83 protein-coding genes (1 of these 83 cut by a window edge) are annotated in these 103622 nt (G+C 52.5%); 57 read left to right on the top strand and 26 right to left on the bottom strand.

Annotated elements, in window-relative coordinates:
* Positions 1-241 precede the first annotated feature (241 nt).
* Positions 242-2440 carry a glycosyltransferase gene (locus QA596_11085; GenBank protein ID MDG5768010.1) on the top strand — a complete coding sequence of 733 codons (2199 nt, stop codon included), beginning with the start codon at positions 242-244 and terminating at the stop codon, positions 2438-2440.
* Between the two features lie 150 nt (positions 2441-2590).
* Here the strand turns inward: QA596_11085 and tgt are convergent, their stop codons facing one another.
* On the bottom strand, positions 2591-3889 hold the full coding sequence (gene tgt, locus QA596_11080) for a tRNA guanosine(34) transglycosylase Tgt (GenBank protein MDG5768009.1): 1299 nt from the start codon (positions 3887-3889) through the stop codon (positions 2591-2593).
* On the opposite strand from tgt, the gene QA596_11075 reads away from it, so the two are divergent.
* The 11 genes from QA596_11075 to QA596_11025 all read left to right on the top strand — a co-directional run bounded on the left by QA596_11075 (position 3867) and on the right by QA596_11025 (position 12605).
* Positions 3867-5288: a sugar transferase gene (locus QA596_11075; protein ID MDG5768008.1), complete on the top strand. Its 1422-nt coding sequence runs from the start codon at positions 3867-3869 to the stop codon at positions 5286-5288. The genes tgt and QA596_11075 overlap by 23 nt on opposite strands.
* A gap of 2 nt (positions 5289-5290) precedes the next feature.
* A complete protein-coding gene (locus tag QA596_11070) occupies positions 5291-6025 on the top strand; it encodes a polyprenol monophosphomannose synthase (GenBank protein MDG5768007.1) in 735 nt (244 codons plus the stop codon).
* Positions 6026-6096: 71 nt separating this feature from the next.
* On the top strand, positions 6097-7074 hold the full coding sequence (locus tag QA596_11065) for an acetyl-CoA carboxylase carboxyltransferase subunit alpha (GenBank protein ID MDG5768006.1): 978 nt from the start codon (positions 6097-6099) through the stop codon (positions 7072-7074).
* Entirely contained in the window at positions 7064-7501 is a 438-nt protein-coding gene (locus QA596_11060) for a thioesterase family protein (GenBank protein MDG5768005.1), read from the top strand. The genes QA596_11065 and QA596_11060 overlap by 11 nt, the downstream gene beginning before the upstream one ends.
* Complete coding sequence (nadC, locus tag QA596_11055; GenBank protein MDG5768004.1) at positions 7485-8348, top strand: carboxylating nicotinate-nucleotide diphosphorylase; 864 nt, start codon at positions 7485-7487, stop codon at positions 8346-8348. The genes QA596_11060 and nadC overlap by 17 nt, the downstream gene beginning before the upstream one ends.
* Positions 8349-8354: 6 nt before the next feature.
* A complete protein-coding gene (locus QA596_11050; GenBank protein MDG5768003.1) occupies positions 8355-8858 on the top strand; it encodes a DUF2085 domain-containing protein in 504 nt (167 codons plus the stop codon).
* A 6-nt stretch (positions 8859-8864) separates the two neighbouring features.
* Positions 8865-9434, top strand: a complete 570-nt coding sequence (locus QA596_11045) for a DUF4199 family protein (GenBank protein MDG5768002.1) — start codon at positions 8865-8867, stop codon at positions 9432-9434.
* A 15-nt stretch (positions 9435-9449) separates the two neighbouring features.
* Positions 9450-10448 carry a type II CAAX endopeptidase family protein gene (locus QA596_11040; GenBank protein ID MDG5768001.1) on the top strand — a complete coding sequence of 333 codons (999 nt, stop codon included), beginning with the start codon at positions 9450-9452 and terminating at the stop codon, positions 10446-10448.
* Between the two features lie 2 nt (positions 10449-10450).
* Positions 10451-10765 (top strand): DUF2007 domain-containing protein, encoded by a 315-nt coding sequence (locus QA596_11035; GenBank protein MDG5768000.1) that lies wholly within the window; start codon positions 10451-10453, stop codon positions 10763-10765.
* 43 nt (positions 10766-10808) lie between these two features.
* Positions 10809-11624: a phosphatidate cytidylyltransferase gene (locus QA596_11030; GenBank protein MDG5767999.1), complete on the top strand. Its 816-nt coding sequence runs from the start codon at positions 10809-10811 to the stop codon at positions 11622-11624.
* A gap of 9 nt (positions 11625-11633) precedes the next feature.
* Entirely contained in the window at positions 11634-12605 is a 972-nt protein-coding gene (locus tag QA596_11025; protein ID MDG5767998.1) for a TIGR01777 family oxidoreductase, read from the top strand.
* A gap of 197 nt (positions 12606-12802) precedes the next feature.
* Here the strand turns inward: QA596_11025 and QA596_11020 are convergent, their stop codons facing one another.
* Entirely contained in the window at positions 12803-15469 is a 2667-nt protein-coding gene (locus QA596_11020; GenBank protein MDG5767997.1) for a hypothetical protein, read from the bottom strand.
* A 78-nt stretch (positions 15470-15547) separates the two neighbouring features.
* Between QA596_11020 and QA596_11015 the strand changes: the two genes are divergently transcribed.
* The 9 genes from QA596_11015 to QA596_10975 all read left to right on the top strand — a co-directional run bounded on the left by QA596_11015 (position 15548) and on the right by QA596_10975 (position 29280).
* Positions 15548-17680, top strand: a complete 2133-nt coding sequence (locus tag QA596_11015) for a BatA domain-containing protein (GenBank protein ID MDG5767996.1) — start codon at positions 15548-15550, stop codon at positions 17678-17680.
* A 9-nt stretch (positions 17681-17689) separates the two neighbouring features.
* Positions 17690-18265: a hypothetical protein gene (locus QA596_11010; protein ID MDG5767995.1), complete on the top strand. Its 576-nt coding sequence runs from the start codon at positions 17690-17692 to the stop codon at positions 18263-18265.
* Positions 18266-18377: 112 nt separating this feature from the next.
* Positions 18378-19688 (top strand): GTPase HflX, encoded by a 1311-nt coding sequence (gene hflX / locus QA596_11005; GenBank protein MDG5767994.1) that lies wholly within the window; start codon positions 18378-18380, stop codon positions 19686-19688.
* Positions 19689-19690: 2 nt separating this feature from the next.
* Positions 19691-20359, top strand: coding sequence for a CBS domain-containing protein (locus QA596_11000; GenBank protein MDG5767993.1), 669 nt, complete (start codon positions 19691-19693; stop codon positions 20357-20359).
* A gap of 249 nt (positions 20360-20608) precedes the next feature.
* The gene (locus QA596_10995) at positions 20609-23596 is read left to right on the top strand and encodes a tetratricopeptide repeat protein (protein MDG5767992.1); all 2988 of its coding nucleotides are present in this window, start codon (positions 20609-20611) and stop codon (positions 23594-23596) included.
* 19 nt (positions 23597-23615) lie between these two features.
* Positions 23616-24905 carry a 3-phosphoshikimate 1-carboxyvinyltransferase gene (gene aroA / locus QA596_10990; GenBank protein ID MDG5767991.1) on the top strand — a complete coding sequence of 430 codons (1290 nt, stop codon included), beginning with the start codon at positions 23616-23618 and terminating at the stop codon, positions 24903-24905.
* Positions 24906-25040: 135 nt separating this feature from the next.
* On the top strand, positions 25041-26981 hold the full coding sequence (gene dnaK, locus QA596_10985; GenBank protein ID MDG5767990.1) for a molecular chaperone DnaK: 1941 nt from the start codon (positions 25041-25043) through the stop codon (positions 26979-26981).
* A gap of 288 nt (positions 26982-27269) precedes the next feature.
* Complete coding sequence (locus QA596_10980) at positions 27270-28643, top strand: 3-deoxy-7-phosphoheptulonate synthase class II (protein MDG5767989.1); 1374 nt, start codon at positions 27270-27272, stop codon at positions 28641-28643.
* 196 nt (positions 28644-28839) lie between these two features.
* A complete protein-coding gene (locus tag QA596_10975; protein MDG5767988.1) occupies positions 28840-29280 on the top strand; it encodes an Hsp20/alpha crystallin family protein in 441 nt (146 codons plus the stop codon).
* 120 nt (positions 29281-29400) lie between these two features.
* Here the strand turns inward: QA596_10975 and QA596_10970 are convergent, their stop codons facing one another.
* Positions 29401-30030: a protein-tyrosine-phosphatase gene (locus QA596_10970; protein MDG5767987.1), complete on the bottom strand. Its 630-nt coding sequence runs from the start codon at positions 30028-30030 to the stop codon at positions 29401-29403.
* 382 nt (positions 30031-30412) lie between these two features.
* On the opposite strand from QA596_10970, the gene QA596_10965 reads away from it, so the two are divergent.
* The 4 genes from QA596_10965 to purU all read left to right on the top strand — a co-directional run bounded on the left by QA596_10965 (position 30413) and on the right by purU (position 37337).
* Positions 30413-31945 (top strand): DegQ family serine endoprotease, encoded by a 1533-nt coding sequence (locus tag QA596_10965; GenBank protein ID MDG5767986.1) that lies wholly within the window; start codon positions 30413-30415, stop codon positions 31943-31945.
* A 282-nt stretch (positions 31946-32227) separates the two neighbouring features.
* Positions 32228-33241, top strand: coding sequence for a J domain-containing protein (locus QA596_10960; GenBank protein MDG5767985.1), 1014 nt, complete (start codon positions 32228-32230; stop codon positions 33239-33241).
* Between the two features lie 319 nt (positions 33242-33560).
* Positions 33561-36194 (top strand): ATP-dependent chaperone ClpB, encoded by a 2634-nt coding sequence (clpB, locus tag QA596_10955; GenBank protein MDG5767984.1) that lies wholly within the window; start codon positions 33561-33563, stop codon positions 36192-36194.
* A gap of 249 nt (positions 36195-36443) precedes the next feature.
* Entirely contained in the window at positions 36444-37337 is an 894-nt protein-coding gene (purU, locus tag QA596_10950) for a formyltetrahydrofolate deformylase (GenBank protein ID MDG5767983.1), read from the top strand.
* A gap of 8 nt (positions 37338-37345) precedes the next feature.
* Here purU and QA596_10945 read toward each other — a convergent pair whose 3' ends face one another.
* Both QA596_10945 and QA596_10940 read right to left on the bottom strand, forming a co-directional pair.
* A complete protein-coding gene (locus QA596_10945; protein ID MDG5767982.1) occupies positions 37346-38461 on the bottom strand; it encodes an aminopeptidase in 1116 nt (371 codons plus the stop codon).
* A gap of 44 nt (positions 38462-38505) precedes the next feature.
* Entirely contained in the window at positions 38506-39177 is a 672-nt protein-coding gene (locus QA596_10940) for an ABC transporter ATP-binding protein (GenBank protein MDG5767981.1), read from the bottom strand.
* A 91-nt stretch (positions 39178-39268) separates the two neighbouring features.
* On the opposite strand from QA596_10940, the gene QA596_10935 reads away from it, so the two are divergent.
* The gene (locus QA596_10935; protein ID MDG5767980.1) at positions 39269-40759 is read left to right on the top strand and encodes a hypothetical protein; all 1491 of its coding nucleotides are present in this window, start codon (positions 39269-39271) and stop codon (positions 40757-40759) included.
* Positions 40760-40771: 12 nt separating this feature from the next.
* On the opposite strand, the gene QA596_10930 is transcribed toward QA596_10935, so the two are convergent.
* Positions 40772-41890 (bottom strand): DUF2183 domain-containing protein, encoded by a 1119-nt coding sequence (locus QA596_10930; protein MDG5767979.1) that lies wholly within the window; start codon positions 41888-41890, stop codon positions 40772-40774.
* 131 nt (positions 41891-42021) lie between these two features.
* The gene (gene murB, locus QA596_10925) at positions 42022-43065 is read right to left on the bottom strand and encodes a UDP-N-acetylmuramate dehydrogenase (protein MDG5767978.1); all 1044 of its coding nucleotides are present in this window, start codon (positions 43063-43065) and stop codon (positions 42022-42024) included.
* A 267-nt stretch (positions 43066-43332) separates the two neighbouring features.
* Between murB and QA596_10920 the strand changes: the two genes are divergently transcribed.
* A complete protein-coding gene (locus tag QA596_10920) occupies positions 43333-44010 on the top strand; it encodes an energy transducer TonB (GenBank protein MDG5767977.1) in 678 nt (225 codons plus the stop codon).
* Positions 44011-44129: 119 nt separating this feature from the next.
* Here the strand turns inward: QA596_10920 and QA596_10915 are convergent, their stop codons facing one another.
* From QA596_10915 to QA596_10895, 5 genes are all read right to left on the bottom strand, one after another.
* The gene (locus QA596_10915) at positions 44130-45968 is read right to left on the bottom strand and encodes a phosphoenolpyruvate carboxykinase (GTP) (protein MDG5767976.1); all 1839 of its coding nucleotides are present in this window, start codon (positions 45966-45968) and stop codon (positions 44130-44132) included.
* Positions 45969-46323: 355 nt separating this feature from the next.
* Positions 46324-47781, bottom strand: a complete 1458-nt coding sequence (locus QA596_10910; protein ID MDG5767975.1) for an ATP-binding protein — start codon at positions 47779-47781, stop codon at positions 46324-46326.
* A 60-nt stretch (positions 47782-47841) separates the two neighbouring features.
* Entirely contained in the window at positions 47842-48345 is a 504-nt protein-coding gene (locus QA596_10905; protein ID MDG5767974.1) for a response regulator, read from the bottom strand.
* Positions 48346-48362: 17 nt separating this feature from the next.
* The gene (locus tag QA596_10900) at positions 48363-49994 is read right to left on the bottom strand and encodes an SLC13 family permease (GenBank protein ID MDG5767973.1); all 1632 of its coding nucleotides are present in this window, start codon (positions 49992-49994) and stop codon (positions 48363-48365) included.
* Between the two features lie 125 nt (positions 49995-50119).
* A complete protein-coding gene (locus QA596_10895; GenBank protein ID MDG5767972.1) occupies positions 50120-50365 on the bottom strand; it encodes a hypothetical protein in 246 nt (81 codons plus the stop codon).
* Positions 50366-50485: 120 nt separating this feature from the next.
* Between QA596_10895 and ppdK the strand changes: the two genes are divergently transcribed.
* From ppdK to pdxH, 9 genes are all read left to right on the top strand, one after another.
* Positions 50486-53134 carry a pyruvate, phosphate dikinase gene (ppdK, locus tag QA596_10890; protein MDG5767971.1) on the top strand — a complete coding sequence of 883 codons (2649 nt, stop codon included), beginning with the start codon at positions 50486-50488 and terminating at the stop codon, positions 53132-53134.
* Positions 53135-53305: 171 nt separating this feature from the next.
* Positions 53306-53698: a metalloregulator ArsR/SmtB family transcription factor gene (locus QA596_10885; GenBank protein MDG5767970.1), complete on the top strand. Its 393-nt coding sequence runs from the start codon at positions 53306-53308 to the stop codon at positions 53696-53698.
* A 464-nt stretch (positions 53699-54162) separates the two neighbouring features.
* Positions 54163-55512 (top strand): hypothetical protein, encoded by a 1350-nt coding sequence (locus QA596_10880; GenBank protein ID MDG5767969.1) that lies wholly within the window; start codon positions 54163-54165, stop codon positions 55510-55512.
* A 117-nt stretch (positions 55513-55629) separates the two neighbouring features.
* The gene (locus QA596_10875; GenBank protein ID MDG5767968.1) at positions 55630-56499 is read left to right on the top strand and encodes a glycine betaine ABC transporter substrate-binding protein; all 870 of its coding nucleotides are present in this window, start codon (positions 55630-55632) and stop codon (positions 56497-56499) included.
* A 112-nt stretch (positions 56500-56611) separates the two neighbouring features.
* A complete protein-coding gene (locus QA596_10870) occupies positions 56612-57886 on the top strand; it encodes a glycine betaine/L-proline ABC transporter ATP-binding protein (protein ID MDG5767967.1) in 1275 nt (424 codons plus the stop codon).
* Positions 57887-57940: 54 nt separating this feature from the next.
* On the top strand, positions 57941-58777 hold the full coding sequence (locus QA596_10865) for a proline/glycine betaine ABC transporter permease (protein ID MDG5767966.1): 837 nt from the start codon (positions 57941-57943) through the stop codon (positions 58775-58777).
* 299 nt (positions 58778-59076) lie between these two features.
* Complete coding sequence (locus QA596_10860) at positions 59077-60657, top strand: BCCT family transporter (GenBank protein MDG5767965.1); 1581 nt, start codon at positions 59077-59079, stop codon at positions 60655-60657.
* Between the two features lie 36 nt (positions 60658-60693).
* Positions 60694-61137 carry a hypothetical protein gene (locus tag QA596_10855; GenBank protein ID MDG5767964.1) on the top strand — a complete coding sequence of 148 codons (444 nt, stop codon included), beginning with the start codon at positions 60694-60696 and terminating at the stop codon, positions 61135-61137.
* Positions 61138-61454: 317 nt separating this feature from the next.
* A complete protein-coding gene (gene pdxH / locus QA596_10850; protein MDG5767963.1) occupies positions 61455-62162 on the top strand; it encodes a pyridoxamine 5'-phosphate oxidase in 708 nt (235 codons plus the stop codon).
* A gap of 215 nt (positions 62163-62377) precedes the next feature.
* Here pdxH and queD read toward each other — a convergent pair whose 3' ends face one another.
* The 5 genes from queD to QA596_10825 form a co-directional block, all read right to left on the bottom strand.
* Positions 62378-62740, bottom strand: a complete 363-nt coding sequence (gene queD, locus QA596_10845; GenBank protein ID MDG5767962.1) for a 6-carboxytetrahydropterin synthase QueD — start codon at positions 62738-62740, stop codon at positions 62378-62380.
* Positions 62741-62851: 111 nt separating this feature from the next.
* Positions 62852-64765 carry a glutamate-cysteine ligase family protein gene (locus QA596_10840; protein MDG5767961.1) on the bottom strand — a complete coding sequence of 638 codons (1914 nt, stop codon included), beginning with the start codon at positions 64763-64765 and terminating at the stop codon, positions 62852-62854.
* Positions 64766-64818: 53 nt separating this feature from the next.
* Positions 64819-65700: a universal stress protein gene (locus QA596_10835; protein ID MDG5767960.1), complete on the bottom strand. Its 882-nt coding sequence runs from the start codon at positions 65698-65700 to the stop codon at positions 64819-64821.
* Between the two features lie 109 nt (positions 65701-65809).
* Positions 65810-67177, bottom strand: a complete 1368-nt coding sequence (hemN, locus tag QA596_10830) for an oxygen-independent coproporphyrinogen III oxidase (protein ID MDG5767959.1) — start codon at positions 67175-67177, stop codon at positions 65810-65812.
* 18 nt (positions 67178-67195) lie between these two features.
* On the bottom strand, positions 67196-67696 hold the full coding sequence (locus QA596_10825) for a hypothetical protein (protein MDG5767958.1): 501 nt from the start codon (positions 67694-67696) through the stop codon (positions 67196-67198).
* A gap of 123 nt (positions 67697-67819) precedes the next feature.
* On the opposite strand from QA596_10825, the gene QA596_10820 reads away from it, so the two are divergent.
* From QA596_10820 to QA596_10785, 8 genes are all read left to right on the top strand, one after another.
* Positions 67820-68437 (top strand): energy transducer TonB, encoded by a 618-nt coding sequence (locus tag QA596_10820; protein ID MDG5767957.1) that lies wholly within the window; start codon positions 67820-67822, stop codon positions 68435-68437.
* Positions 68438-69208: 771 nt separating this feature from the next.
* Positions 69209-69646, top strand: a complete 438-nt coding sequence (locus QA596_10815) for a hypothetical protein (GenBank protein MDG5767956.1) — start codon at positions 69209-69211, stop codon at positions 69644-69646.
* 487 nt (positions 69647-70133) lie between these two features.
* A complete protein-coding gene (locus tag QA596_10810; protein ID MDG5767955.1) occupies positions 70134-70694 on the top strand; it encodes a YeeE/YedE thiosulfate transporter family protein in 561 nt (186 codons plus the stop codon).
* 26 nt (positions 70695-70720) lie between these two features.
* Positions 70721-71137, top strand: coding sequence for a YeeE/YedE thiosulfate transporter family protein (locus tag QA596_10805; protein MDG5767954.1), 417 nt, complete (start codon positions 70721-70723; stop codon positions 71135-71137).
* 44 nt (positions 71138-71181) lie between these two features.
* Positions 71182-72609 (top strand): rhodanese-like domain-containing protein, encoded by a 1428-nt coding sequence (locus QA596_10800; GenBank protein ID MDG5767953.1) that lies wholly within the window; start codon positions 71182-71184, stop codon positions 72607-72609.
* A 212-nt stretch (positions 72610-72821) separates the two neighbouring features.
* The gene (locus tag QA596_10795) at positions 72822-74579 is read left to right on the top strand and encodes a solute carrier family 26 protein (GenBank protein MDG5767952.1); all 1758 of its coding nucleotides are present in this window, start codon (positions 72822-72824) and stop codon (positions 74577-74579) included.
* A gap of 173 nt (positions 74580-74752) precedes the next feature.
* On the top strand, positions 74753-75052 hold the full coding sequence (locus QA596_10790; protein MDG5767951.1) for a metalloregulator ArsR/SmtB family transcription factor: 300 nt from the start codon (positions 74753-74755) through the stop codon (positions 75050-75052).
* A 25-nt stretch (positions 75053-75077) separates the two neighbouring features.
* The gene (locus QA596_10785) at positions 75078-76424 is read left to right on the top strand and encodes a replication-associated recombination protein A (GenBank protein ID MDG5767950.1); all 1347 of its coding nucleotides are present in this window, start codon (positions 75078-75080) and stop codon (positions 76422-76424) included.
* Between the two features lie 64 nt (positions 76425-76488).
* Here QA596_10785 and amt read toward each other — a convergent pair whose 3' ends face one another.
* The gene (gene amt, locus QA596_10780; protein ID MDG5767949.1) at positions 76489-77874 is read right to left on the bottom strand and encodes an ammonium transporter; all 1386 of its coding nucleotides are present in this window, start codon (positions 77872-77874) and stop codon (positions 76489-76491) included.
* Between the two features lie 338 nt (positions 77875-78212).
* Between amt and QA596_10775 the strand changes: the two genes are divergently transcribed.
* Positions 78213-78776 (top strand): NAD(P)H-dependent oxidoreductase, encoded by a 564-nt coding sequence (locus QA596_10775; GenBank protein ID MDG5767948.1) that lies wholly within the window; start codon positions 78213-78215, stop codon positions 78774-78776.
* On the opposite strand, the gene QA596_10770 is transcribed toward QA596_10775, so the two are convergent.
* Positions 78727-79434 (bottom strand): response regulator transcription factor, encoded by a 708-nt coding sequence (locus QA596_10770; GenBank protein ID MDG5767947.1) that lies wholly within the window; start codon positions 79432-79434, stop codon positions 78727-78729. The two genes, QA596_10775 and QA596_10770, sit on opposite strands and share 50 nt — an antisense overlap.
* Complete coding sequence (locus QA596_10765) at positions 79424-81106, bottom strand: HAMP domain-containing sensor histidine kinase (protein MDG5767946.1); 1683 nt, start codon at positions 81104-81106, stop codon at positions 79424-79426. Before QA596_10765 ends, QA596_10770 begins: the two co-directional genes overlap by 11 nt.
* A gap of 249 nt (positions 81107-81355) precedes the next feature.
* Between QA596_10765 and QA596_10760 the strand changes: the two genes are divergently transcribed.
* Complete coding sequence (locus QA596_10760; protein ID MDG5767945.1) at positions 81356-83503, top strand: tetratricopeptide repeat-containing sensor histidine kinase; 2148 nt, start codon at positions 81356-81358, stop codon at positions 83501-83503.
* Here QA596_10760 and QA596_10755 read toward each other — a convergent pair whose 3' ends face one another.
* Positions 83504-84733, bottom strand: coding sequence for an amidohydrolase family protein (locus QA596_10755; protein MDG5767944.1), 1230 nt, complete (start codon positions 84731-84733; stop codon positions 83504-83506).
* Positions 84734-84835: 102 nt separating this feature from the next.
* Positions 84836-86179 carry an amidohydrolase family protein gene (locus QA596_10750; GenBank protein MDG5767943.1) on the bottom strand — a complete coding sequence of 448 codons (1344 nt, stop codon included), beginning with the start codon at positions 86177-86179 and terminating at the stop codon, positions 84836-84838.
* A gap of 228 nt (positions 86180-86407) precedes the next feature.
* Here QA596_10750 and QA596_10745 point away from each other — a divergent pair, with 228 nt between their 5' ends.
* From QA596_10745 to QA596_10710, 8 genes are all read left to right on the top strand, one after another.
* Entirely contained in the window at positions 86408-88462 is a 2055-nt protein-coding gene (locus tag QA596_10745; protein ID MDG5767942.1) for a glycoside hydrolase family 97 protein, read from the top strand.
* Positions 88463-88577: 115 nt separating this feature from the next.
* Positions 88578-91511 carry a pullulanase-type alpha-1,6-glucosidase gene (gene pulA, locus QA596_10740; protein ID MDG5767941.1) on the top strand — a complete coding sequence of 978 codons (2934 nt, stop codon included), beginning with the start codon at positions 88578-88580 and terminating at the stop codon, positions 91509-91511.
* 339 nt (positions 91512-91850) lie between these two features.
* On the top strand, positions 91851-92060 hold the full coding sequence (ccoS, locus tag QA596_10735; GenBank protein MDG5767940.1) for a cbb3-type cytochrome oxidase assembly protein CcoS: 210 nt from the start codon (positions 91851-91853) through the stop codon (positions 92058-92060).
* Positions 92050-93477, top strand: a complete 1428-nt coding sequence (locus tag QA596_10730) for a cbb3-type cytochrome c oxidase subunit I (GenBank protein ID MDG5767939.1) — start codon at positions 92050-92052, stop codon at positions 93475-93477. The genes ccoS and QA596_10730 overlap by 11 nt, the downstream gene beginning before the upstream one ends.
* Positions 93474-94049 (top strand): cbb3-type cytochrome c oxidase subunit II, encoded by a 576-nt coding sequence (locus QA596_10725; protein ID MDG5767938.1) that lies wholly within the window; start codon positions 93474-93476, stop codon positions 94047-94049. The genes QA596_10730 and QA596_10725 overlap by 4 nt, the downstream gene beginning before the upstream one ends.
* Entirely contained in the window at positions 94049-94690 is a 642-nt protein-coding gene (locus QA596_10720; protein ID MDG5767937.1) for a cytochrome c, read from the top strand. The genes QA596_10725 and QA596_10720 overlap by 1 nt, the downstream gene beginning before the upstream one ends.
* Before the next feature lie 94 nt (positions 94691-94784).
* Positions 94785-97076, top strand: coding sequence for an HAD-IC family P-type ATPase (locus tag QA596_10715; GenBank protein MDG5767936.1), 2292 nt, complete (start codon positions 94785-94787; stop codon positions 97074-97076).
* Positions 97077-97201: 125 nt separating this feature from the next.
* Positions 97202-97894: a sulfite exporter TauE/SafE family protein gene (locus QA596_10710; protein MDG5767935.1), complete on the top strand. Its 693-nt coding sequence runs from the start codon at positions 97202-97204 to the stop codon at positions 97892-97894.
* Between the two features lie 57 nt (positions 97895-97951).
* On the opposite strand, the gene QA596_10705 is transcribed toward QA596_10710, so the two are convergent.
* The 3 genes from QA596_10705 to QA596_10695 all read right to left on the bottom strand — a co-directional run bounded on the left by QA596_10705 (position 97952) and on the right by QA596_10695 (position 101254).
* Positions 97952-98323, bottom strand: a complete 372-nt coding sequence (locus QA596_10705; GenBank protein ID MDG5767934.1) for a response regulator — start codon at positions 98321-98323, stop codon at positions 97952-97954.
* Between the two features lie 325 nt (positions 98324-98648).
* Positions 98649-99491 (bottom strand): hypothetical protein, encoded by an 843-nt coding sequence (locus tag QA596_10700; GenBank protein MDG5767933.1) that lies wholly within the window; start codon positions 99489-99491, stop codon positions 98649-98651.
* A gap of 329 nt (positions 99492-99820) precedes the next feature.
* Positions 99821-101254, bottom strand: a complete 1434-nt coding sequence (locus QA596_10695) for a YjiH family protein (protein MDG5767932.1) — start codon at positions 101252-101254, stop codon at positions 99821-99823.
* 158 nt (positions 101255-101412) lie between these two features.
* On the opposite strand from QA596_10695, the gene QA596_10690 reads away from it, so the two are divergent.
* Together QA596_10690 and QA596_10685 are read left to right on the top strand one after the other, a co-directional pair.
* Entirely contained in the window at positions 101413-102255 is an 843-nt protein-coding gene (locus QA596_10690) for a hypothetical protein (protein ID MDG5767931.1), read from the top strand.
* Between the two features lie 131 nt (positions 102256-102386).
* A complete protein-coding gene (locus tag QA596_10685) occupies positions 102387-102599 on the top strand; it encodes a cold-shock protein (GenBank protein MDG5767930.1) in 213 nt (70 codons plus the stop codon).
* Positions 102600-102717: 118 nt separating this feature from the next.
* Here QA596_10685 and QA596_10680 read toward each other — a convergent pair whose 3' ends face one another.
* Positions 102718-102987 carry a hypothetical protein gene (locus QA596_10680; protein ID MDG5767929.1) on the bottom strand — a complete coding sequence of 90 codons (270 nt, stop codon included), beginning with the start codon at positions 102985-102987 and terminating at the stop codon, positions 102718-102720.
* 43 nt (positions 102988-103030) lie between these two features.
* Between QA596_10680 and QA596_10675 the strand changes: the two genes are divergently transcribed.
* Positions 103031-103622, top strand: the start of a protein-coding gene (locus QA596_10675) for an AMP-binding protein (protein ID MDG5767928.1). 1196 nt of this gene lie beyond the right edge of the window; 592 of the gene's 1788 nt are visible here — the first part of the coding sequence; its start codon is at positions 103031-103033; the stop codon falls past the right edge of the window.

The following is a 103622-nucleotide window of genomic DNA, read 5'->3' as shown; positions in this document are numbered from 1 at the left end:
ACTCACACCCACGACCTGGCCCCTCACCCCCCGCAATCCAACTTCCTTATTTATCACTCGTTGCGTATTTTTCTCCGGCATGCGTCCGGCTACAGTACATTGCGGTAACCCGGCATCAACTTTATTATTTTGTCATGTCTATGTATCCTTCAAAGAACCACTTGCTGCAGTTCCCGGAATCATCCCTCCACGGATGCAATGACGGAATGTCTAAAACTGCATGTTATCAAAGTATCGCTTCATGACATCCCATAAGGAAACCGACAAACCGGGAAGAGGGACAGAGCAATCCAAAACGGATGGAAGCCGGCCGGATATGGATGCAGAAACAACGACGGCCGTTGATATCAGCATCGTGATTGTCAACTATAACGTCAAGGAGTTTGTGGCCAATCTTCTGGGCTCCCTTGAGAAAGCGGCACACGGACTTAAGCTTCAGATCTTTGTCGTTGACAACGCCTCTTCAGACGGCTCGGCCGGATACCTGAAAAAAAGGTACCCGGATGTGAACTATATCCTCAATAATGACAATATCGGATTCGGAAGGGCTAACAATCAGGCAATTCGGCAGGCACGTGGAAAATATACCCTGTTGATTAACCCCGATACCATTGTAAGGCAGGATACTCTCACAGTCATGTTCCGTCATCTGGAAGATCATCCCGATACAGCCGCAGCAGGATGTAAAATTCTTAATCCGGATGGTACCTTTGCCCCGGAGTCACGCAGGTCGGTGCCAACCCCCATGTCCGCTTTGTACAAAATGGTCGGGCTTCCCCGGCTTTTTCCAAACAGCAGTCGTTTTTCCGCCTATTACCTGGGGGGGACGGATGAGAATACCGCCGGACCAGTACCGGTGCTCTCCGGTGCGTTCATGTTTTTCCGCACAGACGTCCTTAAAGAGCTTGACGGTTTTGATGAACAATTCTTTATGTACGGCGAAGATATCGATCTTTGCTACCGTGTGCAGAAGAAAGGGTGGAAAATTGACTATCAACCGGCGACAAGTATCATCCACTACAAGGGGGAGAGTACCAAAAAGGAAAACCTGGACTATGTCATTACCTTCAACAAGGCGATGTACCAGTTCTTCAAAAAGCATTACAGTTTTGGGTATACCTTTTTCTTTCGGATTTTTATCCTGTCCGGAATCGTAGTGAAAGGTTTAATATCCTATTTGAATACTATTGCCAGAAAGGTTTTTCAGCCGGTTGTGGATTTGTTTGTGCTCAACATTCTCATCATCGTGTTATTTGTCTGGAGATACGAGATTCCGATTGTAAGTATCGCTGAGCGTTTTCACCTTCAGTTCCTGTCGGTTAATGTCCTGCTGAGCCTGCTGTTTCTCGCAGCAGCACTCTACCACGAATTATATGGGAAGAACCGATACTCCATTCCCGCCGTAATTAAAAGTACCGGTATCGCTTTTGCCGGAGTGGTGTTGATCACTTTCTTTCTCCGGGATTTTGCATTTTCCAGGCTTATTCTGCTTTTGAGCGCCATGGGAGGAGTGATCATTTTGAGTGCGATGCGAATGATCAAGATCAACCGGTCCAGAAAAGCGCCAGGTGTTCCAGGCAGCTTTCTTTCCAGAAAAGTGCTGCTTGCGGGAATTAATGACCGGACACCCGAGCTAATCCGAAAACTTCGATCCCGCCCAGACTGGAATTACCAGCTGGTCGGTCTGGTAACCCGGGAGCCAAACTATCATCGGGATGAAGTGGATAATGTACCGGTAATCGGTGACCTCTCATCCGTGCTGAAACTTGTAAAGTATCATAAGGTGGATGAGATCATTTTTACGCTGCCGGCAGTTGATCATGATCAGATTTTGAGAACGATTTCCGAACTCAGGGAAACGAACGTCTTTCCCCGAATCGTTGCAGACTCCCTCGATTACATCGTCGGCAAAACAAATGTCGAATACCTGGATGACCTTCCTGTAATCGATGCCGACCTCTCCTATTTCACCCGGTGGAATATCTTCCTGAAAAGGCTCCTTGACCTCACGGTGTCGACCCCCCTGATATTGGTGATGGCACCGGTATTCACTTTGCCGGCGATTCTGAGGCATCACAAAAAAAAATCGGTTGAGATCAATATTTCAGATACCAAAAAGCACACGATTTCACTTTTTCTACCATACCGTGAATCCCGCTGGATGAACCGCTTTCTGCTCTTGTGGTATGTCTGGATCGGGCGCATCAGCCTGGTGGGAAGTCCCATCATACCTGACAGGGTGCCGCATTTCGCCAATGTGAAACCGGGACTTTGCGGATTGCGGCAACTTTCGGAGAATCAGCTGTATCACGAAGAAGAAAAGGTCCGGTACGAACTGTATTATCTGCAAAACTATTCGGTTTGGCTGGATCTGGATCTGATCCTGAAAACCCTCATCTACCGCCGGCCAACTCTGGAACCGATCGACAGAAATCTTTAGCATAAACGGCGGTCGACAAATAACCAATCGCAAATGAATAGCGGCACTACCGGCCGGATTCGTTTCAAATTAATTCAAACACTGTATGAGTCGTCCTGATTTTTCAGCTATGGATCATCATCGAGGCTATATATCTGAAAGCCTGAAGAATCAAAGACGCCGGCGCACCTGCTCGACCATTCCGGGGTACCAGTCAGCGTACGTATCATCTTCGATATGCGATCGAATCTGCTCCATCAGCCACAGATAGAACGTAAGATTGTGGGCGGTTGCCAGCTGAATACCAAGCACCTCACCGGCCCGGAAGAGATGGTGGACGTAAGCCATTGTGTGAAGTTGGCATAAATCGGAGCCGAAACCCGGGTCGGCCGGTTCAAAATATGTTTTCCACCGTTTATTTTTGATGTTGATGATGCCATTGCGGGTAAACAGCATGCCGTTCCGGGCATTTCGGGTCGGCATGACGCAGTCGAACATGTCAATGCCGCGTGCGACAGACTCCAGCAGGTCGGCCGGGGTTCCAACACCCATTAGATAGCGGGGCTTGTCTTTCGGCATAAACTCGGTAGACCACCCGGTAATTTCATACATCATTTCCGGTGGTTCACCGACACTCAGTCCGCCGATGGCCAATCCGTCGAAGTCGGTCGCAGCCAATGTTTCGATGGACTGTTTTCGAAGTTCTGGATAGACGCCCCCCTGGGTAATTCCGAATAGAAACTGGCGGTGGCCGTATCGGGGAGAGGATTGCGTAAAGGCTTCAAAACACTCACGGGCCCAACGGTGTGTCAGATCAAGCGACTGGCGTACGTACGATTCTGTAGCCGGGTACGGCGGACACTCATCGAGTACCATCATGATATCGGAGCCCAGAATCCGCTGGGTTTCGATCACATTTGCAGGTGTGAATTTGTGCCGGGAACCGTCCAGATGGCTTTTGAATACAACTCCGTCCTCTTCAATATTTCGGATATCGGATAGTGAGAAAACCTGGTATCCGCCGGAATCGGTTAAAAGTGCACCCGGCCAGTTCATGAAGCGGTGCAGCCCGCCGGAACGGCCCATGATCTCATTGCCCGGCCTCAGGTACAGGTGGTAGGTGTTTCCAAGAATGACCGGAGCCTTGACTTTATTCGTAAGTGATTCACTGTCGATGGCTTTGACTGTACCCAAAGTTCCAACGGGCATAAAAATGGGAGTCGGGATGACACCATGGTCGGTAGTGATGGAACCAAGCCTGGCTTTCCCTTTCGAAGTTTCTTTTCTGAGATGGAACACGTTATATTGTACGGTTATTAACGAATTGAAATAGCCAATATAAAGATTGGAAGCAACAACCCGTAACGATTTCCTCCTGTAACCGGTAATACGGGCAAGCAAAACTGCCGTGGAGATCCCGCCGGCATCAAAAACAACCTGCGTTATTTTGGAAAAGGCAAAAGAGATCATCGGTACCATCGCAACAGATTTTGTTTTTCTGATGCTGGCGTGGTACATCTTCTATGTTATCCGGTTTGAATTGGGTTGGGGTATTGAGCCGGCTGCTTTGGCCCCTGCAATTCTCTTTTTGCCGGGAGCGGTTGTGGCCGTTTTCTGGATCGCCATATTCGGGTTGTTCGGTTTGTACAGGCACCTTTATTTGATCTCCCGGTTCGATGAAATTCTGAGAGTGGCAAAAATCTCGATTATCGGCACACTGATCCTTTTCTTTCTGCTGTTTATCGACTCCCTGGGCTGGTCATCCGAAAACCTGCATCAGGCCAAATGGGTGACGCTGACGTACTGGCTGATTGTACTCCTTTGTGTCTCGAGTGGACGTTTTATGTTGCGTACCATTCAAAAACACCGCGTACTCCGGGGCAAGGGGCTCCATCGTGCCGTGATCGTCGGAACAGGTCCGGCCGCAAGTTCGGTGTATGAAAACCTGAACAGACATCGCACTTCAGGGATGAACGTGCTTGGTTTTCTCCGTATAAATGGCAACGATGGTCAACAGAATGAGATCTCTGTCCCCGAGGATATGGTAATGGGCAGCGTGAGCGATCTCAAAGAGATCGTAATTGCCCACAAGGTCCAGGAAATTATCGTAGCGCTTGAAACCGATGACCGTGACGATCTGATTTACATTCTTGACCAAATCGACATCCCCAACGTTTCCGTAAAAATTCTCCCGGACTTCCACCAGGTTATTACCGGGCTTAATCAGACCAACCAGATTTTCGGCTTGCCGCTGATTGATGTGATGCCCGACCCCATGCCCACCTGGGAGAAGTTTATGAAGAGGGCAATGGACATCATCCTGTCGCTGATTATTCTGATTCCGGCACTGCCTCTGATGCTGGTAATCACTCTGATCATTCGCCTGACATCTTCAGGCCATGCCGTTTTCAAACAGAAACGGGTGGGCAAATACGAGCGGCCGTTTACCATGTACAAATTCCGGACCATGTTCGAAAATGCCGAGAAGGAGAGCGGACCGGTCTGGGCCAGCGACAACGATCCCCGGATTACTCCTGTCGGGTACTGGCTTCGAAAACTGCGCTTCGATGAGCTGCCTCAATTTTTTAATGTTCTGCGTGGTGACATGAGCCTGGTAGGGCCGCGACCCGAACGCCCATTCTTTGTAAATCAGTTTAAAAAACAGATACCGCTCTACTCCAGAAGACTCCGGGTTCGCCCCGGTATTACGGGCTGGGCGCAGGTGAAATGGAAATACGACGAGAGCCTGGAAGATGTTAAGGAAAAGACCAAGTACGACCTGTTTTATGTCGAGAACATCTCTTTGAAAATGGATTTTAAAATTTTAATTAATACCGTGATGACGGTGATCAAAGGAAAGGGCCAGTAGAAATGAGCGATGAAAATGCGGCATTGGTAATCATCCCCACCTATAATGAAGCCGAGAATGTGCGGCGGTTGCTTCCGTACGTCCTGCAAATGGAAGAACCCATCGATGTGCTGGTTGTGGATGACGGTTCTCCGGACGGGACCGCAGAGGAGGTCAGGAAGCTGCAGAAAAAATATCCCGGCCGAATTCACCTCATAGAACGCGAGGGCAAACTGGGGCTTGGTACGGCCTACGTCACCGGCTTCCGCTTTGCGCTTTCCCGCTCTTACAAGTATGTTTGTGAGATGGATGCGGATTTTTCCCACGACCCGGATGACCTGCCCAGATTGATAGCGCCGGTTAAAAAGGGACACTGCGACGTAGCGATCGGTTCCCGCTATTGCAAGGGAATAAGCATCATCAACTGGCCGCTTACGAGACTGATCCTCTCCTATTCAGCCAACATGTACGCCCGTTTTATCACCGGAATGCCGGTAAGGGACACCACTGCGGGATTCAAATGCATATCACGAGAGGTTCTTGAAAATATCGATCTGGATAAAATCCGCTCAAACGGTTATTCGTTTCAGATCGAAGTCCATTTTCGCGCATTTAAAGCGGGCTTCAGCTTAAAGGAGGTATCCATTATCTTTCGTGAACGGACCGAAGGCGTCTCCAAGATGTCAAAGAAGATTGTCTTTGAGGCGGTTTGGATGGTCTGGGTTCTGAAACTGCGCAGCCTGTTTGGTATCTTGTAGATTAACGACCGGTAACGAACGGGGTTTTTAATCCCCGACCTGTCTGAAACCGTTCAGCTAAACCCATTCAAATGAATCATCTGGATTTTGAAAAACCCATTATCGAGCTGGAGAAAAAGATTACCGAGCTCAGTGAACTGAATATCAGCGATGATAATGTTCTGTCCCCGGAGATTGACCGGTTGCGCAAACGGGTCGAGGAACTGCGGGTCTCCATATTCTCCAACCTGACACACTGGCAACGTGTTCAGCTGGCACGCCATCCCGACCGCCCCTACACGCTCGATTATATCTACGCCATCATGGAAAATTTCATCGAGCTGCACGGCGACCGGTGCTACAGTGACGACAAGGCCATTGTGGGCGGATTTGCCACGTTGGATGGACGCTCCGTGATGGTTATTGGTCACCAGAAGGGCCGTGACACCAAAAGCCGCAAGTACCGGAACTTCGGCATGCCGAACCCGGATGGCTACCGCAAGGCTCTGAGGCTTATGAAAACAGCGGAAAAATTCGGAATCCCCATTATTACCATGCTGGACACTCCTGGTGCTTTCCCGGGTCTTGAAGCCGAAGAACGGGGGCAGGCCGAAGCCATTGCGCGAAACCTGCGTGAAATGGCCATGTTGAGTGTTCCCGTAGTAACCATTGTTATTGGGGAAGGGGCCAGCGGTGGCGCGCTGGGTATCGGCATGGGCAACGAGGTCTACATGATGGAAAATACCTGGTATTCGGTCATTTCGCCGGAATCCTGCTCGTCCATTCTCTGGAAAACCTGGGACTATAAAGAACAGGCGGCCCAGGCACTCAAACTGAGCGCACCCGACCTGCTCAAACTCAAGGTTATCGACGGTGTCATAGAGGAACCCCTGGGAGGAGCCCACCGGGATTATGATGCCGCTTCACAAGCAGTGCGCATACAGCTTGTGAAAAGCCTAAAACGGCTTGGCAAAATGAAACCGGAGGAGCTCAAAACCCATCGCATAGAAAAATATTCGCAGATGGGAGAATGGTCAGGAAACACGGGAAAAAAACGGAATGCTTCCTGACCGCCCCCCTTTCCTCACCTACCGGATGCCGCTGCGAAGCCGCTACAGCGAAACCGACAAGATGGGCGTGGTCTACCACAGCCGCTATCTGGAGTACTTCGAAGTGGTACGCACCGAGTTTGTCCGGGAAGCCGGACTCCCCTACGCCGAGATGGAAAACAGAGGGGTGATGCTGCCGGTGGCCAATGTTCAGATCAGCTACAAAAAGCCGATCAGGTACGATGAACTGATGGATGCCCGTCTGCAGATTTTCGATGAACCGGTGGTGAGACTGACCACGTTTTATGATATACGACCGGCCGGCAGCAAGGAGATCCATGTAATCGGCAAGGTGGATCTGGTATTTGTCGATGTGGATAGCCGAAAGCCGGTTCGTGCTCCGAAAGATTTCCTCAATAAGATCAGAGATTATGCAGAAATGGCCTGATGAAGTAAAAAAACTGGTACGGCTCGCCCTTGACGAAGACCTCGGCGCCGGTGATATTACCACCAATGCCATCTACTCCGGCAGCGAAACGGGATCCGCCAGGATCGTTTCACGCGAAGACGGTGTGCTGGCAGGCGTCAATCTGGCCGGCTATATTCTGGCCCAGGTGAGCAGTGATGTGAAATTCACCCCGCTTCTTCGCGACGGAGAACCCCTCGGCAACGGTGTGGAAATTGCACGCATCGAAGGGCCGCTGGCACCGATTCTGAGCGCCGAGCGTACCATTCTCAATTTCATGCAGCGAATGTCGGGGATAGCCACCCGCACCTGTGCGTTCACAAGAAGCCTGGCATCCACCCGGACCCGCATACTCGATACCCGGAAAACAGCTCCCGGTCACCGATACCTCGACAAAATGGCGGTACGCATCGGAGGCGGGAATAATCACCGAATGCGCCTGGATGACCGGTTCCTGATCAAGGAGAACCACATTCGCATGGCCGGCGGAATTGAGCGGGCCATTGACCTTTGCCTGGATTATCGTAAACAGAACCGCCTGGACGCCGCCATTGAAATTGAGGTGTCCAGCCTGGAAGAGCTGGACCAGGTAATCGCCCATGGTGGTGTTGAATATGTGATGCTCGATAACATGAGCCTTGAGATGGTGAAGGCCGCTGTGATACGCGTGGATCGGCGCTTTCTTCTTGAAGCATCCGGCAATGTCACACTCGAAAACCTGGCAGCCATCGGGGAAACCGGCGTGGACTTCATATCGTCGGGTGCCCTGACCCATTCGGTGCCGGCTATGGATATCTCCCTGCTCGTGGACGGAGCGTCTGTCCGCTGATACCGCATGAGTCTGGCTTCCGGCAAACCGTCAACTCCCGTTATGAAGCTCGACCCGCTGCTATCGACCATAGCGATCGGAATTGCCGCATTCCTGGCACTGACGGCCTGGAGTCCGCCGCTCTTTTACGGTACCATCACAGAATGGGCCGGAAGCTGGCCGCAATCCCTGTTTTCATTTGTCTGCCATCAGCAGATCGACAGGGCGCTATTCATCAACGAGGTGCCGCTGGCGGCCTGCAGCCGTTGCACGGGCATCTATACCGGCCTGCTGGCGGGTATTGCCGGTTCCGCATTTTTTTTCACTTTTGGAAAGGTATGGAACCGTTATATTACAGGAATCTTTTTTTTGGTGTCTATCGTATTGGTATCTGACGGTTTTGCCAATCTGTTAGATCTTTGGCGAAGCTCCAATCACACAAGATTGTTACTCGGAACGGCCTGGGGGTTATCCGCCGGAATCATGCTGGCGACCGCCCTGACCGTTGCGAAACCTAAACAAGGAGGATAAAGGTAAATGGAACAAGCACAAAACAAATCATACTGGAATGCGGCGGGCAAGGCAGGTGCCATCTTCGGCTTCATCGTCTTCTTGATCACCATTATCGGAGGCTACATCACCATCCACTCCGAACCGTCCGGTTCTTTTTTGATGATGTACTATGCCAGTTCGGCCATCGGGTGCCTGATTGCGCTTTTTGGAGGAGTCCTGGCGGTCAAGTTCTATATCAATGAGCATGGAAAAGAGCTCAAGGTGGGCAGAGGTGCGGTCATCGGACTGTTTACAGGTGTGTTCATTGCATTGGTATCCGTTGTGCTCAGCATGATCTGGCCTGTCATCGACAGCTCCTATATCGACAACCTTCAGAACGCCATGATCGCCAATATTGAGGCGAGTACTATGTTTGACAGCGCCATGAAGGATGAGATGATCGACGCCACCTATACCCAGATGCAAAACTACCACTCTGCCGGTAATATTCTGCAGATGCTCGGTATGGGAGCGGTAATGTACGGCCTGCTGAATGTCCTGAGCGGAATGCTGGCAGCAAAAGTTATGGGGAAAGCCCCGGAAGAGGAACTGTAATTTTATTCTTTTTTCATGTCAGATCAGCACTCCAATAAAAATGACGGGGGCGGACAGGCGCCCGGTGACTCAGAACCCCATGCGGAGAGCCGGCCTTCCGGTGAGCCGCCGGTGAGTCCTCAGGGGTTTCTTCATGAGCAAAGCTGGACCAGTCGTAACGGCTTTCCCGACTGGCTGCCGGCCCTGGTGTGGGTAGTTCTCGCGTTCGTTCTGTTCCAGATCTTCGGCAATCTGTTTGCCGTTGTCTATCTGATGATTGCTCTGGACGATCCCTCCCAGGTATTGGACACCGCCGTTTTCGTTGAGCACCTTGACGGGATTTTTCTGGGGAATTCCATTTTCCAGATTCTGATAATCGGCATGCTGACCTGGCTGATTGCCGGCCTCTCCACCACCGGGAAACGATCGGCATTCCTGCGGTTCCGGCATGATGAAAAAACCCTGCCAGTGGTGCTGCAAACGGTGCTCCTTGTGATCTTCATGCAACCGACAGTCTGGCTGCTTGGATGGATCAACGCCCAAATCCCCATGCCGGATGCCTATATGGCCATGGAGGAGGTTCAGCTGGAGATGATCACGTCGTTTCTGACTTCCGACAACATGGTGCTTCTGGCTCTGATTCATGTCGGCCTGGTTCCCTCCGTCTGTGAGGAGATTCTGTTTCGGGGATATGCCCAGCGGCTGATGGAGCGTTCATGGGGCATCTGGGCAGCCATTATTGTCGGCGGCCTGCTCTTCGGACTGTTTCATATCCGCCTCACCCAGCTTATTCCTCTCGCCGCCATCGGAATGCTCCTCTCCTGGCTGGTGTGGAGATCCGACAGTATTTATCCCGCCATGGTCGGCCATTTTGTTAACAACGGGGGCAGTGTCATCATGGCAGGATTATTTTCCGATATAATGACCGAGCAGTTGGTTGCTACCGAACTTCCGCCCCTGTGGTTGGTGTTTGCCAGTATAGGTGGTATTTTTATGATACTGCGCTATATCCATCAAATAACCAAGCGGGAGTAACCATGTTTAACAATAAAATTTCACCAGACAAGATTGAGGACTGGACCTGCGTCTACGAAACCAGCATCGAAAGCGAGGCCGGTCTCGTTCACGGCTTTTTGGAGAACCGTGATATTCCCTGCGAAATCCTCTCCAAAAAGGACAGCGCCTATACCGTTAACTTCGGAGATCTCTCAGCCATCTTTTTGTATGTTCCACGCGAACATGCCGAAGATGCCCAAAAAGCGCTGAACGAGTGGAAAGAGGGCAAGATCGATGAATCGGAAATGGATACCTCCGATAATGATAATACAGAATCACCTGACCATGATTCGTGAACAATGCCCGTAAATTGTCCGGAACTAAGAAAGGGGGAGCAGGGTGCCTGAACTGGTTAAACGAGTACTTTCCGCTCTGGTAGCTGCACCGGTTTTTCTCATTTTGACCTGGCTGGGTGGATGGGTTTTTGCAGCTACGCTGGTTGTACTTGCCGTTATCGTTCAGCTGGAAATCATCAGCATGCTGGAAAAACAGAATGTGCGGGTGCTCAAGATAGCCGCCCTTTCGATGGGAGTTCCGGTACTGCTGCTCGGAATTGTTCCCGGTTTTGCCTGGTCCCTGTTTCTGGTCCTGCTCCTCGCGACGCTGACCGGGGAGGTTTTTCGTACCGATAAACACCCCTGGCATACACTGATCGCCACACTGGCCGTTGCAGTTATGGTGCCCGCCCTGTTCTCCGGCCTGTTGCTGCTACGTGAAATGGGCAATGACCATACCGGATTTCTGCTCACACTCACCCTGCTCCTGATGGTCTGGGCCAATGATGTTTTTGCCTATTTCGGAGGCAAACTGACCGGCCGCCGCAAGCTGGCCCCGAAAATAAGTCCATCGAAAACCGTTGAAGGATTTCTGTGGGGATTTCTCGGTACGTTGATCATGCTCTTCCTCTGCATGCATTTTTTACCGGACTTCCCCCTGAACCTGGCTGCTGCCCTTCCGTTTGCCGTAATTGTCGGATTCATGGGGCCAGCCGGAGATCTGGCGGAAAGCAAATTGAAACGGGCTTCGGAGGTCAAGGACTCTTCGGAGCTGATCCCCGGTCACGGTGGAATGTACGACCGGTTTGATGCCGTTCTTTTTTCGGCTCCTGCCGCCATGGCCTATTTCCAGGTCCTGGCGTATTTTTCGATTATTTAACCACCGCTTATGAACGTGTTCATGACCGGCGGGACCGGCTTCATCGGCCGGTATCTTGCCCGCAAACTGACAGATCACGGGTTCTCGGTTACCATCGCAACCCGTTCTCCCGAACACCATCAAAACAGCAATTCAGACAAACCGGCCACAAATCCGGGAGACCAGGTTTCCGGAGGCCCCCTGCACAATGCGCCCCGGATCCGTTATGTGCCGCTTGCCGATGATCTCACCGCCAGTGTGGATGGATGCGATGTGGTGGTCAATCTCGCCGGCGAAAGCCTGTTTGGCAAGCGATGGACTTCCTCCGTCAAAAAAAGGCTCTATGACAGCCGGATCGGTACTACTCGCGATTTGGTAACAGCCATAGGGAACGCTGACAGCAAGCCGGCACTGTTTCTGTCGGCTTCCGCCGTGGGCTACTACGGCGACCGGGGGGAGGAGCGCATCACCGAAGATATGGGCAGCGGAAGTGACTTTCTAGCAACCATTTGCCGCGACTGGGAAAACGAATCGCTGAAAGCTTCCGATTTGGGTGTGAGAGTGGCTAATCCCCGAATCGGAATTGCGCTGGGTCGGGGCGGGGGCGCCCTGGGGCCCATGCTGCCCGTGTTTCAGGCGTTTTTGGGAGGATCACTTGGGCCCGGATCCCAGTTTTTTCCGTGGATTCACATCGAGGATCTGTGCCGCTCATTCTTGCATGTGATTCGGAACGAATCCATGGAGGGGCCGTATAACGCCACCGGCCCGGAACCGGTTACCATGGATGCGTTTACCAGTGAACTTGGCCGGGTGTTGTCGCGGCCGTCGCTGTTCAAGGTCCCGCAGTTTGCGCTGAATGTGGCGCTGGGAGAAGCCGCAACCATGCTCACCACCAGCCTCAGGGCGGTGCCGGCGAAACTCGAACAGGACGGTTTTTCGTTTGAGTATGCTGATGCCGGCCGGGCTCTGGAAAGCCTGCTCACAGACAAAGAGACTGAATAGCGGTCGCCGGGCAACGGTCTCAATAGAAGCAGCCTTGCAAAATACCATTGCGGGGCGGTACCCGGGTTTGTGTCACAGTTCTACTGGCTTCCGGCTCGCCATGGCCGCGGGTTTCGGAACCATTTCCTCAACGGGCAGTCCGAAAAAGTATGCTACATGGCTGCCGATTGAAACCGGATCGGGTAAGCCTGGTTAGGTTATGGCCTGCGAAATGACCAGCAGCGCAATCCGTCGCGGGTCTGGCCGATCAGCTCCCTCTCACCATTACCCAGCAGGTCGGTGAATACTGGGAAGCGCATGGAAGCGGAAGGGATATGCTCCAGCCGTTCACCGGACGCCACCTGCCAGGCATACAACCTGCCCGTGGTGGAAACCGCGGCCATATCCGGATTACCGTCGCCGTTGACATCCGTAATCACCATGCTGTCGTACTCGGCGGCCTGCTGTCCCATGCTGCGGGTCATGCGAAGCTGTCCGCTTTCGCTTATCAGGAACAGGTTGCCGCTGAGGCTCTGAACCCCGATCATTTGCTCCCGAACGGTATTGCCATCGCTGTCCGAGACGGTCAGTTCCCGTATGACGGGCCGGTTCAGGATGGGCGAGTTATCGACATATAATCGCTGTACGGACAGGCCATGCTCATTGGTGTCTTCATCGTTGCCATTTTCGGGAACAACTGCCAGAGTGTCTGCAAACAGAGGCTCTTCGCCAATGGCATACAGGTGTCCGTCGGAGGCTCCCGCAAGAATATGCCGGTTATGAAATGCAAGCGGACCGAAGTCCGACTCGATAAAAACTGGGAAGGGTTCGCGACGGCTGCCCTCCGGCGTAAAGCCGAACAGAGCGTTTCCGGCAGTGACCCAAAGGGTTGCTTCACCGCCAAATGAGCGGAATTCCGGCTTTCGACTTACCTGAACGTTCACATCCTGGGGCCATCCGCTGATATTTCTGCCACGCTGATCCAGTACATGAACCTTGCGGTCGGATGTAGCGACGATCATTTCGGGCCGTCCGTTACGAGAGACATCTGCCAGTGCCAGCGGAGCCGTGATGTTTTCATCCATGGTAACAGGAAAGTTGGGCAGGGGGATGCCGCGCAAATTCCATGCATAAATCCTGTTACCGGCAGCAACAAGTATCACATGCTGATTGTTGCCGTACCAGTCATACACGATGGGGGACCCGACCGGGCGATCGTTGCCGGTGTTGGTCTCAACAAAACTGGTTCCGTCTGAAGCGATTCCGTGAATTCGGTTATTCTCGGTGGCGATGATCAGCTCGTTGCCCGATCCTCCCAGAAGATCGGTCTGGAGCGGTTTGCCGGTAAGCCGGGCGCCACCCAGTCCGAAAACCCACAGTTCCCTGACGGGATCGGCACGATCTTCACTGTAATAGGAGTCGAGGCGAAAAGAGAGCTCCTCCCCGTTGCGGACAAGGCTTGCGGCGCTGATGTCGCTAAGCGAGGCCAGATAGGGGGCGTGGTTTCTGGGGTTCAGTTTGGGCTCCAGATAGTTCATCAGCGGAGCTGTGCGCGAATAGCTCCAGGCGCTAAAACTATCCGGGTGCTGCCTTCGGGCCGAGATATATTCATCATCATAATAATACACCGCACGACGTCTCCGGTCCTGATCCACACGCCGGGCGAGTCCGGAGCGGTGGGTGATGACCGCAGCGTTTGCAGAACGTGAAATAAAGAAGTCGGTGAATCGGCTGAACGGACCGCCAAGCATTCCGGACAGGATCGTGCTGCTCACATGAAAAACATCATTACTGCTTTCTATCCATCCTTCCTGCTCCAGCCGGTTCAGAATCCGGGTGAATGCCGCCGGATTTTCCAGCCGTCGTAAAATCATGCTCTCACCGACCGACAAAAAGCCGCTCGCCTCAAAAGCCACGTAAGCCGTTGGTGGAGCCAGGGTCTGCTCAATTTCCCGCAACAGATCGGAATCACTGGACAACAGGGAATCGAGGGTGGAGACATGCTCGGCCTCAGAAGGGATGGTGTATCCGTTGTGCTGGTGAAAAATAGTAAAGAATGCGGCGTCGGCCGGAATGTAGCGGTCCAGGTCAGACGGACCCGGTTCTGAAGCGAGTGCCGACATGAAAGGGGACAGCCGGCTGTCGTCAAAAGGAATGGTACCTCGAAGAGCAGCATTGAACTGCGGGTCGTCCGACTCTCCGTTGGATACGGTTATTACAGCAGGGCCTGTTCCTTCGGTTATGCCGGAAAAACGGGGGAGGTACCGGGGTGCACCTAAAAGTTTAAGCCAGTTATACACTCTGGGGGTGTTCAGCAGGTAATCACCGTCGCCGGGCAGCGGCTCATCCATGGAGATTCCGGGATTCTTTCCGCTGTATGTGAGCAGGCCGTTTTCAACAGCGGCGCTGTTCTTGCTCAGGAGGATCCAGTTGTGGAGCTGAGTGCCGAAGAGGGTTTCGCCCTCGAGGTGAAGGATATGGATGGTCTGTCCATGAAAAGAATAACTGTTTTGAGCATACTCCTTTCTGAAGCGGGATGCGACTGTACGAAGGCCCATTCCGGGATCTTCCAGCACGAACAGGGGCTGAAGCTCATGCGATCCGGTCGGATAGAAAGCGGTGGCTTTAATCGGCACATGTGTGGAGATCCGTTCACGCATTTCTGCAAGCGCTGGAATACGTATGGAGGCCAGTTCATTGGCCCGTAATCCGCTTCCGGTGCCAAGGATATCAAAAAAATCGGCATCGTGGTGGAGGGCGATGATCGGGCTTTCTGCCGGTATGGCGGAAAGCCAGCTTTTTTGCTCAAGGGAATCCGAACAGGCTGTAAATAGCAAAAAAAGCAGTAAAAAGATAAATAAAGAATGGGGGGTTCTTGCTATCATATAGAAGTTTTGGGAAATACCTGTTAAAGCGCGACGTTCTTTTTTAGTTACCAGCGATCCTAAAATATCACTTTTTGAATGAGTTTTTTGAATCCGTTCCTGTTTGTTGCATTTGCGGCGGCAGCCATACCGGTGATCATTCACCTGATTAATCTGCGAAAACCGCAAAGGGTAGCCTATTCGACGCTGGCTTTCTTCCAGGAGTTGCAAAAATCAACGATTCGCCGGTTGAATATCAAAAGATACCTGCTTCTCGCCTTGCGGGTGTTGGCTGTCCTGGCACTTGCAGCTGCACTGGCGCGCCCTTTCATACCGTCCCATGTGGCCGGATGGCTGGGTACGGGTCAGCAAAGCAGCATTGTGGGGATCATGATCGATAACGGGCCAAGCATGATGCAGGTCGATGAAGGTGGTCCCTATATGGAACAGGCGAAACGGGCGGCGGATGAAATTATTGGTCAGGCGGGGGACGGGCCCCGCTTTCTGCTGGTTCCGACACATGGTGAGCTGGATTCGGGAAGATGGATGCGGGCCGCGGAGGCGAGAAATTATCTGGATCAAATTGAGCCGGTGAACAAGGGGGCGTATCCTTCAGAGAGGATGGACTTCATTCAGGAACGGATTGCCGATGAGCCCGGAGAGTCCGGACGGGCTTACTGGATTACAGACGCCAGAAAGACACAACTGGAGAAGCTGGAGGAGAACGGAGGGAATGACACTCCGCAGTACGACCATGTGCCGGTGACGCTTGTCAGGGTCGGGGGACAGGAGTTCCAAAATGTTGCGGTAACAAATGTACAGATTGACGATCGGGTCACTGGCGCCGGGGTTCCGGTCGGGGTATCGGTTCAGGTCCGGAATTTTGGCATACAGCCGGCCCATAACATGTTTCTGAGCCTGGAAGTTGACGGGGAGCGTATCGGGCAGTACGAGGTCGACCTTGAAGGCGGCCAGCAGCGGGAGCTTCTTTTTGAAGTCATACCGGAGACATCCGGCAGCGTCCGTGGCATGGCCGTTCTGGAAGGTGGCACCTACACATTTGACCATCGCCGATATTTTTCCATCGAAGTACCTGAAAGCAGAAGTATACTGCTGGTTACCGATGCGGGCGAAGACGGAACACGGAGATCCTATCTCTGGCCGGTCCTTGCCGCCGCATCTGAAACAGGTGCCGGCCTCAATGGCACGCGCACCGACATCCGCCAGTTGCGGCAATACAGCCTGGACCAGTTTGACGCCATTGTGCTGGATGGAGTGGAACGTGTACCGGAATACCTCCATGCAGAACTGGTGCAATATGTGCAGCAGGGCCGGGGGGTGTTTTTCCTGCCGTCGGAACAGGGCAGCATGGAGAGATACAACCGGTTTTTGAGTCAGTTTCAGGCCGGTACCTTTACCGGAATGCGCGGAACTTACGGACGGTTTGAGGAGGTGGCATCGCTGGAGCGGCTGTCGGCGGGACACCTGCTGGCCGATGATATCCTGCACACGGAAGATGACGGCGAGCTTCGCATTGACATGCCGACACTTTTTCATTACTGGCAATATGATGATTCGGGTTCGCCGGGCAGCAGCGTCATGCTGCGTTCCAATCTGGGTGAGCCACTTTTTGTACGTCACCGCGCGGGAGACGGTATGGTTCTTGCCGCTGCGATGGGCATCGGGCCGGGGTGGTCAAACCTCAGCATAAAACCCGTCTATGCCCCGCTGATATTCCGGATGATGCTCGAAGTTGTAGCATGGGAAGGCGGTGGCCTGAGGGAACATACGCTGGGCACTCCCCTTGACCGGAATCTCGGTGGAGGCGGCTCGCTGGTTCGGCTTGTACTCAACGGAGAAGAAGTTCGGCCAGAAACGGCAGCGGGCGCAGACGGACTCAGGGTGCGGTATCCCGGCCGGGAGTGGTCGCCGGGTTGGCTCGAACTCCATTTGGACAACAGAATTTTTACTCTGGCGGTGAATCAGCATATATCGGAATCGGATTTTACATCGTTATCATTGGCAGAGACAGAGTCTTTTCTGGAAAATCGACTGCCACTGGCTGGAGTTGTGGATATCACCGGATATGATCATGCTCAGATGCGATCGGCGATGGCGTCGGTCAGTTTCGGCAGAGAAATTTGGAGTTGGTTTATTTGGCTGGCACTTGCTTTTATGGTGGCAGAATGCATTATTTCAAGGCAATACAGGGTTGAAACCTCTGCAGAATAAAAAACGCGTATGACACATCTTGCTACAGTCCATTTAATTATACTCGCTTTCTTTGCTTTGGGTACGACCATGCTGATGATGGTTACCCTTTCTAACGCATTGCGGCTTCGCAATGTGGAGATCACCTGGAAGTCCGGAAAACTGTACGGATATCCTGTTTTCTCAAGCGTGTTTCTTCTTTTTTCGCTCGCATTGACCACGCTGGTTATCTCCCAGCAAATGAACACCTATCTGGTTCCGGTCATGTGTTACAACTGGATCGGGTTTAACTGGTTTATCACCAGCTATCTGATGTCGAAGCGTTTTGTGACGGACCACGGCATTGTTAAAAACGTCAATGATCCTTCACAAACCGTGGCCTGGAGCCGGATTATGGACTATGTGGAATTGAACGAGGGCAACAAACAGGTCTTCGCTTTTTTCTATCCGGATGCCCTGTCCGGTGAAAAATCACGTAATATCAGGCTGGAGCTGGAAGTCCCGTCGGACAAAAGGCCCATATTTTCCCAAATTCTCAGGAAAAAACTCGGCCGCAGGTTCAGTCTCGGTGAGTTTGAAACAACCTGGATCGGGCAATTGAAGTGATCTACCTGTAAAACGGCTGGTTCTGCTTAAAGTCTCGGATCACTTCCCGCAGGCGAAGAGCCACATTTCTCCTGAGTAACTACTTTTTACAAACAACAATCCCGGACTATTTTTGAATAACGATCTTAAAACGAATATAAACGACCAGGAAAAGGCGGTACTGGTCGGTATTTATGGCGGTGATATAGACAAGGTAAAAGCCGAGGAGTATCTATCGGAACTCGAACTGCTTACAGATACCGCAGGAGGATTCACCGTAAAAAAAATTCTGCAGCACAAGCCACGCCCGGATGTAAGCACCTATATCGGCAAGGGAAAACTCAATGAAGTTCGGCAGGTTATGAAAGATGAGAAGGCCGATGTCGTGATATTTGACGACGACCTCTCTCCGACCCAGGCCAGAAATATTGAAAAGTCGGTTGAAGCCAAAGTGCTGGATCGTAGCGGTCTGATCCTGGATATCTTTGCATCCCGTGCCAAGACGGCGGCAGCCAAAACGCAGGTCGAGCTGGCACAGCTCCAATATCTCCTGCCCAGGCTGACCCGCTACTGGACACACCTTTCAAGGCAGAAAGGCGGGATTGGCACTAAAGGTCCTGGTGAGACACAAATTGAAACCGACCGGAGGCTCATCGGCAGAAGGATATCCGTGCTCAAGAAAAAGCTGGAGAAGCTGGATCAGCAGCGGAAAGTACAGCGCCAGGGGCGTGAAGAGTCGCTTCGGGTCGCGCTTGCAGGTTATACCAACGCCGGAAAGTCTTCGCTTATGAATGCCATCACAGATACCAGCGTGCTGGCGGAAAACCGGCTTTTTGCCACACTGGACGCAACCGTTCGGAAATTTGAAGTGGATAGCGAGACGGTTCTTCTATCCGATACGGTCGGCTTTATCCGTAAGCTCCCGCACCATCTTGTCGAGAGTTTTAAATCGACCCTTGATGAAATACGTGAAGCCGATTTGCTGCTTCATGTCGTGGATGTCTCATCACCCCTTAAGCAAGAGTATATCGAAACCGTGCACAATACGCTCAAAGAGCTGGGAGCTGGAGACAGGCCCGCCATTTTGGTTTTCAACAAGGTAGACCGGGTTGACTCCCCCCAGGATCTGGCCGATGTACGGCATGACTATCCCGGCAGTGTGCTGGTGTCCGCTACCCGGGGAATCGGACTGGACGATATCCGGTCAGAGATAAAAAAAAGAGTTGCAAGAAATTATTTATATAGAAAAATTGTCTTACCGATAACGGGGTATCATGTGGTATCATATTTGCATGAGGTAGCGGAAATAGAAAAGGAAACATATGACGAGGACTCGATAAGGCTCACCTGCCGGATTCACAAAAAACATCTCGGCAAACTTAAAGATACCCTGGCAAAAATCGACGCAACGGAAGAAGTTCTGGAACCTGTGAACGGAGAATAATTATGCTGATTCGTGACACACTCAGCGAAAATGTACGGCCGCTTCGGGCTGCAGACACCATCCTGGATGCTCTCCAGGCCATGGCGGATAGCGGATATTCCTGGCTGCCGATAGTGGATGCCACAACCAACCGTTTCATAGGCATGGTAAGCCGGGTCTCCGCGAGCCAGCACCAGTCAGAGTTTGAAAGTGTGATGGCGATTCGCGAGCAGCGGCCGGTGGTCACTTCTCCGGATCAGAATATTTTTGAAACGGCAAGGGTCATGGAGAAACATGACCTCTCCATGATTGCCGTACTCGATGAACAGCGTAATTACATAGGTGTAGTTGACCGAGCGCACCTTTTCGACCGTATCGTGAGAAGCATGAATTTCACCGATTTCGGTTCTCTTGTAACGGTCCATTTCGAGGAGCGTGACTTTACCCTCTCCCAGCTGGTGCGGATCATCGAGGCCGAAGGGGGGTTGATTCTGGGGTTAAGCGTAGAAGCCCCCACCGGAAATTACCCCTTTTATGTCGTTTACATCAAACTCAACCTGCCCGATCCGGCACGTATTGTCGCAGCCCTCAGACGGCATGAATACATTGTGGATTCCCAAAGCACGGACAACAGGGAAGATCGCCGTTACGAAGAGCGGGCCGACGAGCTCATGCACTATCTGAATATTTGAGACGCCCCGGCTTGAGCCGTTACCTCCGGCTTGGCCGATACCGCCCCTTCCTGCCAATAAACAGGTCCGCGGTAACGTAATAAACAACCGGATTTCGTTGCACTGCCCCGCCGGAATTCGACAATGAAATAAATGAGGCGCAACACGATATTTCCCCGCATAATCGTTGCCGACATTGCGTTTATGTTCGGAAGAAGTCCCGTTCTATCACTATATTCCACCTTTCCCTAACGTAAAAAACCGTACTGGATGAAAGCGGCTCATCATGTCCTTATAATCCTCCTGCTGCTTGCCGGTGTTGCAGGATCCGCCACTGTTGCAAACGGCCAGTTCGCCTCTCCTTCGGAACACCATGAGTTTGAAGAGGGAATGAGACTCTACCATGAAGGCCTTTTTGAACAAGCCGCCAAATATTTCCGCAGTTATCTGGATCGCGAAGTAGAACAGTCGCTGCACGAAAAGGCCCTGTTCCACTACAAGCTGTCCCGTATGGCGCTCGACACCCTCAATCGGCATACCTATGTGTTCCGGTACTTGCAGCAGTATCCCGCAGGTACGTATGCCACGCAAATGCTGGAAGATCTGGCCGGACGTGATTTTCGTGCCGGGCGGTACGAGGAGGCCCTGAGACATTACAGCTGGGCCCATGAGATAGAACTCAAGGAGCCCCGGAAAATAGAATTTCTGTTTCTGAAGGCTGAGTCGGCACGGCAACTGGAATTGAGCGACAGTTCATCCACCTTGTTCCGGATTCTGGCGGAGTCGTATCCCGAATCGGAATGGGCGCCGAGGGCCATGTATGCAAGGGGAAGCATCTACCTTGAGCGCGAAGACTACGAGCAGTCGGCCAGGGTGTTCGAAGATCTCAGGAGCCGTTATCCGAACGACCCGGTTACCCGGCAGATTGGAACCGCCCTGGGGGAAATGTACTATCGCCAGGGGCATTACGAAGAGGCCATCCGTGTCCTCAGAAGCGAATTGCCCTATCTGGAAGAGGAAGCCTTGCTGAAGGCGGTTTTACTCATAGCGGAAAGCCACAACTATTTGCGGCAATTCGACAATGCCGCCACGCAATACCGAAGGTATATCAGCCTGACCGATGATGTGATGCAGGCCCGGCCCGCACACTACGGACTCGGATGGGTCTATCACAAGCAACAGGTATATCACTGGGCCGCTGATGCTTTCGAAAAAGCCTCTCCGGGTGATGACGAGCTGGCCCGAAAGGCGCTTTACTACGAGGCGGTCAACCGGAAATTGAGTGGACGCTATGACCTGGCGCTTGAGGTATTTCAGAAATTCGGCGACCGTTTTACCGATGGCTTCTGGATCGAGAGGGCCTACTATGAGTGGGCGCTGACCGCCTTTGAGCTGGGGCGCAATACCCTGGCGGTCGAAGTGCTGCAGACCCTGGTGAGAAAAGATTACGATCTTGAAGATCCCGGCAAAATCTACTCGCTGCTGGGGGAAGCGTATTTTGCCAATAACGAATTCACCCGTGCGGTACAGGCTTTTGAGATGGCCGGAGCAGCCGCAGATGTCGACCCCGAAATGAAGCGCCAGGCCCAGTTCCAGCGTGCCTGGGTGCTCTATGAAAACCATGCCTACCGGGAGGCGGCCCAGGCATTTGAATCCGTTTACCGGGAGCAGCCTTCCGGTGCACTGGCTGCCGAAGCACTGTTTTGGAGCGCCGACAGCTATTTCAATCTTCAGCAGTGGCAAAATGCCACACGCCAGTTCGAACGGTTTGTGGAAGGCTATCCGGACCACCGTTTTACCGGTGCGGCCGTTTATTCGCTTGGATGGAGCTACTTCCACAAACAGAATTTTGCCCGGGCGGCCGAGTATTTTGAGGCCTTTGAACGTGAACATGAGCCCCCTCCCATGGCTTTGTTTCCGTATGATGTTGACACGCGGCTGCGTTTGGGCGACTCCTATTTTGCACTGGGACGCTATGATGATGCCATCGCCAGTTATGGAAGAGCGGCCGGGGCCGATCCCGGTGGCGACTACGCCATATTCCAGATCGCCAACAGCTACTATCGGAGCGACCGGTCTTTTGAGGCGGTCAGTAATTTCCGGCGGCTGGCCAGGGTGTTCCCCTCCAGCAGACTCAGGGAGCAGGCCCAATACAACATCGGCCACATTTTCTTTCAGATCGGCAACTACGATCAGGCAATCGAGGAGTTTCACACTCTCATCAACCGCTACCCCGGTACCGAATGGGCTGCGCGCGCGCAGTACCAAATCGGAGATGCCTTTTTCAATGCGGGAGATTACGAACGGGCGGTGGATGCCTACCGGCTGGTCATGGACGAATACCCGCAAAGCGGATATGTCGTGGATGCCGTTCGTGGTATTCAGTTCGCGCAATTGGCAGCCGGAAAAGAAGATACAAGTCTGGAGATCCTGGAGTCGTTCCTGAACCAGCACCCGCAAACCGGCACGGCAGATCAGCTCCGCTTTCGTCAGGCAGAGAATCTGATGCAGGCCGGCGAGTACCGTGAGGCTATCGCGTCGTTCCGTCACTACATCAGGGTTACAACTACAGAATCGATGATTCCGGAAGCATGGTTCAGTGTCGGAGAGGCGTATGATTTGCTGGGTGATAGCGGCAGCGCCATATCCGCATACCGGCAAATTGTGGATGAGTTTCCGGACTCGGACCGCCTTGACCCCGCCCTTCTCCACATCGGGCGGCTTGAATACGGACGAGGCCGTTATGAAGAAGCTGTAACCGCGCTTGAACGCCTGGTGGAACGCGACGGGCGCCTGCAGGTAGAAGCACTCGCATATCTCGGCGATGCCTATCTTGCAACCGGCAGCACCGGACGCGCCGATGACGCCTACGACCTTGCACTCCAGCGCAGGTCCGGGTTCGAGCCGGCTTTGATCGGCAAAGGACGGGTCGCCATGGAACGAAGGCAGTTTATGGATGCCGAACGCTATCTTGGCCAGGTCGCCGAATCCAGTACCCTCGAAAATGGCGCCGAAGCACAATATCTGCTCGGACGTGTGCAGCAATACCGGGGCAATTACGAGCAGGCACTGGATGCCTATGCAAGGGTAAGCGCCCTGTATGAGGCGTACGACCGGTGGGTGGCCGAAGCCATGCTGGCTACTGCCGAGACCTATCGCGCAATGGGGCAGCAGGGCCGCTCGGGTCAGACGCTCCGGGACGTTATGGAGCGTTTCCCGGATACCGAGTATGCCGAAAGAGCCGCAGAACAATTATAAAGGAGGGTTTTCTCTACGAATGAATCAGCATGTCGCTCCCGCAAAAAAACTTACCGGAACGCTGCATCTGCCCCCCGACAAATCGATTGCACAGCGGGCGGCCCTCTTCTCCATGCTTTCGGAGGAAAGGTCGGTCATAGCAAACTATCCGGCGGCGGAAGACCCGCAAACCGCTCTCCGCTGCATCGCTCTGCTTGGGGCAACGGTTAGCAAAAAAGAATTTGAGGTTACGGTGGATGGGGTGGGCCGCGACGCCCTCAGGCCTGATCCGGGAACTGTCGATTGTGGTAACTCCGGGACGGTCATGCGCCTGTTGTCCGGCATTATTGCAGGGGCCGGGATAACAGCAACCCTCACCGGAGATGCTTCGCTTGCCGGGCGTCCGATGAAACGGATTGTGGATCCCCTCGTCCGGATGGGCGCCGCCATGGATACGGCTCACGGAGGATATCCGCCGCTGCGAATTTCCAGGAAGGATCCGCTGAGGCCGATCCTGTTTGAGCTTCCGGTGGCCAGTGCCCAGCTGAAATCATGCGTGCTGCTGGCAGGACTTTTCGGTGACACCCCCACCAGGGTGGTGGAATCCGTTCCAAGCCGGAATCACACAGAGACCATGCTGCGTTTGCCGGTGTCCCCGGAGAACGGCAAAAATGTGATTGAAAGCAGTCGTGATCTGGCTATACCCCCCCAGAATCTGCGAATTCCGGGTGATTTCTCCGCCGCCGCTTTCTGGATGGTGGCGGCTTCCATCCTGGAGGGATCAGACCTGCTATTGCCGGCAACAGGCATCAATCCGACCCGCTGCGCCGCTCTGCACATTCTTGAAAGGATGGGTGCCGATATCGAAACATCAAATGAAAGACTGGAAGGAGATGAGCCGGTAGCGGATATCCGGGTGAGGGCGGCCAATCTGAAAGGAGTCGACATCCATCCGGAAGAAATCCCCAACGCCATCGATGAATTGCCTGTGCTCTCGGTGGCCATGGCATTTGCCGAGGGCCGCTCACGGATTACCGGCGCTTCGGAGCTTCGCTACAAGGAAAGCGACCGGCTCCGGGAAATGCAAAACATGCTTGAACGGGCCGGTGTAAAAATAATCGGCTACGATGATGGCCTTGCCATAGACGGCAATCCCGGTCAATTCGCGAAAGCCGCCGTGCACGACAGCCGGCACGATCATCGGATGGCAATGTCGGCTGCCATATTGTCCCTTCGCGGTGACGGTGTGTCAGAAATCCGTAATGCCGAGGCGGCCGCCGTATCGTATCCCGATTTCTGGTCGGATCTGGACAGTGTGGCGCACGTTTGACCCATCACCCTGACAATTCGGCAGAATTTGTCGCGTTTCCAGGCAGTTGGCACTGTTGTTGTCGTTAGGTGCAGCAAAAGTAATGTAATGGTTACTTCACGAATGTTAATCTAAATCGACGAACAACGAGTTATTATGGGTAAGATTATTGGAATAGACCTTGGAACAACCAACTCCTGCGTTGCGGTAATGGAAGGCAACGAACCGGTTGTAATTCAGAATGCAGAAGGAGGACGCACAACGCCGTCTGTGGTGGCATTCAGCAAAGACGGGGAGCGGTTGGTGGGCGCTCCGGCCAAAAGACAGGCCATCACCAATCCGGAAAAAACCATCTCCTCCATCAAGCGCTTCATGGGCCGGTTTCATGATGAGGTGAAGTCGGAGCAAAAAACGGTATCCTACAAGATAGTCAAGGCGGATGACGGAACCGCCCGTGTGGATGTGGGCGACCGGACCTACGCCCCCCAAGAGATCTCGGCCATGATTCTTCAGAAAATGAAACAGACCGCCGAAGAGTATCTGGGCGAAAAGGTTACCGAAGCGGTTATCACTGTGCCCGCCTATTTTAATGATGCCCAGCGCAAGGCGACCCAGGAAGCCGGGAAAATTGCCGGACTGGAGGTAAAACGCATCATCAACGAACCAACGGCCGCTTCGCTGGCATATGGTCTGGATAAAAAGGACAAGAGTATGACCATCGCCGTGTATGACCTTGGCGGCGGAACGTTCGATATTTCCATCCTGGAGCTTGGCGACGGAGTGTTCGAGGTGAAATCCACCGATGGCGATACCCATCTCGGTGGCGACGACTTTGACGACCGCATTCTCAACTATCTTGCGGATGAATTCAAAAAAAGTGATGGTATCGACCTCAAGAAAGATGCCATGGCGCTGCAGCGTCTGAGGGATGCAGCGGAAAAAGCCAAGGTCGAACTTTCCAGCTCACAGAAAACGAATATCAACCTGCCGTTTATCACGGCGGACAGTTCGGGGCCGAAGCACCTGAGTATCGACCTCACCCGCTCCAAATTCGAGCAGCTGGTCGAGGATCTGGTTCAGCGGACCCTCAAGCCCTGTGAAAACGCTCTTAAAGGAGCCAAGCTCAAAAAGTCGGAGATCGACCAGGTCATTCTGGTGGGTGGATCCACCCGGATTCCCAAAATCCAGGAAGTGGTCAAGGAGTTCTTTGAAAAAGAGCCGAGCAAGGGCGTGAACCCGGATGAAGTGGTTGCCGTCGGAGCAGCTATTCAGGGCGGGGTGTTCTCCGGTGATGTCAAGGATGTGGTTCTGCTGGATGTGAACCCGCTTACTTTGGGAATCGAGACCCTTGGCGGAGTGATGACCCGGCTCATTGAAGCCAATTCAACCATACCGACCAGTAAAACCGAAACCTTCTCCACGGCGGCCGATAACCAGTCCAGTGTGGAGATTCATGTGATTCAGGGCGAGCGCGCCAGGGCACAGGACAACCGGTCGCTCGGACGCTTCCACCTTGACGGTATTCCACCGGCACCCCGCGGTGTGCCTCAGATCGAGGTTACCTTCGACATCGACGCGAACGGTGTTTTGAGTGTTAGTGCCAAGGACAAAGGCACTGGCAAGGAGCAGAGCATCCGGATTGAAGCCAGCTCCGGCCTCTCCGAAGAGGAGATCGATAAAATGAAGAAGGCCGCCGAAGAGCATGCCGAAGAGGACAAGAAGGCGCGTGAGCGGATTGAGACGCTCAACAAGGCCGACAGTCTCATCTTCTCCACGAAGAAGCAGCTGGATGAGTTTGGCGACAAGCTTTCGGAAGGCAACAAGTCCAATATTCAGCAGGCGCTTGAAAAAGTGGAAAGCCTCCACAAAGAGCAGAATGCCGAAGGTCTGGAAGAAGCTATCGAAGCGCTGAACAAGGCATGGTCCGATGCTTCCTCTGAACTTTATCAGGCCCAGCAGGAGGCCCAGAGCGGTGCTGCCGGACAGGAAGGCGGCCCCGAAGGAGAGGCTCAGTCAGGTGATGCGGGAGACACCGCAGACACCGAGGATGCTGAGTTCGAGGTGGTCGACGATGAAGATGAGGAGAAAAAGAAGTAACACCCCTATCCGGCCTGGCCGGATGTGATACGCAGCCCCGAATCGGTCCGTTTCAAATTATTTGAAATCGGATTCAGGTTCGGGGCTTTTTTATGTTTATATTAAAGGTTGTTGGTTTTACCGGCTTTGAATGAAATTTTTCGGGAAATACGCCGGCTATCCGGATTGCCTTTTTCCCGGGGTTCTGTCGCAGATAATTACATTGCCGGTTTACGGGTTGTGGATGGCATACCCCCTGTGCGGCTGCGACGTTATAACCGTATCTGAACTTGAAAAAAAAGCATATACGTGACTGTGGAGAAAACAAGCGAACAAAAATGGAGTCCCACCTCCTGGAAAAAATTCCCCGTCAAACAGCTTCCGGAGTATGAGGATCAGAAGCTTCTGAAGCAGGTGTACAAGGAGCTGAGCAGCTATCCGCCGCTTGTCAACTCCTGGGAGGTCGAGGACCTGCGCGACCAGATGGCCCAGGCGGCCAGGGGAAAGGCGTTCCTGCTGCAGGGAGGAGATTGCGCCGAGGTTTTTGAAAACTGCAACGCGCCTCAGACGGTAAACCTGCTCAAGGTGCTGCTCCAGATGAGCTTCATCCTGATCCATGAGATGGGCATACCGGTCATTCGCGTTGGCAGGATAGCCGGGCAGTACGCCAAACCGCGTTCCAAACCCGTCGAACATGTAAATGGGCAGGATCTGCCGACGTACCGCGGAGATCTCTTCAACAAAATTCAGAAAGACGAATACGCCCGACTCACCAACCCCAAGCGCCTGCTTGAGGGGTACAAGCTCTCGGCATTGACGCTTAATTTTATCCGCTCACTCACCGAAGGCAAGGGGTTTGCCAATCTGAATCATCCCGAGTACTGGGAGCTGGATTTCATGCGCCGTAACAAGTACTACAAGGAGTATGAGTCGATGGTCAAATCGATCAACAACGCGGTGCGGTTTGTTGAAACCATCTCCAACGACCAGATCGATGCCATGAGGCAGGTTCGGATCCACACCTCACACGAGGCGCTTAACCTGTACTACGATTCCGCCCAAACCATCCAGGTGCCGCACAACAAGGGGTGGTATAACCTCAGCACTCATATGCCCTGGCTGGGCAATCGCACACGCGAACTGGACGGCGCCCATGTAGAGTACTTTCGGGGAATCCGAAATCCCGTCGGTATCAAGGTGGGGCCGCCCTTTGAAAATGACGAGATCGTCAGGCTTATCGAAAAACTGAATCCCGACAACACCGAAGGGAAGATCACATTGATTACCCGGATGGGCAGGGACAACGTATTCCCGTTGCTGCCGGGACTCATCCGGGCGGTGAAAGAGGCCGGACTGAGTGTGGTTTGGAGCTGTGACCCCATGCACGGCAACACCTTCGCCACAGAAGAGGATATCAAAACCCGCAGCTTCAACGATATTCTTGACGAGATCAAGTACACGTTCGAAGTGCACCGCAATGAAGGGTCGTTCCTGGGAGGAGTTCATCTGGAGCTTACGGGCGATAACGTCACCGAATGCGTTGGCGGTGCCAATAATCTTAAGGCGGACGGACTCAAGCGCAATTACAAAACCTTCTGCGATCCCCGACTTAATTACCAGCAGAGCCTGGAAATGGCCTTCCTCATTACCAGAGAGTGGAAGGCGACCTGGGATCAGAAATAGGGGATAACCGCTCCATGAAATTCTGACAGATCAACTGCGGAGGACTGTCATACTTCAGACATTTTTTCGGTAGAGTTCTGCCGTGTGAAATGTCTTTGTGTTCCGATTTGGCAGATTGCGGCCATTGGTACGGACTTTGCTTTTTATAAAAGTGAAATCGTAACAAAAACTTGGAACACAAAAAATGGAGGTAGTTATGACTATCACACGCTATACCCCCCTGCGCGAACTCGATTATCCGAACATGCCACGGAGATTCTCCAGCATTCTCGATGACTTTTTCAATGATGTAGTATCCAGCGATACCGGACGCATGTTCGTTCCGAGCCTGGATGTTACGGAAGACGACAGTCACTATCATGTGCAGGTCTCGCTTCCGGGGTTGAAAAAGGAAGACATACATGTGGATCTGCAGGATCGTCGCCTGACCATCTCCGGCGAACGCAAGGAAGAGAAAGAGGAGAAGGAGACGAAATACCACTTGACCGAGACCCGTTACGGAAAATTCGAACGGTCCGTTATGCTTCCAGAAAACATCGACCAGAACAAAATCGACGCCCGTTTCGAGGACGGCATTTTGAAGCTCGATATCGAGAAAAAAGAGAAGCAGGTCAGCAAGCAGATTAAAATCCGTTAATCGCCTGCCAATCGGTATCAACGCGTCAGATCCGGCGGGGCAACAAGCCTCGCCGGTTTTTTTATTGGCGCGGACCTGGTTTCAGGCCGGATTCAACTGGTAACGACCGGCTTTCCAGTGCTATACTTTTTGAAAAACCCGAATCATCTCCCTGCCGATTTCGATGGCGGTGCGGAGATACTCCTGCTGCTCCCTGCCCGAGCCGTCAAACTGTTTGGGATCCTCGTAGGTAATCGGGATTCGCAGTGCGGCACCCGGCACAACGGGGCAATTCCGGTCGGCATCGGAGCAGGTCATCACTGCGGCAAAAGGGGTGTCAGCGGGAAGGACGTCATCGAAACGTTTTGAATAGCAGGTGAGCGCCGGTGTTCCCGTTCCGATATGAACATGGTAGCGGGGATTCCCCGAGCCATTGTCCGTTTCCGTCGAATCAATTCTGAATCCGAGCGTCTTCATGGCTTTTACCGCCCACGGGTTAAATTCGGTGACTTCCGTACCGCCCGAATGAACTTCGATATGCGGGACCTGGAAGGCTACTGCAGCGGTGTGAGCCCAAATTTGAGCCATCTGACTTCTGCGTGAATTGTGCGTACAGATGAAATTAAGCCTGACCGTTTGCCCGGATTTGCCGGCCGTTCGAATATATCCGGTCAGTTCATCCAGTACGGCAAGGCGCCCGCTTTCGATACGGGACTCTTCCTCGGAGAATTGATCGATAAGCTGGTCGAGTATGGGTTCCAATTGTGGCATAGCAGGCACTTTATTGTTTTATAGCTGAAAAGAGCGACAATGATACTCCGTTGTTGCAATGCAGACCGTATTGAAAATAGGAGTTAAACAGGAAACATCCCTATTAGGAAAATGTAAAAACCAGCCGTTGCGCCGACAATAAAATCAGGATGCTGTGAGTTTTACACTGGAAACCCGTGTCGGGTATCGAACCATGTGCAAGCTTCTCGAGTAACAAGCTTTAACTCGGCAAGCATGCAATTAACCCGGAACACAAGCCATTGTAGAAAGCAGATTACACCGGCCATGAAAGTGCGGTCTGGGCTCATTTGCACACCAAGTGGTATCGCTTGGGATCACAAGTCACCGGAAACAAATCACTTGATAAAAAAAATCAGAAAAGATGAAAAGTCACTATAGCAGGTTCGCTACGGCAGTAACCGTTGTCCTTGTCCTTTTGATCATTCGTTTTCCATTGGGGATGGGGATGGGATCGGATCCCGACACCCCTTATGATTTCCGAAGCAATGGTGATCCTGTGGTTACCGAGTTGCAGGAGGAGTCCAAAGATCTGTTGCTGCGCTTCAACAACGCGATGGTGAATCTGGCGGATGTCGCCAAGCCGACGGTGGTGATGGTTTCCACGGAGAGGACGGTCAGAGCACGTTCATCCGGCTCCATGTTCGATTTTTTCGGCCCGTTTCGCGATGATCCCTTTTTCAGAGACCACCCGTTTTTCCGCGACCGCGGCAGAGGGCAGGAGCGTGAATATCAACAGCGCGGACTCGGGTCCGGTGTGATTGTCTCCGATGACGGGTATATTCTGACCAACCACCACGTTATTGCGCAGGCCGACACCATCAAGGTAACTTTGATCAACCAGAGAGAAATACCTGCAACCGTGGTCGGCTCCGATCCCCGTACAGATGTGGCTGTTCTCAAGATCAATGCGGAGAATCTCCCGTACATGCGGTTTGGCGATAGTGAAGAGCTTCAGGTCGGAGAAATGGTGATGGCGATCGGGAGTCCGCTTGGCGCGGCTCTGGCCCATACGGTTACACAGGGCATTGTAAGCGCCAAGGGGCGCGATCTGGAACTGCTTGGAAGTGAAGGATATGAGAATTTCATACAGACCGATGCGGCTATCAACCGGGGGAACTCCGGTGGTCCGCTCATCAACATGCGCGGAGAGCTCATCGGCATCAATACGGCCATCGCGTCTCAATCCGGTGGGTTTCAGGGGATCGGTTTCGCGATTCCCAGTAATATGGCTCGAAATGTTATGGAGTCGATCATTCAGACCGGCCGGGTTGTCCGCGGTTATATCGGTATCCGTTTTCAGCCGATGAGCGAAAGTATCGCCCGGGCGCTGGAGCTTCCGGATGACCGGGGCGTGCTGGTTACCGAAGTGCAAAGTGAGTCACCGGCCGAAGCAGCCGGTATTCAGCCGGAGGATGTGATCACCCGTTTCAACGGCCGTCGCATTGACTCCGGATCGGACTTCCGCAGGAATGTCGCGGAGAAAATGCCGGGAACAGAGATTACACTTACCCTTGTACGCGATGGACAGGAGATCGAGCTGAGTGTCACCCTTGATGAAATGCCGACCGATGACCTTGCTTCCGTTGACCAGGAGTCGATCCGTGAGATCATCGGATTCTCCGTGACGGAACTGACGCCTGAAATTGCCGAGCACCTCCGGCTTCGCAGCAATGTCGAAGGGGTTGTGGTTGAAGAAGTGGATCGGAACAGCGCAGCGGCGCAAAACGGACTGCAGCAGGGTGATGTGATCGTTGCACTCAATAGATTGCCGGTTACCTCGGTTGTGGAGTTTAACGAAGCGATTTCGGCCATGGAAACCGGAGAATCACTGCTGCTCCAGGTTATTCGGGGCAACAGCCGGCTGTTTATTGCATTTGAACTTCAAAGCTCCTGATCTGATCGAACTGCGCAACAGCAGGGATGGCGTTGTTGCCGCCAGACGCAGTTTTGTGCTCCCTTAACTGATAAAGCCCCGGTTGACATGTTTAGCCGGGGCTTTTTTTTGACAAATTTGCGACAAATCGCAGTTAAAGAATTAATGGCAGGGATTTTGCACCGGATAGCTGTACAACGGAATACCGAATAGATACGGCTTTTATCGTCTGTCAAAGCTGCAGCAGGCCACAGGCTGACCATATTTTTGCCACTTTGTCAGTTTTTAATACGATATTGGATCATGAATTATAAAGATTACTACAAAACTCTGGGAGTCGGTAAACAGGCTTCCAAAGACGAGATCAAGAAGGCCTACAGAAAACTGGCCAGAAAGCACCACCCGGATGTCAATCCGGATGACAAGGGTGCGGCCAAGAAATTCAATGAAATCAGTGAGGCATACGAAGTGCTTGGCAACGATGAAAATCGCAAGCTCTATGACCAGCTCGGTGCCGATTGGAAACACTACAAACGGGCCGGTGAGCAGGGAGGCGGCCAAAGCGGCGGGTTCAACTGGCAGCAATGGGCACGCGACCAGGGTGCTGGTCGGGCCGGACGCCAGCATCGATCACAAACCGGAGGTGATTTTTTCTCGGGCGGTGATTTTTCCGAGTTTTTTGAGCAGGTTTTCGGCGGAGGATTTGGCAGATCGCAACAACAGCAACGCCGCACCCGCCCCGGCGCCGATTTCCGCGACACCGCATACCAGTGGGGGGCAGATACGGCGACCCGCAAGGGCAAGGATGTAAATGCCGAACTGGAAATAAGTCTGGAGGAAGCGTATAAAGGAGTTGAAAAGTCGGTGCGTGTCAACAAAAGACCGATGAAAATCAAAGTCCCGAAAGGCATCCCCGAAGGCCGGAAACTCAAGCTGCGGGGCAAGGGATTACCGGGCACGAATGGAGGGGAAGCCGGCGATCTCTACATACGGATCAAAATCAAACCCCATGACGTGTTCACTCGCGAAGGAGATGATCTGTATACCACCATCGATGTCGGGTTGTATCAGCTGCTGCTTGGCGGGGTCGTCACCGTTCCCACCATGACCGGCAACGTGAAAATCAAGGTCCCGCCGGAGTCACAGCCCGGTAAAGTGATGAGGATTGCAGGTTATGGTATGCCTGTATTGCAATCAGAAGAAAAAAAAGGGCACCTGTACGCGACACTTCAAGTTAAACTCCCCGAGAAACTTACCGGAAAAGAGAAAAAGCTCTTTAGGGAGCTGGCCGACATCCGGGGCGAAAAAACCGCCTGAAAAAGACCGGATGATGCGTAGTTCTCATTCAGGTGGCGGAAGGAGGCGGAATTGCCGTATATATCATTCCAGGCGTGATAGATCCGCCATACCGCATTTGCGCCGGTGAAAGCAGTCGGGCAGATACCGAAAGTCGCCTGATCTGCCATATCGTCATATTCGCTTTGGCGCAGCATATATGGTATGAATTTGGCAACGATTTCAGGAAAATGAATTTCGACAGAAGGAATCACATAAGCCGGCAGTGCAGATACCCGTAAAAGCGGCCAATCGTTCAGGCAAAAGGTGATGACCCTGTCACACAAAACAATTTAGAGTTATGAATCTGAACAAATTCACAGTAAAGGCACAGGAAGCTATTCAATCGGCGCTTGAGCTGGCCGCGGATCAAGGACACCAGTCACTGGAACCGGTGCACCTCATGAAAGCTCTTATTTCCGACCCCTCAAATATTTCGGTCACCATTCTGCAAAAGATAGGGGTTTCCATGAGCAGCCTCGAAAACAGTCTGGAGGATCTCCTCAAAAAGGTGCCAGTTGTTAAGGGTGCCTCGGTATCGGGTCAGTATATGTCGAACGATACCAGGGCGCTGTTTGACAAGGCATCCAAGTCGGCTTCGGAGTTCGGGGACGAGTATGTCAGTTCCGAGCATGTACTGCTGGCTCTGGTTGAGCAGGACAGTCCGGTTTCGCGTCTGCTCAAGGATCAGGGGGTGAAGCGCGAGGTTATCATGAATGTGTTGCAGGAGGTGAGGGGAAGTCAAAAGGTGGATGACCCAAACGCGGAAGGGCGCTATCAGGCACTTAAGAAATACGCCAATGATCTCAACGAGCTCGCGGAGAAAAACAAACTGGATCCGGTCATCGGGCGAGATCAGGAAATCCGTCGTATCATGCAGATACTGACCCGCCGCACCAAGAACAATCCGGTGCTTGTCGGGGAGCCGGGTGTCGGTAAAACGGCTATTGCCGAAGGCCTCGCCCTGCGGATCATCCAGGGGGATGTTCCGGAGGGACTCAAATCGAAGCGGGTTCTGGCACTTGACATGGGCGCACTGGTGGCTGGCGCCAAATACCGCGGTGAGTTCGAAGACCGGCTCAAGGCGGTGGTCAAGGAAGTAATCGATGCCGAAGGAGAGATCATCCTGTTTATCGACGAAATCCATACCCTCGTGGGAGCCGGTGCTTCGGAAGGGGCCATGGACGCCGCCAACATCCTCAAACCGAGCCTGGCACGCGGAGAACTGCGCGCCATTGGTGCCACTACACTGACCGAGTACCGCAAGTTTATCGAAAAGGACAAAGCGCTTGAACGGCGCCTGCAAACCGTTTATGTGGGGGAGCCGTCGGTGGAGGATACCATCTCCATAATGCGCGGACTCAAGGAGAAGTACGAGCTGCACCATGGTGTGAGAATCACCGACGGGGCCATCATCGCCGCGTCCGAACTGTCACACCGGTACATCTCCGCGCGGTTCCTGCCCGACAAGGCCATTGACCTCATGGATGAGGCCGCATCCCGGCTGCGAATCGAAATCGACTCCATGCCCGAAGAACTCGACAACATCGACCGGCAGATCCGCCAGCTCGAAATCGAGCGCGAAGCCATCAAACGCGAACAGGACGAAACAAAGCTGGAGGAACTGAACCGCGAGCTGGCCGACCTGAACGAGAAATACAAGGAGCTGAAATCGCGCTGGAACAGCGAGCGAGATCTGATTCAGTCTATCCGGGGTATGAAGCAGGCCATTGAAACCGCCAGGAACGAAGCCGATAAGGCCGAGCGCACCGGCGATTACGAAAAGGTGGCGGAACTTCGCTACGGCACCATCAACAATCTGGAAAAAGAGCTGGAGCAGACCAGGGAGAAGCTCGCGGCCATGCAGGCGGAATCGCCCATGCTCAAAGAGGAGGTGGAAGCGGATCACATCGCGGAAATCGTGTCGCGCTGGACCGGCATTCCCGTTCGGAAAATGCTTCAAAGCGAACGGATAAAACTGCTGTCGATGGAGGATGAGCTGCATCGGCGGGTGATCGGCCAGGACCAGGCCATCGATGCCGTATCCCATGCCGTGCGCCGTTCACGTGCCGGCCTGCAGGACATCTCCCGGCCTATCGGTTCGTTCATCTTCCTGGGTTCCACCGGTGTGGGCAAGACCGAGCTGGCCCGCACACTGGCCGACTACCTGTTTGATGATGAAAACGCGATGGTACGCATCGATATGAGTGAGTACATGGAGCGGCACAGCGTCAGCCGCCTGGTCGGGGCCCCTCCGGGGTACGTGGGATATGATGAAGGCGGCCAGCTTACCGAGGCGGTTCGCCGCAAACCCTATTCGGTGGTGCTGCTGGATGAAATCGAAAAGGCGCACCCGGACGTGTTCAACGTCCTGTTGCAGCTGCTGGATGACGGGCGCCTGACCGACAACAAGGGCGTAACCGTTGATTTCACCAACACCATTGTGATCATGACCAGCAACATCGGCTCACAGGAAATCCGCAAAAAAATCGAGGAGTCGAAAGGCGAACTCTCTGACAAGGAGTACGATGAGCTGCAGTCACGGTTGCTGGCTACCCTGAAGCAGACCATCCGGCCCGAATTCCTCAACCGAATCGACGATATCATCGTCTTCCATCCGCTTGGCAGGGATGAGATTCGCCGTATTGTGGACATCCAGTTGCAGCGGGTCGACAAGATGCTTCAGAAGAAGCATATCACCCTCCGTATCGGGGATGATGTGCGGCGCTGGCTCGCCGAGCGCGGCTACGATCCCCAGTTTGGCGCGCGGCCGCTCAAGAGGTTGATCCAGCGGGAGGTTACCAACAAGCTGGCATCGCTGCTGATCTCCCGGGCGGATGACACCGAAGTGACCTATGAGGTCAACGTCGACAAGAGCGGCGACAAGCTTGTCTTTGTCGAGGTGTTTGATGACGTTGAGGCGTGGTCGGAGTAAAGCTCACAGCCTGTTGCCCTGCGGCGTACCGGAAACGGCGCCGGCGCTCCTGTTTGAAAAGGTGATGGCGATAATGTTGTCACCTTTTTTTATTTTCACCCATTGCACGGGTGCCGAATTCGGCGCGACCGGTTTTTTTTCGAACTTCCGCTTGTTGAACGACGGCATCCCTTGCACCAATTGATTCATTAACAAAAGCGGGGGCTTTCCCGGAACCATTCGGAGACCCGTTTGCGGTACCACAGACTAATGGCAGCAGATATGGAAGCAGGCTCTACCAATGGCGGAAGAAACTCGGCGATCGTACTCATCCACTGTCCGGATAAAAAAGGGCTGGTCTCGGCGGTGACCCGGTTTCTGGCCCATAATAACGGGAATATCCTGGAGATAGACCAGCATGTGGACAAGCTGAAAAAAGTTTTTTTCATGCGGGTGGAGTGGGACCTGAACGGGTTTCTGATTCCGGATGATGATATCCGCAAGGAGTTTTCCGAGCAGATTGCCAAACCGTTCGATATGAGCTGGCAGCTTTTCTTTTCGAGGGAAAAGCCGCGCATGGCGATTTTTGTATCCCGCTACGGCCACTGCCTGCACGATATGCTGGCCCGTTACGACAGCGGCGAGTGGCATGTGGAGATTCCCCTGATCATCAGCAACCATGCGGATATGAAACGGGTAGCCGATCGATACGGAATCGACTATCACCAGATTAACGTTGCCAGGGAACATAAGCGCAAAGCCGAAGAGATGCAGAAGAAGCTCCTGGCGGAATACCGCATCGATGTGATGGTCCTGGCGCGGTATATGCAGATCCTTTCGGATGATTTCGTCTCCGATTACCCCGGCCGAATCATCAATATTCACCATTCGTTCCTGCCGGCTTTCCCCGGCGCCAAGCCGTACCACTCCGCTTTTGAGCGTGGAGTGAAAATCATTGGCGCAACCAGCCATTATGTGACGGCAGACCTGGACGAGGGCCCGATTATCGAGCAGGATGTCATCCACGTAAACCATCGCCATTCGGTGGAGGATCTGGCGCGCAAGGGAAGGGATCTGGAGAAGGTCGTCCTTGCCAGGGCGATATGGCATCATTTGCAGCGCCGGACGCTGGTGTTTGAGAACCGGACCATCGTGTTTCAATAAGCGGCCGGTTAGAACTGCTCCGGATTCAGCCCGTGAAGGTCCTGTGGCAGGAACCGCCGCCCTTTCCGGATGCATTCTCCGTCAAGGTAGACATCCGCCCCGATGCAAACGAGATCCCAGTGAATCTGGCTTTTGTTGCCGTTGGGGGCTTCATCGTAATCCTGCCCGAGTGTCAGATGGTTGGATCCGTAAATCTTCTCATCGAAGAGAATATCGTACATGGGGCTCTCAATGACGGGATTGGTCCCGAAACTGAACTCCCCGAACCGGCGTGCTCCTTCATCGGTATCCAGGATGCATTCGAGGGTCTTCCGGTCGGAAGCGTCGGAGTCGATCACCACACCGTCCTTTACGGTCAGTGATACGAAGTCGAACGGTTTCCCCTGATAGACGCTTGGGGCATAGCGGATGGTGCCGTTGACCGAGTCGATCAGCGGTGATGAAAACAGTTCGCCATCCGGTATGTTGCGGGTTCCATGGCAGCTAACCCACTCCTGCCCGTCCACATGCAGCCGGATGTCGGTACCGCTTCCCTTTAGATGCACCTCACTCGCCTTGCGAAGGCGTTCCTCCAGCGGCTTCATGGCATCCCTGAGCCTGGCATAATCGAGCAGACAGGCGCGGTAGAAGAAGTCGGTAAATGCGGCGGTGGACATACGGGCGTTCATGGCAAAGGCGGCAGAGGGATAGCGCAGCACGCACCACTTTGTCTTTTTGACACGCTCTTCAAAGTGGACGGGCTGGAGGTAGTGGCGCTGAAAGGCCTCGTTTGCCGACGAAGACACCCCCGAGGTTTCGTAAATATTTTCCGAAGCGCGAATGCCCACATAGGCATCCATCCGCTTCATCAAAGGGAGTCCGCCGACCTCGGCCTGATCTTTCCAGAACGATTCGTCCCCGGTCTCCAGCAGCAAGCGCTGGATATCGGAATCCGCAATATCCACATAGGGCAGGGCGTTGCGCTCCCTGGCTCCGACTACCAGAGCGCGTGCCAGCCCGATTCCGTTGAACCCGATGAGATTGATCAATATGCGCTCTCCTTCCCCGAGGTCAACGCTGTGAGTAAGGATGAGTTCGGCAAGTTTGCGGTCGTTGTAATCGATCATGTTATGTCTTTGTGTCATCGTTGAAATTGTGGTTCCGTGGAGCTTGAGCCTTGCGTCTCGCGTCAATCTGCAACCTGCCGTGTGTCGGTGGAGGAAAGGGATTGCAGGTCGACGATCCGCTCGCAAAGGTCGAGTTCCTCCTGGCGGTTGGATGCGAGAAACACCATCCCGCCGGCGTTTTTCTGGTGGATGATGATGTCATTCACCAGGGCGATTCCGTCACGGTCCAGGTTTGTGCCGGGTTCGTCGAGCATCAGCACGGGTGGGGCGGAGACCAATGCACCGGCCAGGCGCACACGCTGTTGCTGGCCGGAGGAGAGGGTTCCGTACGGTTGATCCGCCAGATGTCCGATGCCCGTGACGGCTGCCAGTCGGTCCGGACTATCTGCAAAGTGGGGTATCTCAGGTTCGGGAAGAGCCGGGCGAACGCGCTGCAGAAAGGAGAGATTTTCGCTTACGGTCAGATCGTGATACATCTGTATGTGCGGCGCGGTAAAGCCGATTTGGTAACGGATCTGCTGCAGCTTGACTTGCTTTCCCCGGATGTGCCATGTGACGCGCCCTTCACTCGGCCTCAGGAGTCCGGAGAGGCACTTGAGCAATGTCGATTTCCCGCTTCCGTTAGCACCCTGAATCCCGATGACGGCTGGCCCCTCAAACCGGAGGTTCACACCCCTGAAAACAATGGTTTTTCCGAAACGCTTCCCAAGTTCATGGCACTCTGCTGTTATCATGCCATTAAAGTAAGCAGAGTGACGAAAACGACCAACGAATTCGTTTGAAAACTGTATCTTGCCGAATAATTTCCCAAACGAGACCCAGCCCATGGAACGACTCATCCGTACCATCACCGATCACTATTTGAACAAGCTGAGCAGTGGCCGCGAGTTTTTTTCGCAGGCCGAACTGGTGGAAGCCGGTTTCCCCGATTTTCTCACCGCCCGCATACGCCTGGAGCTGATCCGGAATCTGCAGGACACCCTTCAGCCTCCCGAAAGCGATTGGGCCAATATGCATGCCGATTCGGTCAGGGAGTCATGGCGGACCTTTCTCGGCACCATCCGGGAGGAGACACGCCTGCCCGGAAGCTACGCCAGACCGGTGATTGAGTCGGCGGTCGGAGATCTCCTCGAACTCCTGATCACCCCGAGAGAAACCATCCCGGAGTATATTTTCGGATCCGATGACCGGCTGGATCTCGAGGCGGTGCGGGAGCGCTGCGAATGGATCGTCGTCTACAGCTATTTCGCTTCGGCCATACCCCGTTTCATGGAGAAGAAAGAGCGCGACACACTGACAAGAGAGCAGGCTGTACGTATCGTGCAGCGACTTGACGAACGGGTGACCAGCCACTATACCTCCCTCAACTGGGCGCAGTTGTTTGAGCCGTGGTTTGAGCTGATCGGGGAGCGTATTGAGCCGGACCTGTTTGCCCGTTTTTTTATGGACAAGGCGCAACCCGGTATTGCGCGTCATTTCAGGCTTGAGCAGGAGCCCGTTCCTCGGGGCCGGCTGATCGAAATCCTGTCAAGACCGCCCCTTGAGGATGAGAGCGAAGATTCCAGGACGGACTCAGGAGGCATCGGTAAAGCCGGGAGTGCCGGCGTCCGGGAAACCGCGCTAAAAAAGGAACAGTCGCCCGGGGGCGAAACCGGCCGGCAACCGACGGAATCAGGCAGGGATCAGGCTCATTCGGAGGATTACCGGAAAACGGAGAAAGAGGACGGCGAATCGGAGCAGCAGAAAGCATCCACCCTTCAAAAATCCGAAAGCCGGCAATCGGCGTCGCGATTCCAGCAAAGCGAAGCGGAAAGGGAAGAGAATCTGTTGGCCCGGTTCCGGAAAGACGAGACGGATGAGGAGGACCGGCCGCTTTATGAAAATCTCAAATCAGATAACGGGGAGGAAGACGAGGAGGAAGAGCCGCTGTTTGAAAAACTGAGCGGCCACCGAAAGAGCGAAGACGAAGAGGATGTCCCGATTTGGCAGCGTTTCTCCGGCATGGATACGGAGGAGGACGACGAAAGTGGCGCACCCGGCGATCCATCTCATGCCGACAGATTCAGGCTCGATGAAATCCGAAAGTATGCGAGCGATATGGAGGCGGAATTTGTAGAAGAGCTGTTCGGAGGGGATGAAAACGCCTATCTGGATGCACTGGACCGGATCGCGCAGTTTCCCGACTGGAAACAGGCCGGAATATATATCACCCGCGAAATCTTCAACCGGAATCTGATTGATATCTACTCCGATACGGCGATCGATTTCACCGATCGCATGCAGACCCGCTTCCTGGAAAAGGGAAGGAAAGGGTAAGTCCGAAGTATGTTACCGGTCCGTGCGCTCAAATGTGGGTGCCGGGATGATGGCCATTCCCTCAAGCCGCTCCGGATTTAGCTCCCGGTCGTTGATGACATCCCGTATATAGATTTCCCGGACCTGATCAGGGTATAGCCTGGCGATTTCCCTGTAAACTTCGGGATCCCGCTCGCCGGAGTCTCCGATCAGAACAAATTCCCTGCCGGGGAAATGGCGGAAAATGGTACTGATTTGTTCCAGTTTCTGCTCGTAGGTGACCAGCTCATTGGTCACAAGATTGGAGAGTGTGCTCCAGGTAATCCGGCTGCCGAAATTTTTCGGTGTGAATTTCATATGCATGGAGCCGGGTGGAAATCCGGCCTCCTCAGAAAACAGAAAGGCGGTAAGGGGTCTGTAAAACTGCCAGGGAGTTCCGGAGACATAATGGAACGGGGACTCACTCCATGTTTGATAGAGATCGGCCATGCCGGGTGCCGCAACGTATTCTTCCAGAAAGGTTTTTCGGATGATGTAATTCAGCCCCATAGGCATTCCGGTGATTTTTACCGTGTCGTCGATGTCGGAAATCACCGACAGGCCGGCCGGTTCGATCAGCCGGATTCTTCCCCCGCCGATGTGTTCATCGGAAACGACCCGGACTTCGAGCCATCCGGTGTCCGAATTCTGTGCATCCAGTAATTCCTCCGCACGGGCTTCCGGTATGCGTATGTGGCCTTCGATAATTCCGTTCAGGTTGGTCCGGGGATAATTGCCGTCATCATCCTGCACCTGAAAGGCTTCCTCCTGCGGATCGTTTTCAAAAACAAAGATCACCTCTTCACGCGATTCGCTGTCCTTAACAAAATCCGATATCCGGGATGCGAATATCTCCTTTTCTTCCTGAGTGAGGCTTTGAGACCATCCAATCAGGCCGGTAACCAGGCTTTCCAGATAATCCCGGTCTTCAACCACATAGATTCGCATCGGAACAATCCATTCGTCGCCGTCCAGATAACCGTAAGTGGTGTAGATGATCACTTCCTCTTCATACTCTTTCTTCTCTCCGTAACTGATGCTGGAATCATTGCCGATGGCAAACAGTACGAGAAACAGCAGGAAAGGCTTCATGTATGAAACAAAGTGGCCCATGCAGATGGGTTTTTTTAAATCGATAAATGTTGATTGTTGGGAAACGGAAGAAGCTCAAATTACGGGGGAATTTGTCCGGTAGTGTTCCGGTCAAATCCCGTGCCAATGGGGAAGAGGCAGGGAACTGGGAATTATTTCGGTCCAATAATATTGACTTCAGGCTCCAGTTGAATACCAAACGTTTGAAATACGGAATATTGTATCTGTTTTGCAAGATCAATCAGTTGCCTGCCGGTAGCGTTTCCGTAGTTGACGATGATCAGGGCGTGGTGCTCGTGGATACCGGCATCACCTGAGCGGAAACCTTTGTACCCGCAATGGTCAATGAGCCAGGCCGCCGGGATTTTCATTTGGCTGCTTCCGGACGGATAGCCGGGCAAGTCCGGGTACATTTTCTGCAATTCCGAATAACGGGAGTCCGGAACGATCGGGTTTTTGAAAAAGCTGCCCGCGTTGCCGGTAGTGGCCGGGTCGGGCAGTTTGGTTGACCGTATGTGACGTACCGCCCGGCTGATATCCCGGATATCCGGTTTGCGGATCCCCCAACCGGACAGTACCGCCACAAGGTTACCGAAGTCCGTATTGATCTTCGGTTTTTTGTTCAGTGTAAGCGTGACCGAAGTGATCAGCCATTGATCTTTTTGACCGGATTTGAAAATACTGTCCCGGTATCCGAAGCGGCACTCTTCGCGGTGGAATTGCCGTTGTCGCCCGGTTTCCAGAGAAAGGGCATCCAGCGAATAGAACACCTGGTCGAGTTCCACTCCGTAGGCACCGATATTCTGGATGGGTGCAGCACCGGTAAGGCCGGGAATCATGGAGAGATTCTCCAGTCCGCCCCATCCTTTTTCGATGGTATGGCGGACAAGGTCGTCCCAGACGACTCCTGCTCCCGTGCGAACACGGACGGTCTGTTCGTCTTCAGCAATCAAGCTGATTCCGGGAATGTTGTTTCTGATAATGAGCCCCTGATAGTCGTCCGAAAACAGAACATTACTGCCCCCGCCGAGGATGAAGCGGGGCCCGGTCTGATAAACCCCGGTATCCATAAGTTTAAGAAACTCGTCGGGGTGAGTGATTTCGGCATAATATGCGGCACTGACTTCCAGTCCGAAGCTGTTACAGGCCTTAAGCGAAACCCGTTCCCGGACGATATAATTATTACGGATGTGCAAAAAAACGCAGTCTAATGGTGATCGTGTTGTAGTTATAATCAGTAGAAAAGGTAAGGACAAGTATAACTAAATACCGTCTGAAACGTATTATAATGTAAGCAGGGTTTGCTTTTTTGGCCTTTTTCTGTTGCGGGTGTATTCGGATCAATGCCTTTCTGATCCGATAGCACGAAGGTTTGTATCTCCGGCCTTCGGCCGCGATGACGGGTGCTTAGTCGCGGTAACAGGATGCTGTGAAACGTTTATTCTGTGTACTTGGGAGGTATCATGACTTTAATCAGGAATAAGAAGCCCGGCGCGGAACTGCGTGACTACTATCTGATTAATCTTGAAACGGGTTTTATTGTCACACTCTTGCTGCTGATTATCGCGTTTCGAATCAATCTGGATTTTTCTACGGATTTGAATCTCAAAGAGATAGAACAGGAGGTAATCAGGATGGAAGAAGTGGTGAGAACGGAGCAGATTAATCGCCCGCCCCCTCCGCCACGCCCCCCTGCACCGCGTGCGGTGCCGGATGATGTGATTATTGACGATCCGTTTTTTGATTTGTCTGCCGATCTTGAGTGGGACGACGAACTGGGGTTCCTGCCACCGCCACCCCCTCCGCCAGTGGATTTGGAGGAAGAGTATGACGAGCCTGACGTTTTTACCATCGTTGAGGAGATGCCGATGCTGATTGGCGGAATGAGTGCGCTTTATCAGCATCTCAGGTATCCCGAGCTGGCACGAATGGCGGGTATCGAAGGAAGGGTGATCGTTCAGTTTGTCATTGATGAAAACGGCAATGTCCAGGATCCCGTGGTGGTTCGTGGTGTCGGTGGAGGCCTTGATGAAGCGGCTCTGGAGGCGGTAAAGAAAATCCGGTTCACACCGGGCAAGCAGCGCGGGCGGCCGGTCAAGGTTCGTTATTCGCTTCCAATCACATTCCGCCTCTCCGGCTGAATAGGTGAATTGCGAGCACACGGTGTTTTCCCGGGTATCAAAAAAAGGGGCAGCGAAATGAATCACTGCCCCTTTTTTACAGAGATCATACCCGGTAATATCCGGATACAAATAGGGATTTAGAACCGCTCAGGCTCCATTCCCCAGTTTTTCGGGGAGCGCCAGAGGCTGGAGCGAATGAGTTCGCGCATAAAGAGGAACTCTTTCGGGAGGCGGTCGTACAGTTTGGAGAACAGCTCCTCGTGTCCGAGAACCTCATCTTTCCAGACTTCACGGTCGACGGTCATCAGATCGTTGAATTCTTCTTCCGAGAAGTCTTCAAGTCCTCTCCAGTCGAGGTCTTCGTAGCGCGGCATCCAGCCAAGCGGGCTCTCAAGAGCGAATGCTTCGCCGCGAACACGCTGTACCACCCACTTCAGAACACGCATGTTATCACCGAATCCGGGCCAGATGAATTTACCGTTCTCATCGGTGCGGAACCAGTTGACGCCGAAAATACGCGGCGGGTTGGGCAGTTCGCGTCCGATCTGCAGCCAGTGGTTGAAGTAATCTGCGGCATGGTAGCCAAGGAAGGGCAGCATCGCGAACGGGTCGCGGCGGACTTTCCCGAGGGTACCGGCAGCAGCGGCAGTCATTTCAGAGCCCATGGTTGCGGCCATGTAGACACCGAAGTTCCAGTTAACCGACTGGTACACGAGGGGTACCGCGGTGCTGCGTCGTCCGCCGAAGATAAACGCTTTGATCGGTACACCGGCAGGATCTTCCCACTGCGGGTCGATTGACGGGCACTGAGCAGCAGGCGCTGTAAAGCGTGCGTTCGGGTGCGCGGCTGTTTTTCCTGAATTGGGATCATACTTTTCACCCTGCCATGTGGTCATGTTTGCCGGGGGCTCCTTGGTTTTTCCTTCCCACCAGACATCGCCGTCATCGGTAAGGGCACAGTTGGTGAAGATGGAGTTCTTCTCCAGAGAGAGCATGGCGTTGGGGTTGGACTTGTCGTTGGTGCCTGGTGCTACCCCGAACCATCCTGCTTCCGGGTTGATCGCCCGAAGCTGTCCGTTTTCGTCTTTTTTGATCCATGCAATGTCGTCACCAATGGTGGTAACTTTCCATCCTTCCATCTCTTTCGGGGGGATGAGCATGGCGAAGTTGGTCTTGCCGCACGCACTCGGGAAGGCGGCTGCAACGTATGTTTTCTCTTTCTCCGGAGACTCCACGCCCAGAATCAGCATGTGCTCGGCCAGCCAGCCTTCGTCACGTGCCATGGTGGAAGCGATCCTCAGGGCGAAGCATTTCTTTCCGAGCAGGGCGTTCCCGCCATAGCCACTACCGAAGGACATGATCGAACGCTCTTCGGGGAAGTGGGAGATGTACTTGGTCTTGTTGCAGGGCCAGGGCACATCCTTCTGTCCTTTCTCGAGAGGGGCACCTACTGAGTGCAGACACTTGACAAACTCGCCTTCGGCTCCCAGAGCATCCAGTACCTTTTTCCCCATGCGGGTCATGATCCGCATGTTGACAACAACATAGGCGGAGTCGGTGAGCTCAACGCCGATATGGGAAATCGGGGAACCGATGGGGCCCATGCTGAACGGGATGACGTACATGGTCCGGCCTTTCATACAACCATCGTACAATTTGCCCAGCGTGTTTTTCATTTCGTTGGGTTCGATCCAGTTGTTGGTGGGACCGGCATCTTCCTTTCGTCTGCTGCAGATGTAGGTACGGTCTTCCACACGGGCAACGTCGGAAGGATCGGAGAAAGCGGCAAAACTGTTGGGGCGTTTTTCCTCATTCAGTCTGATGAAGGTTCCGCCATCGACAAGAGTTTGACACAACCGGTCGTTTTCCTCCTGTGAGCCGTCAACCCATTCAATGTTATCGGGTTTGGTGAGGGCGGCCGTCTCCTCCACCCACTTTATAAGCTCTTTGTGCTTAACCCAGTTTGGATGATTCATAATGGTACTCCAGTTAATGGTTTACAATATCAGCCTTTCGGCCGTTGAACATAAAAGTTCTGTTTGAAATAAATCATCATTCGGTCGTACCCCCGTGACAGGCCCGGTATCAATGACCGGGATTAACTGTTAACCGAAACAGATTAGGGGACGTTACCCGTATGTACAGAAAATTTATAATTCTCTGCTTTTGATTATGCCCGCAAAATAGCGGTTAAATTTGAATATCATATTAAGAAAACTACTCTTAATAAAGTTATTTCATGGCTTTGTGGCAAGCCTAAATTGAGCATGTAAATGATTTACAGATAAAGGCGGCTACATTGGCATGGCGGATGCCGTCCGTTAAGAGGGCTTACAGCGGGAGGTATACGGTAAATTCGGCTCCGCCTTCATCGGCATTTTTGGCGTGGACTTGTCCGCCATGCTTCAGGACGATCTGCTGGGAGATGGAAAGCCCCAGGCCCAGGCCAAAGCTGCTGTTTTTCTGCTTGGTGGTGAAGGTCGGTTTGAAGATTTCACGAACGGCTGAGGGCTTGATGCCCGGCCCACTGTCGCGAATGGAAACCCACACGAAACGGTCGTCATTGTCACATGAAATAACCAGTTCGCCGCGATCCTGCATGGCGTCACAGGCGTTGATGATCAGGTTGGTCCAGACCTGGTTGATCTCTCCTGAGATTACGTTCACCGCCGGGATTTCCGAGAAATTCAATACTACATCCACTTTTTTGAGGCGGTTGGAAAGCAGCAGCAGAGTGTCGTTGAGTCCGTCGCGCAGGTCGGTTTTCTCGTATTGCCCTTTGTCCTGGCGGCTGTAATTCTTCAGGCTTGAGACGATCTCTCCGATACGCTTGGTGCTGGACTGCAGGTTTCTCAGGAAATAGCCGCTTTCATAGAAAAGGATCACATTTTCAAGCTGGGCCCGCTGTTCGGATCCCGGTTTCTTGCCCAGTTGCTTCTGTACAAACTCCAGCGCTTCGTCATTCATGGAGGTGATTTTTCTGAGCAGGCTTCGGGGAAGCTTGGGGTAGGACTTCTCCCACTCCCGAAGTTTTTCACGCTGCTGGTCGGAGTCGCGAAGCTTTCGCTTGAGCCCGATCCTGAAAAACCGGTCATAAGACCGCTCCTGATCGGGATCGGCCTCGGCAATAATCTTGGGCAGGTATTCCAGCAGGTTGTCCGAGGCGCGGAGCATGGCCGCAGCGGGATTGTTGATTTCATGGGCGATCCCGGCAACCAGCTGGCCGAGAGTCGCCATCTTTTCCTGGCTCACGAGCCTGTGCTGCGTCTCTTCCAGTTGCTTGAGCGCCTCCTGAAGATGGTTGCGCTCTTTTTGCAAGGTGTCGTTAATACTCTCGAGCTCTACATGGACCGAAACCACATGGTGGTAACGATCGATGAGGTTTCCGATAATCAGCTGCTGACCAAGCATGGCGATTTCGCTGTTGGTCTGCTGAAGCTTCAGGAAGTCCTCTTCATCCAGCTTCAACGCCTTGCATGGACTGGCGGCCGTGGCCGTAGTGAGAACGGGCTCACCGGTTACAAACGAAATGAGACCGACCAGCGCGCCGGGACGCAACCAGTCAATGCCGATAGACCGCCCACCCTGTGCCGCCTTTGAGAGCTGTACCGTTCCTTCCAGAAGGATGTAAACGGAATCGTTCAGATCCCCTTCCTCAAAAAAAAGATCATCCTTGTCGAACTCAATGGTCTCGGCATGAAACTCTTCCGAATTCTGAAGATACCGGGCTATCTGCTCGGTGATGCGGGTAGGGTCCTGCAGCCAGTTTTTTGCGAAATTGAGGATCATGGCATTGTGCTCCGTTAGTGAAGCCCCCCGACCTGTCGGCCAGGGACCTTGCCGCTGTGTCTAATCATCACTGACGCTTCTTCGGCTGCGGATGGATTCCGAAAGCTTGTTGGCGTCGAGGGTGCTCATATAGGGCAGGACATTCTCTTCCTTCTCAATAACGTAATCGGTGAGAAGATCAACGGAAACGCTGAGCAGATCATCTTTTGTCCAGGGTTTTGAAATGTAGTGGTGCAGCCGGGCCTGATTCAGTGCCTTCACGGTGTCTTCCAGACCGGCCTGGCCGGTGAGCAGCACTTTGCGGGAATGATGCAGCCGCTCATCTTTGTGCAGCTCAATGAGCAGCTCCACACCATTATCTCCGGGCAGTATGTGGTCGCACAGAATCAGGCCGATTCTTTTGCCGTCGGACACCAGCCTCTCAATGACCGATCGCGCCTCCTCCGCCGAAGTAGCTGTTTCGACCGGGAACTGCTCCTCAAGCCTTTCCAGATCCCTTACCACTGCGTCAAGTACTTCCTGTTCGTCTTCGATGCAAAGGATATAAATATCGGATGTTTCCATAGTGTGACGGGATTAGGTTAATTGGTAACGAGCGGCCAGTAGAAGATGGCATAGGCGAGAATCATCAGAACGCCGATGACTCCGATAATGATACCCATCTTGGCCATGTCCTTCGTTTTGATGAATCCTGTGGACATGGCAATGGCATTGGGGGGGGTGGATATGGGCAGCGCCATGGCAAGGCTGCAGGCAACGGCTACCACAATTCCGGTAATCAGGAGGCTGAATTCCTCACCCATGACTCCGGATGCCTGCAGGCTGATTACCAGCGGCATCAGAAGTGTTGCGGTTACTGTGTTGGAAAGGAAATTGGACATGGCAATCGCCACCAGGGCAAAGGTGATGACCAGGGTGATGTAACCCATCGCGCCCCAGTCAAATCCCGAGATCATCCAGACGGCCAGGCCGGTTTTGTCCATCCCGATACCCAGAGAAATACCGCCGGCCATCAACCAGAGTACATCCCATGGAAGCTTCCGGATATCGGCTTTTCCGAGGATACGGCCGGTTACCAGTGCCGCCACCGGAACAAATGCGACCATACTGCTGGGTATCCCGTGCTGGTTCTCGGTGATCCAGAGCAGAACAGTCGCCCCAAAAATAACATAGAGCCCGATAGCCTTTGGAGACAAGTTCAGTTTTCCCTTGAGGTCAAGCTTGAGACGGTCAATACTTGGCGGGAACAGGGTGAGCAGCAGCCACCACGAGACCACTAGCATCACTACCACCAGTGGAGCGGCAATGATGATCCAATCGGTGAACGACAAATCAATTCCATGCTCTGTTAGCGCTGCAATGACAATAGCGTTTGGCGGTGTTCCGATCGGTGTGGTGATGCCTCCCACGTTGGCGGCAATGGGAATCGCCAGGGCCAGGCCAAATTTGAAACGATCCGCCGGATCCAGCTGGGCGATGATGGGCAGAATGACGGTGACCATCATCGCGGCCGTTGCGGTGTTGCTCATGAAAGCCGAAAGCATGGCGGTTACCAGCATCAGTCCCAGTACAATAAACCGGGGCCGGGTTCCAAACGGGCCGAGAAGATAGCGGGTAAGGTTGCGGTCCAGATTGTATTTAACCGACGCTTCGGCCAGCATGAATCCCCCGAGAAAGAGAATGATGATGGGATGGGCGAGCGTGCCCAGATAGTCGGTATAGCTGTTGGGCTCGTAATTGACCTTGCGGTGGCTGGGGTCGGTTACTACGGCCATGTCCGACTCCAGCTCAGGGCTGCTAACGACAACGTGTTGTCCGTTTCGATCAATAACCTGGACCCTGAAGGATTCGGTTTCCCCCGGTGCCGTGGCAATGAGGATGGTGTTGTCATCCTGCAGAGCACTGGCGGGAATTTGCCAGTGCTGTTCTTCCAGGGCTGCCGGCTCACTGACCGGCAGTTCGGCATCCATGAACATGGGGCCCTGCGAACTGAGCAGGACGATCTGCAGAAAAATGACCAGCATCGAGGTGGCATAGATGGGAATGGGTTCAAACATCCAGAAAATGGCTGCCAGAAAAAAGATCCCGAGTCCGATTTGCCCGGCAAATGAGAGCCCTCCTAACGGGAGCAAGAAAGGGAGGAAGAGGCCGAGAATGCCGAGTATCAGACCGGCCAGCTGTAAGTAGGTGAGTCCCAGTAAACCTGATTTCATGTCGAATAAAGTCCTAGTCTAAATAATTGTTTTAACCCTGGTTCGTCAATGATAATAAATTCTCCGAATCTTGTCAGAGTCATAAACGGGGCATGCGCCAAGAATAGCAAATCTATTTGAATGAATTATGAAGCGACTGCGTCGCGCTGCGCAATAGCCATGAAAAAAAACGGGGGGGGGGGGAGGCCGGTGGTGCCCCGCATCCGCGCCTTTGCCGCATTGTGAATGGTATCACTTTGTTCGGAATCACCATATGCAAACATGCGCATATATAGTAATCTGTGGTTTTTGTCCTTGAGATTGGCGGGGTCAATAGGTACATTAGTCGCCAAATATTGCCGGTTTATCCAGAGTTGCAGATCAGTTTCCATGGAAAGCGATCACGATTCCTTTTCCGGGTTAGAGCACACGCAGAGGCAGGGCAACGACTGGAAATGAACACCGGCAGGGAATATCCTCCATTAACATCAACACCATATACAGGATTTATTATGTCGAAGCAGATTAAATATGTTTACACGTTCGGTGGCGGCAAAGGGGAAGGCGATCGCAGTTATCGCGATTTGCTGGGTGGCAAAGGCGCCAATCTGGCTGAAATGAGCAAGGTTGGTCTCCCGGTGCCTCCGGGCCTGACCATCAGCACCGAAGCTTGTAATCACTATTACAAAAATGATGAACAATGGCCTGAGGGTTTGCAAGAGCAGATCGAAAAGGGAATTGCCGCTCAGGAAAAAGAGCTTGGCGCCAAACTTGGCGACCCGGCTAATCCTCTTCTGTTATCCGTTCGTTCGGGAGCAGCGGTGTCCATGCCCGGTATGATGGATACGGTTCTGAATCTTGGTATCAACGACAAGGTTGTCGAAGGCCTGGCCGAAAAAACCGGCAATGAGTGGTTTGCATACGACAGCTATCGCCGGTTTATCGATATGTTTGCCGATGTGGTGATGGGGGTTTCCCATGATCATTTTGAAGATGCCATGGCCAAGCTCAAGGAAGAGCGTGGAGCCAAAACCGACAGCGATTTGTCGGTAGGTGACCTGAAAGACCTCGTCGACCGTTTCAAGGCTATTTACCGCCGAGAGACCGGGTTCATGTTTCCGAATGATCCGATGGAGCAGTTGAAGTTTTCCGTGAATGCGGTTTTTGGATCATGGAACAGCGACAGGGCCATCAAGTACCGGAAAATCAACAAAATTACCGGATTGATTGGGACCGCGGTGAACGTGCAGGCGATGGTATTCGGCAACATGGGTCCAACCAGCGGCTCCGGTGTACTGTTTACCCGGAACCCCAATACCGGTGAAAACAAGCTTTACGGCGAGTATCTGAAAAATGCACAGGGTGAAGATGTTGTGGCGGGAACCCGTACTCCCGAGCCCATCAAGAATCTGAAGAAAGAGATGCCAAAAGTGTATGATGAGCTGCATGCGCTGACCCAGAGACTGGAGAAGCACTATCAGGATATGCAGGATATCGAATTTACCATCCAGGAAGAGCAGCTGTACATTCTTCAAACGCGAAGCGGAAAGCGTACCGGTCCGGCCGCCCTTAAAATCGCCGTTGACTTTGTGAAGGAGGGGCTGGTTACAAAAGAAGTGGCCGTCAGCAAGCTGGTTACTACCGCGCAGCTCGATCAGTTGCTGCATCCGCAATTTGACGAAAAGGCCATCAAAGAGAAAACGGTTGTCGGAGTTGGCCTTCCTGCTTCCCCCGGCGCTGCGGTCGGCAAGGTTTACTTTACATCGCAGGAAGCCGAAGATGCCCAGCTGGAAGGGGAGAAAGTAATTCTTGCCCGGATCGAAACCAGTCCGGATGATGTCGGTGGAATGAACGCGTCTGAAGGCATCCTGACATCCCGAGGAGGAATGACCAGCCATGCCGCTGTGGTCGCCCGCGGATGGGGAAAACCCTGTGTGGTAGGCTGCGATGAAATTGTTATCAACTATAAGAATAAATCGCTCACCGACGGCAACCATACGGTCCATCAGGGTGACTGGGTCTCCATCAACGGGACAACCGGTGAAGTGGTTCTCGGTCAGCTGCCCCTCTCGCCGCCAAAACTGAGCGCGGATTTCAACAAGTTCATGGGATGGGTGGATAAGTTCCGTGACATGAAAATCCGCACCAATGCCGACCGGCCCGAGGATGCGCTTAAAGCCAAGGAATTCGGAGCGGAAGGGATCGGGCTTTGCCGTACCGAGCACATGTTTTTTGAAGGCGAGCGCATTGTGGATGTACGCCGGATGATCATGAGTGACGACGAGGATGAGCGCAGAAAGGCCCTTGAGAAACTCCTGCCTTACCAGAAAGAAGATTTCAAGGCCATTTACGAAGCCCTGGACGGTGACCCTGTCACGGTCAGACTTCTGGATCCCCCACTCCACGAATTCCTTCCTCACAATGAAGAGGACATGAAGAAACTGGCCGAACAGTTCGACATGCCGTTCAGAAAGGTGAAGGAGAAAGTGGCGGTTCTGCAGGAGGCCAACCCGATGCTCGGCCACCGTGGTTGCCGGCTTGGGATCACTTTCCCCGAGATTACCGAAATGCAGACCCGCGCCATGATGGAGGCCGCCGTTGAAGTGGTTGAGAAGGGCATTAAGGTGTTCCCGGAGATCATGGTTCCGCTGATCGGATCCGGTGAAGAGCTGGCGGATCAGAAAGAAGTGATCAAGCGGACTGCCGAGCAGGTGTTTGAAGAGAAAGGCAAACGGGTCGACTATCTGATCGGAACCATGATCGAAGTGCCGCGTGCTGCGCTGGTTGCCGATGAGATTGCTCCCCTGGCCGACTTCTTCTCTTTCGGAACCAACGACCTTACCCAGATGACGTTCGGGTTCAGCCGGGACGATATCGGTAAATTCCTTCCGGAATACCTTGAAAAGAAGATCCTGAAAACCGATCCCTTCCAGACACTCGATCAGAGGGGAGTCGGCAAACTGGTTACCGAGGCTGTCGATTTGGCACGTACGGCCAAGCCCGATATCAAGCTTGGTATCTGCGGTGAGCATGGCGGCGATCCGGAATCGATCGCTTTCTGCCACAAGCAGGGATTAAGTTATGTCTCCTGCTCGCCTTTCCGAATTCCCATCGCCCGACTTGCTGTCGCGCAGGTGGCCATTCGTGAAAAGAATAAATAGTATTGTTGATAATGCGGCTTCCGGTGATGCGCAGGCATTTGCCGGAGGCCGCGTTTTTTTTAAGGCTGGACTCTGACCGGTTTCTCCCCCGGGAAAACAGGTTGAGTCGCGCTTTTTTTCAATGCCCGGACCGGCACTCGCCTGGCCGACTTTTTTGCCCTTACCGGTGCCATGGAAACATTTGAAGATATTTTTAAAAGCCTCGGTGATGAAAACCGATTGAGGATAATAGCGCTGTTCGTCAGAACGAGACAGGCATTATGTGTCTGCGAAGTGGTTGATGCCCTCAATTTGCCTCAATACCGCATATCACGGCACGTTCGCCACCTGAAAGAGGCCGGCTTGCTCAAGGTGAACAAACGGGGCGCCTGGTCATACTACTATCTGAATGAAGTACAGGGATTCCGGAAACAGCTGTTTGACTTTCTGGAAAAATTTTTGGTTTCTGAACAGCTGGATGGTGATGAACTGGCAATTAACGCACGTCTCGCTTACCGGGAAAAAGGGAGATGCGTGGTGGGGTCGGTTCCCTTTTCCAGGATCTCCCGCCAAAAGGAGAGTTGAACAGTCGCCATAATTACAGATTTCGTTTCAACTGAATTCTGAAAAACTATTCAAAAAAAATTACTAGTATTGTGTTTTACATATATATGTAAAAACAGCACTTCTTTCGAGTCAGGCTTCTGTTTTAGTTCCCTTGCCTGTGAGTGGTCAGTGTCGGACTGTCTATTGCAAAAAAAAACGAATGCTATCTGTGTAAGCATTGTTATATGTCAATGGTTATGCAGTATTAAACGCCATTTGCCGTTTTTTTTGAATGGCGCATATTTTTTTTTAAGTTATGCTCCGATATAGCACAGGGTTTATATCATGATTCATTTCATGAAAATTATCTCTGAAATATAGTCGGCACAATCTAACCAAAGCCCTGTTATTATTGAATATTCCATGTACGTAAATCAGCTGTGCATGACAAGAAAACTGAAGAAGCAGCGGCATAAATCGCAACCAAACAAGGAGAAAGATATATGAAGTTTTTTACAGGACTCTTTCTGACAGTTTTAATAATCATCCTGCCGATTTTCGGCGCCCAGGCAAAGTCGTCTGAGGCCGGTTCGGGTCTAAGCCTGACCAGCAATTTATTTGCACCGAGCATCGCTTACACCAACACGAATCTGGGTTCGTCATCGTCGGCAGCTGCCCAGGATGACGAGGACGGTTTTCACATCGGTGGTGCACTGCGCTACAATATTGTCAGCCAGCACTACGAAAGCGACGCTACGGCTACCAGCACCTATGCTACATTTGATACATGGCGCCTGAACGTGAGCGGACAATCAGGAGGTATTTCCCTCAACTTTGAGTACCGTTTCTATCCCACCTTCAACACCCACTTCATCAAGCAGGGTTGGCTGGGGTATGATTTCAGTGATGCGCTGAACATGCAAATCGGTGTTACCCAGGTGCCTTTCGGTAACCTGATGTACAATTCCCACAGCTGGTGGTTCAACCTCCCCTACTATCTGGGAATGGAGGATGACTTTAACATGGGTATCAAATTCAGCTATGATGTGACTGATGATTTTAACATCATGGCCGCCTATTTTCGTCAACAGGAACCGGCCGGACCCGCTTACGGTTCTGCCTCCTTTGGCGGACCGGGTGCCGGTACCTATTCCTATAATGTGATTCCTGATGACAGTGGAGTACTCTCGTCAACAGGCGCTACTTCCAGCATTCAGGACTGGAATCAGTTTAACATCCGTGCCGCCTACACGATGGCTCCCGGAATGGAATTGGGCGTTTCCGGTAAGCTGAAAGGAATCTACAACTCGGCACTCGACGACACCGAATATGGTCATGCGGTTGCCGCGCACGCGGATCTAAACGCCGGTCTGTTCAACATCAAACTCCAGTTCATCAACTACGACTACTCCGCCAAGGATGACGCCGGGAACGACCTGGAGCGCGTGCAGATGGGTGCCTACGGCGATCCCTACTACGGTGATGGTGTTGCCGCTGGCGGGAATATCGTGACTGCGGGCATTGCCTACTCACACGATGTGAATATTGGCCCGATCACCAACATCCAGCCCTACATCAACTATTCTTACATGACCAAAGATGGATCACTTGATGTTGGCGGACAATCCTACGACTTTGAAGACACTCACATGCTGGTGCCCGGCTTCCTCATTTCCGCCGGCAGCGTCTTCACCTATGTCGATCTGGCCATGGGTAAAAATCAGCCATGGCTGACAGATAGCTTCGGAACCGGTCTGGGTGCCGGCCACCTTGATGCCAACGGTGTGCCCATACCTGTTGAAGACTTGGACTGGAATGTACGGTTCAATATCAATATCGGCTACTATTTCTAAAAGAAGACCGTGTCAAGTTCCTGCATGTGAGGTGTCTTTGATATCCCGCGTGCAGGAATTTTCATGATACAGCCGATAACCGGCTGTATGTCATTTAAACCCAAAAAAGACAGGAATATGCAAACGAAAAAATCAACCCCTACATGGAAATCCGGCTGGACGGCTCTAATCGTTGCCGTTGCGGCACTTGTCGGTTTGCAAGCCTGTGAAACAGAGACAGGCGAAATTGAGCTGGGGTACGTCCAGTGGGACTCTGAAATCGCATCAACCCATGTTGTAGCAGCTGTCATCCAGGATGAACTTGGCCATGACGTCAATCTGACGGCTGTGGACGCCGGACCGATGTGGACCGGCATGGCTCGCGGCGATTTCGATGCCATTGTAGCAGCGTGGCTGCCCAACACCCACGCCGCATACCTGGAGCAAACCCAGGATGATATCGTAAATCTCGGCCCCAATCTCGAAGGAGCCAAAATCGGATGGGTAGTTCCGGAATACGTCACCGTTAACAGCATCGATGAACTCAATGATTATATTGACGAATTTGGTGGTGATATCACCGGTATCGATCCCGGTGCCGGACTCATGGCCGCCAGTGAAGACGCCATCGAGGCATATGACCTGGACTATAACCTGATTTCAGGTTCCGATGCCGCAATGACCGCCGCTCTTGCACGAGCCATTCAGCGCGATGAATGGATTGTGGTTACCGGATGGACTCCGCACTGGAAGTTCGCCGCTCATGATCTCAAGTATCTCGAGGATCCACTGAATGCCTTCGGAGATGCCGAACATATTGCCACCATCGTCACTCCGGATCTTCAGGAAAGGCACCCGGACGTCTACAGCTTCCTTGACAGCTTCTTCTGGACACCGGAAGAAATGGGAGCCGTAATGGTGTACATTGAAGAGGGCATGGAGCCAATTGATGCCGCCCGGACATGGATTTCCGAGAATCCCGATCGGGTTCAGGAATGGCTTAACTAACAGCTTTTATGGTGCACCCTGATAAGGTGCACCATTTTTTTTTGTCAGATCTCCGGTGGTGGCCCGGTATTACCGGATTATTATTTAATCATCCACAGAAACAAGGATATTTATGAGCGACATAATTACGGTCAGGAACCTATTCAAGATTTTCGGTGATAATCCCCAAAAAGCGATCAAAGCGCTTGAGGAGGGAATGTCGAAGGATGAAATTCTTGAGAAACACAAGCAGGTTGTGGGTGTTCACAATATCAATTTTTCCGTCAGGGAAGGGGAGACCTTTGTGCTCATGGGCCTTTCAGGCAGTGGAAAGTCGACTCTCCAGCGCCTGATCAATCGCCTGCATGAACCAACCCAGGGTGAAATCGTAATCAAGGGGACGGATATCGTCAAGCTTGGCTCTCAGGAACTGCGCGATTTCCGGCGGAAAAATTTCTGCGGGATGGTTTTTCAGAACTTTGCCATACTGCCTCACAGAACCGTGTTGGGAAATGTTGAGTTTGGCCTCGAGCTGCAAGGCGTTGACAAAGAGGAGCGACAGAAAAAGGCCCGTAAAATTATCGAAATTGTTGGTCTCAAAGGGAATGAAGAGAGCTATCCCTCTCAGCTTTCAGGAGGAATGCAGCAACGGGTAGGCCTGGCCCGGGGCCTGGCAGTGGATGCCGATATTCTTCTTATGGATGAGGCGTTCAGCGCCCTTGATCCGCTTATTCGGCGGCAAATGCAGGATGAACTGATCGAACTGCAATCCCGCATGAAAAAAACCATCCTGTTTGTTACGCATGACCTGGATGAGGCCTTTCGCATCGGCGATCGCATCGCCATTATGAAAGATGGAATCATTGTTCAGATTGGTTCCGCCGAGGAAATCATATCGAAGCCTGCCAATGACTATGTCAAAGCGTTCGTTGAGGATATGGATCGAGCAGCCGTTCTGACAGCCGGAACCATCATGCAGCCTGCCAAAGAAACCGCCTTTACCAGTGACGGCCCGCGCACCATGTTACGGAAAATGCGGCGGTATGGTTTGTCCGGCATCATGGTTACCGATGCAAAAAGACATCTGAAGGGATATGTTCTTGCGGATGAACTGGCGGAACATCTGAAAAGTTTCAAAAAAGAGGAGGATGCCACATTTGACAAGTCACTCATGCGTGAAGCGTACACCGTTCAGGAAGACATGCCGCTGAGTGACGTCATCAATGTGTACCACGAATCGGATTATGGTCCGATTGCCGTTCTGGATTCCGAAAACAGACTTATGGGAGTGATCGTACGGGGCGCCATCATCGCCGCACTTTCCGAAGGGTATGAAATCGAACTGGATGACAAACCGGAGGATGGCAGCCCGTCATCCGTTGAAAATGCCGGTGACAAGAAAGAATGACTGAAACCCCGGAACACTGTCGATCTCAATTATTAACCTTTTGAAAAATATTCTATGTTTCCCTTTCGAATTCCGTTAAAAGACTGGATCTCTGATGCCGTTGATTACCTGGTAAGTGAATACGCGGCTGTATTTGACGGTTTCAGCGCTCTCGTCTATTTCCTGGTGAACAATCTCAAAGACGGGATGATGGCTCTCCATCCTGTGATTCTCATCGTTATCATCGCCGGGATCACCTGGTATATGGCCGGATGGCGTACCGCCCTCTTTGCGGCAATCGGGCTTCTGCTTTCGGAAAACATCGGACTATGGCAGGCATTTGTCGAAACCCTGGCTCTTGTGATTACCGCAGAACTTCTGGTCATGGTTGTAGGGCTTCCACTCGGAGTACTGGCATCGAGGAATGACCGATTCAACGCAATCGTAAGGCCCATCCTGGATTTCATGCAGACCATGCCGGCCTTTGTTTACCTGATCCCGGCGGTGATGTTTTTCGGACTGGGTCTTGTTCCAGGTGTTGTTGCGACGTTTGTCTTTGCCCTGCCTCCCCTCATACGACTGACCAACCTCGGTATCCGCCAGGTGCCCCATGAACTGGTGGAAGCGGCGGATGCTTTTGGAGCCACCACCAGCCAGAAGCTGTTCAAGGTCCAGATCCCGGTTGCCACCCCGACCATTATGGCAGGTGTCAACCAGTCCATTATGCTCGGACTCTCCATGGTGGTGATAGCGGCCATGATTGGTGCCGGCGGACTCGGAGCCGATGTTTTGAGAGGAATCCAGCGACTGCAGGTCGGCCAGGGTTTTGAAGCAGGCCTGGTTGTTGTCATCCTGGCAATCATCCTGGACCGGATCACGGCAGGTTTCGGCCAGCAGAAGAAAGAAGCCTGACGGGCCGTGCCGGTATAATGCCTGTCCCTCACAATCTGAATCCGCAGGCAATGGTCCGCCCAGGTGTCGAAACGCATAAGGTATGTGGTTGTTTTTTTTAATGCTTTGGGGTCTGTGTGGTTTTCTTTATGTTCATACAGTCTGCCATTTTTTACCAGAATAAAACTGTAAATACAATACCGGGGACTGTCGACAGCATGAAGCTTTACTGAAACTATCAGGTATGGAGCGCTCATGAAGCATAGCGGCAGTTTTAATCTTTACTATCTCCCCAAATGGTCAATAAACAAGGAGGTTCAATGTCCCTGCATAAAAAACTAAATCTGGATGTCAACCCCTACATCTTCTTCATCTCGATCGGGGTGATACTGATATTTCTTTTGTTTGGTGTCACTATGCCGGATCGCATGGGTGAGCTATTTGGAAGCGTCCAGGCATTTATCGCTGATCAATTCGGATGGCTTTATACACTTGCCATGGCCATCTTTCTGGTTTTTGTGATTTTTCTCTTTTTCAGCCGTTTTGGGAAAATCAAATTGGGTCCGGATGACTCCGAACCTGATTACAGCTATGCATCCTGGTTTACCATGCTTTTCAGTGCCGGTATGGGTATCGGACTGGTCTTTTTCAGTGTGGCAGAGCCGATGTTCCATTATCTGGCTCCGCCTACCATGGAAGGTGAGACTATGCAAGCGGCACGCGAAGCCATGCGGCTGACATTCTTCCACTGGGGATTTCATCCCTGGGGGATGTATATTGTCGTCGGTATGTCCCTGGCTTACTTCCATTTCAGAAAGGGACTTCCTCTTTCCATACGATCAGCTTTTTATCCGCTTCTTGGCGATGGTATTTACACCTGGAAAGGCAATGTAATTGACATCCTGGCTATTTTCGGAACCATGTTCGGAGTAGCTACATCTCTGGGTCTCGGTGTAATGCAGGTTAACGCCGGTCTGGAATATCTGTTTGGCGTGGAGATATCAACTACGGTGCAGATATTGCTGATTGCAGGTATTACGGCTATAGCAACCGTTTCCGTTGTTCTTGGTCTGGACAAAGGGATACGGAGGCTGAGTAACTTCAATATTGCCATAGCAATCGGGCTGATAATTTTTGTATTTATCTTTGGCCCGACAATCTATCTCCTGAATGCCACAGTTGAAAATACCGGAAATTACCTCCAGAGTCTCATAGGGTCATCATTCTGGATGGGTACATTTGATGGCGATGGTGTTGACGGCTGGCTTGCCGGCTGGACCCTGTTCTACTGGGGATGGTGGATCGCATGGTCTCCTTTTGTCGGCATGTTTATTGCCCGGATTTCCAGAGGCCGAACCATTCAGGAATTTGTAAGCGGAGTGCTTCTGGTTCCAACAGCCTTCACATTTATCTGGCTGACTGTTTTCGGAAACACTGCACTCAGTATGGAAATTTTTGAAGGCGCAGGCATCTCCGAACTGGCTACCGAGCAAATGCTGTTTGCCATGCTGGATGGTCTGCCTCTTGCTTCTATTTCTTCCGTTGCCGCTACTCTGGTAATCATTACCTTCTTTGTCACTTCTTCTGACTCCGGTTCGCTGGTTATCGATATGCTCGCTTCCGGTGGAAATCCCAACCCTCCCGTTGGACAGCGTGTATTCTGGGCAGTTTCAGAGGGAGCTGTTGCTGCCGTACTGCTGCTTGCCGGAGGCCTGGCAGCTTTGCAGACTGCAGCAATAAGTACTGGTCTGCCATTCACTATTGTTCTGCTGCTCATGTGTTACAGCCTCCTGAAAGGGCTGCGGCTTGAAGGAACCGAGCGCCTGGTTCGCCGCAAAACATTCAAGGCCAAAAGCGGAGATACCCGGGAATCCCCGGATAAAGACAAACCGGCAGAATAACCTTGGTGATCAATCGAAATGTAAACGGAGTTTATCATGAGTGAATGGAAAGAAACGTTGAAGGAGATCTTTGACCACGAGCTTCAAAAGAGCAAGAAAAAAGAGGCGGAGTCGGACGGCAAGCTCCGCGTCAAACGGTTTATTTATGATATTGTGGAACCCGCTTTTGAAGAAGTGGCCGACGAGCTGAAGGAGTACGGCCGGGATATCGATGTGGAGACGGAGCGTATGGCAGCCACCATCCGGGTCTATCATGAGGGAAATGAAGAGTTTTTCTTTTCTATACGGTCACGGCCCTATCGCGAAAAGGAATTCTCGTTCCCCGTACTTCCGCTCAGAGATGATAATGGCGACTATTATCGCGCCGAGGTTTTTCTCAAAGACGGTCCGTTGTATCATGACGTGACCAACTACAACAAGGATCAAATCATCGAAGAGTTCCTGCATCAATATAAGCGGCATATGCAATGGAACCTGTAACAAGCTGGACGCCGTCACCTGGCCAGGCCTGCTGATGAGCCATAATGCGAATTGACGGGTAACTACGTTTTCCTCAAAAGGCCTGGCTATACACATGCTTCGCAGACGGTTTTTTAGAGCCATTTCGATATATTTCGGAAGGGCTCTTTTTTTTGATCTGGAATTACAGGGTAATGTCCATATTTTTCGTATTGCCCGTTTTTTCAGGCTGCAATTCCTGAGTGGCAAGGCTGCCACCAAATGTGAGGGCATTGGATATTTTGTGGCATGAAGCGGTTTTTCTACAAATTCAGCACATCTAAAATGGTATAGTGAGCGTGATACGATTTATAAAAAGGTGGATGCCGGCCAGGGATGAAGTGCGTAAGCCCATGAAATTTGCGCGCCAGTCTGTGGCAATGCTGCGGAGGGAGTATCAGGGAAAACCTCTCGAAGAAAAGAGCGTGAGTCCGAATCCCATCCAACAGTTTGAACTTTGGTTCGAAGAAGCGGCCGGAATTATCAGGGATGACCCCAACGCCATGGTGCTTTCCACAGCTGATGATAACGGCCGCCCATCGGCAAGAACGGTACTCATGAAAGGGTTCGATGATGACGGAATCGTTTTCTATACGAATTACGAAAGCCGTAAATCGCTCCAGATTATGAAGAACCCGCATGTGGCGCTGACGTTTCAATGGCCTGATCTTGTTCGCCAGGTCTGCATTGAAGGCGTGGCCGAAAAGGTGCCGGAGTCGCAGTCGGACGCCTACTTCCGAAGCCGCCCGGTTTCCAGCCGGATAAGTGCCGTTGCTTCGCCGCAAAGCAAAGTGCTCGTCTCCAGGTCGGAACTGGAGAAACGGGTGGAGGAGGTGCGGCGCGAGTTGGAAGGTGAGGAAATTTCACGGCCCGATACCTGGGGAGGATATCTGGTGAGGCCCGAGCGTTTCGAGTTCTGGCAGGGTCGCATTAACCGGCTGCACGATCGACTCGAATATCTGCCTGCCGGAAACGGTCGATGGACCATCAGGCGCCTGGCACCCTGATCCTGTTTTTCGAAAGATATCTTCTGAATTCGTTTTTGTTAGCATGACACTCCGGCAGACCAAGGAAAGGACTGGCAGCTGATTGCTCAGGGTAGTGCGTTGCCCTCTTCTATAAGAGAAATCAAGGTGGAAGGAAGTTGCAAGCTTGCTTTGGAATCCGGTCCCTGTATTTACCGAACTGCCTTGCCGGATTCAGGAAAGTGAGCCCGGCCGGTTCAGGAATCTTCTCCGGCATAGACACATCCGGTAGTGCATGTCTCTTTTACCTCGATCCGGGAGAGCTCCGGCAGCAGCGGCAGGGTCTTCTCCCAAATCCACAGGGCCAGATTCTCGCTGGTCGGGTTCTCAAGCCCCTCGATGTCGTTGAGCAGGTAGTGATCCAGCTGCTCGTACACCGGAGAAAACGCCTTTTTGATATCTGAAAAGTCCTTGACCCAGCCAATCTCCGGGTCGATGGGGCCTTTTATGTACAGGCGCACCCGGTAGGAGTGGCCATGGAGCCTGCGGCATTTGTGGCTCTCGGGTAAATTGGGCAAATAATGCGCCGCTTCAAACTGAAATTCCTTGTAAATCTCCATCTGTCCGTTTTTATTTGTTGCCCAAAGATACGGAATTGTGACTAAACACCATATGGTGCCTTCGCTTCCCAAGAGCCGGGGTGGTGGCCACGTTTAGGAACAGAATCGGAGTTAACGTTTCTTGAGGCGGTCTTTTAACAGTTCGGCGGCGATGCGGGTAAAGTCGTACTCGGTTACGATGCCCACCAGTTTTCCGTTTTCCACAACGGGGAGGCTGGAGATATCGTTGTTCTGCATCAGTTCTATGGCTTCCGTGGAAGGGGTTGCAGGCGAGGCGGTTACAACTTCTCGGTCCATGATGTTACTCACCGACACATTGGCGTGGTCGAGGTTTCGTGCGATGATGTTGTTCAGGGTACTGATCATCGATCGGTAGGTAACCATTCCCACCAGCTGATGCTCCCGGTTCTCCACGGGGATATGTCGAATCCTCTGCCATTCCATGACGTTGGCGGCCAGGTCGATGATATCGTCTTCATTCAGGGTGAAGATGTCGGTGGTCATGAACTGGCCCACTGTGGCAAACGCCTTCTCCCAGCGATTCTTTCGGACGACGGTGGCTTTGGGCCAGGTGTGAACCGGCTTGCCCGTTTTCTGATGTTTCAGGGTGGCATCCGCAATCGCCGTCATTTTTTCGTTGCGGCTCCAGATGTCATCAAGGTTGAGATACGACTCCAGTTGCCATATTGCGCCGTTTCGCCCGCTTTTGGTCCGTTCCTGAATAATCCCCAGATAACAGTCGATGTCTTCCTCGTCAATATTGTGTTGTGCCAGGCCCTGCCGGGCAATCGGAAGCAATTCGTTCAAGACCAGCTCCTGTACCGGATAGCTGCCTCCGTCGATCCATTTGATCTGGGAGAGCAGGCCCTGCCGGGCTGCATTCAGAAAATTGGACTCCACCTCCTTAAAGGAGATCAGCCGGGTGATGTCGTCGTACCCGGAAGATACGCCCGCCATCAGACCCAGCCAGAATGCGGCGTTTGCCACCTCATCCACCACGGTCGGCCCGGACGGCAGTACGCGGTTTTCAATACGAAGGTGCGGTTTCCCGCCGGTGATACCGTAACACGGACGATTCCACCGGTAAATGGTGCCATTGAACAACTGGAGTGCGTCAAGTTTGGGAACCCGGCCGGCTTCCAGTGCTTTAAACGGATCTTCTATGTCGTCTGTGGCAAATAACACCCGGAAGCGGGCAATGTCCTCCCTGAAAATCTCCATCACCGACTCATGGACCCAGTCGGAACCGAACTGTACCCTGGGTTTGCGCTCATTAACAAAATCCTCCGCCTTCCGGTTGTCAATGGATTGCTGAAAAACGGCGATACGTGTTTCATGCAAGAGCTGTTTTCCGAAAAGGAAGGGCGAGTTGGCGGCAACGGCCAGCACCGGCGCGGTGACCAGCTGCGCGATGTTGTGGAGGCGCGCAAAGTCGTCGCGAGATACCTGAAAATGAATTTGGAAACTGGTGTTGCAGGATTCCATCATCACGGAGTCGTGCTTGACATGAAGCTCGTCGGCCCCTTTGATTTTCAGCTCGTGCTCTGCTCCCCTTACACGGGTGAGCGCATCGTTGAGCATGTAGTAGCGTGGCAGGGGAGTGAGGTTCTCCAGGCCCAGATCCGACTTTTTGATGGTTGTCAGCGATCCGGTCAGCAGTATTTCCCCCTTGTGCAGCTCCGCCGCTTCCCGGCTCTTTTTGACATGGGACTTGAGCTGGTTGTCGAGTTCCTTCAGGCAGTTCCCCCCGAAGGTTAGCGGATCCAGGTTGAATTCCAGGTTGAACCGTGCCAACTCATGGGTAAAGTGGGGGTGATTGATATCCTCCAGCACCTGGGTGTTGACGGGGTGGGGACGACTGGCCCGGTCGATGATGAACAACTCCTGCTCGGCACCGATACGCTTCGTATCCCGTTCAAACATATCATCCGCAAGCATCTGTTCGAGCGCCTTGAGGTCCCGGATCAAATACTTGGTGAAGGTCCGGAGGTTCTCCGGATTTTGAGCAGAGGAGACAGGTTCCATAAGCCCGGAAATAAGACGTGAGGAGTATCATCCGTCATGGAACGGATGCGTGGCTACTGACGGTGTTCATCGCCGATGGCTTCGTCCATCTTCGGGTTGATACTCAGCACGGCGGTTTTCACCAGCCGCAGGACATTGGCGGCGGTGCTTCCAAGCCGGAGGTACTCAAGGCCGCTATGACCCAGTGTGGACATCACCACAAGGTTGTATTTCTTCTGATTGGTCAGCTTGACAATGGCCTCATGTACCGAAGAATCGACCGGCAGTACCTCAGCGGTGATTTTTGACCGGATATCCGACAGGTATTCGTCAACCCAACTGTGCAGCCTTTCCTGAATGAGGGCGATCTGATTCTCAAAGGCCGTGATTTTTTTGAAATGATCCATGCTGATGAGGTGCACGAGATGGATCTGAGCCCCGGTTTGCTTGACCAGGGACCGGGCGTAATCAAATGCCTGAAGCGAGTGGTCGGAGAAATCAGTGGTGAGAAGGATACTGCTCAGCGGTTTGATTTTTGACTCCTTCTCCACCAGAAGTACCGGTGCCTTGCTGAATCGAACCACACGCTCGGTGACCGAACCCAGAAACAGCCGCGAAAAACCGGACCTGCCATGAGTGGTCATCACCAGAATGTCGGCATCTTCCGACTCTTCCATGATGACTTTCCACGGTTTGCCCTTGGCGACAATGCATGGCTCAAGTAACTCTTCACTCACAAATTTCCGGGCCTTCTCGTCCAGATCCTTTTCAATATCCTGGATCTTCCGGGGCGGTGTAGGTGCAACCGGAAAGCTGGTACCCTCTTTCTCAGGCTGATAAACATACAGAGGGATGATCGTTCCGTCGAGAATTTCCGCAAGGTAACCGGCGGATTCAAAAGCTGTAAGGCTTAACTCCGACAGATCGGTCGGTACTAAAATTCGAGGATTTTTCATTAGAACATCGTATCTGGAGTTCTTCATTGACTTGTCCGGAGTTACGGAAGTATAACTCAGAGCGTTATCTCATATGATACATTATATATACCATCTACTGCAAACAGGGTCAAACAGTTTTTGAATACCTGTTGCTGTTTTCCCCGGAAGCATAGTAGAGGTCGAATGCAGTCGCGATGTTTCTGAGAAATAGGCGCCCGGTCTGTGTAACCTGAAGGCCGTCTTTCTGCATTTGCACGAGTCCGTCGGAAGCCATATCATCAAGGGCTGCAATAGACTGTGAAAAATAGGAGGCCGCATCAATGCCCCAGGTTTCACTTATTGAGCTGAAATCCAGCTTGAGGTCGCACATCAACCGGACAATCGTATGGCGGCGGATCTCGTCATCGCGCGTCAGCCGGTATTCACGGACATACGGCAGCCGGCCGGCTTCGATGCACCCGTAGTATGCATCGAGATCCTTGATCGACTGAAGATACCCGTTTGCGATTTGGGAGATGGAGGACATGCCGAAGCCGTAAATGTCGGTGTCGGCCCGTGTGCTGTATCCCTGGAAGTTTCTTTGAAGGGTGCCGTTCTCCCGGGCGCGGGAGAGTTCGTCTCCGGTTTTCGCAAAATGGTCCATGCCGATGAATGTATAGCCGGAGCGGGTGAGGTTGCCAACCATCATCTGGAGCATGGAAAACTTCTCATGGGCGTCCGGCATGGGATAGCGATCCAGCAATTTCTGCGAGGGCATCATCCATGGTACATGCGCGTAGTGAAATATGGCGAACCGGTCGGGATCCAGAGTCTTCACAGCTTCAAGTGTTTGTTCGAAACTTTGCAGGGACTGCAGCGGAAGTCCGTAGATCAGATCCACATTGATGTGGTGAATCCCGGCATTTCGAAACCAGTTCACCGCCTGTTCATTGACTGCCATCGGTTGTATCCGGTTGATGGCTTCCTGGACGTTTTCGTGGATGTCCTGGATGCCGATGGAAACGCGATTACATCCGATTTCAGCAAGTGCGGCCGCGTGATCCTCAGAAATGCGACGGGGATCGACCTCCACGGAAAACTCCACATCTTCATCGAACTGAAAGAGGTCATGCAGCTTTTCGCCGGTTTCCCGAAGCTCTTGCGGTGTGAGGAAAGTGGGTGTTCCGCCGCCAAAGTGAACCTGCACGATACGGTGGCCCGGATTGAGTTTTTTGCTCATCGCCTCCATTTCACGAAACAGGTTCCGGAGGTATTTGCTGCTGTCGCCGGGTCGGCGGGTAATAACCCTGGTGCAACCGCAGTACCAGCAAAGGGATGCACAGAAAGGGATGTGTATGTAGAGAGACAGCGGACGTGCGGAACGGTTGTTTTGTTCGATAAAAGCCGCCGCAGCTGCCGGGTCCTCGACCTCCTGAAAGTGCAGGGCCGACGGATAGGAGGTATATCTTGGCGCCTGGCGGCTGTATTTGTCTACAAGTTCAGTGGGTGTTAGCATGGTTGAAGAGAAATCGGTTTATCCGCAATACAGGGAAGTCATCGTGAAACGTATTATGGGGTGTTGAATTGCCTGGCGAGAAGCGAGTGGTTTGCCCTTTTTCCGGTTTTCAAAAAAACGCCTGAGTTCGGATGAGAATGCTGCAAAATATCGTTTTTTACTGTCAACCACATCGTGGCAATGCCGGCCATTGTCAGGAACCGGAACTGCTTTTGGCTGTGACCGCTTGCAGACGAAATGGTAATCTTGAACGTTAGTGATGGGAAAGCGTTTTTTTGCTTGCGTTAACAGGAGCAAGCCGGGTGATGGAAAAGTATTCATCTCACCGCGGAATCGTTTTTTTGACCGGCGTGGCCCCGGAAATGGCATAGATTTACCAGAAGAAATAAGACGGCAGGAGACATGGTGGTCGGCTCTTGTAACAATTAATAAAAATAATAGTTTACGTTGTTGGTTATAGCAGCTGAAAGCGATACCAAAAAAAAGCGGTACCTTCATTTTAAATTTTGTATTTTTCATGGCAAATGAAGGATTCTTTAACAGATATGTAAAAAAAGCGGTCTCTTTTCGGAAGGCCAGGGAGTTTGAACAATGAATATCTTGCAGCGCAAAAAGCCCAAGGCAAATCTGTACAAGTATTACATGATCAATTTGCAGATTGGTTTTATCGTAACATTGTTGGTGTTGATCACCTTGTTTCGCATAAACCTGCAGCCCGGAGGTGAATTTGAGATAACGGAAAGAGAACAGGAAGTGATCGAAATGGAGGAGATCGTTCAGACGGAGCAGGAAGTGACTCCGCCTCCGCCACCACGTCCGCCGTCTCCGGAACCGGTTCCGGATGATGAGATCATTGAGGATCAGTTTTTTGATCTGGATACGGAGCTGGATCTGGATGCTCCGATGGATATGCCCCCTCCGCCTCCCCCGGAAGACGATGAAGAGGATGAGGAGCCGGAAGTTTTTACCATTGTGGAGGATATGCCTCAATTGAAGGGCGGAATGCAGGCCATATATGAGCACCTCAGGTATCCGGAACTGGCACGCCAGGCCGGAATCGAAGGCCGGGTGGTTGTACAGTTTATTATCGATGAAAATGGCCAGGTTGTCGACCCCGTAGTGGTCAGAGGCATCGGAGGTGGATGCGATGAAGCAGCAATCGAAGCCGTGAAGCAAGTGGAGTTTGAGCCGGGACGTCAGCGCGGTCGACCGGTTCGGGTTCGCTATTCCCTGCCCATTACCTTCCGGTTGTCCAGCTGATCCGTCAGTCTTGCAAACTGAGTGTATAGAAGAGCTGCTTGCCAAATTCGGCAGGCAGCTTTTTTTGTCTGAATTATTTTTTATTCAGAAGCGTCGTTTTATTTATTACTTCACACTGGGGTCAGAAAGTCGGAAATTTAACCGTTTTTATCACCGCCAAGTCAAGAGATGTTTTGTTTTTCGGTTCATCTGCAACAAAATATTCAGAGGCAGAGATCTCCTGATCCATGTAATGAAAAAAGTATTTTTATTCTCGTCCCTGTTTTGGAACGTTATTTGTAGTGAGACTATTTAACAATGCATTGCAGATTTAGTATGGTCACAGTCGCTTCTGCATTGGTATTGCACAACATGTAGCATTGTATTTTACTGCACCTTCGAAATGAATTATAGATGACATTGATTGTATTGATTTTACTTGGTTTTGTGTTATTGGCAGGCGTTGTACTGGGAGGATTTCTTTATGCTCCTGATGATGCTCAGGAATCGGAAAATGAGATCGAAACCGTTGCCAAGCCGGTTTCAAATGAACTGCCGGCAGGTATTAAAGAATGCCTGACATGTATGTATGGTGAGCATGTGCCGGTAGTTCGGACCGCTGTTTACAATGGAACCGGCCGATTGAAGTACCGGTTTTTGCAGGTACCCTTCCGTTTCAGGACATGGAGTATTCCGGGCAAGAACTTTTACAGAGAGTTTGAATTGTTGTGGTATGGATTACCCATCGTTCGCGGGACAGAGTCTTATCTGAATAAAACCGGAACAATCCGTATGAAAGGATTGAAAAAAGTATTGTCGATGGGCCCCAAAACGGATGTCAGCCAGCTAATATTGATGTGGACAGAGTCGCTGCTTATGCCCTCCGTTTGGAATGAAAACCGGCAAATTGGCTGGTCGGCCAACGGAAAAGCGGGGCGTGTGCAAATGGTCTTGCCGGTTCGGGAAAGCCGGGAGAAAGCTTCGATCCGGTTTGATGCCAGGACCGGGCTGGCAAGTGAGTTCTCGGCACTTCGTCCCGGGCTGGATGGTCCCAGGCTTCCCTGGGTTGTGACTGTCAGGCGATGGAGCAAACGCAATGGCCAAATGCTGCCGGATCTGGATATTTCCTGGGGAAATACCGGTGAAACCTGGCTCACCTGTTCTGTTAATGATCTCTCACTGAATGTTGCTTCTGGGAAAATGAAAAAAGTAGCAGTAGAAAACGCGTAAAGCCTCAATTATACGCAAAGAGATCCTGTCCCAATTTAAGAACGGTTCAGAAACGCTCTTATAGCACCATAGTGTGCTTATCCTCTTTTTCAATGAAGATATCAGGTTATATTATCCTGATCCCGCTCAAGATTCATCAACTTGAGTGATCGCCACAAAGAACAGGACAGGGAACAGCTCCTAATTTTCGCATGTTACGTAATTATAGAACGTGTCGGCCGGTACTTCCAGTCGGCCGGGGTGGATCTGTAAAGTGAATTTCCATACAACATAAGGGAACGAGACTCATTCTTTGAAACACTCCTCCGGCTCCCCGGTTATCGGCTGTGATCCGTCTGCCGGTGTACGAGCAAGGGTAAATAATTAAGAAAATCTAACCGGATGATAGCTTGCATTGCTTGACATATAGATATTTATATATGTATATTATCAATGAAGACAGAATGCGCTTATTTCTAATATCAATTATCACCAAACAGGATATGATATGTTTGAATTGTTAACACAGCCCTGGCCCTGGTATGTGGCCGGTCCCGTTATCGGGTTATTTGTTCCCCTGCTGCTCTTTCTGGGCAACAAGCAATTTGGAATCTCCTCAAGCCTCAGGCACACATGTGCGGCATGCGTGCCCGGCAACATTCCTTTTTTCAAATATGACTGGAAGTCCGAGGGAATGTGGAACCTGGTTCTGGTTCTTGGAGTCTTTATCGGAGGATTCCTCGGTGGATATGTATTCCAGAATCCGGAACCCATCGCTTTGTCGGCTTCAACGATAGCTGATTTGCAGTACCTGGGAGTAACTGATTTTTCGGGATTCGTCCCCTCTGATATATTTTCATGGGGCAATCTTCTAACGGCTCAGGGGCTCATTGTAATGGTACTCGGCGGCTTTCTGGTAGGGTTCGGTGCAAGGTATGCCGGCGGATGCACTTCCGGCCACGCCATCAGCGGTATTTCCAACCTGCAGCTGGCTTCGGTTACCGCAGCGGTAAGCTTTTTTATCGGGGGACTCATCGTCACCCACCTTCTCTATCCCCTGATCTTTTAATCCCCAAAATTCAACGGTTTATTACTATGAATTACATCAAGTATCTGATTGTAGGCGTTCTGTTCGGCTTCATACTGACGAAAGCCGAGGTAATATCCTGGTTCCGCATCCAGGAAATGTTTCGATTCCAGGATTTTCACATGTACGGTGTGCTGGGCAGCGCCGTGCTGGTAGCAATGATTTCAATACAAATCATCAAAAAATGGAATCTGAGGGACAAGGAAGGTGCCCCGATTAGCATTCCGCCAAAAGACTTCACACAGAAGAAACGATATGTGATCGGTGGTACCCTGTTTGGATTTGGGTGGGCCTTCACCGGTGCATGTCCCGCCCCGCTTTTTGCCCTTTTCGGAAGTGGTATCACGATTTTTATAGTACCCATTCTGGCGGCGCTGGCAGGAACCTATGTTTACGGTGCGTTCCGTGAGAGCCTTCCCCATTAAACGATAAAGAACTTCATAAATAACAACCAAAAAAGGAGATAACCATGTTTTTCCGTCAAATCTTCGATCCAAAACTCGCGCAATACTCATATATGATCGGTTGCCAGAAAACCGGTGAAACCGTTGTGATTGATCCCATGCGGGATGTCCAGCAGTACTATGATATTGCGGAAAAGGAGAAGCTGAACATCACGGCAGGCGCCGATACGCACATTCATGCCGACTATATTTCCGGACTCCGGGAACTGGCCGAGCGGGGAGTAAAAGTGTACGCTTCCGACGAGGGCGATGCCGACTGGAAGTACGAATGGCTGATTGGCAGCGATTACAATTACGAGCTGCTCAAGGATGGCGATACGTTCATGATAGGGAATATCGAAATCCGCGCCATCCACACACCGGGACACACGCCCGAGCACCTGATTTTCTCGGTTACAGACAAAGGAGGCGGTGCTGACAAGCCCATGGGTGTGACTACCGGAGATTTTGTGTTTGTGGGTGATGTGGGTCGTCCGGATCTGCTGGAGTCGGCCGCAGGCATGAAGGACGTCATGAAACCTTCCGCACAGACGCTCTACAAGTCGCTTGAGAAATTCAAAACCATGCCGGAGTATATGCAGGTCTGGCCCGGACACGGAGCCGGCAGCGCATGCGGCAAGGCTTTGGGGGCCGTGCCTAAAAGTACGGTCGGCTACGAAATGAACTTCAACGCCTCATTGCGTGAAGCCAGTTCGGAGGAGAATTTCGTGAACTTCATTCTGGAAGGGCAGCCTGAGCCCCCGCTCTATTTTAAGCAGATGAAGCGGGATAATAAAATGGGTCCACCAGTCCTTGGCGGACTCCCCATCCCTCCCAAGACGGATGTTTCCCAACTCTCCGGGTTTGAGAACAATCGCGAAGTAGCGCTCATCGACACACGCGGCCGGGAAGCGTTCATGAACGGGCATCTGAAGGGCGCAATCTTCTCACCACTCGACAAGCAGTTCAATACCACTGCCGGTTCCTATGTCACCGAAGAGCAACCGATCTACCTGGTGATCGACGAGGAAAACCTCGAGGATGCTGTGCGTGACCTGATTAATGTCGGTCTGGACAAAATCGAGGGTTACATCCCTGTCGGGGAGTACGAGCAGTGGCTCGACGCTAACAGTGCGGCAACAGCGATTCCTCACCTTAACTTCCAGGAGGATGGCAACAAGCTGTTTGAGGATGACTCCTACGTGCTGGATGTTCGTAAAGCATCGGAGTTTGCCGAGGGGCATATCGAGGGTGCGAAAAACATCCCGCATACCCGCCTCCTTGAACGCATCGATGAGGTGGAGCCCAATGGAAAAACCGTATATGTCCACTGCTCAGCGGGTGGAAGATCGGCAGTTGCGGCCGCACTGGTCCAGAGATTCGGCCACGAAGTTGCCTATGTTGATGGTGACTTTGCCGCCTGGTTCAATAATAATGAAACGATTGCCGGCTGATTAAGCCGCCGTTTGTTTTGTGGGCTCCGGGCTGAATTCCCGGGGCCCTTTTTTCCCCTTTAAGCTCCGGTTTCCGGGCAGAATGGTTGATAGTCGCCTTTGCAGCGGCTTATCTGCCCGGCCGGAAGAAAACGGAATCACAAAATAATACAAGGGATGCGGCGCCATGTTCCGAGATATTGGCGTGCCAATTCCTGACACACGCAATTGAAGTGAAACGATATCTTCCCATATTGTCCTGGCTGCCCGAGTATCATTCGGGAATGCTTAAAGGCGACCTGGCGGCGGGTCTGACCGTTGGCGTCATGCTGATTCCCCAGGCAATGGCGTATGCGCTTATTGCCGGGCTTCCTCCGGTATACGGACTGTATGCTGCGCTGGTACCGTTGTTTATCTACGGTGTGATGGGCACGTCTCGGCAGTTGGGTGTTGGTCCGGTTGCCGTTGTGGCTCTCCTGGTTGCGGCGGGCGTAGCTGATTTGGCGGAGCCTGGGAGCAATGAGTATATCCAGCTTGCCATTTTGCTGGCGTTCATGGTGGGCGTCATCCAGATTGGCATGGGCCTGTTCAGGATGGGCTTTCTGGTGAACTTTCTCTCCCATCCGGTCATAACCGGATTTGTCGCGGCAACGGCACTGATCATCGCATTCAGTCAGGCGCACAATATTTTGGGTATCCCGATAGAGAGCTCGAAGCATATCCATCAGACCATATTCGATATCATTCGGATGCGGTCGGATATCCACCCCGGGACTGCAGCCCTGGGCCTGGGCGCCATCGCAGTCCTCATGGGCCTAAAGCGATGGAATCGCCGTCTGCCGGCAGCGCTTGTTGTTGTAGCGGCGGGCATAGGAATCATCGCGCTTACAGGATGGGATCGGGCCGGGATCGGAATCATTGGCGAAGTTCCCACAGGGTTGCCCGGCTTTGGTATTCCCGAGATCGGGATGGATGCGGTCTACAGCCTGCTGCCCATGGCTGTTGCCATCTCCCTGGTAGGATTCATGGAATCCATCGCCGTTGCCCGCTCCATTCAGGCCCGCCACCGCGATTATAAACTGGATGCCAATCAGGAACTGGTAGCCCTCGGAAGTGCCAATCTGGGCGGCTCCTTTTTTCAGGCATTTCCGGTTACGGGAGGATTCTCGCGTTCGGCGGTAAACGACCAGGCCGGGGCCAAATCGGGAATGGCAAGCATTATCAGTGCGCTGCTGGTGGGACTAACCCTGCTTTTTCTTACTCCGTTGTTTTACTATCTGCCCAATGCAGTACTCGGCGCCATCATTGTTACCGCAGTGCTCGGCCTGATTGATACCGGCGAAATGCGGTTTCTTTGGAAGGCCAGGAAAGATGATTTCGCTATGATGGCCGTCACGTTTCTGGTGACACTTTTTGTTGGCATTGAACAGGGAATTTTGACCGGTGTGGTTGCCTCTTTGGGAGTGGTGATCTACCACAGCAGCAAACCCCATGTGGCCCGCCTCGGACAACTTCCCGGGACCAGGCTTTACCGGAACCTGGCGCGCTTCAGCGATGCCCGCGACAGGGACGACATCCTGGTCATCCGTTTTGACGCACCTCTGTTTTATGCAAATGCCGATTTCTTCAAGGAAACGGTGATACGTTTTGCAGCCGCGAAGAAACCGGATCTCAGACTGCTGGTGCTGGATGCCTCCGGTATCAACTCCATCGATACCACCGGGGTACACATGCTGATGGAGCTGAAGGAAGAGCTGGATAGCGAGGGAGTATCACTCCGTTTTGCAGCAGTACACGGCCCGGTTCGGGATATGCTCACGCGATGCGATTTCGGATCGGAGTCTCCCGAAAACGGTGAAGATCCGCTCGAGATGAAACGACTGGAGCCAAAATCTGCCACCGGTGATGGCACGGTTTCGAACCCCTTCACACATCTTGAAATTCAGGATGCTATCGATTCCTTCTTCAAAGAGGAGGGGCAAAGAGTGTAACGGCCGGATTCCGTCTACAGCCGTTGGCCTGATAGGAAGCTGAAATGGAAGCTTCGTAATGGTGTAATAATTGGTAGCCGTCCTGCAGTCACCGGTTATTTTGATTTATAGTCAGGAAACTATATATTTCATATATATGATATGTATATATTTTAATACAAAAGGATAAGCTGATGCTGGATGCAAAAACAGGCGTTTTTAAACTTGAAAAATGTGCTTCAATACTGAAGGCTATAGCTCATCCGCTCAGAATCGCGATCATTGAGCTGCTGGAAGAGCACGAGAAGCTGTCGGTATCCGAAATACACGAGAAGCTTGACGTGGAGCAGGCGGTTGCTTCGCATCATCTTGGAATACTCAAGAACAAGGGGGTGCTGATTTCGACAAGAGAAGGCAAGAATATGCGTTATGAATTGAAGCATCGCCAGATAACCCAGATCATTGAGATTATGGAGCGCTGCAGCACACAATAGCGCACTGAATTACGGACGCGTTACTATGGATCTGTTCGACGACTCGGAGAAGGGCAGGAGTATGAAGAGTGGGCCTCTGGCTACAAGGATGCGCCCTGTTTCGGTAGAGGAGTATGCGGGTCAGTCGCATCTGATCGGAGAGGGAAAGCTGTTGCGTCGGATGATTGAAAGCGGCCGGATTGGATCCATGATTTTTTACGGTCCGCCGAGCAGTGGTAAAACCACGCTGGCACATGTTATTTCCAGGGAAATTGACGCGGACTTTGTGATTCTTAACGCGGTACTTGACGGGGTAAAAGAGTTTCGCGAGGTGGTGCACAAGGCGGGGGAGTTGCAAAAACTCTATCACAAGAAAACCATTCTTTTTGTGGATGAGATTCACCGCTGGAACAAGGCGCAACAGGACGCGCTGCTGCCTCATATCGAATCCGGATTGATCACGCTGATCGGTGCAACCACACTTAATCCGTTCTATTCGCTGGTCGGACCCCTGCTCTCACGCTGTCAGCTTTTCGAGCTGCATCCGTTCGATGCCGGGGATGTCCGATTGCTGCTTGAGCGGGCACTTGCCGACAGGGAGCGTGGACTTGGGGCGTATTCGGTCACCGTTACGGGGGAGGCGCTCGACTATTTTACCGAGTATTCAGGCGGTGATATCCGCCATGCGCTGAACGCTCTTGAAATGGCGGTGCTCACCAGCAGTGAGGGGGAGGATGGCGTCAAGAGAGTGGATCTGGATGTAGCCAGGGAATCCATTCAGAAGCGCTATCTGCGGTACGACCGCACCGGTGATGAGCATTATCATTTTGCCTCGGCAATGATCAAATCGCTGCGCGGGTCTGATCCGGATGCTTCGCTTTACTGGATGACCGCCATGCTGGAGGGTGGAGAAGATCCGAATTTTGTATTTCGGCGTCTGCTCATATTCGCATCAGAGGATGTCGGGTTGGCCGATCCCCATGCGCTCTCAGTTGTTAACAGCGCCCATGAGGCGTTTGAGAAGTGCGGAATGCCGGAAGGGTTCTATTTTTTATCTCATGCCTGTCTGCATTTGGCGCTGGCGCCAAAAAGCAACAGCACCGGAGCGATTTTTGCAGTATCGCAGGAGCACAGGGAGAAGGGAACCAGGCCTGTGCCGGATCATCTCAGAGACAAGACTGCCAATTCGAAAAAGGCGCGTTACATGGAGAGTGATAATCCGTCGGATCAGTACAAATATCCTCATCTGTATCCCGGTCACTGGGTGGAGCAGCAGTACCTGCCGGATTCACTCAAGAGTGCGCGCTGGTATGAGCCGGGAGATCAGGGGCTGGAGGCGCGGCGCTGGGAACGGCTCCGGCAGATTCAAACCGGCACTGACAGCAAGAAATAAAAAAAGCCATTCCGTTTTCAGGCGGAATGGCTTTTCTGTGAAGCATTTTATTGTTGGGGAAGGATCAGGTTGGATCTGATTTCGCTCCAATAAAGCTGGAGTCAATCATCGTAAAGTTCGGGTATGCGGCCACTCCGTGTTCGGAAAGGTCGAGACCGCGGGTTTCGTATTCCTTCGAGACCCTGACACCCATCACGGCATTAATGGCTGCGAATACGGCGAGGGAGAAGAGGAACGTGGTTCCATAAATTGCTACCACTCCAAGCAGCTGGATACCGACTGTACCTGCGGCAGAGAAGATACCTACAGCAAGTGTTCCCCAAATACCGCAAACGCCATGCACGGAAATGGCACCTACCGGGTCATCAATCTTCAGTTTGTCGAACATAAGGATGGAGAGAACCACGATGATGCCGGAGATTCCACCGACAACTCCGGCCATCTGCGGTGAAATTACGTCTGCACCGGCGGTGATACCAACCAGCCCGGCGAGAATGCCGTTCAGAGCCATTTCGGCATCCAGCTTCTTAATCACAATTCTGGCGGTAAGCATGGCCAGAAGTGCGCCTGCGGAGGCGGCAATGGCTGTGGTGACAAATACATAGGACACTTCTACAGGATCGGCACTGAGCACGGATCCGCCGTTGAAACCGAACCAGCCGAACCAGAGCAGGAAAACTCCGACGGTGGCAAGGGGAACGCTGTGTCCGGGGATACTATGGGATGTGCCGTTAAAAAATTTGCCGATTCGCGGGCCGAGAATAATGACACAGGCCAGTCCGGCAGCACCGCCAACCCCATGAACCAGTGTGGATCCAGCGAAATCGTAGAATCCAAGTCCGTCAAGCCAGCCTCCGCCCCAGACCCAGCTACCGGTTATCGGGTAGCAAAACGCCACCAACAGCGCACCGAAGATCATGAAAGCGGAGATTTTGATTCTTCCGGTTACGGCACCGGATACGATGGTGGCGGCGGTTGCTGCGAACATGGCCTGAAAGATGAAATCGGCATAGATGGTCATCTCTTCACCATAGGCAGGAGTAAACATCCCGACAGGATCGGACTCATCCACTCCAATTCCAAATCCTCCGAATCCAAGGATACCATTGAAATCTCCGGGGTACATCAACTGAAACCCAATAACTGCGTAGGTCAGAATCCCGGTCGTAAGAATAAACACGTTTTTGTAAATGACATTAATGGAATTCTTACCCTGGGACATCCCGCTTTCAACCGTTGCAAAGCCAAGGTGCATGATAAAAACCATGGCTGCAGCCAGAAGAATCCATAAGTTGTCAATTACAAAGACGGCATACTCCGCAGACGCCTTGAACGCCTCCAGTGTGTCGTATGTGCCGTCGGAGGCCAGGCTTATGCCCGGCAACAGCAGTAAGGCTGATAAAATCGCGGCCGTTCTGCCTGGCCATCTCTTTGGTATCATAGACTTCATAAGTATTCTGTTTGATTATGGTTTTTTGGGTTTCCGTGCTCTTTGTCTTAATAAAAGCTTATCGCCTTGTTGCGTTAAAAAGTAAGGCAAAAATTAAAAAATGCAATATAAAATTATCTTAATCATGCTATTAATTAAAATAATAAGCTTTATTGGTTTAGAAAAGCGCTTTTAAAACAGGTGTTTTTTTAGCTCTCAGAATGAATGATATGGAGGTGCTTGCACGTTAAGTTGTCGGTGCTGCCTGGGGTGAAGTTTTAATGCAGGTATTATGAAAAGGCATTACTTTCAGAGAAGCACCGGCTCGATATCAAAACGAACATCAATCCACGAAAGCAATGAATACCATAGCAATACTTAGTGGGACCGACCGTCCCGGATCACAGGCGCTTAAAGTTGCCAACCACATCAAACCACTGTATGAAGCCCATGGTGTGGAGGCGAGGGTTATTAGCCTCGAAGAGTTTCCTCTTGGAGAAGTGGCCGGGGGCAAATATGGACAGTCTCTGCCTGAGGTGGAGGCGTTTCGGAATCGAGTGCTGGAAGCCGACGGGATTGTAATGGTGATCCCGGAGTACAACGGTTCATTCCCGGGTATCCTCAAGGTGTTTATTGACTATCTACCTTTCCCCGAGGCGTTTGACAAGAAACCGATCGCCTTTGTTGGTGAAGCGGCGGGAGCATTCGGGGCACTCAGAGCGGTGGAACAGCTTCAAATGGTCTGTTCGTATCGGAATGCCCACAACTATCCGGAGAGAGTATTTATCCAGAGAGTCAGGAACAACTTTAGCGAAGATGAGGGAATCAAGGACAAGATGGTGGCAGAACTGCTCGAGAGCCAGGTGAAGGGTTTTATCCGTTTTGTTGCATCTTTAGCATATAACCAACCCCATGCATCGTAACCAGGTAACGGGGATCATCGGGTTGCAGTTCGATTTTAGACCGGAGTTTGGAAATATGGACATCAACGGTTCGGGTGTTGGAACTGTGTTCGTATCGCCAGACATTTTCGAGCAATGATTTGCGGGTAACCGGTTCATTTGGCCATGACGCAAGAAAGCGCAGCAGTTCCACCTCTCTTGTTGTTAGCTCCATATTGCCATCTGGGCGGCTTACGCTGGAGGCGTTGAGATCAATTTGAATGTCCCCAAGTGAAATGATATCACTGTTGCGCAAGGGTTTGGAGTCAGTTCTTCTAAGCCGGGCCTTGATTCTGGCCAGCAGCTCTTTCACACCAAACGGTTTTGTGATGTAGTCGTCTGCGCCAATATTCAATCCGGTTACCTTGTCGATCTCCTGATCACGGGCCGTGAGAATGATGATTGGAAATGTCAGTTTGCGTTCCCGCACCTTTTGACAGACATCGAATCCGCTTAAACCGGGGAGCATGATATCCAGTATCATCAGATCTGGTTTCTGCTCCTGAAGCATTTCGAGAGCCTTGCTTCCGTTCTCTGCTACAATAGTGTCATAGCCTTCGTTTTCAAGGGTGTCGCGCAGTGTGAAAATTAAACTGGGCTCATCCTCGACGATCATGATGACCGGATTTTTATGAGACATGGGTGGTTTCCTGGGCGTTAGTCTTTTGGTCTTCTTTAAATTCTGATGATTTGCCGGTTGCACCGGCCGGGAATCGGATGGTAAACGTGGATCCTTTCCCTGGAGTACTGGCGACATGAACAGATCCGCCATTGCGGCTGACCAGGTCTTTAACGATGGCAAGGCCGAGCCCGTGACCCTTGGTCTTTGCCGTCAGGGCATCTTCCACCCGAAAAAACTTGTCGAATATATGCTTTTGTGCTTTTTTAGGGATGCCGATACCGTGGTCTTCCACTTCCAGGTCAACCGAGCCATTCCTCTGCAATATACGGATTGCAAGGAACTTTTCTTCCGGGCTGTATTTAATAGCATTCTCAATCAAATTACTGATGGATGAGGTGAGATCGCCCGGATCCGCGTAAATATGGGCAGGTTTGTCTTCGGCCTCAAACGTTATCTGGACTCCGCTGCTTTCCAGCCAGCTCTGTTTTCTCTTTAGCAGACTGCGGGTGAAAGGGGATAAATCCAGTAATTCTTGCCGGGGTTGAATATTTCCGGTACTGACTCTGGCCGTATCCAACAGGCGCTCGATCATGGCCCGTAAACGCAGTGACTCATTGTAGATATGTTTTCCGTAAGATCGCAGGCGCCCGGAGTCGTTTACCCTGCCGTCAGAGAGGTTCTCCCCGGCGGCAAGAATCACCGACAGCGGTGTTTGCAATTCATGGGTCACATTGGCCAGGAATGTCGCCTGGCGTTCGGCCAGCGACCGCTCTCTTTGCGCGGTGTAGAAGATAAATGCCATTGCGGCAATGATGAGGAACACGGCTCCTCCCAAGACAAATAGATTGCGCGTCAGGGATGCCCGGGATGCGGCTATGTCAGGGTTGGCGGTAAACGCCGCTTTCAGATTCCAGTCGTTGAGCAGGTCAGGGAAGTTCTGGATGAAGTCCACTTTCTGGTAGCTGAAGTCGACTCCGGGGTCGTTGGTTGCCAGTACTTCGTTTTTTGTCCAGTCGTGAAGCCATAGTACGATACCGGACTCCTTTCCCTCTCCAAAAGAACGGAGCAGCTTGGGGCTCATATATTGTTGCACCAGATACTCCCGGTCGATCAAAAAAGTGAGATAGGCGATAATCTGTTGGCCGGGTACATGGATAAGCGCAATGGTCATGCTGTTATGGGTATCGAAAAAAACGTGCGTATTCCATTGATACTCATTAATAAGTGAACTCATGCGTGTTTTTGCCATGGTCAGTCCGTCGCTCACAAGATGGCTGTAATCAGGAGCGTCATGAAAACGTCCCGACTCGGGTTCGTATCTCCAGATGGGGCCACCCTGCCTGTCACAGGTACTGCATTCGGCCGGTGAGAGGTAGATTGTAGAGAAAATGGAATCGTTACCTGCAGTTTGCAGGGCATGAACAAGTTCCTCTGCCACCTGGTCGGGAGCGGTCAGGGTACTTTTGATGCGGGGCATGTCAAGCTGCCATAGCTCGGATCGGGGATATCGCAGCCGGCTGCGGATCTGATCACTGTATTCCAGCATCTGACGCTTCTGTTTTTCAACCGAATTTTTCACGGCATTGTCATGCAGGGCATACAGTGAATATACATTCATGCCGGTGAGGCCGAAAATTGCGACAAGCCCCATCGCAAGAAATACCCATCGAACATATTTGAACTGATTCATAATCTGATTGGAAGAGAGGTTGCCCGTAGATCTTTTCCGTTTATTTTAAAGGTAATAATGGAGAAAGTGATATTGTTTTTCCACAAGTATCACTAAGTTACGCCGGGTGGTTTTGCAATAATGTCCTTTTGGGTCATACGGTTGTGTGTTGACAGATAGCCTGAGGAGATATCATTGAGCTCGGAACGATTATCTGCGCTTGATAATTTTGCATTTTACATGCACATGTATTCAAATATAATAAGGAAGATGATCAACTTTTGGGGTGTCCGATGCTGGGTTGTCTCAATGGTTGTGCTGCCTGTTATTTTATCATCCTGCCAATACGATCCTCCCAAAGACCGTGAAGCGGCCGATGAGTTGTCCGCGTTAAATGAATCCCTGGATGTGCTCGTGCTTGAAAGCCGTTACGAGGAGGCAGATTCATTATACGTGCAAATTATTGAAACGGCAAAATCACGTAATAATTACAGTGCTCTGATAACAGCTTACACCCATTACTCCAGGGCACTGATGGATCGCGGGCGGTATGATGAAGCCCTGACAACCACGGAGAAGGCGCTGGAATACGTTGAAGAATATGCCACTCCGGAGCAGGCCGTTATGGTGAAGGTCCGGAAAACGTTCGCGCTGGACAGGTTGAACCGGCGCCCGGAAGCTCTGGAAACCATTGAACAGGGCATGGCACTGATTCCGGACGTGGATGATCCGGTGACTGTGGCTCGGGTTTACGCTACAAGGGGAGGCTTGGTGTCTGAGATAAATCCCGCAGAGGCACTGGAGTTCAGTTATGAAGCCCTGGAAATTTTCAGGCGGGAGAGGGCCACGACAAATGAAGCCACCATCAGGAACAATATCGGCAGGATATTGCACAGACAGGGAGATCATGAAAAGGCCCTTGAAGAGTTTGAGCGCGCGTTGGAACTGAACCATGACGCCGGTGACAAGGTCAACATGGCTATCATATACAATAACCAGGCCAATACCCTGAAGCTTTTGGAGAGGTATGAGGAAGCGGTACTGGCACTGATGAACGCCCTCGAAATTAACGAAGAGCTGGAGGTGACAAGCCGGGTAGCTCAGAATAATTATAATCTCGGAAATGTCTACCTCGAAACCGGGGAGTTGGACCTGGCCTATTCTTTTTTTCGACAGGGATATGAAATGAGCCGGGAAATCGGTTTTCCTCCCGGAATCATGTATCTGTCCATGGGACTCGCTGAAGCCCTTATGGAAACGCAACGCCATGGCGAGGTTTTGACGCGTATCCGAGAGGCCAGAGCCATAGCCGGACGGATAGACAATATGGATATGACGGCAAAGAGCTGGGAAATGGAGGCCCGGTTGATGGAAACAGAGGGAGCCTACAGTGAGGCTGTCGAAGCCTACAAAATGGTGATGGCGTATTCTGATTCTCTGAACCAGCGCAGGCGTGATCAAGAGTTTGAAGAGGTCAGGGCAGCCTATGAAGTGGATCTGGCGGAAGCCGAAAATGAAATTCTGAGGCAGGAGCTGGACTACAGGGAGCGCCTGAGTACGGTTCAGCAGACCCTGCTGGTTGTGCTTGTCGTCACCGGGCTGATTTTTGCCGGTTTACTCATAGTGATGTACCGCAATCACAGAAAGCTGGAAAACACCTATCACAACCTGGAGCTGAAGTCCGATGAAATAATCTCAAAGAACAAACAGCTCGAAGAGCTTAACAGTGATCTTAAACAGCTGAACATCGACAAGGACCGGTTGATCGACATTATCGTCCATGACCTCAGAAATCCGCTGTTTGGCGTTATAGGTTTTCTGGATGTGGTCGCCGAGTCTGTACATGATAAAGAAGAGCAGAAGTATCTCGAAATGGCCCGAAAATCAGCTTACAGGCTGAATCATCTGATCGACAGCCTTCTGGATGTGCATTCTCTTGAGAAACAGGCCGAAGACCTCGAAATGAAATCAACCAGGGTGGATGAAATGGTGTCCGGTATGGTCGAAAGCTACCGTGACAATGCCCGCAGCAAGGAGATCCAATTGAGCGTCGATGCTGAGCCGATGGAGGTTCAGACGTATGAGCCGTATGTGAGCCGGATCCTGGATAACCTGTTCTCCAATGCCATAAAATTTTCTCCCGCCGGAGCGAAAGTGACGGTAAAAGTCGGTATGAAAAACCGCGACTGGTGGGAGCTGAAGGTATCGGACACCGGTCCGGGTTTTTCCGAAGAGGATCGGCAAAAATTGTATCAGATGTTCGCCCGGCTGTCGGCGCAGCCTACGGGTGGAGAAGCTTCAACCGGTCTGGGACTCTACGCCGTACATATGCTCGTTGAGCGCCTTGGAGGTACGATTGAGCTCCAAACCAAACAGGGAGAGGGAAGTACCTTTACCTGTCGGTTCCCGATTTCCTGATTATTCAAACTCGTACACCACTTCCCCGTTGATAATCACATGCGTAGGCCGACTGGTGTATTCGAAGGGATCGCCGTTGAACAGCACCAGATCGGCGTCCTTGCCGGGGGCAATGGACCCGACCCTGTCCGAAATATTCAAGATTGCGGCGGGATTGACCGTAAGGCCTTCCAGTGCCTGAATCCGGTTCAAGCCATTTGCAACAGCAATAGCTGCTTCAAACAGTACCACACGGGTTTTCGGGACATAGGATTCGTATCCGCTTTGAAATGCAAAAAGAATGCCCGCTTCCGCCAGTTTTGAAGCGGTATCGAAAGCGGCATTTTCCATATCACCCCTGGTTCTGGCCATGGTAGGATGGATCAGTACCGGCACATCGGCGGTTGTAAGCTCTTCAATGAGCATGAAAGATTCCGCGGCACCATCCAGGATCAGGGGAAATCCGAACTCGTCACGCAGGCGAAGCGCCGTCATGATATCCTGGGAGCGCTGGGCGGTGATAAGCGCACGGGTTTTCCCTTCAAGCATCCCGGCGAGCGCCTCAAGCTTGAGGTCCGTGCCGGGCCTGCCGCCCGCATCTTCGTTTTCGCGTTTTTCACTGTATTCCCTTGCTCTGATGAGTTCCTGACGCAGCATGGCAACTCCTTTGGCCCTGGTGCCGGGTGTGTCAAAGTTGTTTCCGACGGTTGAGCCCAGGGTGATGGCAAGCGCGGTAGTCGAGTCGATAATGGCCTGGTCGATGGTATGGCCGACCGTTTTTACGATCATGGTCTGGCCGCTGATTACCGCGCCGGGGGCATGTCCCGTGTGCATGGTGGTGATACCGTTTTGACGCAGAAAACCGACCAACTCCTCTCGTGCGTTATACGCGTCAAAAGCACGCAGATCCGGTTGCAGTGCATGCGAATACTCAAGCTGATCCTGGTCGTGGTCCTGGTTGTAATACCCTGCCAGACCGACAACAGTACGCGCGTCAATAAGTCCCGGGGTTACTACTTGTGCATTGTATTGCTTGTAGCCCTGCGGGATGGCGAGGTCGTCACGCCGACCGGCCTGCTCAATGCGTCCGTCACGTATCAGAACGACACCATTGGTAACAGGCGGACCTTCCATGGTATACAGGGTATCGGCGGTTACCGCAATTTGCGCGTTCAGTTCAGGCGGGTAAAAAAACGCTATTACCGCCGCAGCCGAAAGTGCGATCAAGACAGGGGTGATATTACGCTTCATGGGAGTTTATGGTCTGATGGATGGTGCCGTATCTGATGGCGGAGGTTCATTCACCGGTTATTATCCGGGCAGGTGTGTTCATGTGCGGTTGGATCGGGGAGGTCAACGGTGATGCCCGTAGCCGCCGCCGTTAAACACATTGTAACCGCCGGTGGCAAATTTGCGATCTTCCGGATCGTCATAATCCCAAACCCTGGTTCCTTCGATCCATGTTTGCAGCACCCGGGTGTAGACGCTGAACGGATCCCCCGACAAAATGATAAAATCCGCATCCTTGCCTTTTTCCAGGGAGCCGACCCGATCCTCCATGTCCATTTGCCTGGCATTGGCGATAGTCACCGATTCAAGGGCTTTCTGGTGGCTCAACCCCTCGCGCATTCCGAATGCCGGTGAGCGGAGGAACAGCCGCGAATCGGTAACGCCGTCGTCGGTGTGGAAACCGAAATCAACACCAGCTTGCTCTAGAACGGGTGCCGATTTTGGAAGCAGGTTAACCGCCTCCATCTTCCCCCCGGGCGAGTCGATGTAGATAATGGAAGCGGGATATCCGGATGCGGCGATTTCATCCGCCACTTTCCATGCATCGGTAACATGATGCAACACCATGCGGTATCCGAATTCATCCGCCAACCGGATAGCGGTGAGGATATCGTCGTGGCGATGGGTGTGGTTATGCACAATCCGCTTGCCGTCAAGCACTTCCACAAGAGTCTCCAGGGTCAGGTTACGATCGGGCATACGCTCCGGATCGGATGCCGCCGCGGCCATCCTGTCACGGTATTCCATAGCCTGGATAAACAGAGCCCTTACCATGGCAGCCGATCTGGCCCGGGTGCCGGGAAACGGAGGCTGCCGCAGGGGATTTGTGCCGTTGGCCATCTTGAGTCCGCCATAAATCCCGTTCTCCTCATCCACGTATACCAGCATCTCTTCCACGGTATTCACGCGGCGCAATTTCAGGTAGACGGTCTGGCCGCTTATGAGGTGACCCGATCCCGGCATCACATTGACAGAGGTAATCCCTCCGGCCAGCGCTTTTCGAAAAGTGTCGCTTCCGGGGTTGATGGTATCCAGGATGCGCACGTCAGGATGCATGGCCGATGAGCGGTCGCCGCCATCACCTTCACCGACATGAGAGTGCGGATCCACCAGCCCCGGCATGATCACTTTTCCTGTGACATCAACGACTTCGGCATCCGGCGGTATGGTAACCGTTTCGACCGAACCGGCCTCCAAAATGATCCCGTCACGGACCAATAGTACTCCGTTCTCATAAGTCGCTCCGGTAACGGTGATTACTTCCGCCCCTGTGAAGGCAAGTGTGTTCTGCTGTGCGGAAGCGGGAGTTGAGAGTCCGGCGTAAAGCAGCCAGCACCCTGCAGCCCAGTATACTATTGTTCGGATAATCCTTCGCCAGGCCCGCGATGATCCTTGTAAAAAGCTCATATTCTTGATTTTCTTTGGGGATGGGACAAACCGCCAATATGGGAAAAGTTTTTCAAAAAAGCAGAGTTGTGAAACCTTCGGAGGAGATTGCCCGATCGCCACACCAGGGCTTGCGGATGGTCGATTGGTGTCGGATATTTCTATATCACAAACTGGAGCAGAAAGGGTTGCGGCCGGCAGAGGCAAGTGCTGCAATAACAGGAAAAAATCAGTAACAGGACTACTATTATGAATTCAGGATTTCGTATCTCAGCCACTCTTTGGATTATGCTTATGATAATCGTTTCGGGATGCCAGCCGCGGGAGAGCACCCATTCCGTTACTTCACCAAGGGGCATAAATACGGTTCATTTTAATCTGGACGCCGATGGAGTGCCGTTTTATTCCGTTGAGCGAAAAGGAGTGAGCGTGATCGAGCCATCACGGATGGGCTTTGAGCTTGCCGAGGGCGGCAGTTTGTCGGGCAACTTCCGGATACAGTCCGTTGAATACGATTCGTTTGATGAAACCTGGGAACAGGTTTGGGGTGAAAAACGACATGTGCGCAATCATTATGAGGAGATGACGGTCCGCCTGGCTGAAGAGGCTCCCGAGGGAAGGGAGCTGACAGTGGTATTCCGGACCTTTGACGACGGTGTCGGATTTCGTTACGAGTTTCCGGAACAGCCAAACCTGGATACCCTGATTATCATGGATGAATTGACGGAGTTTGACTTGACCGGCGACCATGAGTCCTGGTATGTCGATGCCTACCAATGGAACCGTTTTGAATACCTGTTTGAAAACACACCGCTTTCACAGGCCGATACCGTGCACACTCCACTGACCATGCGCACGGCCGACAGCCTTTATATCAGTTTCCACGAGGCGGCTCTGGTGGATTTCACTACCATGACACTGGAGCGGGTGGACGGTTACACCCTCAAAGCAAACCTGATGCCCTGGTCGGACGGCGTTCGGGTCCGTGGATCCGCACCCATGGTAACCCCCTGGCGGACGATCCAGCTGGCCGACCGCCCCGGTGATCTCATCACCTCCTACCTGATTCTCAACCTGAATGAACCGAACAAAATTGAGGACACCTCCTGGATTGAACCGGGAAAATATGTTGGCATCTGGTGGGAGATGCATCTGGATAAATCCACCTGGGGCCGCGGACCAAATCTGGGGGCAACTACCGAAAATGCGATGCGCTATATCGATTTTGCCGCCGAACATGACATTGACCATGTGCTGGTGGAAGGATGGAACCCTGGCTGGGATGGCGACTGGTACGACAGCGGCGTAGTGTTTGATTTTACCGAGTCTATTCCCGAGTTCGATCTCGAAGGTGTGGCGCAGTACGCTCTGGACAGGGGAACCCGCCTGATGGGGCACCACGAAAATTCCGCCACCGTGCTGCATTATGAGTCACAGATGGAAGAGGGCTTTGCCCTTTATGAATCCCTCGGGGTGCGTGCCGTTAAAACCGGCTATGTCGGTCACGGCCGCGAAATTATGCGTTATGATGAACACGGGAACGAGCAGTTCGAATGGCATCACGGGCAGTTTATGGTCGACCATCACCAGAGAGTCGTGGAGCTGGCCGCATCCCACAAGATTTCCCTGAATGTTCATGAAGGAGTCAAGGATACGGGTTTACGACGCACCTGGCCAAATCTTATGACGCGGGAGGTGGCTGTGGGTCAGGAGTATAACGCATGGGGTGAGTGGGGCGGCAATCCACCCGATTATGTAGTGACGCTCCCGTTTACGCGCTCTTTGTCCGGGCCCTTTGACTACACTCCGGGAATCTTTGAACTGCATTTTGATGAATACAGGCCCGATAACCGCGTCAAACATACTCTTGCAAAAGAGCTGGCGCTCTATGTCACAATCTTCAGTCCGCTTCAAATGGCCGCTGATCTGCCGCAAAACTATGAGGCAAATCCGGAACCTTTTCAGTTTATTAAGGATGTGCCGGTAGACTGGCATGACACGAAAATACTGCACGCCGACATCGGACGGTATGTGACTATAGTCAGGCGCGATCGTAACAGTGATGACTGGTATCTGGGCAGTATTACAGACGAACAGCCCAGAGTCCTGAACGCAGACCTCTCTTTTCTGGATAGCGGACGCCGTTATGTGGCCGAAATCTACCGGGACGGCGCTGCGGCTGACTGGGAAGAGAATCCCTATGATATTGTCATCGAAGAGATCGAGGTGGACAATAACACCATGCTGCCTCTGGAACTGGCCCCCGGCGGAGGGCAGGCTATCCGCTTCCGGGCGCTGGATTGATTTTTAACCGGGTCGCCTGCTGGAAGCTGATTGTGCAGGCAACTCGGATACGTGGCATTGCCGGTAATGACACCGAACAGATGTGCGAAATGACAAATACCGAAAAATTGAGATCATGAGAAATATGACCTGGTTTGTGATGATAGTTCTGGTTTTGAGTGCGTCGCTGATCATTGCTTCCTGTGCTGTTATGGGGGATGGTAGCACTGCTTCGCAGGAAAACGATCCGGAAACCCCGGTGGACAACGGGGTGGTGGGCGCTTCCGCTCATTGGGTTGCCATCGACCGCCTGGTCTGGGACAGCGGACCGCAAACCGCAACTCGCGAGATTCGGTATAGCCATCAGGCGGATATCAGGGTGGACCACGACGCAGTTACCGGCGGCAACGTTATTGCAGTGGGAGAACACGCTTATCTGGACGATGAACGGGTTGAGCGCATGCGTCATATCGCCGGGCGCCCGGTGTTCTCGGTTAACGCAGATCAAGAAACGGTGAGGCGGGCAGTCAAGGGACAGCTCGTGGCCATTGCTTATGACGAAAACGGCAGGCCGTTGACCGCCACCAGAGTCCAGATGCCGCATGTTATCGATGATTTATATGCTTATGACGGCCTCCTGGGTCCGCGCTACGACGGGCAGCATATTACCGTATCGCTTTGGGCCCCCACTGCGCAAAATGTGACCCTGAATTTATACAACAGGGAGAAAGAGCGGATTGAGACCCTGCACGCCGACCATCTGAGCCCGGATAATCACGACAAAGCGGATGTTCCGTTGGATGGTGTATGGCGATTTAGCGGTGAAAAGTCGAATCTTGACAGGATGCTCTACCGTTTTGAAGTGACGGTATATCATCATGAAAATAATCAGGTGAACACGTTTGATGTAACGGATCCCTACTCTGTTAGTTTGTCTACAGATAGTAAATACAGCCAATTAGTGGATCTGTCAGGAGATGAGAGCCTTATGCCCGATGGTTGGGGAAGCCTGAAAAAAAGCCTCCCGAATAAAACCGATATATCGTTGTATGAGATTCACATGAGGGATTTCAGTATTTTTGATTCGTCGGTGCCTGAGGCACACCGCGGCACCTACCTGGCATTCACCCACAACGGGCGGGAAGACCGCAGTTTATCGCGGGGCATGACTCACCTGCAGCGATTGTCCAATGCGGGGCTTACACATGTTCATCTTCTGCCGATTAATGATATCGCCACGGTGAACGAAGATCCGGCCGATCGCGTGGATCTCCATCATCCATACGAACGCATCTGTGATTTTATAGACCACCCTGAGATCGCAGAACGGTGTAACGAGTATGGTGCAACTCCCATACGGGAGGTGTTTGAAAAGCTGGCTGAGCAGGATCCGGCTACTGAAGAGATTCAGAAACCCTATTATCTGCCCGGAAGGATGGAGGGGCTTGCTTCCTATGATGGTTTCAACTGGGGATACGACCCGTTACACTTTAATGTGCCCGAAGGCAGCTATGCCACCGATCCGGACGGCCCGGCACGCATAATGGAGGTCAGGGAAATGGTTCGGGCACTGAACCAGGTCGGGCTGCATATTGTCGTGGATGTGGTTTACAACCACACCTTCGCTTCCGGCCTTTCGCCCCAATCGGTACTCGACAAAGTGGTCCCGGGCTACTATCACCGGTATCATCCCGACACTGGTGAAATGGAGACGTCAACCTGCTGCGACAATACGGCCGCCGAGCACGCCATGATGGAAAAACTGATCATCGACTCTGTTTTGCTCTGGGCGCGTGAATACAAAATCGATGCATTCCGATTTGACCTGATGGGCCATCATCCCCGCTATGTGATGGAAAACCTCAAACTGGCACTCGCCGAACTGACGCTTGAAGAGGACGGAGTGGACGGGGACAATATCTATGTCTATGGCGAGGGATGGAATTTCGGAGAAGTGGCGGACGATCGCATATTTGAGCAGGCCACCCAGTTCAATATGGGCGGAACAGGAATAGGCAATTTCAATGACCGCATACGCGACGCCATCCGCGGTGGAAATGTAACGGATAATCGCCGTGCACAAGGCTTTGCCAGCGGCCTCTACCTGTTTCCCAACGAGGAAGCAAACCCAGATCAGCAGCAGAACCTTGGCATACTCCTGGAGGCGGCAGATCTCATTCGCGTGGGTATGGCCGGAAACCTTGCCACCTACCCCTATGTCAACCGGCATGGCGAACGCGTTGACGGTGCCACCGGAATGATCGGATTCGCCCTACGCCCGGAAGAGTCGGTAAACTACATCGACAAGCACGACAACGAAACGCTCTGGGACAATACGCAGGTCAAACTGCCGGTCGATATGACCATGGACGAGCGGGTAAGAGTGCATCTCCTGAGCAACGCGTTCATCAACTACGGCCAGGGTGTGCCGTTCTATCAGATGGGAACCGATATCCTCCGCTCCAAGTCGCTCGATCGCAACAGTTTTGACTCGGGAGACTGGTACAATGCCGTCGACTTCAGCCTGCAAACTCACAATTGGGGCATCGGGCTTCCTCCCGGATGGGATAACAGCGAACGATGGGATCTCATGCGCGAATTCCTGCGGATGTCCGGCCTGAACGTGGAGCAGCACCACATGGAGCTGGCACACAGAATTTTTCTCGATCAGCTGAAGGTTCGTTACAGCTCGCCGCTGTTCCGCCTCGGTACCGCCGCAGATATTCACCGAAGACTGGTATTTCATAATACGGGGCCCGATCAGGAGCCCGGAATAATCGCCATGAGTATTGCCGATGGCCCATGTGCGGGTGATCACCTGGACGAAGACCTGGACGGTGTACTGATCCTGTTCAATGCCGACAGGGAGGAGCGTGAATTCACTCTGCCACAGACGTTTCCGGGTCTTGAACGGGCCGTGCTGCACCCTGTGCTGAGAGATGGCTACGATTCTGTCGTGAAGGAGGCAGCTGTTACCGAGGGGCATTTTTATCTTCCGCCGCTTACAGCAGTGGTCTTCATCGTGCCGGTACAGGACCAGCAGGGAGAGTTTCCCTGCAACGACCTGTAACCACGCTCTGAGTTTTTTTTTGAACTGTGAAACCGATTTAATACCTTTTCGAGAGTTACTATTTCGGGCAGATGACGGGCCGGACCCCGCTTCCACAAGCAAGATTATTTTCAGTGTGGGCCCTGTGATCTGCACAACTTGAAACAGAAGCTGATGTTATTTTCCGCAGCAAGACAGCACCTGAATATCGTGTCGGGTGCATGACGTCATGTAGTCCGGCTGTCAACGATCTCGTTCCTGGCAACTGCCTGGCCGGTAGTTCTGGTGGATGTCACTTTCGCGGAGCAGACCAGTAAGATCAGACTTCCGGTGCTTCAACAGCACCTAATCAGTCGGATTATGAGTTTTGGCGGTGTAATACTATTGCTCTCATCATTGTTGATTATCGGCGGTGGATTGGGGCTGTTTCTATGGGCGTTTTTTACCGGCCAGTTCGACCGGATTCAGCGGGGGAGCATGCTTCCCTTCGACGAGGAAGAACCCGCCGGAAAACGCACGGATCAAATATTCAAGGATGACAAGAATGAAACAAAAGAGCGTGAGTCCTGATACAGGGCAAAAAAGGGAATACAGTGTCGCTGATCTGGACAAAAGCGCTCGTTATGTTGTGCTTTTTCTGATTTTGTCGGGCATTTTCTGGTTGCTGTTCGGTACGGTACTCGCCCTGGTGGCATCCGTCAAAATGCATCTGCCCGACTGGCTCGGAAGCTGGAGCTGGCTGACCTTCGGAAGGGTCCGGCCGCTTCACCTGAATACCATGGTGTATGGCTGGGCGTCCATGACAGGTGCCGGCGTTGCCCTCTGGATCTTCAGCCGTCTGCTGAAAACACCTATTCACCTGAGGGGATACATCATGGTGGCAGGGGCGGTCTGGAACCTTGTACTGCTTGTTGGCAGTATCCAAATCCTTGCAGGACATTCACGTGGGATTGAGTGGCTCGAGTTCCCGGTGCCGGTCATGGTGGTCATCGTACTCTGTGTACTGGTCATGTCGGTATCCGTGTTCCTGATGCTGGCAACCCGCACCATCAAACAACTCTACGTCTCGGTTTGGTATATCCTGGCGGCGTTTCTCTGGTTCCCGTTGCTCGGACTCGTTTCATCACTTCCGATTTTTGATACTCCCACCGTTCAGGCCGGCATGAACTGGTGGTACGCTCATAACGCTCTGGGTCTCTGGTTTACTCCGATTGGGCTTGCCGCCGCCTACTACTTCATCCCCAAAGTGCTCGGCCGTCCCATCTACAGCTACGGATTGTCGCTGCTCGGCTTCTGGGGCCTTGCACTTTTCTACAACTGGAACGGATTTCACCATCTGATCGGTTCGCCGCTGCCAACCTGGTTTGTCACCATATCCATTTCGGCCAGTGTGATGATGGTGATCCCCGTCGTGGTCGTTGCCGTTAACCATCACATGACGGTGGTCGGTTCTTTCAGTGCCGTGAAGTATTCCCCGACACTCAGGTTTGTGGTTTTTGCCGCCATGAGTTACACGTTTGTAAGCCTCCAGGGCAGCATGCAGGCGCTGCGGTCGGTCAACGAAGTCATCCATTTCACCCACTTCGTGGTAGCTCACGCCCATATCGGCATGTACGCTTTTGTGACCATGATGCTGTTCGGTGCCTGTTACTATATCATCCCCAGAATTACCCTGCGGGAGTGGCACTCAAAGGCGCTCATCAAATGGCACTTCTGGCTGACAGCCATTGGAATTATCATCTATGCCGTCGCCCTCCAGTACATCGGTCTGTTCCAGGGCTGGGACATGAACAACCCCGATGTGCCTTTCACCGAAACCGTCACCATGACCATCCCATACCTGATCGCACGGTCGGTATCCGGATTGCTCATGGCTTCCGGTCACATCATCTTTGCCTGGCTCGTAATTAAAATGGTCCTTGCTCCGGGCGAACGACCCGCCACCCCCCAGCTCTGGGAAAAAATCCGGAAGGAGTTTGCCGTATGATACGTTATTCCATTTTGCTTTTCGGGATTTTGGCCACGTTCCTGATCGCCATGTTCGGCCTCACCATCCTCCCCAAACTGTTTATTGATGAAGGGGTGAAAGAGCCGGCGTATTTCACACCGTTCGAAGTGACCGAAGGCCACCGCATTTTTGTCAGGGAAGGATGTATCTACTGTCACTCCAAACAGGTGCGCCCGGAAGGGTTTGGTGCGGATTTTGAAAGGGGATGGGGCAGGGCAAGCCTGGCGACCGATTATCGCAATCTGCTGCCGCACAATTTGGGAACGATGCGCACCGGACCGGATCTCGCCAATATCGGCGCGCGTCAGCCCAGCCGCGACTGGCACTATCTGAATCTGTATCAGCCAAGGGCGATCAACGATGAGAGCATCATGCCACCGTTCCCCTGGCTTTTTGAAGTTGTGAGCGAGGATGCCCGGCCGGGAAGGGAAGGGATCAGCCTGCCGCAAAAATATCGTATCGAAGGCAGTAAAGTGCTGCCGACCGACGAAGCGCGCTACCTGGTGGCGTATCTGATTTCACTGGATCAGCAAATTACCGGAGTGGACTGATGGCGGATGAAAAGTATTTCGGCGACCTCGACGACGATCGCAGCATTGAGGAGCTGCACCGGGCCGCTATGGAGCGCGAAGAAGAAATTCCCGAAGAGGGAAACGAGCGCGGCCCCTTGTGGATGTACGCAGTTATCATTCTCACCCTCGCATTCGGCTTTTTCTATATGGGACGATACCTCGGGGAGATATCTGACCGCCCTCATGTGCTTTTTACTGAACCGCAGGCCGTATCAGATGCCCCGGAAGAGTTGGATATGATGGTGACCGGCCGCCAGGTATATACGCGGGTCTGCCAGGCGTGCCATCAGCAGGATGGTTCCGGTGTTGAGGGAGCTTTCCCGCCGCTGACCGGATCCGACTGGGTGATTGGAGTCCCGGAGCGGCCCGTACAAATTGTTCTGAGAGGCTTTGAAGGGCAAATTGTCCGGAATGGTGTCACCTATAACGCCGCCATGCCGGGGTTCGCAAGATTGCTTTCGGATGACGAGGTTGCCTCGGTAGTTACCTACATCCGGAACGCTTTTGGAAATGAGGCTCCGGAGGTTACTCCGGAGGAAGTGGCCGAAATGCGAAACGCCTCGGAAGACCGCACCGCTGCATGGACGGAAGGCCAGCTCGATGCCTTTATCGAAAACTGAACATACTTCGGTTTGCACCCACTGCGGTCTGCCGGTCAGATCCACCCATCGGGCCCCGCAACACTCACCCCTGTTTTGCTGCTTCGGGTGCCGGATGGTCTGGGAGATGGAGCAGCACGAACACTATTACTCAGAGGCGGAGGCGGCCGGCAAGTCCGGGACTCTGGAACCGACCCCGTCTGCCGGGACATCCGCCGGTAGAGGTCCGTCCCAAACCGGCAGTGATACTAACGGTTCCGGTGCAGCCGATGGAACAAAGCGTCGCCCGGGCGCACATACCGGTACCGGACAGGACGCTTCCACAGGTTCGGATCGCCTGTCCCCGTTAAACCTGCTCTATCTTCGGTTTGCCCTCGCTCTGATCTCCTCCATTTTCCTGATATTCATCAGCCTGACCCTCCATTTCGAGGCGGAACAGGCTCCGGTTTTTCTGAGATACATCAGTCTCGGGCTGGCAACCGTGGTCATGTTTCTGCTGGCCGGCCCGTTTCTCGACAACCTAAAGCGGGAGGTCCGCGACCGCAGGCTCAGCCTGGCTTCGCTCATTTTTACAGGCTCCGGGGCGGCGTACATCCTTTCGGCCTGGAATACGCTGGCAGGCAGCGGAATTGCCGGAATCGCCGGCATCTCAGGCTATGATACGCTGTCCGGAAACACCTACTTCGAGACTTCAGCCATGATCCTCACCTTTTATGTCGGAAGTCTTTTGATCGATACCAGAATCAAGAAGAGCCTGTCCGGCTATGCGAGGATCTGGGAGCCGGGTTCCCTGCCGGAAGTGTTGAAGGTTTCGGTCGAAAGCACCGGAGAGGCGGCTGGTGCGAATGGAGTTCAACCGTCGGAGCGCGTGCCGGTCCAACGACTGGGGCCGGGCGACCTCACCCTCACCGAGGCCGGTCAGCCGGTTCTTTTTGACGCGGTTGTTGAGCAGGGTGGCGGGTTTATGGATGAGTCGCACCTGACCGGTGAGCCCGATGCCATCAGAAAGGAGCGTGGAGACCGCGTATCGGCCGGAAGTATCAGCATTGATGGTGAGGTTTTACTGCGCGTCATAAAGCCATTTCGCGAGTCAACGCTTTCGTCCTACATGAACCGGGCCAGGGCGATGCGTTCGCGTCCGGGGTACTATGAGCGCGTGGCATCCCGCGGCGCCAGTATCTTGCTTTCGGCGGTGATCGTTACGGCATTCGCCGGACTCGCATGGCATCTGTATCATCATACCGCCGCCCAGGCCCTGGAAGTGTTTCTGGCCGTATTGCTGATTGGCTGTCCGTGCGCATTCGCCATATCGACTCCGTCGGCTCTTTGGGTGGCCCATCAGCGCCTGCACCGAACCGGTATTGTCGCGATGGGGGGGAGCAGCGCACTGGAGCGGCTCTCCGACATCAAACTCGTGATGTTTGACAAAACGGGAACACTGACCGAGGGTGTTGCATTGCGGGAACTCAACCGGGTAACCGACGATCCCGCCTGGCCGGTCGAACGGCTGATGCGCCTGGCCGGTGCCATGGAGTTGGAGCAGACCCATCCGTTTGCCCGGGCCATCCGGCGCTATCTGGCTCAGCACGAACTGGTACCCCTGCCTGTGTGCAATACCGGGCTGATACCCGGTCAGGGTGTCAGGGCGGAGTGGCAGGCTGCGGACAACGGTGCGAAAGTCCATTCCCTGCTCCTGGTCAACAATCGCCATGCTGCCGGGCAAGAGTCTTTGGCAGACGGCGATTTCGGCCTGTTTCTGGACGGCCGGCTGATGATGCGCCTGAGGGTCTATCAACCGCCCCGCGCTCATCTGGAGGAGTCGATTATGCAGCTTCATGAACGGAACGGGATGGAAGTGGCGGTGGTAACCGGCGATCCGGCCCCGGCGGAAACGGCTCTGCCGCCGGAAGTGACCGCAAAGGTTCACTACCATGGAGGATGTTCTCCCGAGGAGAAGGCGGAGCTGGTGGATCGGTACCGGGAAAGCCATGGGGGGATACTTTTTGTAGGTGACGGCACCAACGACCTGATGGCCATCAACAAGGCCGATCTCGGCGTGGGTGTCTATACCGGCTCTCTGAGTATCCGGAATAATGCCGATTTTGTTCTATTTCACCCGAGCTTGTTGAGTATATCCGAGATGCTCACCTTTTCCGGCCGAATCCGACGGACCATCCGCGGCAACTTTTTCTGGGCGATTATATATAACATTATTGGAATCGGTGTGGCGCTCACGGGACTTCTGCACCCGTTTTTCGCGATCCTCGCAATGATGCTGAGCTCCTTTTTTGTAACGATGCATGCGCTTTCGCTTCGTAAGAGCCAGCCTTCGCTGGGACGGCTCGAGCAAGATGTAAACCGGCATGTGGAGAGCGATTTGCTCAGGGCGGGCGTTGCCGGCACATAGGCACAGAAAACCGGTACTACCGCACACAATATTAAAACATTTTTACCGAGTATGCGGGCGCATGATAACCGCAATCGGTAAACGATAGCAACCAGGCTACTTGACAACTCATAAAAGCGATTAAAATGGACTTTTTCTGGACAGCATTTCTGCTGGGTTTTGCCGGTTCGGCACACTGTATCGGCATGTGCGGCCCCATTGCCGTGGCATTGCCGGGCAAAACGGATGCATGGGCAAGGTATGTTTCGGGCAGGGTGCTCTATAACGCCGGCCGAGCGGTAACGTACACTATGATGGGAGCGGTACTGGGACTGCTGGGGCTTGGCGCCTGGCTCGTGGGGTATCAGCAGGCATTGTCGGTTATCACCGGTGCGGGAATCGTGCTTGTGACCCTGGTGGTGTGGAATCGCTCATGGACTCTGGAAAAAGGATGGTTTTCCGGCATCAGCGCTTTTTTTCATCGCGTCATGCAGCCGCTGATGCGTGCTGGCACGGGCCAGTCTATGTTTTTGATCGGGATTGTGAATGGTTTCCTGCCATGCGGTCTGGTGTATGTCGCCCTGGCGGCGGCCCTTACTACCGGAGGAGTTTTGAACGGGATGATATATATGGCACTGTTCGGGATTGGCACGGCACCGGTCATGTTTATGATGGCCGTTTCTCCCGGGTTGCTCACCGGCACCTGGCAACTGCGGCTGCAGAAGGCCATTCCCTGGCTGGCGGTACTTGTGGGACTGTTGCTGATACTGCGGGGCCTGTCACTGGGCATACCGTTTATCAGTCCGGATTTGTCATCGGGGCAGGGAAGTTGCCACTAGCGACATGTTCAGTAATCCGGCATTAAGATGCCTGGCGTCAGACGCAATGCGCCGACGTCACCGATGTTTTTTGAACACTTCCTCAATGGACTGCTGAAGCGCCTTGACGTTGACAGGCTTGGTAAAAAAGCCGTGCGGATTTAGCACCCTGGCTTTTTTGTGTATCTCCGGATCCGTAATGCCGGTGATGAAAATGATGGGAACGCTGCCGGCCTCTTCCGTGATTTTTTCAGATGCTTCAATGCCGTCCATGTCACCATTGAGAGTGATATCCATGAGAATCAAATCGGGTTTCATCCACTGGCAGAGTTCAACGGCATCCTCCCCGGTTTCAACGGTATCCACCATAAAGTACCCCATTCGTTCGATCTGCTCATTGAGCATGAAGGAAGCGATATAATCATCTTCCACACTGAGAATTTTTAACATTTCGGATTCCTTTTTCTACCGATTTGATGATCTGTTTGTGCTTTTTTAATTGATCACTATTAGTTATCGGCAATTTGCAAAAAAACTATAGGCATCAATGGTTTCGGGAATCGGGATATGCCGGTGATGGGTGACGAAAAACAGTATGTCGACAAACCGTGTCACAAATCCGGAATGAAAGAGGTTCCGGTGCATGAATAAAAAAAGAGCAAACGCCTCGGGGAAGCGTTTGCTCATGTCGATAATTCAGTTCAAAACGGAATTATTGAGATATCAGTATTTCAGCAGCCTTTTGGTACTCCGGACAGGCTGTAAAGACAAAGGGTCAGCATTCGGTCCGGGTGTAATTTTCATCCCAGCAAACCCGGTCGCCTCCGTGATATTCGGGACTTTGAATGGATCCGGTGTGCGTCTCGTTGTTCCACTCTATGGTGGTGTTTCCACCGTAAACCACATCCCAGAGCTCAAGTATGCTCTGGCTTCCGTCGCGCTCATAATAGAATCGACCGTCCTCTTCCTCGAAGAAGTGCATGTCGACCATGGTGGTTATCTCATCTTCCAGTGCATAATCAACGAGAAAAACCGGGTCGTCTTCGAAGAAGTCATACAGTTGCCAGGATCCTCCGGAGCCGTCGAGCCTGACCTGCGAGGCTATGAGCAACTCGTTATCCAGGTCGTCCTGGCCATCCATTCCCTGTGTGGTGTACCGTAGTTCCCAGTGACGTTCATCGTCAACTGACTCGGCTGTTACCGTCATGGTCATGGATTCACCTTCCGCGGCAAAGCTCCATTCCCAAACCCAGGTGTTTCCGTCAAGGGAGGGATCACCCCAATCCTGATGCGCAAAAAAGATGTTGGGAAATTGTCCCATGATCTGGAAATACATCTCTGCAGCCGCAGCGAAAAAAGCGGCCTGCTCATAGGCGCTGAGTTCATGGTGGTCCGCAAGAGTCGGGAGCTCCTTGAGGAAGGATTCCGGATCCATGGCTTTGAATGCTCCGTAGTTTTCTGCGTTTTCAAAAACCGACAGATCCATTTCCACATGGTCCATGGAAGGTGACTCGGGTGCGTCCGAGAGGTCAGGGCCTGTTGGGCTGTCATCGTCACAACTCCAGACTGTAAACGCAAGTATGGATGAAACCAGCAGGATATATGATTTTCGTAACATAGAAGAGGGGTTTTATTCGTAATTAACAGGTTTCGCAATTCATATATGGAAGAAGGTGTCAAATATGTTGATAATCATATGGATTATCAACAAACGACAAGGAATTTACGAATTGCGGGTAAGGCATTCTTAATCTGTGCCTTACGGTCGCGGTATACAATGTAAACATAGGTTAGGCCGACATCGTTTACATGAATTTCCGGTTGCTGTTTGTGCCGGCGCGTAATCCAGGTATGCCTGCCGAAAGGCACTGGCCGGTAGTTGGAAATCACTACTCTGGGCCGGGCGTAATTCGGATAGCCTGGTGTCTGGGCCTCTGGGCCGGAGTTTCAGAAAAACAGCAGGTGTGCCATCAGGGTGATGACGGGAAGTGTCACCAGGGTTCTCAGCAGAAATATGATGATCAGCTCCCGGAGATTTAGCGGGATCTTGGATTTGATGATCAGCGCGCCGACCTCCGACATATAAATAAGCTGGCTGACGGACAAAGCAGCAACCACGAACCGGGTCAGTTCGCTTTCGATACCGGCTGCGAGCACGGCGGGGAGGAACATGTCGGCAAATCCTATGAGGGTGGCGGGAGCGGCAGCGTGGGCATCCGGAATCTGCAGCACCTGGAGAAGTGGAATCATGGGGTAGGAGAGCCATGTAAAAAGCGGGGTATGCTCGGCCAGAATGAGTGCCGCGATACCGATGGCAAACACCAGCGGCAGCAGGGAGAAAAAGATGTCGGCTACATTGGTTGAGGATTTGCCGGCCAGCTCCCGGATTCCCGGAGCTTTGCTGGCCCGGGCCATGGCTTTGTGCAGAGAATCCCGAAATAATCCTCCCGGGTACTGCTGTTCTTCAATTATTTGTTGCCCAACCGGCTCGTAGTAGCTGTCCGGTTTTCGCGACAATGGATAGAGCCGGGGGATGACGATGGCAGCGATGATCCCCGAAACCACAACAGTGGCATAGTACTGGAGAAACATGTGGTTGAGCCCCACAAAATTGATGACTACCAGACTGAAGGCTATGGATACGATGGAAAAGTTGGTGGCAATGACGGCAGATTCCCGGCGACTGTAGAACCCGTTTTCATATTGCTGCATGGTGATGAGAACTCCGACAGTACCGGATCCAAACCAGGAGGCGGTTGCGTCGATAGCGCTTCGGCCGGGCAGATTGAAGATCCATCGGAACGGTTTCCGGACCAGGCTGCCGATGAATTCCATGAACCCGTAGTCGACCAGAAAGGGGAGGAAAATGGCGGCGAACAGAAAAAAAGCGAAGAGGACGGGGATCAGCTCGCCAAGCATCAGTCCGCCCGTATCGTCGGAGATGATAAAATCGGGACCGATCTGCAACAGGGTCAGTGTAGCAAGCAGGGCTCCGGCCACCCTCAGGGACAGCCACAGGGCGCTGATCTGAAAAATTTCGTGCATGGGTCCGGTACGCGACCAGGCCGGTTCGGCCGATTTGACATACAGGGTAACCAGTACTGATATCCAGAAGATGGCAACGGCAACGACAGGCAGCATTTCACCCAGAAGATCCATCAGACCGTATGCCAGAAATCCCATGCCCACGTTAATCGACCCGTCGATGGCAATGGGTATGAGGAACATGCCGATACCGATCAAAGAGGGCAGCAGGAATGTCAGCAGGGCCCTTCGCGAGAAGGGTTGCTGTTTCGCATGGTCCCCGGCGCTTGTTCCGTGATTGTTGTGCGCCGGTTCGGTCCGGCTGCGAGGGTCGTTTTGATTAATGGATGTGGACATTGACCTCGGTTGGTGCAAGTAGCAGCATTGCTGCCAATATCAAAAGGTGGTAAGGTATTCAATACCGGAAGATGGCACAAGTGTCTCCTTTTGGTTATGGCCCGGATTATTTATGTTGCCGGTATGTTGGCAAATGTTAACAGGCAAAGGGGTAATCTATGAATAAGCTAATCAGTACTACGGTTGTTTTTTTACTTTTTTCAATTGCACTTGTGCCGGCCGGTGTGTCGGGCGGACAGCATGCAGACCCAGATGCGGTCTCCATCGTGGAACGTATGCAGCAGCACTACGAGCAATCCATTGAGGGTGTCGATAACTATGTGATGGTGATGCAGGATCACACCATGTACTACCAGAAAGCACATGATGCGGATGGCCGACCGTATTTCCGGTCAAGGCTGGAGGCCGACCGGATGGACGGGATCTATTCTGCGGGTGAGGTATCCGACTTTTCACTGCTATCCCCGGAAGTATTTCAGTCACTTAAGGAGCAGGCAAGGTATGGAGGCGAAGAGGAGCACAATGGCAATATCGTGCATGTCCTGCTGATGGATGAACTGGAGGGACTTATTGAAGAAGAGGAGGTTTCAGGAGCCCTCAGGGATGTCCGTATTTATGTGGATGCCTCGAATTGGGTGACCAGGCAGCTTACCTTCCGTGCGGATGTTGCCGTTGAAGGCGGGCCTGCCCGTGAAGTGGAAAGCGTCACCACTTTCAGTGATTACCGGAATATCGAGGGTATGATGATTCCCTTTGAAACCGTGATAGTCATCACCGGATTCAGTGACATGATAAGCGATGAGCAGAGAAAGCAGGCTGAAGAGGCGATGCAGCAGTTTGAAAGTGAACTGGAAAACATGCCCGCCCAGCAACGGGAAATGGTTGAGCAAATGATGGGAGATCAGATCGAAAGATACCGCGAAATGCTTGCAGATGACCGTATGGAGATTATACAGAAGGTCGAGGAGGTCAAGGTCAATACCGGTATGGATGATTTTTAATTAAATTGCACATGCAATAGAAATTCACTACTCTACGGGAGATTCCATTTTGGTAAATTCATTTTTACAATCTGAATGTATTGAAATGGATCGTTTACGTTTAAATTTCCAATAAGAACAAGAATAAGATTATGTCAGAAGAACGAGAAACTGGTGTTGTAAAGTGGTTTAACGGGACGAAAGGTTTCGGATTTATCAGCCGCAACAGTGGTGACGATGTATTTGTCCATTTCAGTGAAATCCAGGGGGATGGTTACAAGACTTTGGACGAAGGCGACAATGTAGAGTTTACCGTTGCCGAAGGTGAAAAAGGATTGCAGGCCAAGGAAGTATCCAAAATTTAATGTGATATAGCCTATCGGACTAATTGTCACAACAGTATGAAACTGACAGGAAACGAAGCGAAGTGCGGTACATATACGCGTTGACGCTTCCGGAGTCTGCCGGTTTTTTTCTTCAATATTATTGATGAAACAGGAGGACAGGCCATGGTTGCTTGTCCTCCTGATGCTTTTCATGATGAACGGCAGGTCCTGTATCTCCCGCGTTTTCTTTATTCTGATTGATGAAAAAGGCCGGGTGCTCTGGATTTTGCAACGTGTCCTTATCCGGACGTACGTCATGTAATGATTGTGATAATAATTTTTGTTCACTGAGCGGGATTGAAGCGTTTGACGCTTTGTCAGTCCAGGTAGCGGTGTGTTCGGCCGAACCAAATTCGGTTTGATACAAGGGTGTTTCAATAGCTTGTTGGGGAACCTATTAAGTAAGCACTATGCCGGCTAATAAGAAACGTACGCCCTTGAAAGGGCACAGGGAAGAGCTAAAAGAAAAAACATTGCCGGAGTTGCTGCAGCGCTCCGTCACCCGGTTTGGCGACCGCCCCGCTGTTGGATATGCCGGCCGGGAAGCCACCACTTACAGCGAACTGGAAGCAAAAATCTCCAAAGTAGCCTCTTTCCTGAAGGAAAATGGTATTGAGGAAGGTGACCGCGTAGCCATCCTCAGCGAAAACAGTCCGAACTGGGTTGCAGCCTATTTCGGCATCACTTCCATCAAGGCGATTGCGGTGCCGGTGCTGAATGATTTCCATCCCACGGAAATTCATCACATACTGCGGCACTCCGATAGTTCGGCGCTCTTTGTTTCTGAACGACTCTATCATAAGGTAGAAGAGTTCGACCTGGGCGGCCTGAATGCCGTCATTCTGATGGACAACCTGTCGGTCATTTCCCCTGAGTGGAGCAAAGATCGGCTCAGACGATTGTACGCGGAGGGGAGCAGAGAGCTGAAGCGCATCAAGCATATGGCGCTGCAAAAAGTGGGACTGGCTTCCCAGGATGTGCCGGAAGACGCGCCGGCATCAA

This window comes from Balneolales bacterium ANBcel1 (assembly GCA_029688905.1).
GTDB lineage: Bacteria > Bacteroidota > Rhodothermia > Balneolales > Natronogracilivirgulaceae > SLLW01.
Note: the sequence above shows the minus strand (reverse complement) of the source record. Positions and strands in the feature narration are given on the sequence as shown.

Coding starts and splice junctions, on each gene's coding strand:
- hemN (MDG5767959.1), bottom strand. CDS start 67,177: ATGCTAACACCCACTGAACTTGTAGACAAATACAGCCGCCAGGCGCCA.
- QA596_10820 (MDG5767957.1), top strand. CDS start 67,820: ATGATCAATTTGCAGATTGGTTTTATCGTAACATTGTTGGTGTTGATC.
- tgt (MDG5768009.1), bottom strand. CDS start 3,889: ATGATCTCTTTTGCCTTTTCCAAAATAACGCAGGTTGTTTTTGATGCC.
- nadC (MDG5768004.1), top strand. CDS start 7,485: ATGCAGAAATGGCCTGATGAAGTAAAAAAACTGGTACGGCTCGCCCTT.
- QA596_10800 (MDG5767953.1), top strand. CDS start 71,182: ATGTTTTTCCGTCAAATCTTCGATCCAAAACTCGCGCAATACTCATAT.
- QA596_10870 (MDG5767967.1), top strand. CDS start 56,612: ATGAGCGACATAATTACGGTCAGGAACCTATTCAAGATTTTCGGTGAT.
- QA596_10745 (MDG5767942.1), top strand. CDS start 86,408: ATGAATTCAGGATTTCGTATCTCAGCCACTCTTTGGATTATGCTTATG.
- aroA (MDG5767991.1), top strand. CDS start 23,616: ATGAATCAGCATGTCGCTCCCGCAAAAAAACTTACCGGAACGCTGCAT.
- QA596_10715 (MDG5767936.1), top strand. CDS start 94,785: ATGGTCTGGGAGATGGAGCAGCACGAACACTATTACTCAGAGGCGGAG.
- QA596_10760 (MDG5767945.1), top strand. CDS start 81,356: ATGATCAACTTTTGGGGTGTCCGATGCTGGGTTGTCTCAATGGTTGTG.
- QA596_10995 (MDG5767992.1), top strand. CDS start 20,609: ATGAAAGCGGCTCATCATGTCCTTATAATCCTCCTGCTGCTTGCCGGT.
- QA596_10910 (MDG5767975.1), bottom strand. CDS start 47,781: ATGATCCTCAATTTCGCAAAAAACTGGCTGCAGGACCCTACCCGCATC.
- QA596_11000 (MDG5767993.1), top strand. CDS start 19,691: ATGCTGATTCGTGACACACTCAGCGAAAATGTACGGCCGCTTCGGGCT.
- QA596_10750 (MDG5767943.1), bottom strand. CDS start 86,179: ATGAGCTTTTTACAAGGATCATCGCGGGCCTGGCGAAGGATTATCCGA.
- QA596_10790 (MDG5767951.1), top strand. CDS start 74,753: ATGCTGGATGCAAAAACAGGCGTTTTTAAACTTGAAAAATGTGCTTCA.
- QA596_10775 (MDG5767948.1), top strand. CDS start 78,213: ATGAATACCATAGCAATACTTAGTGGGACCGACCGTCCCGGATCACAG.
- QA596_11045 (MDG5768002.1), top strand. CDS start 8,865: ATGGAACAAGCACAAAACAAATCATACTGGAATGCGGCGGGCAAGGCA.
- QA596_10765 (MDG5767946.1), bottom strand. CDS start 81,106: ATGAATCAGTTCAAATATGTTCGATGGGTATTTCTTGCGATGGGGCTT.
- QA596_10725 (MDG5767938.1), top strand. CDS start 93,474: ATGATACGTTATTCCATTTTGCTTTTCGGGATTTTGGCCACGTTCCTG.
- QA596_10885 (MDG5767970.1), top strand. CDS start 53,306: ATGGAAACATTTGAAGATATTTTTAAAAGCCTCGGTGATGAAAACCGA.
- QA596_10855 (MDG5767964.1), top strand. CDS start 60,694: ATGAGTGAATGGAAAGAAACGTTGAAGGAGATCTTTGACCACGAGCTT.
- clpB (MDG5767984.1), top strand. CDS start 33,561: ATGAATCTGAACAAATTCACAGTAAAGGCACAGGAAGCTATTCAATCG.
- QA596_11065 (MDG5768006.1), top strand. CDS start 6,097: ATGAATCATCTGGATTTTGAAAAACCCATTATCGAGCTGGAGAAAAAG.
- queD (MDG5767962.1), bottom strand. CDS start 62,740: ATGGAGATTTACAAGGAATTTCAGTTTGAAGCGGCGCATTATTTGCCC.
- QA596_10930 (MDG5767979.1), bottom strand. CDS start 41,890: ATGGGCCACTTTGTTTCATACATGAAGCCTTTCCTGCTGTTTCTCGTA.
- QA596_10900 (MDG5767973.1), bottom strand. CDS start 49,994: ATGAAATCAGGTTTACTGGGACTCACCTACTTACAGCTGGCCGGTCTG.
- QA596_11060 (MDG5768005.1), top strand. CDS start 7,064: ATGCTTCCTGACCGCCCCCCTTTCCTCACCTACCGGATGCCGCTGCGA.
- QA596_10695 (MDG5767932.1), bottom strand. CDS start 101,254: ATGTCCACATCCATTAATCAAAACGACCCTCGCAGCCGGACCGAACCG.
- QA596_10785 (MDG5767950.1), top strand. CDS start 75,078: ATGGATCTGTTCGACGACTCGGAGAAGGGCAGGAGTATGAAGAGTGGG.
- QA596_10965 (MDG5767986.1), top strand. CDS start 30,413: ATGAAAAGTCACTATAGCAGGTTCGCTACGGCAGTAACCGTTGTCCTT.
- QA596_10975 (MDG5767988.1), top strand. CDS start 28,840: ATGACTATCACACGCTATACCCCCCTGCGCGAACTCGATTATCCGAAC.
- QA596_10940 (MDG5767981.1), bottom strand. CDS start 39,177: ATGATAACAGCAGAGTGCCATGAACTTGGGAAGCGTTTCGGAAAAACC.
- QA596_11070 (MDG5768007.1), top strand. CDS start 5,291: ATGAGCGATGAAAATGCGGCATTGGTAATCATCCCCACCTATAATGAA.
- amt (MDG5767949.1), bottom strand. CDS start 77,874: ATGAAGTCTATGATACCAAAGAGATGGCCAGGCAGAACGGCCGCGATT.
- QA596_10815 (MDG5767956.1), top strand. CDS start 69,209: ATGAAAGGATTGAAAAAAGTATTGTCGATGGGCCCCAAAACGGATGTC.
- QA596_11010 (MDG5767995.1), top strand. CDS start 17,690: ATGACACATCTTGCTACAGTCCATTTAATTATACTCGCTTTCTTTGCT.
- QA596_10705 (MDG5767934.1), bottom strand. CDS start 98,323: ATGTTAAAAATTCTCAGTGTGGAAGATGATTATATCGCTTCCTTCATG.
- ppdK (MDG5767971.1), top strand. CDS start 50,486: ATGTCGAAGCAGATTAAATATGTTTACACGTTCGGTGGCGGCAAAGGG.
- QA596_10840 (MDG5767961.1), bottom strand. CDS start 64,765: ATGGAACCTGTCTCCTCTGCTCAAAATCCGGAGAACCTCCGGACCTTC.
- QA596_11050 (MDG5768003.1), top strand. CDS start 8,355: ATGAGTCTGGCTTCCGGCAAACCGTCAACTCCCGTTATGAAGCTCGAC.
- purU (MDG5767983.1), top strand. CDS start 36,444: ATGGCAGCAGATATGGAAGCAGGCTCTACCAATGGCGGAAGAAACTCG.
- QA596_10935 (MDG5767980.1), top strand. CDS start 39,269: ATGGAACGACTCATCCGTACCATCACCGATCACTATTTGAACAAGCTG.
- QA596_11040 (MDG5768001.1), top strand. CDS start 9,450: ATGTCAGATCAGCACTCCAATAAAAATGACGGGGGCGGACAGGCGCCC.
- dnaK (MDG5767990.1), top strand. CDS start 25,041: ATGGGTAAGATTATTGGAATAGACCTTGGAACAACCAACTCCTGCGTT.
- QA596_11025 (MDG5767998.1), top strand. CDS start 11,634: ATGAACGTGTTCATGACCGGCGGGACCGGCTTCATCGGCCGGTATCTT.
- QA596_10690 (MDG5767931.1), top strand. CDS start 101,413: ATGAATAAGCTAATCAGTACTACGGTTGTTTTTTTACTTTTTTCAATT.
- QA596_10805 (MDG5767954.1), top strand. CDS start 70,721: ATGAATTACATCAAGTATCTGATTGTAGGCGTTCTGTTCGGCTTCATA.
- QA596_10860 (MDG5767965.1), top strand. CDS start 59,077: ATGTCCCTGCATAAAAAACTAAATCTGGATGTCAACCCCTACATCTTC.
- QA596_10970 (MDG5767987.1), bottom strand. CDS start 30,030: ATGCCACAATTGGAACCCATACTCGACCAGCTTATCGATCAATTCTCC.
- QA596_11020 (MDG5767997.1), bottom strand. CDS start 15,469: ATGATAGCAAGAACCCCCCATTCTTTATTTATCTTTTTACTGCTTTTT.
- QA596_10905 (MDG5767974.1), bottom strand. CDS start 48,345: ATGGAAACATCCGATATTTATATCCTTTGCATCGAAGACGAACAGGAA.
- QA596_10700 (MDG5767933.1), bottom strand. CDS start 99,491: ATGTTACGAAAATCATATATCCTGCTGGTTTCATCCATACTTGCGTTT.
- QA596_11035 (MDG5768000.1), top strand. CDS start 10,451: ATGTTTAACAATAAAATTTCACCAGACAAGATTGAGGACTGGACCTGC.
- QA596_10945 (MDG5767982.1), bottom strand. CDS start 38,461: ATGACACAAAGACATAACATGATCGATTACAACGACCGCAAACTTGCC.
- QA596_11085 (MDG5768010.1), top strand. CDS start 242: ATGACATCCCATAAGGAAACCGACAAACCGGGAAGAGGGACAGAGCAA.
- QA596_10810 (MDG5767955.1), top strand. CDS start 70,134: ATGTTTGAATTGTTAACACAGCCCTGGCCCTGGTATGTGGCCGGTCCC.
- QA596_10895 (MDG5767972.1), bottom strand. CDS start 50,365: ATGGAAACTGATCTGCAACTCTGGATAAACCGGCAATATTTGGCGACT.
- QA596_10685 (MDG5767930.1), top strand. CDS start 102,387: ATGTCAGAAGAACGAGAAACTGGTGTTGTAAAGTGGTTTAACGGGACG.
- QA596_10770 (MDG5767947.1), bottom strand. CDS start 79,434: ATGTCTCATAAAAATCCGGTCATCATGATCGTCGAGGATGAGCCCAGT.
- QA596_10865 (MDG5767966.1), top strand. CDS start 57,941: ATGTTTCCCTTTCGAATTCCGTTAAAAGACTGGATCTCTGATGCCGTT.
- QA596_10960 (MDG5767985.1), top strand. CDS start 32,228: ATGAATTATAAAGATTACTACAAAACTCTGGGAGTCGGTAAACAGGCT.
- QA596_10875 (MDG5767968.1), top strand. CDS start 55,630: ATGCAAACGAAAAAATCAACCCCTACATGGAAATCCGGCTGGACGGCT.
- QA596_11015 (MDG5767996.1), top strand. CDS start 15,548: ATGAGTTTTTTGAATCCGTTCCTGTTTGTTGCATTTGCGGCGGCAGCC.
- QA596_10825 (MDG5767958.1), bottom strand. CDS start 67,696: ATGAAAAATACAAAATTTAAAATGAAGGTACCGCTTTTTTTTGGTATC.
- pulA (MDG5767941.1), top strand. CDS start 88,578: ATGAGAAATATGACCTGGTTTGTGATGATAGTTCTGGTTTTGAGTGCG.
- QA596_10880 (MDG5767969.1), top strand. CDS start 54,163: ATGAAGTTTTTTACAGGACTCTTTCTGACAGTTTTAATAATCATCCTG.
- QA596_10920 (MDG5767977.1), top strand. CDS start 43,333: ATGACTTTAATCAGGAATAAGAAGCCCGGCGCGGAACTGCGTGACTAC.
- QA596_10835 (MDG5767960.1), bottom strand. CDS start 65,700: ATGAAAAATCCTCGAATTTTAGTACCGACCGATCTGTCGGAGTTAAGC.
- QA596_10710 (MDG5767935.1), top strand. CDS start 97,202: ATGGACTTTTTCTGGACAGCATTTCTGCTGGGTTTTGCCGGTTCGGCA.
- ccoS (MDG5767940.1), top strand. CDS start 91,851: ATGAGTTTTGGCGGTGTAATACTATTGCTCTCATCATTGTTGATTATC.
- QA596_10720 (MDG5767937.1), top strand. CDS start 94,049: ATGGCGGATGAAAAGTATTTCGGCGACCTCGACGACGATCGCAGCATT.
- QA596_10915 (MDG5767976.1), bottom strand. CDS start 45,968: ATGAATCATCCAAACTGGGTTAAGCACAAAGAGCTTATAAAGTGGGTG.
- QA596_10755 (MDG5767944.1), bottom strand. CDS start 84,733: ATGAAGCGTAATATCACCCCTGTCTTGATCGCACTTTCGGCTGCGGCG.